The organism is Methylophilus sp. Leaf408 (genome assembly GCF_916856905.1).
GTDB lineage: Bacteria > Pseudomonadota > Gammaproteobacteria > Burkholderiales > Methylophilaceae > Methylophilus.
On record NZ_CAKASK010000001.1, the window covers coordinates 2,130,349 to 2,245,691 of the forward strand.

Annotated in this window: 110 protein-coding genes (2 of these 110 only partly in view); 54 read left to right on the forward strand and 56 right to left on the reverse strand. The window is 49.2% G+C overall.

Annotated features, from left to right (window positions below):
• From LPA26_RS09965 to hemC, 7 genes are all read right to left on the reverse strand, one after another.
• On the reverse strand, positions 1–630 hold the beginning of the coding sequence (locus LPA26_RS09965; protein WP_229008181.1) for a hypothetical protein. The gene continues 990 nt to the left of window position 1, outside the view; the window shows 630 of its 1,620 coding nt (coding positions 1–630); the start codon lies at positions 628–630; its stop codon lies beyond the left edge, outside the window.
• A gap of 11 nt (positions 631–641) precedes the next feature.
• Positions 642–1,970 carry an MFS transporter gene (locus tag LPA26_RS09970; protein ID WP_229008182.1) on the reverse strand — a complete coding sequence of 443 codons (1,329 nt, stop codon included), beginning with the start codon at positions 1,968–1,970 and terminating at the stop codon, positions 642–644.
• The gene (locus LPA26_RS09975) at positions 1,967–3,184 is read right to left on the reverse strand and encodes an amidohydrolase family protein (protein WP_229008183.1); all 1,218 of its coding nucleotides are present in this window, start codon (positions 3,182–3,184) and stop codon (positions 1,967–1,969) included. The genes LPA26_RS09970 and LPA26_RS09975 overlap by 4 nt, the downstream gene beginning before the upstream one ends.
• Positions 3,181–5,313 carry a bifunctional acyl-ACP--phospholipid O-acyltransferase/long-chain-fatty-acid--ACP ligase gene (aas, locus tag LPA26_RS09980; RefSeq protein ID WP_229008184.1) on the reverse strand — a complete coding sequence of 711 codons (2,133 nt, stop codon included), beginning with the start codon at positions 5,311–5,313 and terminating at the stop codon, positions 3,181–3,183. The genes LPA26_RS09975 and aas overlap by 4 nt, the downstream gene beginning before the upstream one ends.
• Positions 5,314–5,323: 10 nt before the next feature.
• On the reverse strand, positions 5,324–5,629 hold the full coding sequence (locus LPA26_RS09985; RefSeq protein WP_055830552.1) for a helix-turn-helix transcriptional regulator: 306 nt from the start codon (positions 5,627–5,629) through the stop codon (positions 5,324–5,326).
• 65 nt (positions 5,630–5,694) lie between these two features.
• On the reverse strand, positions 5,695–6,456 hold the full coding sequence (locus LPA26_RS09990; RefSeq protein WP_055830554.1) for a uroporphyrinogen-III synthase: 762 nt from the start codon (positions 6,454–6,456) through the stop codon (positions 5,695–5,697).
• The gene (hemC, locus tag LPA26_RS09995; protein ID WP_229008185.1) at positions 6,453–7,397 is read right to left on the reverse strand and encodes a hydroxymethylbilane synthase; all 945 of its coding nucleotides are present in this window, start codon (positions 7,395–7,397) and stop codon (positions 6,453–6,455) included. Before hemC ends, LPA26_RS09990 begins: the two co-directional genes overlap by 4 nt.
• Positions 7,398–7,727: 330 nt before the next feature.
• Here hemC and LPA26_RS10000 point away from each other — a divergent pair, with 330 nt between their 5' ends.
• The gene (locus tag LPA26_RS10000; protein ID WP_055830559.1) at positions 7,728–8,405 is read left to right on the forward strand and encodes a hypothetical protein; all 678 of its coding nucleotides are present in this window, start codon (positions 7,728–7,730) and stop codon (positions 8,403–8,405) included.
• Positions 8,406–8,442: 37 nt separating this feature from the next.
• Here LPA26_RS10000 and LPA26_RS10005 read toward each other — a convergent pair whose 3' ends face one another.
• Together LPA26_RS10005 and LPA26_RS10010 are read right to left on the reverse strand one after the other, a co-directional pair.
• A complete protein-coding gene (locus tag LPA26_RS10005; protein WP_229008186.1) occupies positions 8,443–9,198 on the reverse strand; it encodes a LytTR family DNA-binding domain-containing protein in 756 nt (251 codons plus the stop codon).
• Positions 9,191–10,210 carry a sensor histidine kinase gene (locus LPA26_RS10010; RefSeq protein WP_055869349.1) on the reverse strand — a complete coding sequence of 340 codons (1,020 nt, stop codon included), beginning with the start codon at positions 10,208–10,210 and terminating at the stop codon, positions 9,191–9,193. The genes LPA26_RS10005 and LPA26_RS10010 overlap by 8 nt, the downstream gene beginning before the upstream one ends.
• Positions 10,211–10,489: 279 nt before the next feature.
• On the opposite strand from LPA26_RS10010, the gene argH reads away from it, so the two are divergent.
• Positions 10,490–11,908 (forward strand): argininosuccinate lyase, encoded by a 1,419-nt coding sequence (argH, locus tag LPA26_RS10015; protein WP_229008187.1) that lies wholly within the window; start codon positions 10,490–10,492, stop codon positions 11,906–11,908.
• A complete protein-coding gene (locus LPA26_RS10020; RefSeq protein ID WP_229008188.1) occupies positions 11,908–12,618 on the forward strand; it encodes a hypothetical protein in 711 nt (236 codons plus the stop codon). Before argH ends, LPA26_RS10020 begins: the two co-directional genes overlap by 1 nt.
• A 784-nt stretch (positions 12,619–13,402) precedes the next feature.
• On the opposite strand, the gene hemW is transcribed toward LPA26_RS10020, so the two are convergent.
• Genes hemW through LPA26_RS10035 form a run of 3 tightly spaced genes read right to left on the reverse strand, consistent with a single transcriptional unit; the run spans position 13,403 to position 17,876 of the window.
• Complete coding sequence (gene hemW / locus LPA26_RS10025) at positions 13,403–14,614, reverse strand: radical SAM family heme chaperone HemW (RefSeq protein WP_229008189.1); 1,212 nt, start codon at positions 14,612–14,614, stop codon at positions 13,403–13,405.
• A 38-nt stretch (positions 14,615–14,652) separates the two neighbouring features.
• Positions 14,653–17,169: an ABC transporter permease gene (locus LPA26_RS10030; protein WP_229008190.1), complete on the reverse strand. Its 2,517-nt coding sequence runs from the start codon at positions 17,167–17,169 to the stop codon at positions 14,653–14,655.
• Positions 17,169–17,876 (reverse strand): ABC transporter ATP-binding protein, encoded by a 708-nt coding sequence (locus LPA26_RS10035; protein WP_229008191.1) that lies wholly within the window; start codon positions 17,874–17,876, stop codon positions 17,169–17,171. The genes LPA26_RS10030 and LPA26_RS10035 overlap by 1 nt, the downstream gene beginning before the upstream one ends.
• 65 nt (positions 17,877–17,941) lie before the next feature.
• Between LPA26_RS10035 and LPA26_RS10040 the strand changes: the two genes are divergently transcribed.
• A complete protein-coding gene (locus LPA26_RS10040; protein ID WP_229008192.1) occupies positions 17,942–18,526 on the forward strand; it encodes an arylesterase in 585 nt (194 codons plus the stop codon).
• Positions 18,527–18,544: 18 nt separating this feature from the next.
• Here LPA26_RS10040 and LPA26_RS10045 read toward each other — a convergent pair whose 3' ends face one another.
• The 7 genes from LPA26_RS10045 to LPA26_RS10075 form a co-directional block, all read right to left on the reverse strand.
• Positions 18,545–19,582 carry a hypothetical protein gene (locus LPA26_RS10045; protein ID WP_229008193.1) on the reverse strand — a complete coding sequence of 346 codons (1,038 nt, stop codon included), beginning with the start codon at positions 19,580–19,582 and terminating at the stop codon, positions 18,545–18,547.
• Positions 19,583–19,768: 186 nt separating this feature from the next.
• Positions 19,769–21,595 carry a DNA helicase RecQ gene (recQ, locus tag LPA26_RS10050; protein WP_229008194.1) on the reverse strand — a complete coding sequence of 609 codons (1,827 nt, stop codon included), beginning with the start codon at positions 21,593–21,595 and terminating at the stop codon, positions 19,769–19,771.
• 10 nt (positions 21,596–21,605) lie between these two features.
• Positions 21,606–21,821 (reverse strand): hypothetical protein, encoded by a 216-nt coding sequence (locus tag LPA26_RS10055; protein WP_229008195.1) that lies wholly within the window; start codon positions 21,819–21,821, stop codon positions 21,606–21,608.
• A gap of 41 nt (positions 21,822–21,862) precedes the next feature.
• Positions 21,863–22,483, reverse strand: a complete 621-nt coding sequence (gene rdgB, locus LPA26_RS10060; protein WP_229008196.1) for an RdgB/HAM1 family non-canonical purine NTP pyrophosphatase — start codon at positions 22,481–22,483, stop codon at positions 21,863–21,865.
• Position 22,484: 1 nt separating this feature from the next.
• Positions 22,485–23,204 (reverse strand): ribonuclease PH, encoded by a 720-nt coding sequence (gene rph, locus LPA26_RS10065; protein ID WP_055830582.1) that lies wholly within the window; start codon positions 23,202–23,204, stop codon positions 22,485–22,487.
• Positions 23,205–23,224: 20 nt separating this feature from the next.
• Positions 23,225–24,154, reverse strand: coding sequence for a PP2C family serine/threonine-protein phosphatase (locus tag LPA26_RS10070; RefSeq protein ID WP_055830585.1), 930 nt, complete (start codon positions 24,152–24,154; stop codon positions 23,225–23,227).
• A gap of 25 nt (positions 24,155–24,179) precedes the next feature.
• Positions 24,180–25,115 carry a serine/threonine-protein kinase gene (locus tag LPA26_RS10075; RefSeq protein WP_229008197.1) on the reverse strand — a complete coding sequence of 312 codons (936 nt, stop codon included), beginning with the start codon at positions 25,113–25,115 and terminating at the stop codon, positions 24,180–24,182.
• A gap of 133 nt (positions 25,116–25,248) precedes the next feature.
• Here LPA26_RS10075 and LPA26_RS10080 point away from each other — a divergent pair, with 133 nt between their 5' ends.
• From LPA26_RS10080 to recG, 10 genes are all read left to right on the forward strand, one after another.
• Positions 25,249–26,142 carry a YicC/YloC family endoribonuclease gene (locus LPA26_RS10080; protein ID WP_229008198.1) on the forward strand — a complete coding sequence of 298 codons (894 nt, stop codon included), beginning with the start codon at positions 25,249–25,251 and terminating at the stop codon, positions 26,140–26,142.
• A gap of 109 nt (positions 26,143–26,251) precedes the next feature.
• Positions 26,252–26,773 (forward strand): hypothetical protein, encoded by a 522-nt coding sequence (locus LPA26_RS10085; protein ID WP_229008199.1) that lies wholly within the window; start codon positions 26,252–26,254, stop codon positions 26,771–26,773.
• Positions 26,774–26,966: 193 nt separating this feature from the next.
• Positions 26,967–28,460 (forward strand): circularly permuted type 2 ATP-grasp protein, encoded by a 1,494-nt coding sequence (locus tag LPA26_RS10090; RefSeq protein ID WP_055830591.1) that lies wholly within the window; start codon positions 26,967–26,969, stop codon positions 28,458–28,460.
• A complete protein-coding gene (locus LPA26_RS10095) occupies positions 28,454–29,398 on the forward strand; it encodes an alpha-E domain-containing protein (RefSeq protein WP_055830594.1) in 945 nt (314 codons plus the stop codon). The genes LPA26_RS10090 and LPA26_RS10095 overlap by 7 nt, the downstream gene beginning before the upstream one ends.
• A 104-nt stretch (positions 29,399–29,502) precedes the next feature.
• Positions 29,503–30,339, forward strand: coding sequence for a transglutaminase family protein (locus tag LPA26_RS10100; RefSeq protein WP_229008200.1), 837 nt, complete (start codon positions 29,503–29,505; stop codon positions 30,337–30,339).
• A 105-nt stretch (positions 30,340–30,444) separates the two neighbouring features.
• Positions 30,445–31,185 carry a proteasome-type protease gene (locus LPA26_RS10105; protein ID WP_055830598.1) on the forward strand — a complete coding sequence of 247 codons (741 nt, stop codon included), beginning with the start codon at positions 30,445–30,447 and terminating at the stop codon, positions 31,183–31,185.
• The gene (gene gmk / locus LPA26_RS10110; RefSeq protein WP_229008201.1) at positions 31,182–31,793 is read left to right on the forward strand and encodes a guanylate kinase; all 612 of its coding nucleotides are present in this window, start codon (positions 31,182–31,184) and stop codon (positions 31,791–31,793) included. Before LPA26_RS10105 ends, gmk begins: the two co-directional genes overlap by 4 nt.
• Positions 31,794–31,846: 53 nt before the next feature.
• Positions 31,847–32,062 carry a DNA-directed RNA polymerase subunit omega gene (gene rpoZ, locus LPA26_RS10115; protein ID WP_055830603.1) on the forward strand — a complete coding sequence of 72 codons (216 nt, stop codon included), beginning with the start codon at positions 31,847–31,849 and terminating at the stop codon, positions 32,060–32,062.
• A 6-nt stretch (positions 32,063–32,068) separates the two neighbouring features.
• A complete protein-coding gene (locus tag LPA26_RS10120) occupies positions 32,069–34,285 on the forward strand; it encodes a bifunctional (p)ppGpp synthetase/guanosine-3',5'-bis(diphosphate) 3'-pyrophosphohydrolase (RefSeq protein ID WP_055830605.1) in 2,217 nt (738 codons plus the stop codon).
• A gap of 20 nt (positions 34,286–34,305) precedes the next feature.
• Complete coding sequence (recG, locus tag LPA26_RS10125; protein ID WP_229008354.1) at positions 34,306–36,357, forward strand: ATP-dependent DNA helicase RecG; 2,052 nt, start codon at positions 34,306–34,308, stop codon at positions 36,355–36,357.
• Between the two features lie 32 nt (positions 36,358–36,389).
• On the opposite strand, the gene LPA26_RS10130 is transcribed toward recG, so the two are convergent.
• A complete protein-coding gene (locus LPA26_RS10130) occupies positions 36,390–38,402 on the reverse strand; it encodes a bifunctional diguanylate cyclase/phosphodiesterase (RefSeq protein ID WP_229008202.1) in 2,013 nt (670 codons plus the stop codon).
• A gap of 276 nt (positions 38,403–38,678) precedes the next feature.
• Here LPA26_RS10130 and LPA26_RS10135 point away from each other — a divergent pair, with 276 nt between their 5' ends.
• Complete coding sequence (locus tag LPA26_RS10135; RefSeq protein ID WP_229008203.1) at positions 38,679–38,822, forward strand: hypothetical protein; 144 nt, start codon at positions 38,679–38,681, stop codon at positions 38,820–38,822.
• 16 nt (positions 38,823–38,838) lie between these two features.
• Here LPA26_RS10135 and LPA26_RS10140 read toward each other — a convergent pair whose 3' ends face one another.
• Positions 38,839–39,411 (reverse strand): antibiotic biosynthesis monooxygenase, encoded by a 573-nt coding sequence (locus LPA26_RS10140; protein WP_229008204.1) that lies wholly within the window; start codon positions 39,409–39,411, stop codon positions 38,839–38,841.
• A gap of 50 nt (positions 39,412–39,461) precedes the next feature.
• Entirely contained in the window at positions 39,462–40,358 is an 897-nt protein-coding gene (locus LPA26_RS10145; RefSeq protein ID WP_229008205.1) for a LysR family transcriptional regulator, read from the reverse strand.
• A 113-nt stretch (positions 40,359–40,471) separates the two neighbouring features.
• Between LPA26_RS10145 and LPA26_RS10150 the strand changes: the two genes are divergently transcribed.
• The 4 genes from LPA26_RS10150 to LPA26_RS10165 all read left to right on the forward strand — a co-directional run bounded on the left by LPA26_RS10150 (position 40,472) and on the right by LPA26_RS10165 (position 43,736).
• Positions 40,472–41,332 (forward strand): pirin family protein, encoded by an 861-nt coding sequence (locus tag LPA26_RS10150; protein WP_229008206.1) that lies wholly within the window; start codon positions 40,472–40,474, stop codon positions 41,330–41,332.
• A 59-nt stretch (positions 41,333–41,391) separates the two neighbouring features.
• Positions 41,392–42,021: an isochorismate family cysteine hydrolase YcaC gene (ycaC, locus tag LPA26_RS10155; RefSeq protein ID WP_055830611.1), complete on the forward strand. Its 630-nt coding sequence runs from the start codon at positions 41,392–41,394 to the stop codon at positions 42,019–42,021.
• 265 nt (positions 42,022–42,286) lie between these two features.
• Positions 42,287–42,442 carry a hypothetical protein gene (locus tag LPA26_RS10160; protein WP_200934448.1) on the forward strand — a complete coding sequence of 52 codons (156 nt, stop codon included), beginning with the start codon at positions 42,287–42,289 and terminating at the stop codon, positions 42,440–42,442.
• A gap of 187 nt (positions 42,443–42,629) precedes the next feature.
• Positions 42,630–43,736 (forward strand): catalase family protein, encoded by a 1,107-nt coding sequence (locus tag LPA26_RS10165; RefSeq protein WP_055830613.1) that lies wholly within the window; start codon positions 42,630–42,632, stop codon positions 43,734–43,736.
• Between the two features lie 64 nt (positions 43,737–43,800).
• On the opposite strand, the gene LPA26_RS10170 is transcribed toward LPA26_RS10165, so the two are convergent.
• From LPA26_RS10170 to LPA26_RS10195, 6 genes are all read right to left on the reverse strand, one after another.
• Entirely contained in the window at positions 43,801–44,766 is a 966-nt protein-coding gene (locus tag LPA26_RS10170) for a vWA domain-containing protein (RefSeq protein WP_229008207.1), read from the reverse strand.
• Positions 44,763–45,341, reverse strand: coding sequence for a hypothetical protein (locus tag LPA26_RS10175; RefSeq protein ID WP_229008209.1), 579 nt, complete (start codon positions 45,339–45,341; stop codon positions 44,763–44,765). The genes LPA26_RS10170 and LPA26_RS10175 overlap by 4 nt, the downstream gene beginning before the upstream one ends.
• Positions 45,338–46,303, reverse strand: coding sequence for a VWA domain-containing protein (locus LPA26_RS10180; protein WP_055868680.1), 966 nt, complete (start codon positions 46,301–46,303; stop codon positions 45,338–45,340). Before LPA26_RS10180 ends, LPA26_RS10175 begins: the two co-directional genes overlap by 4 nt.
• The gene (locus LPA26_RS10185) at positions 46,300–47,265 is read right to left on the reverse strand and encodes a hypothetical protein (RefSeq protein WP_229008210.1); all 966 of its coding nucleotides are present in this window, start codon (positions 47,263–47,265) and stop codon (positions 46,300–46,302) included. Before LPA26_RS10185 ends, LPA26_RS10180 begins: the two co-directional genes overlap by 4 nt.
• 93 nt (positions 47,266–47,358) lie before the next feature.
• On the reverse strand, positions 47,359–48,264 hold the full coding sequence (locus LPA26_RS10190; RefSeq protein WP_229008211.1) for a DUF58 domain-containing protein: 906 nt from the start codon (positions 48,262–48,264) through the stop codon (positions 47,359–47,361).
• Between the two features lie 23 nt (positions 48,265–48,287).
• Entirely contained in the window at positions 48,288–49,337 is a 1,050-nt protein-coding gene (locus LPA26_RS10195) for a MoxR family ATPase (RefSeq protein ID WP_229008212.1), read from the reverse strand.
• 192 nt (positions 49,338–49,529) lie between these two features.
• Between LPA26_RS10195 and LPA26_RS10200 the strand changes: the two genes are divergently transcribed.
• Complete coding sequence (locus LPA26_RS10200) at positions 49,530–50,987, forward strand: PLP-dependent aminotransferase family protein (RefSeq protein ID WP_229008214.1); 1,458 nt, start codon at positions 49,530–49,532, stop codon at positions 50,985–50,987.
• Between the two features lie 147 nt (positions 50,988–51,134).
• Positions 51,135–53,165 (forward strand): EAL domain-containing protein, encoded by a 2,031-nt coding sequence (locus LPA26_RS10205; protein WP_229008215.1) that lies wholly within the window; start codon positions 51,135–51,137, stop codon positions 53,163–53,165.
• A gap of 198 nt (positions 53,166–53,363) precedes the next feature.
• On the opposite strand, the gene LPA26_RS10210 is transcribed toward LPA26_RS10205, so the two are convergent.
• The 6 genes from LPA26_RS10210 to LPA26_RS10235 form a co-directional block, all read right to left on the reverse strand.
• Positions 53,364–54,560 (reverse strand): GIY-YIG nuclease family protein, encoded by a 1,197-nt coding sequence (locus tag LPA26_RS10210; RefSeq protein ID WP_229008216.1) that lies wholly within the window; start codon positions 54,558–54,560, stop codon positions 53,364–53,366.
• Positions 54,553–56,619, reverse strand: coding sequence for a DEAD/DEAH box helicase family protein (locus tag LPA26_RS10215; RefSeq protein ID WP_370634368.1), 2,067 nt, complete (start codon positions 56,617–56,619; stop codon positions 54,553–54,555). Before LPA26_RS10215 ends, LPA26_RS10210 begins: the two co-directional genes overlap by 8 nt.
• A gap of 106 nt (positions 56,620–56,725) precedes the next feature.
• The gene (locus tag LPA26_RS10220) at positions 56,726–57,028 is read right to left on the reverse strand and encodes a BrnT family toxin (RefSeq protein WP_229008218.1); all 303 of its coding nucleotides are present in this window, start codon (positions 57,026–57,028) and stop codon (positions 56,726–56,728) included.
• Positions 57,029–57,043: 15 nt separating this feature from the next.
• Positions 57,044–59,779 (reverse strand): DNA methyltransferase, encoded by a 2,736-nt coding sequence (locus tag LPA26_RS10225; protein WP_229008219.1) that lies wholly within the window; start codon positions 59,777–59,779, stop codon positions 57,044–57,046.
• Positions 59,780–59,869: 90 nt separating this feature from the next.
• On the reverse strand, positions 59,870–60,316 hold the full coding sequence (locus tag LPA26_RS10230; RefSeq protein WP_229008220.1) for a YiiD C-terminal domain-containing protein: 447 nt from the start codon (positions 60,314–60,316) through the stop codon (positions 59,870–59,872).
• A 27-nt stretch (positions 60,317–60,343) separates the two neighbouring features.
• Positions 60,344–61,276, reverse strand: coding sequence for a LysR family transcriptional regulator (locus LPA26_RS10235; protein WP_229008221.1), 933 nt, complete (start codon positions 61,274–61,276; stop codon positions 60,344–60,346).
• Between the two features lie 138 nt (positions 61,277–61,414).
• On the opposite strand from LPA26_RS10235, the gene LPA26_RS10240 reads away from it, so the two are divergent.
• From LPA26_RS10240 to LPA26_RS10250, 3 genes are read left to right on the forward strand one after another with little or no spacing between them, the layout of a single operon-like run.
• Positions 61,415–62,164 (forward strand): glucose 1-dehydrogenase, encoded by a 750-nt coding sequence (locus LPA26_RS10240; RefSeq protein WP_229008222.1) that lies wholly within the window; start codon positions 61,415–61,417, stop codon positions 62,162–62,164.
• Positions 62,165–62,217: 53 nt separating this feature from the next.
• On the forward strand, positions 62,218–62,853 hold the full coding sequence (locus tag LPA26_RS10245; protein WP_229008224.1) for a glutathione S-transferase family protein: 636 nt from the start codon (positions 62,218–62,220) through the stop codon (positions 62,851–62,853).
• A gap of 51 nt (positions 62,854–62,904) precedes the next feature.
• A complete protein-coding gene (locus tag LPA26_RS10250) occupies positions 62,905–63,738 on the forward strand; it encodes an alpha/beta hydrolase (RefSeq protein WP_229008225.1) in 834 nt (277 codons plus the stop codon).
• 25 nt (positions 63,739–63,763) lie between these two features.
• Here the strand turns inward: LPA26_RS10250 and LPA26_RS10255 are convergent, their stop codons facing one another.
• Entirely contained in the window at positions 63,764–63,964 is a 201-nt protein-coding gene (locus LPA26_RS10255; RefSeq protein ID WP_055830648.1) for a hypothetical protein, read from the reverse strand.
• A 113-nt stretch (positions 63,965–64,077) separates the two neighbouring features.
• Here LPA26_RS10255 and LPA26_RS10260 point away from each other — a divergent pair, with 113 nt between their 5' ends.
• Complete coding sequence (locus LPA26_RS10260; RefSeq protein ID WP_229008226.1) at positions 64,078–65,001, forward strand: DNA-3-methyladenine glycosylase; 924 nt, start codon at positions 64,078–64,080, stop codon at positions 64,999–65,001.
• Positions 65,002–65,047: 46 nt separating this feature from the next.
• Here the strand turns inward: LPA26_RS10260 and LPA26_RS10265 are convergent, their stop codons facing one another.
• From LPA26_RS10265 to LPA26_RS10305, 9 genes are all read right to left on the reverse strand, one after another.
• Positions 65,048–65,620, reverse strand: a complete 573-nt coding sequence (locus tag LPA26_RS10265) for a hypothetical protein (protein WP_055868650.1) — start codon at positions 65,618–65,620, stop codon at positions 65,048–65,050.
• Positions 65,621–65,727: 107 nt separating this feature from the next.
• On the reverse strand, positions 65,728–66,099 hold the full coding sequence (locus LPA26_RS10270) for a hypothetical protein (RefSeq protein WP_055830654.1): 372 nt from the start codon (positions 66,097–66,099) through the stop codon (positions 65,728–65,730).
• 180 nt (positions 66,100–66,279) lie between these two features.
• Positions 66,280–66,603 (reverse strand): thioredoxin family protein, encoded by a 324-nt coding sequence (locus LPA26_RS10275; RefSeq protein WP_229008227.1) that lies wholly within the window; start codon positions 66,601–66,603, stop codon positions 66,280–66,282.
• Between the two features lie 18 nt (positions 66,604–66,621).
• Positions 66,622–67,251: a hypothetical protein gene (locus tag LPA26_RS10280; protein WP_229008228.1), complete on the reverse strand. Its 630-nt coding sequence runs from the start codon at positions 67,249–67,251 to the stop codon at positions 66,622–66,624.
• Positions 67,248–67,604 (reverse strand): response regulator, encoded by a 357-nt coding sequence (locus LPA26_RS10285; protein ID WP_055830660.1) that lies wholly within the window; start codon positions 67,602–67,604, stop codon positions 67,248–67,250. Before LPA26_RS10285 ends, LPA26_RS10280 begins: the two co-directional genes overlap by 4 nt.
• A gap of 55 nt (positions 67,605–67,659) precedes the next feature.
• The gene (locus LPA26_RS10290) at positions 67,660–68,868 is read right to left on the reverse strand and encodes a hybrid sensor histidine kinase/response regulator (protein ID WP_229008229.1); all 1,209 of its coding nucleotides are present in this window, start codon (positions 68,866–68,868) and stop codon (positions 67,660–67,662) included.
• Positions 68,858–69,466, reverse strand: coding sequence for a chemotaxis protein CheB (locus LPA26_RS10295; RefSeq protein ID WP_055830662.1), 609 nt, complete (start codon positions 69,464–69,466; stop codon positions 68,858–68,860). Before LPA26_RS10295 ends, LPA26_RS10290 begins: the two co-directional genes overlap by 11 nt.
• Positions 69,466–70,284, reverse strand: a complete 819-nt coding sequence (locus LPA26_RS10300; protein ID WP_055830664.1) for a protein-glutamate O-methyltransferase CheR — start codon at positions 70,282–70,284, stop codon at positions 69,466–69,468. Before LPA26_RS10300 ends, LPA26_RS10295 begins: the two co-directional genes overlap by 1 nt.
• A 2-nt stretch (positions 70,285–70,286) precedes the next feature.
• Entirely contained in the window at positions 70,287–73,751 is a 3,465-nt protein-coding gene (locus tag LPA26_RS10305) for a response regulator (protein ID WP_229008230.1), read from the reverse strand.
• Between the two features lie 298 nt (positions 73,752–74,049).
• Here LPA26_RS10305 and LPA26_RS10310 point away from each other — a divergent pair, with 298 nt between their 5' ends.
• Both LPA26_RS10310 and LPA26_RS10315 read left to right on the forward strand, forming a co-directional pair.
• On the forward strand, positions 74,050–75,816 hold the full coding sequence (locus tag LPA26_RS10310) for a monovalent cation:proton antiporter-2 (CPA2) family protein (protein ID WP_229008231.1): 1,767 nt from the start codon (positions 74,050–74,052) through the stop codon (positions 75,814–75,816).
• 168 nt (positions 75,817–75,984) lie between these two features.
• On the forward strand, positions 75,985–76,215 hold the full coding sequence (locus LPA26_RS10315; RefSeq protein ID WP_156376485.1) for a hypothetical protein: 231 nt from the start codon (positions 75,985–75,987) through the stop codon (positions 76,213–76,215).
• Positions 76,216–76,280: 65 nt separating this feature from the next.
• Here LPA26_RS10315 and LPA26_RS10320 read toward each other — a convergent pair whose 3' ends face one another.
• From LPA26_RS10320 to dnaA, 7 genes are all read right to left on the reverse strand, one after another.
• Positions 76,281–77,819, reverse strand: coding sequence for a UdgX family uracil-DNA binding protein (locus LPA26_RS10320; protein WP_229008232.1), 1,539 nt, complete (start codon positions 77,817–77,819; stop codon positions 76,281–76,283).
• Between the two features lie 48 nt (positions 77,820–77,867).
• Positions 77,868–79,106, reverse strand: a complete 1,239-nt coding sequence (locus tag LPA26_RS10325) for a putative DNA modification/repair radical SAM protein (protein WP_229008233.1) — start codon at positions 79,104–79,106, stop codon at positions 77,868–77,870.
• A 485-nt stretch (positions 79,107–79,591) separates the two neighbouring features.
• Complete coding sequence (locus LPA26_RS10330; RefSeq protein WP_229008234.1) at positions 79,592–80,314, reverse strand: hypothetical protein; 723 nt, start codon at positions 80,312–80,314, stop codon at positions 79,592–79,594.
• Positions 80,295–80,447 (reverse strand): helix-turn-helix domain-containing protein, encoded by a 153-nt coding sequence (locus LPA26_RS14355; RefSeq protein WP_370634361.1) that lies wholly within the window; start codon positions 80,445–80,447, stop codon positions 80,295–80,297. Before LPA26_RS14355 ends, LPA26_RS10330 begins: the two co-directional genes overlap by 20 nt.
• A gap of 287 nt (positions 80,448–80,734) precedes the next feature.
• Positions 80,735–83,140, reverse strand: coding sequence for a DNA topoisomerase (ATP-hydrolyzing) subunit B (gene gyrB / locus LPA26_RS10335; protein WP_229008235.1), 2,406 nt, complete (start codon positions 83,138–83,140; stop codon positions 80,735–80,737).
• Positions 83,141–83,220: 80 nt separating this feature from the next.
• Complete coding sequence (dnaN, locus tag LPA26_RS10340) at positions 83,221–84,324, reverse strand: DNA polymerase III subunit beta (RefSeq protein ID WP_055830679.1); 1,104 nt, start codon at positions 84,322–84,324, stop codon at positions 83,221–83,223.
• A 269-nt stretch (positions 84,325–84,593) separates the two neighbouring features.
• Positions 84,594–86,024: a chromosomal replication initiator protein DnaA gene (gene dnaA, locus LPA26_RS10345; protein ID WP_229008236.1), complete on the reverse strand. Its 1,431-nt coding sequence runs from the start codon at positions 86,022–86,024 to the stop codon at positions 84,594–84,596.
• A gap of 338 nt (positions 86,025–86,362) precedes the next feature.
• Here dnaA and rpmH point away from each other — a divergent pair, with 338 nt between their 5' ends.
• The 5 genes from rpmH to mnmE are packed head-to-tail and all read left to right on the forward strand — an operon-like array spanning position 86,363 to position 90,159.
• Positions 86,363–86,497: a 50S ribosomal protein L34 gene (gene rpmH, locus LPA26_RS10350; protein ID WP_018987191.1), complete on the forward strand. Its 135-nt coding sequence runs from the start codon at positions 86,363–86,365 to the stop codon at positions 86,495–86,497.
• Between the two features lie 25 nt (positions 86,498–86,522).
• A complete protein-coding gene (gene rnpA / locus LPA26_RS10355) occupies positions 86,523–86,888 on the forward strand; it encodes a ribonuclease P protein component (protein WP_229008237.1) in 366 nt (121 codons plus the stop codon).
• Between the two features lie 14 nt (positions 86,889–86,902).
• A complete protein-coding gene (gene yidD / locus LPA26_RS10360) occupies positions 86,903–87,106 on the forward strand; it encodes a membrane protein insertion efficiency factor YidD (RefSeq protein WP_369814158.1) in 204 nt (67 codons plus the stop codon).
• Positions 87,107–87,125: 19 nt separating this feature from the next.
• Entirely contained in the window at positions 87,126–88,733 is a 1,608-nt protein-coding gene (gene yidC / locus LPA26_RS10365; RefSeq protein WP_229008239.1) for a membrane protein insertase YidC, read from the forward strand.
• A gap of 43 nt (positions 88,734–88,776) precedes the next feature.
• Positions 88,777–90,159, forward strand: coding sequence for a tRNA uridine-5-carboxymethylaminomethyl(34) synthesis GTPase MnmE (gene mnmE, locus LPA26_RS10370; protein WP_229008355.1), 1,383 nt, complete (start codon positions 88,777–88,779; stop codon positions 90,157–90,159).
• Between the two features lie 18 nt (positions 90,160–90,177).
• Here the strand turns inward: mnmE and LPA26_RS10375 are convergent, their stop codons facing one another.
• Together LPA26_RS10375 and LPA26_RS10380 are read right to left on the reverse strand one after the other, a co-directional pair.
• Positions 90,178–90,765 (reverse strand): cytochrome b/b6 domain-containing protein, encoded by a 588-nt coding sequence (locus tag LPA26_RS10375; protein WP_229008240.1) that lies wholly within the window; start codon positions 90,763–90,765, stop codon positions 90,178–90,180.
• A gap of 23 nt (positions 90,766–90,788) precedes the next feature.
• Positions 90,789–91,223, reverse strand: coding sequence for a DUF1924 domain-containing protein (locus LPA26_RS10380; protein WP_229008241.1), 435 nt, complete (start codon positions 91,221–91,223; stop codon positions 90,789–90,791).
• A 232-nt stretch (positions 91,224–91,455) separates the two neighbouring features.
• On the opposite strand from LPA26_RS10380, the gene mnmG reads away from it, so the two are divergent.
• From mnmG to ettA, 18 genes are all read left to right on the forward strand, one after another.
• Positions 91,456–93,393 (forward strand): tRNA uridine-5-carboxymethylaminomethyl(34) synthesis enzyme MnmG, encoded by a 1,938-nt coding sequence (gene mnmG / locus LPA26_RS10385; protein ID WP_229008356.1) that lies wholly within the window; start codon positions 91,456–91,458, stop codon positions 93,391–93,393.
• Entirely contained in the window at positions 93,390–94,016 is a 627-nt protein-coding gene (gene rsmG / locus LPA26_RS10390) for a 16S rRNA (guanine(527)-N(7))-methyltransferase RsmG (RefSeq protein WP_229008242.1), read from the forward strand. The genes mnmG and rsmG overlap by 4 nt, the downstream gene beginning before the upstream one ends.
• Positions 94,016–94,774 carry a ParA family protein gene (locus LPA26_RS10395; protein ID WP_055830689.1) on the forward strand — a complete coding sequence of 253 codons (759 nt, stop codon included), beginning with the start codon at positions 94,016–94,018 and terminating at the stop codon, positions 94,772–94,774. The genes rsmG and LPA26_RS10395 overlap by 1 nt, the downstream gene beginning before the upstream one ends.
• Positions 94,775–94,816: 42 nt before the next feature.
• Complete coding sequence (locus LPA26_RS10400; RefSeq protein ID WP_055830691.1) at positions 94,817–95,665, forward strand: ParB/RepB/Spo0J family partition protein; 849 nt, start codon at positions 94,817–94,819, stop codon at positions 95,663–95,665.
• 159 nt (positions 95,666–95,824) lie between these two features.
• A complete protein-coding gene (locus LPA26_RS10405; protein ID WP_229008243.1) occupies positions 95,825–96,217 on the forward strand; it encodes an ATP synthase subunit I in 393 nt (130 codons plus the stop codon).
• Positions 96,218–96,245: 28 nt separating this feature from the next.
• The gene (gene atpB, locus LPA26_RS10410; RefSeq protein WP_055830695.1) at positions 96,246–97,121 is read left to right on the forward strand and encodes a F0F1 ATP synthase subunit A; all 876 of its coding nucleotides are present in this window, start codon (positions 96,246–96,248) and stop codon (positions 97,119–97,121) included.
• A 59-nt stretch (positions 97,122–97,180) separates the two neighbouring features.
• The gene (gene atpE / locus LPA26_RS10415; RefSeq protein WP_055830697.1) at positions 97,181–97,447 is read left to right on the forward strand and encodes a F0F1 ATP synthase subunit C; all 267 of its coding nucleotides are present in this window, start codon (positions 97,181–97,183) and stop codon (positions 97,445–97,447) included.
• A gap of 65 nt (positions 97,448–97,512) precedes the next feature.
• Positions 97,513–97,983, forward strand: a complete 471-nt coding sequence (locus LPA26_RS10420; RefSeq protein WP_055830699.1) for a F0F1 ATP synthase subunit B — start codon at positions 97,513–97,515, stop codon at positions 97,981–97,983.
• 9 nt (positions 97,984–97,992) lie between these two features.
• Positions 97,993–98,529, forward strand: a complete 537-nt coding sequence (locus tag LPA26_RS10425) for a F0F1 ATP synthase subunit delta (RefSeq protein WP_229008244.1) — start codon at positions 97,993–97,995, stop codon at positions 98,527–98,529.
• 16 nt (positions 98,530–98,545) lie between these two features.
• Positions 98,546–100,087: a F0F1 ATP synthase subunit alpha gene (atpA, locus tag LPA26_RS10430; RefSeq protein WP_055830703.1), complete on the forward strand. Its 1,542-nt coding sequence runs from the start codon at positions 98,546–98,548 to the stop codon at positions 100,085–100,087.
• A 29-nt stretch (positions 100,088–100,116) separates the two neighbouring features.
• A complete protein-coding gene (atpG, locus tag LPA26_RS10435) occupies positions 100,117–100,986 on the forward strand; it encodes a F0F1 ATP synthase subunit gamma (RefSeq protein WP_055830704.1) in 870 nt (289 codons plus the stop codon).
• Positions 100,987–101,052: 66 nt separating this feature from the next.
• Complete coding sequence (gene atpD, locus LPA26_RS10440) at positions 101,053–102,489, forward strand: F0F1 ATP synthase subunit beta (protein ID WP_055830708.1); 1,437 nt, start codon at positions 101,053–101,055, stop codon at positions 102,487–102,489.
• 73 nt (positions 102,490–102,562) lie between these two features.
• A complete protein-coding gene (locus LPA26_RS10445) occupies positions 102,563–102,988 on the forward strand; it encodes a F0F1 ATP synthase subunit epsilon (RefSeq protein ID WP_229008245.1) in 426 nt (141 codons plus the stop codon).
• A gap of 67 nt (positions 102,989–103,055) precedes the next feature.
• A complete protein-coding gene (glmU, locus tag LPA26_RS10450) occupies positions 103,056–104,426 on the forward strand; it encodes a bifunctional UDP-N-acetylglucosamine diphosphorylase/glucosamine-1-phosphate N-acetyltransferase GlmU (RefSeq protein WP_229008246.1) in 1,371 nt (456 codons plus the stop codon).
• Position 104,427: 1 nt separating this feature from the next.
• Positions 104,428–106,263, forward strand: coding sequence for a glutamine--fructose-6-phosphate transaminase (isomerizing) (gene glmS, locus LPA26_RS10455; protein WP_229008247.1), 1,836 nt, complete (start codon positions 104,428–104,430; stop codon positions 106,261–106,263).
• A 115-nt stretch (positions 106,264–106,378) separates the two neighbouring features.
• A complete protein-coding gene (locus tag LPA26_RS10460; RefSeq protein ID WP_229008248.1) occupies positions 106,379–107,599 on the forward strand; it encodes an EAL and HDOD domain-containing protein in 1,221 nt (406 codons plus the stop codon).
• 120 nt (positions 107,600–107,719) lie between these two features.
• A complete protein-coding gene (locus LPA26_RS10465; RefSeq protein WP_229008249.1) occupies positions 107,720–108,184 on the forward strand; it encodes an Hsp20 family protein in 465 nt (154 codons plus the stop codon).
• Positions 108,185–108,329: 145 nt separating this feature from the next.
• On the forward strand, positions 108,330–109,994 hold the full coding sequence (gene ettA, locus LPA26_RS10470) for an energy-dependent translational throttle protein EttA (RefSeq protein ID WP_229008250.1): 1,665 nt from the start codon (positions 108,330–108,332) through the stop codon (positions 109,992–109,994).
• 97 nt (positions 109,995–110,091) lie between these two features.
• Here ettA and LPA26_RS10475 read toward each other — a convergent pair whose 3' ends face one another.
• Positions 110,092–110,889 carry an SDR family oxidoreductase gene (locus LPA26_RS10475; RefSeq protein WP_229008251.1) on the reverse strand — a complete coding sequence of 266 codons (798 nt, stop codon included), beginning with the start codon at positions 110,887–110,889 and terminating at the stop codon, positions 110,092–110,094.
• Between the two features lie 66 nt (positions 110,890–110,955).
• Here LPA26_RS10475 and LPA26_RS10480 point away from each other — a divergent pair, with 66 nt between their 5' ends.
• The 4 genes from LPA26_RS10480 to LPA26_RS10495 all read left to right on the forward strand — a co-directional run bounded on the left by LPA26_RS10480 (position 110,956) and on the right by LPA26_RS10495 (position 114,161).
• Positions 110,956–111,330 (forward strand): DUF6394 family protein, encoded by a 375-nt coding sequence (locus LPA26_RS10480; protein WP_229008252.1) that lies wholly within the window; start codon positions 110,956–110,958, stop codon positions 111,328–111,330.
• 9 nt (positions 111,331–111,339) lie between these two features.
• Entirely contained in the window at positions 111,340–113,034 is a 1,695-nt protein-coding gene (locus LPA26_RS10485) for a TrkA family potassium uptake protein (protein WP_055830721.1), read from the forward strand.
• 181 nt (positions 113,035–113,215) lie between these two features.
• Positions 113,216–113,791 carry a hypothetical protein gene (locus LPA26_RS10490; RefSeq protein WP_229008253.1) on the forward strand — a complete coding sequence of 192 codons (576 nt, stop codon included), beginning with the start codon at positions 113,216–113,218 and terminating at the stop codon, positions 113,789–113,791.
• 64 nt (positions 113,792–113,855) lie between these two features.
• Complete coding sequence (locus LPA26_RS10495; RefSeq protein ID WP_229008254.1) at positions 113,856–114,161, forward strand: hypothetical protein; 306 nt, start codon at positions 113,856–113,858, stop codon at positions 114,159–114,161.
• 94 nt (positions 114,162–114,255) lie between these two features.
• Here the strand turns inward: LPA26_RS10495 and LPA26_RS10500 are convergent, their stop codons facing one another.
• A complete protein-coding gene (locus LPA26_RS10500) occupies positions 114,256–114,894 on the reverse strand; it encodes a thiol:disulfide interchange protein DsbA/DsbL (protein ID WP_229008255.1) in 639 nt (212 codons plus the stop codon).
• A 113-nt stretch (positions 114,895–115,007) separates the two neighbouring features.
• Positions 115,008–115,343, reverse strand: partial view of an SPOR domain-containing protein gene (locus LPA26_RS10505; protein WP_055830726.1) — the 3' portion only. Its footprint extends 255 nt past the window's final position; only the last 336 of its 591 coding nucleotides appear in the window; its start codon lies off the right edge, out of view — the gene reads right to left on this strand; it ends in the stop codon at positions 115,008–115,010.

A 115,343-nucleotide genomic window follows, 5' to 3' on the forward strand; every position in this document is an offset into this window, starting at 1 on the left:
CCACAATAACCGGCTTTCATGCTGGCTATGCGCGCCACCCTGCTCATATTGCACCAGCTGTTTGAGGGATTCACCTCGTTGCAAGGGCTGAGCCTGGGCTTGCAGGTTAAGACGAAAATCTTCCGGCCAGAGAGTGCGCGCCACGATAGCCTGCCCAACTTGCTCGCCACGAATGCTCAGGGCTCGTTGCGCGTAAAAGGCCTGTGTGTCCTGATTCCAGTAAGACAGATTGGTCGGGATTTTTGGCACGATTCCAAACGGCATTTCTGTGCCGTCAGTCAACTGCAGCCGCTTTCCATCGCCTGATAAACGCGTATGTGTCAAATGGTGGGTCGAGCCGGTCCACACGACATCTGGCAATGCATGCAAATCCAGAGAAGCTACATCATCAGCACCGCGTTTATCCAGGGAAAAGCTGGTCAATGATTGACCGGCTGCCGGCACTGCCACAATTTCATTTTTGAAATACCATTGTGCCTGCGGCAAACTCTGGCAATGCGCGCACGGCATACTCAGGGTTATAAACTGCTCGCTGTCATACTGCCCTAAGGGATGTTTCACAACCTCACCTGCCTGCGCCACCACTAACACCTGGGAGCAACCCAGTACCCACCAACCCCATTTCCCCATGCGAGTTGCCCTTACTCTGACGCAAACCAGCGTTTAATATACGCCACGCTACTGAACCAGTATTCCGGCTGGCGCAGGCATAAATAACCCGCTACCAGCAGATTCAAGCCGGCAGTCGCTGAAAACAGTTGCGGAATACTTAAGCCCTGGCCAAACAACAATAACGAAAAACCGGCTGAAAGCACCATAAACAAGGCATTCATAATGTTGTTTGCAGCAATCACCCGCGATTGATAGCGCGCCTCAACCCGTGATTGCAGCAGGACGTAAAGAGGCACAATATAAAGACCACCACTTACGCCGAGCAAAGCCACATCTAGCAGCATGCGCCAGTAGTCCAACTGGCTGATAGCTTGCAGCGACCAGCCGGGGTTAGCCAAAAACTGTTGCTGGATGCTGCCTGCAGTAGAGGCGAAATCCCAGGCGAACAGCGACATTCCAGCGGCACCTAACATCACCAGGCCAAGCTCCTGTTTGCCTTTAGAGAGCTTTTCGCACCAGATCGACCCTATGCCCACGCCTACCGAAAAGATGGATAACAAGGCAATAAAATCGCGTTCGCTTCCATGCAAGCCATCTTTTGCCAGGTTGGGAAACTGGGCCAGTAAAGTTGCGCCAAAAAACCAGAACCAGGAAATGGCGACAATACCCACCCACAAGGTTTGTTGCGCCCAGAATATACGCACGTTATTCATGGTTTCGGTGATGGGATTCCAGTTGATTTTCATCTCCGGCACTGGCGCCGGTGACAGCGGAATACTGCGGCTAATGTGGTAGCCGGAAATAGCGATCAGCAAAATACTCATGCTGGTGAAGAGCTCATGTTGCGACAGGCTGCCTAGCCAGGCACCTAATACTTGCCCTAACAGAATCGCGACGAAGCTGCCCATTTCCACCAGGCCATTACCCGCGGTCAATTCACCTTGTTGCAAATGTTGCGGGAGGTATGAATATTTCACCGGGCCAAACATGGTGGAATGCACACCCATCAGAAATAAGGACAACGCCAGCATGGCCAGGCTATGTATCATAAAGCCGATGCTGGCGAACAACATGATGGCAATCTCAAGCAGTTTGACCAGGCGGATAATCTGCGACTTTTCATATTTATCCGCCAGCTGACCGGCAGACGCCGAAAACAGGAAAAACGGCAGGATAAACAGGCCTGGCAGCAAAGTAACCAGGGTACTGCCATCCAGCGTGGTCAGGCTGGCGGTGTTGAATGCTACCTGCGTAATCAATGCTGTTTTGAATACATTATCGTTAAAAGCGCCTAATCCCTGGGTCCAGAAAAATGGGCGGAAACGGTTTTGCGTAAGTAAGCTGAATTGGTTATTCATAGGCGCTCAAATAATGACCTGGTTTCGAAAACGTGAGGTGAAAACGCTTGCCCGTTGATGTTGAGCAGGCGTTTCAATGCAAAGTCGTATAACAGAGGATTGGTTTGTTTCAAAGCCAGTAAAAACGGTTTGTGTTTGCTGACCAGCCAGCCGTCAGCAATCAGGGTATTAACGTTAGTGAGCGGCATAATGCCGGGCAACGGGTAATCCGAGCCGTTTACCAGCCTCGGGTGCCAATCCTGGCGGGCAAGCAGCGTAGGCAACACCCAGGCATGATTAATCAGGGTAGTCGCAGAAATATCGCCAAACACGAGTGATTGATAATCTGGCGTATCCATCATGCGGGTGAATAAATCGAAGCTTTTCACGACGCGGTCGCCATGATCAAGGTCTTCATCGCTCCCATCGCTGGCGCAATGCGCAAGTACCACTTTTACACCCTGGTCCAGCGCCTGCCTCATGCGTAGCGGGTTACCGTAGGTTTGTTCACCACCGGCAACCGCGCTTTCCTTGCCGGTATGACTGATGATAGGCAAGTTCAGTCTAGCCAGCTTTTTATAAAAAGCCGCACACTTTTTTGAGGCAGGGTCTATGCCCATGCCTGAAGGTAGCCACTTGATGGCACGGGCGCCATTCTCATAGACTTTATCCAGTTCATCCAGCGCATCGGGGCGATAGGGATGAATACTCGCTACCCACTCAAACCGGTCCGGCAACTGGCGGGCTATGTTTGCTGCATAGGTATTGGAGACATGGAAAATGGAAGAAGCTTCCAGAATCTGCCCCGCGTGGTCGCGGTACCAGTCAAAGGCATACAACATGAGTTTGACGCCCACGGGCATGGCAGTCACCAATTGCGTCATTTTCTCGACTGTGGATTCATCAATACGCGCCGGGTCAGCACAGGTGCCATTCATGTAAAACGCTTTTTGCAGCTTTAACGATGGATGCATCCAGCTATCCATATCCGGATTAAACCAGGTTTCATTGCTGGCATCGCCCACGCCTACCAGGTGCACATGCATGTCCCACACCTGGTCTGGCCTGATGCCCTGCCAGATTTTTTGATAGGTCGGGTGTTGCCGCAGACTGTCTGGCATGCCTGCCAGACAAGGGTTACTTAATCCGGCATCAGGCCAATAGCGCCAGGCGGCGTGACCGATGCCAGCGAAGGCCAGGCCTCCCGCTGCCAGCAAGAACTGTCGCCGGTTCATTGCTGCTCTTCAGCCATTTGTTTCAAGGTCACATAATCCGTCTTGCCGGTGCCCAGCAGCGGAATCGCATCTATCTTGATAATTTTCCTGGCAATGGCGATTTCCGGTGCACCCAGATTTTTGGCGACCACTTGTAAGTCTTCGCGTTTGAGTGCGGCATCGGTGGTGAACAGCACGATATTCTCACCCCGGTTGGCGTTGGATTGCGTGGTTGCCGCATGCTGCTGCTCCGGCGCTGCCGTATTGGCGATTTTCTCGACCATTTCCAGGGAGACCATCTCACCCGCTATTTTGGCAAAGCGTTTGACGCGGCCTTTGATATAGATAAATCCTTCCTGGTCGACTTCTACCACGTCACCGGTGTCATACCAGCCATTGGCCGGTGGAATAAGTTTGCCAGGCTCGTCATACAGGTAGTAGCCCTGCATGATATTTTCGCCTTTGACATGCAACTGGCCGCCATTTTCAATGCCCGGCACAGGCTCAAGCCTGTATTCCATGCCAGGGCAGAACTGGCCTACCGTACCGTATTTGTTCGCCATCGGCGTGTTGGCTGATACCACCGGCGCGCACTCGGTCGTGCCATAGCCTTCTAAAACACGGATGCCAAATTTCTCGCTATACAACTTGCGCACTTCTTCATTCAGTTTTTCAGCACCCGCCACCACAATCCTTAATTTATAAAAATCATATGGGTGAGCGAACCGTGCATAGTTGGCGAGGAAGGTATTGGTGGAAAAAAACACCGTGCAGTTTTTCTCATAAATCACTTCCGGAATCACCTTGTATTGCAGCGGTGACGGAAACAGCATGATGCGGATACCGTTGAGCAAGGGCAGCAAGGTGCCGGTAAAGCCAAACGCGTGAAACATCGGCAGTGACATCATGAATTTGTCGCTGGCGTTAAAATCCAGCATGGCCATGATCTGGTGAATATTGGCCAAGATACTTTTGTGGCTGTGCACGACACCCTTGGGTTTGCCTTCAGAACCCGAGGTAAACAGGATAACGGCCGTATCTCCCGTTTGTGCAGGCACCATTACAGAACGCGGAAAATGCAGCGCATAGCCCATTAACCAGGCTTTGTCCCATAAGCTAAACTGCGCGCGCAAATCTTCAAGGTAGACAATATTGATGTCTTTTAACTGCGCGACCACCTCTTGCAGCTTGGCGGTTTCCAGAAACTTGCGCGAGGTCATCACGGTAAGGATTTTGGCAGCAATACAGGCATTTTGCAGGCCGGCAGTACCCGCCGTGTAATTGAGCATGGCAGGGATACGCTTGAACGCAGTCATGCCCAAAATTAGCGCAGCGGTATTCGTCACATTCGGCATCAGCACGCCAACGGCTTCATCGGGTTGGCTTACTTTGCAGGCCAACCGGCCCAAGGCCAGGCTTTTCTTCAGCAGATCCTGGTAAGTTTCTTCCACCAGATTCAGGTCTTCGATCACCTTCATACCGCTGCCGGATTTGGCGATGGTTTCCAGTAAAGTCTCAAATAAAGTGGTGCTTTGCTTGGTCTGGTACAGCAGGTCCTGCATGATCTTGCGCATGGCTACGCCGGCAATGCGGCGACGTTGCTTGCTGGTAAGCGGTGCATCCCCCCCGGAATCAGTATTTATTTCAGTGGTTGGCAATACCGTCAGCGTCACTTTAGGAAATAATTTACGCGGATGAGCGGCAGACAAGCGACCAAAATAAGATTGCGCAGCACCTTCCACCCGCACCGGCAATACTTTGACGGCGGTTTTTGCGGCAACAAAACCGGGGCCATCATAGACTTTCATCAGGGCACCGGTTGAGGTAATACGCCCTTCCGGAAAGATCACCACGTTTTCACCTGCATTTAAACGCTGGATTACTTTTTTCATGGCTAACGGGCTGGTCGGGTTGACTGCCACATGGGGCGTCAGACTCAAGATCCCTCTGAAAAACGGATTCTTTAACACGTCACTGTGTACAACAAACGTCGCGCGCTTGGGTAAAAACAGGCCAATCAGCATGCCATCCAGTAAAGATTCATGATTGGCGATAATCAGTAAGCGGTCTTCCGCCGGAATATTTTCAAGGCCTAATACACGTACTCTAAATACCAAACGGCATAACACTCTCAAAATGCTGGCAAGCATCCAATTCCCCTTATATCTCTTCTTTTAGATAAGTCATCACGTTTTGCAGCGCCTGCTGCATCCAGTCTTTTTTGACCCAGAAATACACTTCGCGGCCAATTTTCTCGCTTTGCAAGGCGCCGCCGCGTTCAAGCACCTTCAGGTGATGTGTGACGGCGGTGCGACTGAGTTTTGAATTCTCGGCAATTTGTAAAATGGTCAGGCGCTCGTTCTTGTCAAACGATAGCAAAATTCGTTGCCGGTGTGCATCACCTAATGCAACAAACAGGTCCGAAATATCCGACCAGGCTTCCGGGATATGTGTGATTAACTTCATAACTAAATAATTAGTTATATAGTTATTTATGTCAAGCATTTTTTAATGCTTTCGAAATAAATTTACTATTGAGAATGAAAATGCTTGGTCAGTAATTGCAGCATGGCTTCATCGCCGGGTTGCCCGGCACTGATCACTTTTAGGCCATGTGACTGCGCTTGTTCAGCAATGCGGTCATGATTCACAAACAGCGGCACAGCCTTAAGCCAGTCTGATTCGCCAGCCACATCAAGCAAAAAACGTAACGCTTCCGAGCTGGTAATAATAATGGCCTGTAACTGGTTGCCGGCATAAGCCTGCGCCAATACATCCGCATTTTTCTGCGGGTTGACACGCCTGTAACATTCTCCGAACACCACATCGGCACCGCGTTGTTTCAAGGTATCGGCCAATACTTCACGCCCACCGACACCACGGACTATCAACACACGCTGACCCTGCATCTGTTGCAATTCCGGCAATGCCAGCAGCGATTCGCTATCGAAACGGTCAGACGGCTTTAATACTTCAGCCACCCCAAAAGACCCTAAAGCGCTAGCTGTGGTTGGCCCAATCGCAGCGAACTTCAATCTGGCAGGCAGTGAAGCTTGTTGCAACAACGGCATGCCATATTGCACAGCATTGCTACTGATAAAAATGGCCCAGTCAAACTGGTCCAGCGGTGTGATGGCAGCATGGAATGCTGAGAGATCAGGCAGGCTGGCGATATCCAGCAACGGGAATGAGATCACCGAACCACCTGCCTGTGCAATCGCCGCATTCAGTTTGGTCGCCTGTTCCGGCGGGCGGGTGACTGCAATATGCACACCTGCCAGCGGCTGCGTCATTTAACGCCGTCCAGCGCTGCCAGGATCTTATCCGCCCCACGGGCGACCAGCTGTTGCGCCAGTTGTTGCCCGAGCTTCTCTGCCAACACGGCATCACCAGTAACGGATTCTTTGAGCATCTGCTGACCATCAACGCTGGCGACAAACCCTTGCATAGAAATCGTATCGCCCTGTTTAGTCGCATAAGCCCCCAGCGGTACGGTACAACTGCCGGCCAACGCACGGCTAAAACCACGCTCAGCCTCTACACATAATTGGGTATCAATATGGTTGAGCGGCGCCAGAATCTCGATCAAATCGGTGCGGCTGGCGTTGATTTCAATGCCCAAAGCGCCCTGGCCTACCGCCGGGATACTGTGTGCCGGATCAATAAAGCCTTTAATACGCTCACCCAGGCCCAGGCGGATCAAACCGGCAGCTGCCAGGATAATGGCGGCATACTGGTTTTCATCCAGCTTACGCAAACGCGTTTGTACATTGCCGCGCAAGGATTCTATTTTCAGGCGAGGGAAACGCGCCTGAATCTGGCTTTGCCGGCGCAAGCTGGAAGTGCCGACGATGCTGCCATCCGGCAACTCTTCCAGGCTGGCATAGGTATTGGAGACAAATGCATCTCGCGGATCTTCACGCTCACCGGTAGCTGCTAATGCAAAACCTTCCGGCAAATGCATGGGTACATCTTTCATGCTGTGCACGGCGAGATCAGCACTACCATCCGCCAGTGCATTTTCCAGCTCTTTTACAAACAAGCCCTTGCCGCCTATGCGAGATAAAGGTGAATCCAGAATCTGGTCGCCGGTCGTGGTCATGCCTAAAATGCTGACGTCACACTGCGGGTAAAGCGCTTGTAAGCGGGCCTGGATATGTCTGGCTTGCCACATCGCCAATGCACTTTCACGGGAGGCAATCACCAGGGATTTTGGAGGGTTAACGGTAGTCATTCCGCCATTTTAACATAGGGGATTGGCCGTCTGCGTAGCTTCACTACAGGCAGCTTTTTCACGAACCTTTTACGCCACAGTCCGGTCGGATTGAGTTATGCTAACGAAGCTTTACAGCAGAAACTTTGCTAAGGAAGCACGCAATAAGTGGCTACGCGGGCAAATTGCTGCGTTGCGCAGGCTTTTCTGGATACAGCTTTGCAACCAAGCCGTACTTTAACGTACTGTCTTGATTCCTGCGTTCCGTACGCCTTGCACTTTATCCCGCTCGCTCACTGATTGCTTGCATCCCAAAAATTAAAGTATTAACGATAAAAACGGAGGGCTGCCATGCAGTATCAAATCGATATTTTTCTTTCTTCACTCAATCAATTCTGGATTGAGCTAGTCAACTTTGTCCCCAAATTGCTCGCAGTCATTGTCATCCTGTTTTTCGGCTGGCTGGTCGCTAAACTGGTGCGTATCGGCGTGAAACGCCTGCTGGAAATCACCCAGTTTGACGCCTTTGCCAAGCGTTCCGGCCTCGAATCATTTATGCGTAGCGCCAATTTGAATGTCACGCTCAGTGGCATTATCAGCCAGGTGGTTTACTGGTTGGTCATTTTGCTGTTTGTGATTACCTGCGCCAATTCACTTGGCATGACAGAAGTGGCGATGTTACTGCGTGAACTGGCCAGCTACCTGCCACACATCATTGTCGCTATCCTGGTGGTGATCTTCGGTACCTTGTTTGCTCGTTTTATCAACCGCCTGGTGTTTGCCTGGTTGCACAGCATTAAATTCGAGCAAGCGCTGATTATCAGTACGTCAGCTGAATATTGCATCCAGATTCTGGCGATTTTCATTGGTCTGGAACAATTAGGGATAGGCATGCAGTTGATTCATGCCCTGTTTGTGATTGTATTTGGTGCCGTGTTCCTGGCACTGGCAATTGCGTTTGGGCTGGGCGGTAAAGACTGGGCTGCAAAAGTGATTGAACAAGCAGAACAGAAGAAAAACCTTAAATAGATATGGTTTAAATTTTAGCTAGCGACTCAGGGCCGTTTTATACGGCCCTGATCATATGCTGGTGTCTACGGCTGACCACAAGTGTTTCTGGAATGCCTTTAATCAACACTACCCAACTCAATTCGCCAGCCTCTTCGGTTTCTGCATTTTGCTGTATACGTTGTTTTTCATACCCTATTATCGCGTGCTTTGCTACCAGCGCATTCCTGTGTACACGCACAAATCGGTCAGCGTAATTCTGCTCAAGCTGGTTTAGCGACATTTCCAGCAAGTAGCTTTTTGCCTGTGTCCTTACCGTGACATATTTCAACTCAGCGCGGAAATACAATACTTCATCCACCGCAATCAGCAACACCCTGCCGCGCTCATGAATGCTCAAATGCTGGCGGGTTTCCTGCAATGATTGCAGGCCTTGCGACTGCTTTAAATTCAATGGGCGAGCTTTGGTTAAAGCTGCGGATAAACGCTCGACACGTATGGGTTTTAACAGGTAATCAATGGCATTCAGGTCAAACGCCTGCAAGGCATAATGATCGTAAGCAGTGGTAAAAATCAGGTTGGGCGGTCTTGGTAATTGACGGATATGTTGCGCCAGCTCAATGCCATCCATCACCGGCATACGGATATCCACCAAAGCGATATCCACCTGCTGGTTTTGTAATACTGCCATCGCCTCTAAACCATTCGCAGCTTCGCCAACCACCGTATAACCACCAATATCGCCGACCAGGTCGCGCAAGCGCTGTCTTGCCAGCGGCTCGTCGTCGACAATCAGCAATTGCTGCCTAGCCATGCGAAACCTCGGATAAAGGCCGGGTCGGGATGCTGATCTCAACGACATATTGCCCGTGCTCTTCATATTGCCTGAGCTGGGCTTCCAGGTCGTAATGCAACCGCAAACGCTCACGGATATTTTTGAGCGCCATTTTGTTGCCACCGGTTTTTTCCGGGCGCGGCGACAGCGGATTACTGATACGCAACAGCAGGCTTTGGGCGCTGGTAGTGATATTGATCACGATAGTGCCGCCCTGAGACAGCGTTTCTATCCCGTGGTATACCGCATTTTCCAGCAGCGGTTGCAGAATCAGTGGCGGAATCATCAGTGTGGAAGGTATTTCCGCAATATGCCATTCAACCTGCAAACGTTCATCCAGGCGCAGCTTTTCAATACTCAGATACTGCTGGCAAAGTGTGATTTCCTGCGATAAAGGCACCAGTGCGCGATTATCCGCCATGAGCACGCGGAACAGCTCCGCCATATCTTCCAGTGCAGTCTCGGCACGTTGCGGCTGGCTGCGTATCAGCGACAATACTGCATTCAGGCTATTGAATAAAAAGTGCGGGCGGATGCGTGCCTGCAATGCCTGCAAGCGGGCTTCGGCAATGGCCGGGGAATAGGCGCGCTGCAATAAATCAAGGTAATACAGGCTTAAGGCGATATCCCCCAGGCAAAGCAGCAGGACTTGTGTGTATTGTGTCATCGCTAAAGGCGAAATCCACACATGATATGCATAGGCTGACAAAGAAGTGAGCACTAACGTTAATGTCGTTATAGCAGCCAAGCCGGCAATATAAGGTAATCTTAGAATGATCGGATAAAGCAGGGTCAAGCCGCCCATGGTCAATAACAGCGGCGGTAACCATTGCCCCGCCAATTGCACCAGGTCACCGGCCCAGAGCCCAACGCTCCAGCCCGGCTGGCCATCATAGACCGTTAATAATCCCAGCAAACCGGCATGCATTAACAGCACGCGTAAATGTATGCCCAGATTACGGAAATTCGGGATGCGGTTAGTTTTACGCACGAAGGGATGTCCGTTCATGAAATACGGAGCGAGCAAAAGCGCTAACGAGCTGTCCATAAAGCTTACTGCCAGCTGCGCCAGTTTTTCCAAACACAACCTCGCAACCGTGCTGCATGACGCATACTACGGTTAATGCGTTCCGTGCGCCTCGCACTTTATCTCGCTCAATCACTTAATCGCGCGTTTCATTTATAATGTCGTGCCAGCATCATAAGTATTAAGCGCCAGTGGCGCAAGCATGTGCTAGACGCCCAATTTCTGGCAGAAAGAATTTTTGCTTTGACAACTTCGCAATCCACACCACAATCTTCGCTGCATCAAAAAGACCAGGCCTGGTCCGGCCGTTTCAATGAGCCGGTGGCTGAGCTGGTGAAACGTTATACCGCTTCGGTTGACTTCGACAAACGCCTGGCTGCATTTGATATCCAGGGTTCGATCGCGCATGCCACCATGCTGGGTGCAAATAACATTATTTCTGCGCAGGATGTTGAAGATATCAAACGCGGCCTCGGTGAAATTCTTGCCGAGATTGAAGCCGGTCAATTTGAATGGCTGCTGGACCTGGAAGATGTGCACCTGAACATCGAAAGACGCCTGACCGAGAAAATCGGCGATGCCGGCAAACGCCTGCACACCGGCCGATCACGTAATGACCAGGTCGCCACCGATGTGCGCTTATGGTTGCGTAGCGTGGTCGATGACACCATTGCCGGTATCCGTGCCCTGCAAACCTCTCTGCTGGATCTGGCAGAACAAAATGCGGCCACCATCATGCCAGGCTTCACCCATCTGCAAGTGGCGCAACCGGTGACTTTCGGTCATCACCTGATGGCCTATTTTGAAATGCTCAACCGCGATGCCGAACGCTTTGCCGATGCCCGCAAACGTATCAACCGACTGCCGCTAGGTGCTGCTGCCTTGGCCGGCACCAGCTATCCGATTAACCGTGAGCTGGTCGCCGAATTACTAGGCTTTGATAGCGTCTGCCAGAACTCGCTGGACGCGGTATCAGACCGTGATTTCGCGATTGAATTTAATGCCGCCGCCTCGCTGCTGATGATGCACCTGTCACGCTTCTCCGAAGAACTGATTTTATGGATGAGCCCAAGATTCGGTTTTATCGATATTGCCGACCGCTTCTGTACCGGCTCTTCCATCATGCCGCAAAAGAAAAACCCGGATGTGCCGGAACTGGTGCGTGGTAAAACAGGACGAGTGTATGGGCATCTGGTTGGCCTGCTAACCCTGATGAAAGGCCAGCCACTGGCCTACAACAAGGACAACCAGGAAGATAAAGAGCCATTGTTTGACGTGGCCGACACCCTGCTGGTGACCTTGCAGATTTACGCCGACATGCTGCGCGGCATCACCGTTAAAGCCGATAATATGCGCCAGGCCGCACTGGAAGGCTTTGCCACCGCCACAGACCTGGCGGATTACCTGGTGAAAAAAGGCATGCCGTTCCGTGATGCGCACGAAGTGGTGGCGCATGCCGTCAAAGCAGGTGTGGAATCCGGCCGTGACCTGGCAGAATTCAGCCTGGCAGAGTTACAGGCATTCAGCGCAACAATAAGCGATGATGTATTTGAAGTCCTGACGCTTGAAGGCTCAGTCGCCAGCCGTAACCACACCGGCGGCACTGCCCCCGAACAAGTCCGCCGTGCCATCGCGCAAGCCAGGGAACAGTTAGGGCGCTGATGACACGCCTGCGTCATCACCAGTGGAATCGCAGATCACATTGGCTGATGATGGCAGGATTAATTCTTTGCTTCGCTTTGATGACCGGTCTGCGTCATCAACCAGCGCATGCCGCGTTCGGCATTGCCAATCCCAAGCACGAACAATCCATGTTATGGCCGCTGCTACCGGGTGAAAGTATCAACAGCCTGGCCGCCAAACTGTATCCGCAAAGCCCGGTGTTGCAGCAGCGCTTTGTGCAGCAATCACTCACCTTTAGCCGCGGCCGTGGCATTCTGCTGACTGCCGATCAGCGCGTGGACTCTGCGCAATTGATTGCAGTGCCGAATGCACAGGCTTTGCATACGGTGACGCATCGTATTAAGAAAGCGGATGAGGCAGACCCGCAAGTATTTGCTACGCCGACAGGGTTGGTGATGAGTTTGCAGATGCGGCAGTGGGAGCAATCGGGAAGTATCTTTCCTAGCTTGAGTTTGCCGTCTATTCAGGTACCAGCATGGATGAAACTGAATAATGCAAAATCTTCGGCATCGGAATTAACAGCCCAGGTGCGGTATAACTTTCAGTCGAATATTAAGGCGCTAGGGCATATGTCGGTGAAGAGTTTATCCAAACAACCGCATTTGGTGATGATTGTGAGTAGTGGATTGTTGTTATTGGTGTTAGTTGTGGTCTGGGGATTGCAGAGAAAAGGCCGCTCTGTTGATTGATACATTCATCGAACTTTGATGGATTCTTTTTCGCCTCTAGGCGAGTGTCTTTCCTTTGCTTGCCCAAAGCAAAGGCACCAAAGTAAAGGGCACCCTAGCTTCCGCTTATTTCCTGCGTTGCTAGTCAAAACAAGCGGTCGCGAAACTCGACCTGGCAGCTCACACAGAACGTGAGCTGCTGCGGGACTCAAACAAACGCTCCCTTCATCTTGTTTTGCCTGCGCTACTCGGCGCGTCAGATAGGGGCCCATTGAAACCCACCACGATTACATAATGGCTACGCACAAGGGACTGAGGCCGCTAAGTGAGTTTCATACTTTAAAAACCCAATTCAAACTCTTATAACTCTAATTCTTACGTGTCTTTTCCACAGTGGTTGTGCGTGATGCAAAGCAAGGATCTCAACCAAGTTAACGCGTGTGGTTTTCACGGGCCCCTATCTGACGCGCCGAGTAGCGCAGTCAGCGTGGGAGTTTTCGGCCAGCGTCTGTTTGAGTTCCGCGGTGGCTTGCGTCATGTACAAGCCGCTAGGGCGAGTTTCGTTGGCCGCCCACGCTGATGAGCAATGCAGGATAAAAGCGGAAGCTAGGGTGCCCTTTCTTTTGGTTACTTATTCTTTGGGCAAGCAAAGAAAAGTAACTCGCCTAGGGGCGAAATAAAATGTTTAATTCTCAAAGAAATACCTATCAAACACTCACCCAACCATTGTGTGGCATTGAGATATTTTCATTACGGAGCTAAGCATTACCGCTGCCTAGATTCTGGCCTACGCCAGAATGACAGCCTATTCCGGTAAAAACATCTCCAGCAACGTATTCAAAAACCGCTGCCCCAGCAACGTCGGTTTAATAACTCCCCCAGCCTGCTCCAGCAACCCCTTCTGCTGCGCCAGCTGTAACTGCGCCTGAATCACTCTCAACGGCAATCCCGTCCGTTGCTGGAACAAGCCCGCTTCCACCCCATCCACCAACCTTAACGCATTCATCATAAATTCAAACGCCAGATCCTCACGCCCTATCTGCCATTCACTATCCACCATCTGCCCTGTGGTCACAGATTCCAGATATCTCTTCGGATGTTTATGCCGACTCTGGCGAATAATCTTGTCGTGAAAACTCAGCTTGGAATGCGCCCCTGCCCCGATGCCCAGGTAATCGCCAAAGGTCCAGTAATTGAGGTTGTGCTGACATTGCTGACCGGGCTGGGCAAAGCCTGATGTTTCGTAATGCTGGTAGCCATTAGCGGCAAGTATCTTCTCAATCTCTTCCTGCATGGTGGCGCTAGTATCGTCATCCGGCAGGCTCGGTGGCGTGCGGTGAAAAGGTGTGTTGGGTTCCAGCGTCAGGTGGTAGAACGACAGATGCGCGGGCTTGATATGGCAGGCAGTTTCAGCATCTAGCAATGCATCTTCCAGGCTCTGTTCCGGCAATGCATACATCACATCCAGATTGACCTTTTCAAAGGTATTCAACGCCAGCTCAGCTGCCGCCAGCGCCTGCTCCCTGTCATGGATACGGCCTAAAGCTTTTAAATATTGTGGCTGGAAACTCTGGATACCCAGTGAAACGCGGTTCACACCTGCATCACGATACCCCTTGAAGTTGGCAATATCGACTGTGCCGGGGTTAGCTTCCAGCGTCACTTCAGCACCATATTCCAGCGGCGTCAGCATGCGCACATGGCTGAGGATTTTATCTATCGACTCGGCGGAGAAAATACTGGGCGTGCCGCCACCGAAAAAGACGCTGCGGATTTTGCGGCCCCACACCAGTGGCGTGGCCTGTTCGAGGTCGGCAATCAGCGCATCGACATAGGCGGCTTCAGGGATTTCCTGCCGTGCTTCGTGGGAGTTGAAGTCGCAGTATGGGCATTTGCGTACACACCAGGGAATATGGATATACAGCGAAAGCGGCGGCGGGTTGGTGAGGCCGCTCAGCGTGACGTCGCCTTGCAAGGGCGCGTCACTCAAACTGTTGGCAGGGTAAATCGGGATCATGTGCGTATTTTACCGCGTAACCGTGAGACAACCGGCGTTTATATGCTTTGCAACAACACCCTGGGCGGCTGGTTGAACTGGTTACACGCCACCAGCCAGGCCGAGAATGGCACCAGCACAATCGCCGCCAGCAAGGCCTGCACACTTAACCAGGCGTTGAACTGGTATTCCATATCCAGCACCAGCGTCGCCAGATAGTAAGCAGCAATATTGGTAAAAATATTGGCGACGACACTGGCCAATATGCCTATGCATAAAAACTCCACCAGCATCGCCAGTACCACCTGTTTTCTTGAAGCACCCAGCACCCGCATCAATGTGCTTTCGCGCACCCGCTCCTCGCGGGTTGCCATCAGGGCGGCATACAACACTGCCAGGCCTGCCAGCAGGCTAAAGCCGAATACAAATTCAATCGCATAACTCATTTTGCTGATCAGGCTTTGAATCTGCTCCATCACTGCGGCGACATTGATAATGGTCAGATTGGGGAATTTCCTGACCAACTGGTTCAGCGCTTCTTCCTTGCCTTCAGGCAGGTGAAAACTGGTGAGGTAATTGGCAGCATAATCATTAAGCACTTTCGGTGGCGTCACCGCAAAAAAGTTAACGTGCATGCTGTTCCACTCCACCTTGCGCAAGCTGGAAATGGTCAGTTCAAGTTGAGTGCCCGCCACATCATAAGTCAACTTATCGCCCAGCTTCAAATTGAGTGTCTCGGCCAGCCCCTGCTCTAGAGACAGCAGCGGTTTGCCTGCATCTTCGGCTTGCCACCACTGTCCGGCCACCAGCTCGTTATCGGCCTGCATCTGCGCTGCCCACGATAAATTGAATTCCCGCTCAGCCAGGCGTTTGGCGCGGTCATCTTTGTAATTCTCGATATTGAGCGGTTTGCCATTCACCGCTTGTAAGCGTGCGCGCACCATGGGGAAAATGTCAGCATGCTGGATGGCATTCGCAGTGAGCACCTGATTGATACCCGGAATCTGGTCTGCCTGGATATTGATGACAAAGCGGTTAGGCGCATCTGCCGGTAACGAGCTTTGCCAGTTTTTCAGCAGATCATTACGCACGAATGCCAGCAGCAATATCGCCATCAGGCCCATGCTTAAGCCAACTACCTGGGCGATGGTCAGGATGGGGCGGCGCCTTAAGCCCATTAAACCCAGCTTGATTACGCCGAAATTTTGCACAGAGAACGATTTAACAATCCTGAGCCCGGCCAATGCCAGCAAACCTGCCACCACGACCAATGCCAGTAGCGCAGCGAATACAATCCCGGCCAGTTTGATATCACCTGCATGCCAGAACACCAGCCCTGCCAGCACCAGGAATGCAGGGATAAATACAATGACATTCATACGCACATTGCCTTCCAGGTCCTGGCGCAAAATGCGTAATGCCGGTACTGCGCGCAGGCGCATCAGTTGCGGCCACACCACCGTCAGCAAGGTGGCAAACCCGGTAGCTAAGCCTAGAAAAACCGGCATCCAGCCGGGTGCTGGCAACGTCTCTACAAACAGGCGGCCCGCCAGGAAAGCTAAACCATATTGCGCGGCAAATCCCAGCACACAGCCGATCACGCTACCCACCAACGCCAGCAATAAGGTCTGGTAAAGCAGAATCTGCGTAATCAGTTTTTTGGTCGCACCAAAACAACGCATCAGCGCATACGCATCCAGGCTTTTTTGCACATAGGGATTACTCGCCAGCAACATCGCCACCATCGCCAGGATCACGCCGACCATGGAGGCAATGCCCAGGAATTGTTGCGCCTTGTTCAGCGCATTGCGCATTTCCGGGCGGGCGCTGCGGATATCATCTACGCGCTCACCTCGGGCTAACTGCGGTTTCAGCCATTCGGCATAGTCTTCCATCGCCTGGTTCACCGCTGCGCCATCCATATTGGCTGCAACCAGCAACTGGTATTTCACCCGGCTACCAAATTGAACCAGATTGGTGGCAGGCACATCGGCGCTGTTCATAAACAAGCGAGGCGCAATACTGAACATATCACCGCCACGCGATGGCTCCTGCAATACAAATGCCGCGAGCATAAACTGGCTTTCACCAACGCTGACCTCATCACCTATCTTCAATGCGAGTTTTTGCGCCAGTCGCGGCTCCATCCACACCGTGCCGGGAGCAGGAATATCTGTCGAAGATGGTTCAGCTTTCGCCGAAGTCGTTGACTGCTTGCTGATAGTCAAATGCCCACGCAGCGGAAAGTCCGCTTCCACCGCCTTGATCTCGGCCAGCTCACTACGCTCGCCTTTCAGCACCATGCTAGAAAATTCCAGCGCCTGCGTGGTCTGGTACTGGCGGCGTTGCGCTTCCGCCAGGTAAGCTGGCGGGAGTGCATGGTCAGAATTCACCACCAGATCCGCCCCCAGCAGCACATTGCCCTGGGTTTGCATGCTGGACTTGATACGGTCAGTAAAGAAACTGACTGAGGTGGTCGCCGTGACTGCCAATATCAGCGCAAACAGCAATACACGGATTTCGCCGGAAGACCACAGGCTGCGAAACTGGCGCCAGGCAATCGAGAACGCCAGCATTAATGTACTCCCGCATGCGTGTCGGCAATAGTGATCTCACTGAGCACGCCATTCTGCAAATTCAGCACCCGCTGACAACGCCTTGCCAGGTTCATATCGTGCGTTACCAGCACCAGCGTCGTACCGCTCTTCGCATTTAAATCAAACAGCAATTTGATAATCGCCTCGCCGGTTGCGACATCCAGGTTACCGGTCGGCTCATCGGCAAATAAAATAGAAGGCTTGGCCGCAAATGCCCTGGCAATCGCCACCCGCTGCTGTTCGCCGCCTGACAACTGTTTTGGGTAATGTGTGCCACGCGCTGCCAGGCCTACGCTTTCCAGTGCCGCTATCGCAATCGCCTGCGCATCACGGCGGCCAGCCAACTGCAAAGGCAGCATCACATTTTCTAGAGCAGTCAGTGAGCCCAGCAACTGGAATGATTGAAACACGAAGCCCATATGCTCGGCACGCACCGCGGCACGGCCATCTTCATCCATCTGCCCGATATCTTTCCCGGCTATCAGGACTTTTCCGCTACTCGCCGTATCCAACCCCGCCAGCAGGCCCAGCAAAGTAGATTTACCGGAACCGGAACTCCCAATGATTGCCAGCCTCTCACCCTTGGGTACGGCAAGATTCAAATTGGTCAGAATGGGGATTGTTGTATCATTGCTCACAACAGATTTACTTAAAGACAGCGCTTCAACAGCATAAGGGCTTTGCATTAATGATGTTCCGATTTATAAAGATATTGATCGTGTTACCTGGTTTATTGTTTACAAACTTAGTCATGGCAGAAGCCGCATCCAAACAAGCGATACTGGTATTTGGCGATAGCTTATCCGCCGCCTACAGAATCCCACAGGCACAAGGCTGGGTCAGTCTGCTGGCACAACGAGTGAAAGACAACCATTTGCCCTACGAAGTTGCCAACGCCAGCGTCAGCGGTGAAACAACTGCGGGTGGACTTAGCCGTTTACCCGCGGCACTCAAGCAGTTTAAACCCAGTATCGTCGTGATAGAACTCGGTGCAAATGACGGCCTGCGCGCACTGTCGCTCGATGCAATGAAAAGCAATCTTGAAAAAATGATTCAGGCCAGCCAGCAAGCCAATGCGCAGGTGGTGTTGCTAGGCATGTTTATCCCACCGAATTATGGCCCGAAATATACTAATGGTTTTAAGGCGGTTTACCTGGATTTGTCAGAGAAATACAAAACACCATTTGTGCCATTTTTCCTGGATGGAATTAGTGGTCACAGCGATTTGGTAATTGAAGATGGGCTGCACCCTAATGTGGTTGCACAGCCAAAGATATTGGAAAATGTTTGGCCGACTTTGAAGCTTATATTGACAAAAAATAATACTAATCGCTAAAGCAATAAACTATTTGATTCAGAATGCTGCCCTGCGATTTATGAGGTCTTGCATGCAAATGGGTAACAAAGACCTCAGTCGTGTAGAAATATCTTCCTCATGTTTTTGCCAGAGGATCCCGCTATACACAATCACTAAGCCTATGAATGTGAGCGCAAACGGAAAGGCCATACTGTCCTTAAAAACGTCATAGGCAAGGTGAGTGGTATATGAGGCAACACCCAGGCCGCCAAATACAACAAAGACCCTGCGTGACAAAATTGCTCCGATACCTATCATTAAAAGATTAATACATAGGTAAATAAATTTGTTTAACTCGCTGCCGGACTCCATCATGGTTAAGCCAGTCCAGAAAGTGATCACCCCAAATAGATACAGCCAAAACGGAAAATCTTTTTCATGCTTGCTGCGTAAATCGACCCAAACTGCCAAAAGTATGGTGCACACGCCAAACCAGATCGAGACGAGCTTACGCAACTCCCAGTGGATGTCGTTATTCTCGGATAAAAAGAGCGCCAGATCCATGCTTAAATACCAGAGCGTCACCGCTATTGGCATTACCATAAATGGCAAGCGGTAGAGATATAGCATGATAGCCCCCGCTGCCAGCGTTCCCAGTTCCATCCATATCCATCGCCAGTCTACAAATGAATAGTAATCTTGATAATGTCGTCCTTCGGCCCAAAACCCCATGGCACTTTGCAGGCCATAAATGGCTAATGGTGTCAGTGCCACGACAAAAGCGCCGCAAAGCCCGGCAGGAATGAGTAATTTACGTTTGAACAAATAATCAGTAAACACAAGCCCTGCAACCGCATAGGCCACCGAAATAGCCACTAACCCCCATCCGCCAAATCTTTCCCAACCTAGCGTCATGAATAGCGTCATTGCGCCAATGCCAAGGAGGCCACCAAGATAATAGAGGATATGCGTGAAACGGAAAGAAGGCGTATCTTTCATCTGCGCATTAAGAAATTGCCAAAGCTGCTCGCTTTGTTCTGAACTGATCAGATGCTGTTGAACCGCTTTTTCGAGAAGCACACGATTGATTTGCATATCCGCCTTTAGGACAAAAATGACATTTGTTAAGAATTGTATTTTAAGATCAATATATTTTTTTACCAAGTCTTCCAGTCATTAAAAACCATAAGTCCGTGTTTCTACCGGCTCGCAGATTCTACTTTTCTATCTGCTATGCCTCATGAGGTCAGCGTTTTGGTTTAGAAATAAGAGGCTTCGAGCTTATAGCATCTCTTCCAGCACCTGCAAAAACGCATCCCCATATTTCTGCAATTTCGCCTGCCCTATCCCGCTAATTTGCCCCATTTCATTCAAGGTTTGCGGTTTACGATTGTGGATTTCCAGCAGCGTACTATCGTGAAAAATCACATAAGGTGGTACGCCCTGCTCTCTTGCCAGTTCCAGTCGTTTGGCTTTAAGCGCTTGCCAGAGCGGGTCATCGTTCGCACCTTCAAACGCCTCTTTGGCACGTGCGCTGCGTTCGGCTTTGCTCATGCGTTTTTCGGGTTCGGCATCGCGGCGTAGCCAGACTTCTTGCTCGCCTTTTAGCACTGGCCGTGCGGCTTCAGTGAGTTTTAAGCCACCGTAGGCAGCCATATCTGCTTCCAGTAATCCCGCTGCGATCAGTTGGCGATAGACGCCACTCCACTGGTTTTGGTTGAGGCTTTTACCTATGCCAAAGGTGCTGACTTTATCGTGATTAAAACGCTCGACTTGTGCAGTGACTTTGCCGGTGAGTACATCAATTAAATGGCCGACGCCGAATCTTTGCCCGGTACGGAAAACACACGAAAGTGCCATTTGCGCGACCTGAGTGGCTTGCCAGGTTTCTACCGGATGCAGGCAGTTATCGCATTGTTCACAGGCGCCGGGATGGCTTTCGCCGAAGTAGCGCAGAATGCTTTGGTGGCGGCAGGCGGTGGATTCGCAGTAGCCTAGCAAGGCGTCCAGCTTTAACCTTTCCAGCCGTTTGCGTTCTTCGGAGGCTTCGCCGCTATCGAGCATTTGCCGCATGGAGACGACATCGCCCATGCCGTAGACCATCCAGGCATTGGCTTGCAGGCCATCGCGCCCGGCGCGGCCGGTTTCCTGATAGTAACCTTCCATGCTTTTTGGCAGGTCCAGATGGGCGACGAAGCGGACGTTGGGTTTATCGATGCCCATGCCGAACGCGATGGTCGCCACCATGATGATGCCTTCTTCACGCAGGAAGCGGCGCTGGTGGTGTTCGCGTAATTGCGCGGGCAACCCGGCATGATATGGCAACGCCGACCAGCCTTTTTCTACCAGCCAGGCGGCAGTTTCTTCGACTTTCTTACGCGATAAACAATAAATGATGCCTGCATCGTTGGCGTGTTCACGCTCCAGAAATGCCTGCAATTGCTGGCGCGCATTGTTCTTGATGCCGACGTGATAACGGATATTCGGGCGGTCAAAACTGGAAACGAACTGGCAGGCGTTTTCGAGGTTGAGCTGGCTGATGATTTCGGCACGCGTAGGTGCATCGGCCGTGGCGGTGAGCGCGATACGCGGCACATCGGGGAAGCGGTTGTGTAACACGGTGAGCTGGCGGTATTCCGGCCGGAAATCATGGCCCCATTGCGAGACGCAATGTGCTTCGTCAATGGCAAACAGGGCGAGTCCTGTGTGCTGCTGCACTTCATCGAGCAGGCTTAAAAAGCTGCCGACCATCAGCCGCTCAGGCGCGACGTAGAGTAATTTGATTTCACCGCTGACCACCTCGCGGGTAATACGGGCATTGTCTTCAGCGCTTAAGCTGGAATTCAGGAAGGCAGCGTTTACGCCTAGTTGTTGCAGGGCTTCCACCTGGTCTTGCATCAAGGCAATCAAGGGTGACACGACAATCGCCAGGCCATCACGTGCAAGGGCTGGAATCTGGTAACACAGGGATTTACCGCCACCGGTGGGCATGAGCACCAGCGCATCCTGCCCGGCAATCACATGTTCAACGATGGCTTGTTGTTGATGGCGAAACTGGTTGTAACCGAAAACGTCGTGGAGGATTTGTTGCGGTGAGGCGCTTGCCATGTTGGCAAGCCTATATCTTGTTGTAAGGGTTGATGAGTTGATCGACGAGCGCATGCAAAGCCTGGCGCATCTGTTCTTCGCTGACTTCCATCAGCAAGCCATCTTCCAGCGCATCCTGGGCGATCTGTTTGAGTTCATCAAAGTTTTCAGACATGACTTTGACTTTTTCGGTACACGAAACCACCGAGCCGTCGTCACGCACCCATTTGGGCCACTCATTTGTCATATGCTGTTTCTTTCACCTACGTGTGCTTTCAGTTACTTTTTTTACTGACTTTTCTCTAAAGCTTGCAACAATTTTACCAAGGCCTGGCCTCTATGGCTCATTTTGCTTTTCATTTCCAGCGGTAATTCAGCCACGGTCTTGCGTGTTTCCAGGTCCATAAACAAGGGGTCATAGCCAAACCCTTCTGACCCGCGAAACTCGCGCAAAATTTCACCTAGCCAAACGCCATCGGCAATAATCGGTTGCGGATCGTTGGGCGACCGCACCATCACCAGCACACTGTAAAAATACGCGCGGCGGTCACTTTCGCGCGACATCACTGTGAGCAGTTTATCGTTGTTGCGTTCATCCTGCGTCAACAGGCTACCTGATGGTTGTGGGCCTGCATATCGTGCCGAGATCACACCTGGTGCGCCTTGCAGGGCATTCACGCATAAACCGGAATCATCAGCCAGCGCCGGTAAACCGGTATGCTGGCTGGCATGCCGTGCTTTGGCCAGTGCATTTTCAACAAAGGTTTCATACGGCTCCGGGCACTCCGGTACATTGAATTCAGATTGCGACACAATCTCGATATTCAAGGGTGCCAGCACATGGGCGATTTCGCGGATTTTGCCTTTGTTGCCGGAGGCGATCACCAGTTTGTTGAACGCTAGTGCCATGTTATTTTGCTAATGCCTGTTGTTGCAGTTTGGATAATTCGGCAATGCCTTTGGCTGCCAGATCCAGCATCTCGTTCATCGCGTCGCGGCTGAAAGGTTCGCCTTCGGCGGTGCCCTGAATTTCGACAAAACCGCCGCTACCGGTCATGACTACATTCATGTCGGTATCACAGTCGGAATCTTCAATATAATCCAGGTCCAGCACCGGAATACCCTGGTAAACACCGACCGAAATCGCGCCGACTGAATCTTTGATCGGGCTTTCAGTGAGCAAGCCTTTTGCCAGCAACGTGCTGACGGCATCGACCATCGCCACATAAGCGCCGGTGATGCTGGCGGTGCGCGTGCCGCCATCGGCCTGGATCACGTCGCAGTCAAAATGGATGGTGCGCTCGCCAAGCTTTTGCATGTCAATTACTGCGCGCAGGCTGCGGCCGATCAGGCGCTGGATTTCCTGGGTGCGGCCGGTTTGCTTGCCACGGGCAGCTTCGCGATCCATACGTGAACCGGTAGAACGTGGCAGCATGCCGTATTCGGCGGTCACCCAGCCCTGGTTTTTGCCTTTGAGGAAACCGGGCACTTTTTCTTCGATACTGGCGGTGCAAATCACATGGGTATCGCCAAATTTGACCAAGACTGAGCCTTCGGCGTGTTTGGTGTAGCTGCGGATGATTTCTATGCTGCGCAACTGGTCGTTGGCACGTTGGCTGGGTCTGGTCATTTCAAATTTTCCTGTCTGTTTCAAGTTTCTTGTTTTTTGAGATGCTGGCCGGTTCTGCCCAGCGCATCCTGTATGTCGGCAATGGCCTTTTCAATTTCGTCGTCGGTCAGATCCAGTGCATGCGGGTGGGGCATGGTCCCGGCATGGTTGAGCATGGTGGTCGTCCCGTCACCTGGTAAATCCAGGGTAGACACTGCCAGTGGCGCGGTATTTCTTTCACCCCACTGCAAGGCGATGGCACTCATGTTATCACCCACGGTGATGCTGGCGGTATCGGCATCATCCAGCAGGCGCGTGACGCCATCCTGCATATTGGCGGCCAGCATATGCTGCGCCATGGTGATGGCAGGCACCGTATTCCAGACACCATCCGAGCATAACAAAATGACATCGCCCTCGCTGAGCGGCATAGGGTCAGCCAGGTCAACTTGCGGCGGTTTGTCGCCACCCAGGCAATTATAGATTTTGTTGCGATGCGGGTGTCGCTCAATCTGCTCGGCGGTGATCCTGCCTTCACGCAATAGCGATTGCACTACGGAGTGATCCTGGGTCTGGAATTCTTCCAGGCCGTTGCGGTAAAGATAGAGGCGGGAATCGCCAACATGCGCACAAAACAGTTTGTTGTGCTGGATCAAGGCAACCACAATGGTCGTGCGCGGCGATTCGGATAACTTCTTGCGCACACGCACATTCTCAATCACGTCGTGCACCTGGCCGATCTGCTCACGAAGAAACTGCGCCGGCTGCGCGATGAGCGGGTCAGATTCGCGCTGGAAGGCTTCCACCATGGTTTTGACTGCAATTTCGGCCGCGACATCGCCATGCTGGTGACCACCCATTCCATCGGCCAACACCATCAAAATGGAATGCCTGTGATAGGAGTATGCCAGCCGGTCCTGGTTATACGGACGCGGCCCCTGGCGGCTGCCTTGCGCAATTGAAAACTTCATGGCATCAAGCGTTTCGTCAAATGTTTCATAGTGGTTTGGTGAGCACTTTAATAATTTTATCGACCAGGGAGCCACGGGCGTCATCTGCCACATGCACCTCTATCATTTTTTTCTGCAATGAAAACACACTTTGCGGCCGTTGCAGGTAATCAATATGCATACAGTCATCAATAATCGATAACAGTTTTTCTGAATAGATTTGCTTGCCTAGCTGTATCGCCGGCACCAGTGTATCTTCATTGAGGCGGATATTGGCAGCCAGCGGCGATGAACGTTGCAGGCAGGCATACATACTGGCACCTATGCTGTAAATATCGCTCCACGGGCCCAAATGCTTGCGGTCTATGTATTGTTCCGGCGGGGCAAAACCCGGCGTGTAAGTCGGCGCCAGTGTCACCTCGGACAAGGCCTGGCGTGCCGAACCGAAGTCCAGCAACACCGGCGAGCCATCCAGTCGTATATAAATATTGGCCGGTTTGATATCCAGGTGCAGCAGTTTACGGCTATGCACCTCACGCAAACCATTCAGCAATTCAACAAACATGCGGATCATGAAGTTTTCCGGCACCGGCTGCGTTAACGCAATGATGTAATCCTGCAGCGATTTGCCGCGCTCGTATTTCATCACCATATACACGGTGTTGTTGGCGCGGAAGAAGTTTTTCACGCGCACGATATTCTTGTGCTCGATATTGGCCAGCGCCAACCCTTCTTCAAAAAAGCACTTCATCCCATGTTTATACGCGGCTTCATTTTTACCGTTAGAACGGATATGCGTCTGGCCATCGCGCTTGGCCAGTGTCACCGGCATATATTCTTTGATGGCGACAGTATTTTTCTGTTTATCCTGTGCCAGATAGACGAAGCTGAACCCGCCCAGACTCAGCACCCGAGTGATGGTGTAGTCATGCAACACGGTGCCTACTGGCAGTGCAATATCGATTTTATTGGCGAGCTTCACTTAATGGTTAACGTACTTATCATGGCTTTTATTGAGGAAAACACGAAATAAACTGTGTTAACTTGTTATAACGCTATTTTCGCATATCGATACTGCATTTGATACAATCCCCCGCTTAGCTCGGAGCGAATAAATGACTTCCAAAAATAATACCAATCATCAACCCATTTTAAGTATGACTGGCTTTGCCAACAGCGAAACCCGCTTTCCGGCAGGTCTGTTACTGATCGAATTGCGCGCAGTCAATCATCGTTACCTGGAGTTGAATGTCAAAATTGAAGACAGCTTGCGCCAGTTTGAACCGTTGGTGCGTGAACAGCTGCAGACCAGGCTTGGTCGCGGCAAAGTGGAATGCCGGTTGAGCCTGAAAAGCGATAGCGCAAGTAGCAGTAAACTGGCGCTCAACCCAACCATGGTCGCGCAGATTGCACAGACTTTGAAAGACCTGAACCAGCATTTCCCTCAAGCACAGCCGGTAAATCTGGTGGATATTTTCAAGTTACCGGGCGTATTGCAAACTGAGGCGGTAGATACTGAAGCCATGGCAGAAAGTCTGCAACAGGGATTGAGCCAGACGATAGACGAACTAATTGCCGCGCGCCAGCGTGAAGGCGAAAAACTCAAACAGGTATTGCTGGACAGGCTGCAAGGCGTGCGCGAGCAAATCAGTATTGTGAAGCCGTTATTACCGCAAGCGATTCAGCAATACCAGGAAAAACTCACCGCCAAATTGCGCGAAGCGATGCAAGCCGATGATGACCGCGTGCGCCAGGAAATCGTGTTGTATGTGCAACGCACCGATGTGGATGAGGAGCTGGCGAGACTGAATTCGCACATTACCGAGATGGACCGTATTCTTAGCGTTGGTGGCGCTGTCGGTAAAAAGCTGGATTTCCTGATGCAGGAAATGAACCGTGAAGCGAATACACTGGGCTCAAAATCAGTTGCGATTGAAACCACCCAGGTGTCCATGCAGTTAAAAGTGCTGATCGAGCAAATGCGCGAACAAATCCAGAATATTGAATAAATGCAACAATTTGCATAAATAATTAAGCCACTTCGCCTGCAAAGTGGCTTAACCCTATTGGCATGATGGTATAGTCAGATCACTCCAAGAAAACATAGGGTCTAGAACCATGCCTCTTCTCCGCTATGCTTTACTTTTCTGCGTCTATGTCTTGACCAGCGTATTTCCCCAACTTTCCGTTGCTGAAATCACCACCCTGCCTATCCCGGACCAGGGCTGGGCGATTAGCTTCGACGCACCTCCGCTCCGGCCGGTCAGGGAAGCGGATTCGAATGACCACTATATGTATTATGGCAACGCCAATTTCTTCTCGGTAGTAATCAATGTGGATACGCCAGCGTGCGATGGCGGTGACTCACATGAAAATGTACTGAACTGCTTTTGGCCAAAGGCCAGTAAAGAACCCTTGATCAACCAGGCCAGCGTGCAAAAAAGCTGCAACAGCAATTACTGCAAGCTCAGCTATGAGCTGGAAAACAGTTTTCAGGATAAAAGTATCAAGCAACGGCATGTCTATTTTCTATTTGCCTATCGCAACAAGTGGAACAATGTGCATATTTCTTATGTCAATCCCACCGAAGTGGATTTAAAGGTACTCGAAAAATTTGAGCAATCGTTAAGCTACAAATAAGCACTTTCAAGACCTTTACGCATCCAACTTCTAAAATATCGCACCAATAACCGCATCCTCACACGCACCTTAATGGTGCATTAAGTATGTTCTCGAAATCATGTTTTTATTTAACTCAATGATTTAAAACTATTTTTCTGGCTGGCACACACCTTGCTGATATCAGATACAAATAATGTAAAGGTCATGGACCATGACGCAAACGGCCAAACAGTTTTTTGATGAAATGCAGGGGTATGGTGGCAATGTACGTGGCATCTACCAGGCTTACGACCGCTGGTTGAGTGCTGTACCTACACAGCAATTAGCGGCCAAACGGGCTGAAGCCGAAGTATTGTTCCGCCGTGTCGGCATTACTTTTAATGTTTACGGTGAAGAAGACGGAGCCGAGCGCCTGATTCCGTTTGACGTGATCCCGCGCATGATTTCAGCCAGTGAATGGGCGCATCTCTCCAAAGGTGCGGTGCAACGTGTGCGCGCCCTGAATATGTTCCTGCATGATATTTACCATGACCAGGAAATTATCAAGGCCGGCATTGTGCCGCACAGCATTTTGACCAACTCGCAATACCGCCCGGAAATGGTCGGTGTGAATGTGCCAAACCAGATTTATGCACATGTAGCCGGGATTGACCTGGTACGCACCAGCGAATCGCAGTTCTATGTACTGGAGGATAACCTGCGGACGCCTTCTGGCGTATCGTACATGCTGGAAGACCGCAAAATGATGATGCGGTTGTTCCCTGATTTATTCAAAAAATACCCGATTGCCCCTGTCGAACACTACCCGCATGTGCTGCTAAACAATTTGCGCTCTGTCGCGCAGACCGGGGTCACTGACCCGACTGTGGTATTACTTTCTCCTGGCGCCTACAACAGCGCCTACTTTGAACATGCCTTCCTCGCCCAGCAAATGGGTATTGAACTGGTGGAAGGCCAGGATTTGTTTGTCCGCAATAACGCCGTCTATATGCGCACCACGCAAGGCCCGCAACGGGTGGACGTGATTTACCGCCGCATCGACGACGACTACCTTGACCCTCTGGTATTCAAGCCCGACTCCATGCTGGGCGTGCCGGGTCTGCTCTCCGTCTACCGCAATGGTGGCGTCACATTGGCTAACGCCGTAGGTACCGGCGTGGCCGATGACAAGGCAACATATATTTATGTGCCGGAGATGATTAAATTTTACCTGGGTGAGTCTCCCATCCTGCAGAACGTACCTACGTATCAACTCAGCAAGGAAGATGATCTGGCCTATGTGCTGGATCATCTGCCCGAGCTGGTCGTCAAGGAAGTGCAAGGTTCAGGCGGCTACGGCATGCTGGTCGGCCCGACTGCCAGCAAAAGCGAAATTGAAGAATTCAGGCTACGTATTGTTTCCAAGCCATCAAACTACATTGCGCAACCTACATTAGCTTTATCAACCTGCCCGACACTAGTTGACCAAGGAATTGCGCCACGCCATGTGGATCTGCGCCCATTTGTGCTGTCAGGTAAAACCGTCAGCGTGGTGCCCGGCGGATTGTCGCGCGTGGCCCTCAAGCAAGGCTCGTTAGTGGTCAATTCGTCACAAGGTGGCGGCACCAAGGATACCTGGGTGCTGGAGCGCGATGATGTGTATGCCGACCAAATGCAGTCGCAAATGGCTGCTCAACAGTTATCTCAAGAGGCCGTGATATGTTAAGCCGCACCGCAGATCATTTATATTGGATGGCGCGTTATATCGAGCGAGCCGAAAACGTGGCGCGCGTACTTGATGTGACTTACGGTATGTCGCTGTTACCTTCCGATGCCAGCAACGATGAAGAATTATGGGACAGCGTGCTGGAAATCGCCGGAGTCAGGGATATTTACGAGGCGAGTTATAAAGATATCAGCGCTGCACAAGTGATTCAACACCTGGTGATGGATAGCCAAAATCCTTCCAGTATTTACAGCTCGTTGCGCAGTGCCCGCGAAAATGCGCGCGCAGTGCGGGTAGCAATGACAGTAGAAACCTGGGAAAACATGAACACGCTGTGGCTGGAGTTTGACCAGTTCATCAAGCAGGACCTGACGCAGTCTGGCCTGAGCGAATTTTGCGAATGGGTAAAAAGCCGTTCACACCTGTTCCGCGGCGTGTGTTTCGGCACCATGTTACGCGACGAGGCGTTCAGCTTTGTCCGGCTGGGCACTTTTATGGAGCGTGCCGACAACACTGCCCGCCTGCTGGATGTGAAATACGAGTTTTTAATCCCTATGCAGGAAGCCAACGAGGGCGCGGTGGATTATTACGAATGGAGCGCTGTGTTGCGCTCAGTCGCTGCTTTCCAGGCTTACCAGAAGGTTTACCGCGATGCGATTGAGCCAACCAAAGTCTCTGAATTATTAATACTGCGCGAAGATATGCCGCGCTCATTACATGCCTGCTACGCCGAGATTATGCCGATTTTGCGGCAGGTTGCCGGCAGCCGGCAAACCGAGGCTGAGCGCCTGGCTGGGCAAATGCATGCCAAACTGCATTACGGTCGTATGCTGGATATCGTCAAAGATGGTGTACATCACTTTCTGGATGAATTTATCCTGGCTAACCGCAAACTGGGTGAAGAGATTCAGCGCAACTTCCTAAGTGCAACTGCATGATCAACACTACGATGGCTTTAAGCCGGATTGTTCAGCTTGATAGCGGAATAGGTTTACCGTTATTTTGCAGACACGATTGCGGCGCTCTTTAAGCCAAGGCTAGTATGCTGCTGAATATTGAGCATCACACCCAGTATATCTACAGCGAAGCGGTGCAATACACCATTCAGCAACTGCGCCTGACGCCACGCGATGGCCTGGGTCAGCACGTCAAACATTGGGACATTAAAGTCAACGGTCAGTGCCACGCGTTTGAAGACACTTATGGCAATCTTACGCATACCCTGGTGATCGACCAGCCGCATACAGAATTAATGATCTCGGTGGCAGGCGAAGTGGAAACCGGCGTTTTAGGTTTGGCCACCCACCAGCCGTTGCCGGTGGAACTGTATCTGCGAGAGTCACCCCTGACCCAGGCAGATGCTGCGATGACGGACTTTGCGAAACAGTATGCACAAGCGCCTGTGACTGAGTTGATGTATGCACTGCGTGACAAAATGCATTACATAAAAGGGGTCACCCAGGTAAATACACCAGCAGCCGAAGCTTTCCGGCTGGGTAAAGGCGTCTGCCAGGACCACGCACATGCCTTTCTCGGTTGTTGCCGCAGCCTGGGCTTGCCGGCACGCTATGTCAGCGGCTACCTGTTTACCGAAGATGGCAGCCTGATGCAAACCCATGCCTGGGTCGAGGTCTGGCAGAATGAACAATGGCTGGGGCTCGATGTTTCAAATGGCTTATTAACCAATGAAACACACGTACGGCTGGCTGTCGGCCTGGATTACCGTAGTGCGAGTCCGGTGACTGGTACCCGCATAGGCGGCGGCAAGGAAGGCATGTCTAGCATGGTCAGCGTTAATCAGCTGGCAACGGTCACGCATGAACAGCGTAAACGCCAGACCGATCAGCTGTATCAACAGGCCCTCTCCGCGCAACAATAGACACTATCCCGTCCATAGTGATGGCCAACTCGCAACAGTGGAGTCGTGCAGACCGCCCGTGCTATCATGTCATTTTAGCGACTCCGCTTTTTCTTCCATACCGTTATGACATATTGTGTAGGTATCCTGCTGGAACAAGGGCTGGTGCTCGCGTCTGACACACGCACCAATGCGGGTGTTGACCAGGTAGCCATTGCACCCAAAACGCATGTTTTTGAGCAAACGGGTGAGCGTGTGATTGTGCTGCTCACGGCGGGCAATCTGGCGATTACCCAATCTGTTGTGAATTTATTGCGTGAACAGCTTAAGGAACCCGAGCCGGAAACCGCAAATTTATACAGCGTGCATTCCATGTTTGAAGCCGCCAGTGTGGTAGGCGCAGCCATGCGCAGCATTTATCATCGCGATGGCGAAACGCTGAAGGAACATGGTATCGATTTCACTGCCAGCATTCTGGTGGCCGGGCAAATCAAAGGTGAAAAACCACGCCTGTTCAATGTCTATGCGGCGGGTAATTTTATCGAAGCCACCTCGGATACGCCTTATTTGCAGATTGGCGAAACCAAATATGGCAAGCCGATTATTGACCGCGTCATCAACCACAAAACCGATATGATGGAAGCGGTGAAATGTGTGCTGATTTCATTTGATTCCACTATCCGCAGCAATATCTCTGTTGCCATGCCTATCGATTTGATGATTTACCGTACTGACACGCTGACTGCGGATTGCCGTCAACGCCTGACCGAACGTGACCCGTATTACGCCAGCGTACACAAAGGCTGGGGCGAAGGCCTGAGAGCAGTATTCTCTTCCCTGCCTAATCCGGAATGGGGCTCACAATGAGTCATGGCCATCTATTTGTCATTTCTGCAGCATCAGGTGCCGGTAAAACCAGCCTGGTGCGTGCCATGCTGGCGCAAGATCCCCTACTGAAACTCTCAGTCTCGCACACCACGCGCGAACCGCGTCCGGGTGAAGAAGACGGTATCCACTACCATTTTGTGCCTGAATCGGCATTTATGGAGATTCTGGATAAGGGTGGCTTTCTTGAAAGTGCGCATGTACACAGCGCGCGCTATGGCACTGCGCAAACCGAAGTTGAAAGTGCCCTGGCCGAGGGGCGTGACGTTATTCTGGAAATTGACTGGCAAGGGGCACAACAGATCCGCAACCTGTTTCCGCAAGTGACTTCGATTTTTATCTTGCCACCTTCGATTGAAGCACTCTCACACCGCCTGAATGCCCGCGGCCAGGATAGCGAGGCCGTGATTGCCAAGCGCTTGGCGGCTGCGCGTGAGGAGATGCGTCACGTGCATGAGTTTGATTATGTTACAATAAATGACAATTTTGACGTGGCTCTACAGGATTTAATGGCTATCGTGCGTGCCAAGCGCTTGCAGCTTGACCGCCAGGTTGTCTGCCACGCGTCACTGATTCAATTACTCACCTGATACCAGCGCAATCCGCCGCTGATCTGTGATTCAATACAATATAAAGGTTTTATATGGCTCGTATTACCGTCGATGATTGCTTGGACAATATCCCTAATCGTTTTCAATTAACCCTGGTAGCCGCTTACCGCGCCCGACAGATCGCTAACGGTTCCGACCCGCTGGTGGCCGGTTACGCGCAAAAAGACAAGCCAACCGTGATTGCCCTGCGTGAAATTGCCGCAGGCAAAATCGGCGTTGAACTTCTGGAAAAAAAAGGGCAGGCTTAAGCAGTCATGCCGCATACCCAAGGTGAACATTCCTATCGCAAGTCTAAATCACCTTTAGAAGCGGCAGACTTACTCCCGGCTGACCGTGAGGATTCCCCCCTCACGCAGCTGATCCGGAAATACCTTAACGAAGAAGAAGTACAACTGGTCTGGCAGGCATACCGCTATGCGGAACAAGCGCATGCCGGTCAAACCCGTAAAACCGGCGAACCTTACATCACCCACCCGATTTCTGTCGCCTGCATCCTGGCGAAGCTACACCTCGATCTACCCACCCTGCTGGCTGCTCTGCTGCACGATGTGGTGGAGGATACCGAGGTTAATAGTGCGGAAATCGCAGAAAAATTTGGCAAGCAAGTCGCCGACCTCGTCGATGGCCTGACCAAGCTGGATAAAGTCGAACTGCAAACCGCGACTCAGGCCCAGGCAGAGAATTTCCGCAAAATGTTGCTGGCCATGAGCCAGGATGTGCGCGTCATCCTGGTTAAACTGGCAGACCGCCTGCATAACATGCAAACCATGGATGCCATGCGTCCGGAAAAGCAAAAACGCATTGCACGCGAAACACTGGATATTTACGCGCCAATTGCCAACCGACTGGGCCTGAACCCCATCTTTCATGAACTGGAAGACCTGAGCCTCAAGTATTTATACCCCAACCGCTACCGCGTGATTGATAAGGCCATCCGCACCGCGCGCGGCAACCGCAAGGAAGTGATCGGCAAGATCCTGGAATCCATCCAGAATCAGCTTAAACAATATCAACTTGAGTTTAATGTAGAAGGTCGCGAGAAGCACCTTTACAGCATTTACAAGAAGATGAGTGAAAAATCGATGAAATTGTCCCAAATTGGTGACATTTACGGTTTTCGCGTGGTTGTAAAAGACACTGCCGCCTGCTATCTGGCACTGGGCGCATTACATGCTTTGTACAAGCCCATTCCAGGCCGTTTTAAAGACTATATTGCCATTCCCAAAGCCAATGGCTACCAATCTTTGCATACCACGCTGTTTGGCCCGTTCGGCACGCCGATAGAAGTACAGATCCGCAGCCAGGAAATGCACAATATCGCCGATGCGGGCGTGGCCGCACACTGGTTGTACAAAACGACCGATGCACACCTGACCAAGCTGCAGCAGCAAACCCACCAGTGGCTGCAACGGCTGGTGGAAATCCAGACCGAAAGTGACGACAGCCATGAGTTCCTGGAGAACTTCAAGGTCGATCTTTTCCCGGATGAAGTGTATATATTCACGCCTAAAGGCAACATTATGGCCTTGCCACGCGGTTCTACCGCAGTGGATTTTGCTTATGCAGTGCACTCTGATGTCGGCAATAGTTGCGTGGCAGTTAAAATCAATAACGAACTTGCACCATTACGTACTGAAATGCGCAATGGCGACCATGTTGAAATCATCACCGCGCCACTGGCTAAACCCAACCCGGCCTGGCTGAATTATGTGGTCACCGGCAAGGCACGTTCGCATATCCGCCATTACCTGAAAACGGTGAAAGTCGAAGAATCTGCCCAGCTTGGTGAGCGAATGCTGAACGTCGCTTTGCGCGCCATGCATATCCAGCCAGGTGATATTTCGGACAAACAATGGCAAAAAGTCATGAATGACTACGGCGCCAAAACCCGGCAAATGATTCTGACCGATATCGGGCTGGGCAAACGCAACAGCCTGATGGTCGCGCACCAGCTGCTGGCGCATCCGGCGGACACTGAAGATAAAACAAGCAAGACGCTGGATACCATTACCATCCGTGGTTCAGAAGGCATGGCAGTGCAATTTGCCCCCTGCTGCCGGCCGATTCCGGGCGACCCTATCCTGGGCTTTATCAATAAAGACAAAGGGCTGGTCATTCATACCCATGATTGCCAGGCAATCCGCAAATTCAAGCTGGATCCGGAAAAATGGCTGGATGTGGAATGGGATGCCGACCCGAAAAAACTGTTCAGCGTGAACCTGCGTATTTCTGTGGTCGACGAACGCGGTATGCTGGCCAAAATTGCAGCCACTATTGCTAATGCAGATGCCAACATTGATAACGTCAGCGTTGAATCCAGCGATGGCAGCCAGTATTCCAATGTGAACTTTACCTTACAGGTGCACAACCGCGTGCATCTGGCGACCCTGATCCGCAACCTTCGCAAGATCCAGCAAGTGGTGCGCATTAACCGGGTCAAGGGCAACCAGCTGGAACAACGTATCCAGTAAACGGCGGGTGAATGGCCAGCATGCCTTCCTTGAGCGATATCCGAGGTTTCACCCCTGCCGTACGCAGCCAGCTGGAAAAACTGGCTATACACACGCCGCAGGCCTTGCTGCTGCATTTACCGCTACGCTATCTGGATGAAACCCATGTCACCGCCATCCGCGATTTACGGCAGGGAGAACAGGCGCAGATTGAAGGCATGGTGGTGCATAACGAAGTCAGTTACAAGCCACGCAAAATGCTCAATGTGCGGGTGCAGGATGATACCGGCATCATCAATTTACGCTTTATCCACTTTTATCCCAGCCAGATTGCCGCCATGCAGACCGGTACCCGCATCCGCGCTTTTGGCGAAGTGCGCCCCGGCTTTTTTGGCTATGAGATGGTGCACCCGCAGCAACGCAAGGTCAAAGAAGATACCCCGGTCAGCACTGCCCTGACACCGGTCTACCCGACCACCGCCGGCCTGAGCCAGAATACCATCCGCAAAGCGGTGAACCTGGTGTTAAAAGCGGAGTATTTGCAGGAAACATTACCTGCCTGGGTATACACACCGTTGCAGTTACCAGACTTTGCCAGCAGCCTGCAACTACTGCACCAGCCCAGCCCGGAAATCGCCTTACCTACCCTGGAAAACCATAGTCATCCCGCCTGGCAACGGCTGGCCTATGACGAGTTACTGGCGCAGCAATTATCCATGCGCCAGCACTATGCCCGCCGTAAACAGGCACTCGCGCCGGCAACGCCGCGCTCCCAAACACTGAATGCGCGTTTACTGGCTAGCCTGCCATTTGAACTCACCACGGCACAACAAAAGGTCATCACCGAAATCAGCAATGACCTGAGCCAGCCACACCCTATGCAACGGCTGTTGCTAGGCGATGTCGGCAGCGGGAAAACCATCGTTGCATGCCTGGCAGCATTACAGATGATAGAACATGGCTGGCAGGTAGCCATGATGGCACCGACTGAAATCCTCGCTGAACAGCATTACAAGAAACTCAGTAGCTGGTTAACGCCTTTGGGTATAGAGATTGCCTGGCTGACCGGCAGCCAGAATAAAAAAACGCGTGAGCAATCACTGGCGCGCATTGCCAATGGTGACGCTATTTTAGCAGTAGGCACGCATGCTTTATTTCAGGAAGAAGTGCAGTTTAAACAATTAGGGTTAGCGATTGTGGATGAGCAACATCGCTTTGGTGTGCACCAGCGCTTAGCATTGCGCAAAAAAGGCCAGCGTAGCGATCTGGAGCCGCACCAGTTAATGATGTCCGCCACGCCTATTCCGCGTACGCTTTCCATGAGTTATTACGCCGACCTTGATGTATCGGTGATTGATGAACTGCCGCCCGGCCGTACCCCGGTGGCAACCAAACTGGTGGCGGATGACCGCCGCGACGAGATATTACAGCGTGTACGCGAGGCTTGCGCACAGGGGCACCAGGCATATTGGGTGTGCCCGTTGATTGAAGAATCGGAAACCCTGCAATTGCAAACCGCCAATGATACCTATGCGTATATGCAGCAGGCATTTCCTGAGCTGCAGGTGGGACTGGTGCATGGCCGCATGAGATCAGCTGAAAAACAGGCGGTGATGCAGGCTTTTTCTGCCAACCAGATCCATCTGCTGGTGGCGACCACGGTGATTGAGGTAGGTGTCGATGTGCCAAACGCCAGCCTGATGGTGATCGAACATGCCGAGCGCATGGGTTTAAGCCAATTGCACCAGTTACGTGGCCGTGTGGGTCGCGGCGCGGCTAAAAGCACCTGCATTCTGCTGTATAACAAACAGCAATGTACACAGATAGGCCGCGCCAGGCTGAAGGTGATTTACGAAAGCAATGATGGCTTCCATATTGCGCAAGCCGACCTGCATATCCGTGGTCCGGGCGAATTGCTGGGCACACGTCAAAGCGGTGTGCCCATGCTGAAAATTGCCGACCTGGAACGGGATGTAGAATTACTGCAAGCAGCCAAGCAAATGGCGGATCAGCTGTTACAACGCGAACCGCAGGCGGTGGCAGCGCATCTGCTACGCTGGTTGAGTCATGGCGACGAACTGGTAAAAGTGTAAGTCAGGAACCAACGGTTTAGCGAGGTGCGGGCTTAGAATTCAGCTGTGGGAGAGGCCTTTTGTCGCTTCTTGGTTTTTGCTTTATCTTCCGGTGCCAGCCGGGATTGCTGGCTGCGGGAATGGACCAGTCCTGTATGCAAGCTTGATTCAAACTCTGCCAGCGGCAATGGCCGGCTGTACAAATAGCCCTGGAACAACCGACAACCCATGGTTTGTAACAAGGCTTGTTGCTGCTGCATTTCAACGCCTTCAGCGATGACAGTCTGGCCCAGGTTTTTCGCCATATTGATAATGGTTTCTACAATGAAACTGTCATAAGCATTGTGCTGGATATCCTTGATAAAACTCTTATCGATTTTCAGCTCATCCAGTGGCAAACGTTTCAGCACTGATAATGAAGATTGACCGGTGCCAAAGTCATCCAGCGAAAATGTCATGCCCAGCGCTTTCAATGCCTGGATTTTAATGATGATTTCTTCTACATTCCTGACCATCAGGCTCTCGGTCAGCTCCAGCTGCAACAAGCGCGGATCACAACCACTGCCTAACACCGTATCACTCACTATTTCCACGAAATCCGGCTGGTTGAATTGCACCGCGCTGACATTGACTGAAAGTGTCAGTGTGCGTGTCAGCGGCGCCTCGGCCCATTGCTTGAGTTGCCGGCATGCCTGCTGGAGCACCCAATGCCCTATAGGTACAATCTCGCCGGTTTCTTCCGCAATCGGGATAAACTGATCGGGTGGAATCATACCCAGGGTAGGATGCTGCCAGCGCAATAATACTTCCGCGCCTATAGGTCTATGCGTTTCATCGACCTGTACCTGGAAATAGAGTAATAACTGGTTACCCTGCAGGGCAAACGCCAGGTCATTCTCCAGTGTGGCACGCATTTCAATCGCCGGGTGCAGTAGCTCGTCGTACATCTGGATACTGTTCAGGTTATCGGATTTTTTCGCCTGGTACATGGCTATATCCGCACGCCTCAACACCTCTTCTTCACTGTAATCATCACTGTGAAACAGGCAAATGCCTATGCTAGGCGTTGTACGGTATTTGCTTTGCTGCAACTGGAAAGGCTGAGAAAACACCGCCATCATTTTTTCAGCGGTCACCTGCGCAGCCCTGATCGCTTCTGCCTTGTCGCACCCCAGTTCATCCAGCACGGCGATAAATTCGTCCCCACCCATGCGGGCGATAGTGTCTTTTTTGCGCAAGCACTGCTGCAACCTGGCAGCCACTTGCTGCAACAACTCATCGCCGGCCTGGTGGCCCATGCTGTCATTCAGGCCTTTAAAATTATTCAAATCCAGTGATAACACTGCCCCGTGACATTGCCCGCGTGCGCACCGCACAAACGCCTGCTGCAAGCGGTCTGACAGCAAGCGCCGGTTTGGTAACTCCGTCAGGAAATCATAATAAGCCAGTTGATGCACTTTTTTGTTATCGAGATTGGAAGCAATGCGCAACGAGATATTTTCACGCAGGCTTTTGGCCAGCGCATTCCCGGCCACGCTGACATAGATCACATACACAATAAACAACACCGCGAGCGCAATAGACACAGAAGTGCCATGGGTGAGAAACCGCGGAATCATAAATACCACGATGCCGCCAGTGAACAGGTTAGATGTGAAGCTATCTACCGAATAAATAATGATACCGGCACCAGACACTCCGACCAGCGCAAAAATCAGGAATGCCTGGTTAGCAGGTGCCGCTTCAGGAAACAGTAATATGCCGGCCAGGCCCCAGGCTAACCCGCAAAAGCCGGTATTGAAACGAAACCATTGTAACCAGTGCATGCTATGCAATGTACGCCGCTGATCCCTGTAATACTTGAAGGTGAGGTAGCCACGGCTGCCATAGGCACTCAGGAAAATGACAGACCAGATGATGAGAATGCTGGAATTGATCAGGTGAAGTTGCGTGAGTAACAGCGCGGCCATGACCACGATGGCTGCCATCAGTGACCTACGATTATTCGCATACAGCATTTCCACAATTTCTGCGTTTAATGCTGCTGATTCCGCCGCTTTATCCAACTTGCGACCCCCTGAGTGTAGTTATGTTTTATTCAACGGTCATTCGGCTCTACACTTTAATTGATGCAAGGTATTGATTACCTAGCCTTCATGCTGAGATCATGCGCCTAAAGCGATACAAAAACACTATTACAAAGCGAGGTTTTGCGAAAGATTAATTAAAATTGGTTTAAATAAGACACGCTAGGGCCTGTTAACGCTATTTCAATTGTCGATGTTGGCGTGAGAAGTGCAGTTTTGTTATTTCCAACAAGCGCCGAATAACGATGAGCGCTCATGCCAGATGCAACCCTGAGGGCTGGAGTCATTTATTCGTTGTTAATCGCTTATGTAGCCAGCTATACCTTGTTGCTCTTTCCGCATTGCTCTATCCGCCTTGCGCAACGAATAAATGCTTTCCAGCAGCGACAGCTGGAATAGTGTTAACAGGCCCTAGTTAACGATGCAGCCAATTTCTCATTAATTTTGCATAGCGGGGCATGACGACATACACCATCAGCATAACAACGATCCCTGTGATCACCAGCGTATGCAACAGGTAAATTTGCGGGAAACCCACTTTATCCATCAGCGGTATCATTCCCAGGGAGACCAAACTTACCAGCGGAAAAATGGCCGACCAGGTCATTAAAAATTGCTTCCAGCGCACTGGCACCGAAGCTTTGGCCGCTTCAGGCACAAACAGGAAATCCAGGCCACTTTTAATCTGGTAGTTATCTTTGGCATTCAGTATGTGTTCAATTTTGGCAATCAGTTGCTGACGGCTGGGTGATGCCATCCATTGTTTAAGATGTTGTTCGCTGTCGTAACGGATAATCACAGAATAAGTATCCGAGTACCCAGCAATGGGACGTATCAGATGCCAGTCCAACGCACCCTCTGACGCACGGCAGGCAGGGCCAATCTCTTCCAGCCATTGTTCATAAGCTGCCTGCTGCGCTTCACTGACGCGATGGGTAATGATGGCGCTGGCACCATGTTGCATGGTGATTGAATCTTGCTGGCTCATATCTGTGGTCCTTTCTTATTATTTGTCAAAGCGCGCATTGCGCGCAAACATCAGAGTGTTTCTTTAAACTGTGTTTTTAATTCTGCTACCGCCACCTCTATAAAGGCGCGTAGTTTGGGCGGCATAAAACGTTGTTGCGGGTAAACCAGATGCACCGCGTCCGCACGCCCCAACCAGGCAGGTAATAAGCGTACCAATTGCTGGCTACGCTGCGCGTGCTGGCAGATGAAGGTAGGCAACAAGGCGACGCCCTGCCCATTTTCGGCCATTGCCTTGATCACGCCAATACTGTTCACCAGTGTGCGCCCGCTCATGGGCACACTTATTTCACTCTGTTTATTGCTGAGCAACCATTGCTCACGGCCGATTGGTGTAAATTGCAAGCAAGTGTGCGCATGCAAATGGGGCGGCGCTTCCAAGGCCGGCGCCTGCTGTAAATATAGCGGACTGGCAAATAATGCCCACTGGATAGACCCTAATGATTTAGCAATCAGGCTGGAATCACGTAACTCGCCGGTGCGAATCGCAACATCCACGCCTTCTGCAATCAGGTCAACATAACGGTCGGTTAACAACATCTCCAGCACCAGGTCGGGGTACTCAGTTTGCACCCGCTTTACCAGCCCCGCCAGCAAGGCATCGCCCAGATCGGCAGGTGCGGTAACTTTCAACGTGCCTTGTGGCTGTAGCCGCGCGGCATCCAGTGCCGCTTCGGCCTCCAGCAAATATCCCAACCCTATGGATGCCTGCTCATAATAAAGCGTCCCGGCCTCGGTCAGGTGCAATCGCCTGGTAGTGCGTTGCAGCAAGGTCACGCCCAGCCTTTTTTCGAGTCGTGCCACCCGGGTACTGACCGTAGAAGTCGGTAACCCTAATTGCCGCGCTGCCGCACTAAAGCTTCCGGCCTGCACTACTTTCACGAATACCGCTGCTTCGTTAAAGTCCATGATTGTTCAATTAAATGAAAAGTAATTTCACATTTAACCATCTAGTGCCTTAAAAGTCATGTGTTTATAGTGAGAACCATCGCAACATGACATGAATTCACAAGGAGCACATCATGAAAAAACTGGCTTTTATCAAACGTAGTAATGGCAACCACTGGGTAGGCGATGGCTTTCTGGTGCAGAGCATTTTTTCCTACCGTGATATCGCGGAAGAAATGTCTCCATTCCTGCTGATGGATTACGCAGGTCCTGCCCGCTTTGAGCCGACTGAACAACGTCGTGGTGTAGGGCAACACCCGCACCGTGGATTTGAAACAGTGACTATCGTTTACGACGGCCAGGTTTCACACCATGACTCGACCAATGCCGGTGGCACCATCGGTCCTGGTGAAGTGCAATGGATGACCGCTGGTAAAGGGATCATTCACGAGGAATATCACGGCGATGACTACGCGAAAAATGGTGGCCCGTTTGAAATGATCCAGTTATGGGTGAATTTGCCTGCCAAAGACAAACTGACGCAGCCAGGCTACCAGGGTATTACCAAAGCGGATATCCCGGAAGTGGCATTACCTGGTGAAGCAGGCAAAGTACGGGTGATTGCCGGTGAATATGCCGGACAAACCGGCCCGGCCAAAACCTTCAGTGCCATGAATGTATGGGATGTACGTTTGAATGCAGGTACCCGCACGGTATTCAATTTGCCGGAAGGGCATACCACTGCCATTTTCGTACTCAAAGGCGCAGTGAAAACCGGCAGTGTGCATACCATCCGCCCTTCTGAACTGGCCGTCATGCAGCGCGAAGGTACCGAGCTGGTATTGCAAGCACAGCAGGACACCGTTTTATTGCTGCTGAATGGCGAACCATTGAACGAGCCGGTGGTAGGTCATGGACCGTTTGTCATGAACACCTGGGAAGAAATAGACCAGGCCATTAATGATTACAACCTGGGCCGCTTTGCGACTGCTTAAACAAGCTTTTTTAAACCTGAAGTTCACACACTAAAACTATATTTTTGAGAGGATTTATCATGAGCAACAATAAACCTTACGTACGTCTTGACCGTGACAATGCAGTAGTACTGCTGGTTGACCACCAGGCCGGCTTGTTATCGCTGGTACGCGATATCGAGCCGGACCGTTTCAAGAACAATGTGCTGGCGCTGGCGGATGCGGCCAAGTTTTTCAACTTGCCTACCATCCTCACCACCAGTTTTGAAACCGGCCCGAATGGCCCGCTGATGCCGGAATTGAAAGCCTTGTTTCCGGATGCGCCCTACATCGCCCGTCCCGGCCAGATCAATGCCTGGGATAACGAAGACTTTGTCAAAGCCATCAAGGCCACCGGCAAGAAGCAGCTGATTATCGCCGGGGTGGTGACTGAAGTATGCGTGGCTTTCCCGGCACTGTCTGCCATTGAAGAAGGATTCGAAGTATTTGTAGTGGGTGATGCTTCCGGCACCTTTAACGAACTGACTCGCGATGCAGCCTGGCGCCGCATGGAAGCCGCCGGCGCGCAAATGATGACCTGGTTTGGGGTGGCCTGCGAACTGCATCGCGACTGGCGCCGTGATATTGAAGGGCTGGGGACTTTGTGCGCCAACCATATCCCGGATTACCGCAACCTGATGACTGCCTACAATACCTTGCAAGCTAAATAATCTTGCCTGAAAAATCAAAAGACCCTCCACAGGGTCTTTTTGTTTATGCGACATCATTCAACAGCATTGTGATGCGAGCACATTACATAAAGATAATCCTACAAAACAATGAGAAAAACCCTTATTAAAAATTTACATTCTCAAGCGTAAGCTGCAATTGTCGCGTTTGAAATGAATTTCGCATTCATGTTCACAACAAGACAAACACGGCAGCCATAGCGGCTGCCGTTTGCACTCTCCATTAACACTTGGAAGGAGTATTCAAATGCCCAGAGGATCCAGCCAAAAGCGTGAACGCGAATACGACAAACTAAAAACCGAGTTTAAAAAAGAGCATCGCTACCCTGGTCGCGAAGAAGAAGTGGCTGCCAGGATTGTGAACAAGCAAAGAAAACATGCAGGTGAAACTAAATCGTCATAAGCCTTACTAAACAAAATACATTTTAATCAATATAAGGTGGATCATCGCCGGATAAAAGCCTGAGTATTACAGGTAGCAATCATAAAACGTATCAGTAGCGCAGTTGACCTAAAAGTTTTTGAATAACGTACATAAACAAGTTTGTTTTTACAAAAAACAAACTTGTGTTTGAGAAGGCGGGGTTTGTATGCAAAAAACTGCGGATATTGGAATATCACCTCTCAACTATCATCCAGCCTATGAAGTGCTGGATGAAAGCGAAACAAAACGAAGAGGGAACCTGCAATATACATTACGGAAAATTTCGGAAACGAATGACCGTCATTCTGTCTATTCCACGCGCAGTGTGCATACCAGTAGCCATGGCCTGATTTATGGCGAAATGGAAATCTACGACAACCTGCCTGAGCAACTGGCACAAGGCATGTTTGCCCAGCCGAAAAAACTGCCATTAGTCATGCGCTTTTCCACGGTACCTGGCGATATTCTGAATGACAAACTGTGCACGCCCCGTAGCCTCGCTATCAAGATTCTCGGGGTAGAAGGTGAGCGCCTCAGCGGTAGTGAAGACGCCACAACGCAGAATTTCCTGTTTGTGAATGGTTCCAGCTTTTTGTCATCCAGCGTGCAGCATTTTCTATCTAACCTCAAAATATTAGCTACTACGGATAACAGCCCGGAATTTAAGGATTTCCTTGCGCAAATTTTGCAATCCACCTCCAAATTGATTGACTCCTTGAGTGGCGGCCGACAACGTTTGCTGAATTGCGAGGGTCAACCGGAAACCAATATCCTGGGCGAAACCTATTTCAGCCAGGACCCCATCCTGTATGGCAACTATATGGCCAAAGTGGCACTGGTGCCGGTTGCGCCTGCCCTGCTCGCACTTACCAACAAGCCGGTGGATATCAGTTTTGCCTCTGATAGCCTGAAAAAATCGGTCGTCGATTTCTTTATCACCAACACTGCGGTATGGGAGTTGCGGGTGCAGCTTTGCACCGATATCAACAAAATGCCAATAGAAGATGCTACTGTGATCTGGTCAGAAGAGGTCTCTCCTTACCTGCCGATTGCCAGGATTACCGCCAAACCGCAAATAGCCTGGAGCCCTTACCGCTCCAAAGTAGTGGATAGCGGCATGATGTTCTCTCCATGGCATGGCATCAAATCCCACCGGCCACTGGGTTCGGTGACGCGTTTAAGGAAAATGACTTACGAAATGTCCAAAAGCGCCAGCAGTATCCCGGGCGCGAAAACGATATCCGAACCTACCAATCTTGATGATTTGTGCTGATACTGAATAAAAACTTCGGCATTAAAAACGGCGACCAATGGGTCGCCGTTTTTATTTGCTGTTGTTACACCGCTGGCTGTCCACGCAAGCGATACGCCAGTAAATCGGGCAAATAGGTCGCGATGACCATCAACGCTGCCAAAATCAGGAACAGCCATTTCACGGAATAGCTGGTCACGAACTTGGCTGCCGGTGTTTGCGATTGCACAAACTCATAAAACGCCGGTTGGTCTACACCTGCCACATACTGGCCTTTGATATCTGTCGCCAGCTCCTTCAAATGTTCCACGTCCTGGCTGGATAAATAGCGGTCAAATTCGGCATAGGCCACCGGTGGGTCTGGGTCATCTTTACTGGCGTCATTGTAATTGACGCCACCACCCGCACTTTCAGCAGCGGCATCTGTACCCCAGTAACCGATAAACTTGTTATTGGCATTAAAGCGCTTGATCGGTGAAGGCTCGGTGCCGCCGACGCCGACAAAAATCACATTCTTGCCTATGCGTACATCACTGATATCCAGCTTGTTGATGCCATTGGCTTTCGGTGCTTCATCGCCATCGGTAAAAAACAGCATCTGCGCCGGAATATTCAGGTAATCGAACGTCGCCTCTGCCGCTTTCACGCCAAACGTCATACGGCTGTTACCACTCCACGCCATGCGCCATTCCAGGTGATTAATGCTATCGGTAATGATATCGAAGTTAGCGCATACTTCTAGTGGCATAAATAACAGGGCTACATTTTCAGCAGCAAATACACCGACGCTGACATAGGTGCCGCAAGGTGAGGTTTTCACCACCTGCTTCATCAGATGCTGGGTATAGGCTAAGCGTGTCGCCGGCTTATCGCCGATCTTCATATCCTCCGCATTCATACTCTGCGAGATATCGGCCAGCAGCAGATAATTATGCACTTCCTGCTTGAGCTGGATTTCAGGCTTCACCAACGCTAATACCAGGAAAGCCGCTGCAGCCAGCAAAAAGACCGTTTCGTAGTTTTGTGTCAGGCGGTTATACAGTCGCTTCATGGCAAACCCTGTGGCAAGTTGCTGATTTCCAGGCCGGAAGGATCCTGCGGCACGGTTTTAATATGCCTCGGAATCACGCCGTGCAATAAGCTCAGATTGAATTTGGCTGCCTGGTTGGCCGGATTTAGCCTGAGCGCCTGCTCGTAAGAAGCGCGCGCCTGCAGGTAATCAAACTTTGCCTGTTCCTGGATAGATCCATCGGCTTCTACCAAGCGTTGCAAGCCTGAGCGGAACAGGTGGTTAGCGATATTGAATTGAATCTGCGATTTCAGGTTCTGGTCAGGTTCAAAGCCATGCTCATCCTGTTTTTTTGGCGCTTCCAGCAATTGGCCAAAATTCTGGCTGGCATGCTTGAAATTGCCGGTTTTCCCTTGCTGGTAAGCATCGGCAAATTTCCGGTGAAATGCAAACTGGTCACCATCCAGCACCTCGCCGCTTTGCAAGGTACGGTTGGCCCTGGCGATCTGACTGACCTGGAAGCCTTCGTATACACTGCCGACCAGGCCAAGGAAAAAGAGCAATCCCAGCACCTGGTTTTTACGCGTTAAACGTGTGTGCGTTATATGGTTTTTCATTCATATACCCTCAAATTTTTAATGCCCAGGATCAACAACACCAGCACCAGCGCACTGATCACAAAAATATTCGAATAATCAAATCCGGCGATGGTTTCGGTATATTTAATGACTTTTTTCTCACGTGTATCGATGTCATTAATCGCCGACTGCAAGGTTTCCGGATTGTCCGCTTCGTAGGCTTTGTATTTCAGCCCCAGTGACTGGAAGTACTTATGCAGCACAATAGAGTTAGGCGTGCGCCCTTCGTCATATTGCTCTTTCGAGAAAATACTCGCCTCGCCCGGTTCTCGCAGCATGATCCAGTAGATACTCAGCTTGCGGCTCTTCAGGCGCTCGCTGAGCAGAAATTTCACGCGTGGACTGAGCTTACCCGCACCATCCGACAGCAAAATCACGGCACGGGAACCTGAGTTCTGGATGTTATCGAACAGGCCCACTGCCTCGGTCAACCCGGCGCCGATATTGGTCTGGTTTAACGACGGGCTGGTCGCCGCCACAATCGCGGCATGAATCGCATCGCGGTTGGTGGTGATTTTGATGCCGTATAACGCCGAGTTGGTGAAGCCGACCACGCCCATCATGTCGTTTGGCCGCGAATCAATAAATTGCGTGATAATGCGGCGCGCGGTGGCGGATTTGATCTCCGCCACATGGCCGGACGAATCACCGGCAAACGGGTGATCCATACTGACGCTACGGTCTATCACCATCACCGTTTGCGCACCCTTGCCTACCCGCTGCACCTGTTCATCAGAACCTCTGGGCGCGGCCAGTGCAATCACAATACACAGCAACAGCAAAGACATCACCACCTTGACCGCCAGGTTCAGCCGGTCAGAAAACAGGTCTTCAGGCATGATATCTAGCCAGCTGTAATGCTGGCCTTGGTGGCCTTTTAGCCAGAACGGCAACAGCGCCATCGGCAGCAGCGCAAATGCCCACGGATGCAAAATAATCATGCCACGCCCCGCTCGCAATCACGCAGCTGCTTGCTGAGCTGCACCAGTTGCGCAATCACCTGGCGGCTGTCACGTGGTTTGACGTCATACAAGGATTGATTGGACGCTTCAAAAAATTGTGTGATTTCGCTTTGCAAGCCTTTAAAGCCCGGGCGTACATTCACGAATTCTTCGATATCCCGCGCAAAGATATTGGCACCGTAATGCTGATTAAACGCCTGGTGCAAATACACCAACGCTTTTTTCTCTTCCACCGCCGTTTTCGGTCTGGATGACTTTGCCAGGTGTTTGAGTTGGCGATGTGCGCGGGCAAACGCGCCGCCCATAAACGGTAACCAGTGACCATCGGCATTGATATAAAGCAGCGCCGCCAGGCTGGCAACCAGCAAGGTTAAGAACAGGCCCAACCGTTGCCGATCTGCACGGCTATCAATCAACGGTGTTTTAAACTCAGGCAACAGATTTTTCCTGGCCGTGGCGGTGCCACCAGTCACCAATGGTGAGAACCAGAATCCCCAGGCAGGTACTTCTACTGTGCTGGCCGCCGCGCCCGTGAATGTGAGTTTATACGCAGGCAAGTGCATTACGCTGGGGTAATTGCTAACTGCAAATACCTGGTAACTGAGTTGCAGGGTGTATTGAGTGTGGCCGGATTGCGGCTGGCTTTGTAACGCCACCCCGACCAACTCAATGCCGTCATGCTTGCTGCCTTTTTTAGGCAAGGCATTTTCGGCCAGTGTCATCGCTGTTGGCGCCTCCACTACCACCGTCCTGCGCAGCACATCACCAATATGCACACCGTTGGTCGATGGCGGATTTTTGACTGTTACCGTCGGTTGCGTTACCGGTTTTTCTGTCGGCGTCGTCTGTTCAGCCAGCACGATATGAGCTGTGAATAACAAGCTGGCAACTAGAATCAGTTGCAGCGGCTTTTGCTTAAGCTTAGTCGTGGCCTTGGTCATGTTTGAAATCTGATTTAGCATCATTGTCTAATTCGCTTATTTAATCGTGTCAAAGTGGCTTGCTTTACTTTGCTGGGCTTTGCTTGGTTTGCTTTACAGGGCCTGCTCAAAATAATGCGTCATCAGTTCCGCCCGGTAATCGCCGTGCATGAACAGCGCCGGGCTGTCAAAGCGCAAAAACAAGGCTTCCAGCGCCAGCCTGCGCGCATTGAACGCATCCACGAATTTGGCTTTTACCTCGCTGCGGAAAAACAGTGTGCGGTTGCGCCCGGTTTCTAGGTCTATCATGGTGCCAAAGCCAAACTTGGGCAGCTTTTTGTATTCCTCATCGTCCCACAACACAACCGGGATCACCTTGTGCGCCGACATCGCTGACAAGCTCTTTTCAATCACACTGAGCGGCATATGGAAGTCTGATATCCAGAACACCAGCGCCCGCGTCTGGCCTAAAAAATTAGGCATATCCGCCACACCTTCCACCCCTATGCGCAGATGCTGGTAGTCATGCAACATGGCGATAGTGGCTTTGCTCTGGTGCAGGTTGCGGCTTAACGGCAAGGTGTAGTCTTCAAGCACCTGCTGGTTATAACCGATAAACCCGAACAAATCGCCGGCGTGATAAGCCGAATTCGCCACCGCCGTCGCGACTTCCATTGCAGTATCCAGCTTGCGCTTGTGCCCGCGAAACTGCATGGAACTGGATAAATCGCACACCGCATAAATCGGCGTGGTGCTGTCCTGGTTAAATTGCCGCACCTTCACCTGCTCAAACGGGTCGCGTATGGTCTGGCGCAAATCCATACGCCGCGCATCCGGGTAATCCACCAGGTTCACCGTACCGCGGTAATCTGAACCGATGCCGCGCTGCGTGCCCGGATGATCCCCCAGCTGTATGCTGTCCGACTTCCAGCCGATCACATACTCAAACGGCTGCGCATAGCCAGCTTCATCGACCAGCGCCGGCGCTTTCTTATCGGCTTTTTTGAATGAACGTAGCATGTGGGTTTTCTTTCAATGCCTGCTTAGGCAGCTTTGCTGAAGCTCAGGCTAGGTACCGCAATCGTGCGGATGATGTTATTGGTCAACTCACGCGCCAGCGCCGTCCTGCGGTTTTCATACGCGGGATTGAACACCAGCCGGTGCGAGATGACTTCGTGGAACACGGCATGAATATCTTCCGGATACAAACTGTCGCGGCCATTCAGCCAGGCATTCACACGCGCCGCTTTCATCAGCATACCCATGCCGCGCGGGCTGGCCCCGGCCTGGATCAACCGCGAGATATCGACACTGTCCATGGTCACGCCAAATTTTTCCGGGTTCACCGTCGCATCCCACAAATCCATGGTGTACTCCTCCAGCACATCGCTGGATTGAATGTGGTCTTGCAAGCGGTCTGAAAACGCATTCAACTGGTCGAATTTGAGGATATCGCTCTCCACCTGTTGCGTCAGTTTTTCGGCATGCTGGAACTTGGTATTGAACACCAGTGATTTTTTCAGCTCGCGGTCAGCGGGAATCTCAATCGGGATCTCCATCATGAAACGGTCACGCGCCGCAGAAGGGATTTCAAACGTCTCGTTCTTTTCCACCTGGTTACGGTCGGCAAACACAATCATATGTGGCATGCGATATTCTTTTTTGAACGCGCTGATATGGCGCTCGGCCATCACCCGCAGCATCAGGGCATGCACCTGTGGCCGTGCACGGTTAATCTCGTTAAAGAAAAACACAGACAAGTCTTCACCCGCGCGCAACAACGGGCCTTCGTCAATCTGCGGACGTCCGTCCGGGCCGAGGAAGGTATGGTAAATCAGGTCATTCGGCATCAGGTCCACCGTGCCTTCGATCCGCTCGTAAGCGCCACCGATACCGCGCGCAATGGATTGCAGCAAGGTAGTTTTACCCACGCCGACGCCGCCATCCAGCAACACATGGCCACGGGCAAAAATCGCAATGTTCATCAAACGAATGGCTTTGCTCTGACCGACAATCACCTGATTTACCTGCTTTTCCAGGTTCAGTGCATGGTTACGCCAATCTGCCAATTGAATATCCAGAGGAGCTGACATGAATGTTTCCTTTAATAGAATGTTTCAAAAATGTAACAGAATGTAACTAGTCCACAATCCTCCAGTTTTGAGAACATTGCTGGTCCAGTTAAATATGCGATATAGTGAAGGTTACATAGTCCAGATTTTTAGCAATAGCTAGGGATTTTTTCCCGCTGTTGAGATGTTCAGGGGTCGAGGGAGGCGTGAAAAATGCTACGTTCGTGGAGTCTTAAATTAACCATTACCGACACTTCGGGCTTGCCGGTCTATCTGCAAATCGCGCAGCAGATCATGGAAGAAATCCAGCGTGGCCGCCTGGCGCCCTCCACCGCCATGCCAGGCACCCGCGAGCTGGCAGAGAAACTGCAGGTCAACCGCAAAACAGTGATCCTGGCCTATGATGAACTGATCGCCCAGGGCTGGCTGATATCTGAACAACGCAGGGGCTCATTCGTTTCCGCCAACCTGCCCAACTTCAACGCACAGCCGCAAACCGCCAAAACCAGCAAACAGCCCGCCAATGTGGTCGAAGGGCCAACGCATCCGCTGTTGAATTATCAGTCCCCGGAAGCTGGTGTCATCGACTTTAATGATGGCATCCCCGATTCACGGCTGATCCCGTTCAATATCCTGTCCCGCGCCTTCCGACATGCCTTGATCGGGTCCAGCAAAAATCTGGGTTACGGCGACCCGCGCGGCACGCTGGCATTGCGGCAATCGATTGCCACCATGCTGAATATGGAAAGAGGCCTGAGCGTAGCAATCGACCAGATCTGTATCGCGCGCGGCAGCCAGATGGGTATTTTCCTGGCGGCGCGTGTGTTAACCAGGCCGAATGATTATGTAGTGGTAGAACAGTTGAGCTACCCGGCGGCGAAAGAAGCCTTCAGGTCCTGCGGTGCCAATATCCTTACCGTAGGGCAAGACAAGCACGGCATTGATGTCGTCGCGCTGGAAAAACTGTGCAAGCAGCATCCTATCCGGGCCATTTATGTTACTCCGCACCACCAGTTTCCCACCACCGTGATCATGACGGCTGAACGCCGCCTGAAGCTGCTGATGCTGGCCGAGCAATACGACTTCACGATTGTTGAGGACGATTACGACCACGAATTCCACTTCTCGCACCACCCGGTGTTTCCACTCGCCAGCACCAACCACGGTGGCCGCGTCATCTATGTCGGCTCCCTCTCCAAAGTGCTCGCTCCCGGTCTGCGTGTTGGTTACCTGGTGGCTACGCCCGGCCTGATAGACCGTTGTGCCAAAGAAGTGATGCTGATAGACCGGCAAGGCAATTCCATTACCGAGCTGGCAGTCGCCGAGCTGATGAATTCCGGCGAGATCAAGCGCCATATCCGCCGCACATTCAAGATCTATAACGAACGCCGAACCCTGCTGATTGCACTGATCAAAAAAGAACTCAAGGAATACGTCACCTTTGATGCCCCCGATGGCGGGCTGGCGATCTGGTTACGCCTGAAAGAAGGTTTTGATGTAGAGAAAGTAGCCGAGCAGGCGTTAAAACACAAAGTCCGGATTTTGCCCGGCACCCTGTTTTCAGAATCGCAGCAAAGCGTGCATGCGATCCGCCTGGGGTTTGGCAGCCTGACTACGGTGGAGCTGGAAAAAGGGGTGCTGGGCTTAAAAGCCGCTTTTACTGCTAGCTGAATCACTTCGCAAATCAGCTGTTGATGCATTTCCAACATATTGATATTTAAGAAAATTTAAATATGTCCGAAAACATATATTACAAGCAATTTAATTTTAATGGTGGGAAGATACAGATAGATCAATATTGGAATATTCGGTCATGTCATGAAAAATATTCAACATCAGCATATTGAGAGCGATCAATACATCCAGACATTGATCGATAACTTCCCTTTCATGGTCTGGCTCAAGGATGAGAACAGCCGCATCCTGGTGGCGAACACTGCCTATGCCAACATGGTGGGCGTAGCCTCAAGCGCTGATTTGATCGGCAAGACGGATTTTGATTTTTTCCCGCCTGAGCTGGCACAGGAATATGTCGATGGTGATCAATGGGCCATGCGCAGCACCGCACCGAGTGCAGTGACGGTGCCGATCAAAAATTCCGAAGGTGAGTATTACTGGATAGAGTCGTACAAATCTGCGGTGGTGGTCGATGGTAAAGTGGTCGGTTCTCTTGGTTACGCCAGGGATGTCACCGAGAACATCCAGAAAGAGCACGAATACAAATCCATTGTAGAAAACTCATCCAATTGCATCGCCAAATACAACAGCGACTGCCAGCGCATCTTTCTCAATAACGCCAACTCCGCATTTTATGAAGTGGATTGCGCCAGCCTGATCGGTAAAACCCCCTCGCAATATCCCGGTGGCGACTTCGCCACCGCCTTTGAGCAAAGTATCCGCGAAGTGTTTCAAAGCGGTGAAGACCAGCATGTTGCCTTCAGGCTGATCACCAGTAATGGCAAACATAAAATCATGGATACGGTGTTAACACCTGAATTCAATGCCAACCAGGAAGTGAAAGCCGTCATCGCCATCGGGCAGGACATGACGCAGTCATATGAAAACCTCGACCGCATCCACCACCTGGCGTATTTTGATTCCATCACCAAACTGCCCAACCGCATTGCCTTGCTCGAAGTATTGAATCAATGCCTGAATCAATCACCGCCAGAAGCTTCATTTGCATTTCTAATGCTGGACCTGGATGGCTTCAAGGCGGTGAATGATTTACTCGGCCACGCCGAAGGTGATTTGCTGTTATACGAGATGGCCAGGCGCATCGAGCGCGCCGTGCGCCCGACTGACACCGTTGCCCGGCTGGGCGGCGACGAGTTTGCGATTTTACTTTCTCAAGTGAAAGACCCGAAAAATGCAGGCATGGTCGCGAAAAAGATACTTGAATCCATCAAGCAGCCTATCCTGATCCGCGGCACAGAACTGTTTATATCCGCCAGCATAGGCATCGTCGTGTGCCCCGAGCACAGCAACGTGGTCAGCGATATTGTGAAGTTCTCCGATATCGCCATGTACAAGGCCAAAAAGCACGGCAGAAACAACTACCAGTTTTATTCGTCTGATCTATCGCAAACCACGATAGAACGCATAGACATCGAGCGCTCATTACGCACCGCCCTGCAAAACGATGAATTCCTGCTGCACTACCAGCCGCAGGTGAATTTAGAAACTAACAAGATTGTCGGCGTAGAAGCCCTATTAAGGTGGCACCGCAATCACAGCGAAATGATCCCGCCCAACCGCTTTATCGGCATCGCCGAAGATTCAGGCTTCATCATCGAGATAGGCGAGTGGATCATGCAAACCGCCTTTAAAGATGCCGTCAGGTGGAATACCGGCCGCGAAGAGCCTATCACCGTTGCCATCAACTTATCCAGCCGCCAGTTTATCCACAACAACCTGCTCAACTCCATCAAGCACCTGTTAAAGAAAACCCATTGCAACCCGGCATGGATCACGCTGGAAATCACCGAAAGCCTGCTGCTAAACGACAGCGCCTACATCAGAAAAACCCTGAAAATCCTGGATAGCATGGGCTTTAGAATCTCTCTGGATGACTTCGGCACCGGCTATTCAGCACTCAGTTACCTGAGCAAATTCCCCGTGAGTGAAATCAAAATCGATCAGTCATTCGTTCAAGGCATTGCAGATAACAACGACCATCGCCTGATTGTGCAGGCGATTATTTCAATGGCGAAAAGCTTGGGTAAAGAGTTGGTGGCAGAAGGGGTGGAGACGGCTGAACAAGCCCAGTACTTACAAGATTGTGATTGCAAAGTGGTGCAAGGGTTTTACTTCAGTAAGCCTAAGCCGTTTGATGAAATTGATATGTAAGCCTTGTCGGAGTTCGCTTCTAAAAAAAGCGAACCCCTCTTTAGATAAAATTCACAATAAGATATTGATTAATTTATATAATCTTCGTATTCAGGCCACTTATATTTATAGAAGAAATATGAACTTTTTCTAGAAATTTTAGCTTAGTTGCATAATCAATTTAGATAAATTTCGATGAAAGCAAATGAGTACCGCTAGCTAGGAATTCAATTCTAATTTCGCATTTTCCACGTTATATTCGTAGTTACTTAAAGTCCCATCTTTGATTTTTTCTACCATTTCATCAATGATAAAAAGCGGCACTAAAAACCATTCACGTGGGTATATTGGATTTCCGAATCGATCCTTGATGTGAATTTTTAACCTCGCTGTATTTAAAAAGCGATGTATCAAGTTTTCAAGTTTAATTCTATTAATGTTATACAGCTCATAAGTAGCTACAACTTCAACTTCAGCCATTAAGAAAGTAGGATCTACCTTGGCATTAGCAATACGAACTGCAATGCTACCGCCAGTTACTCCAATTTTATGGAGTACGTTTGATCGAGAAGCAATTTCAGGGTGGTCAGATTTACTCCTAAGAACATAAATTGTTCCACTCTCAACATCTTCGTTCTCTACAACATTGTCGAATAAAGGACCTGCGTTGGGCTCAGATACTCTACGGCCTGCTTCATCTTTGTACAACGCACGTTGAAACGAGCGGCGCAAAATATTACTTTCCGTTTGATTGTCATAAATGACGCGCATACGAGCATCAGCCTCACCATTTGGTGCTTTAATGGTTTCTCCACTTTCAGCAACAAAGGCTAATTGCCCATTCAGTATAAAAAACTCCCCTGGATTAATGCTTGCATCCTCTTTAAATCGCATTGTTTTACGTTCACCCGCTTTGATCTCATCCTGCACTTGATCAAACAAACGTTTAAAATTCTCAAAATCCTCGCAAAATGAGCGCTGTGCTACCTCTTCAGCAGCTTTTCTTTCGGCACGAGACTTAACAAACTTGAGCTGCGTGATGTCGTTAGAGGCAGGTTCAGAAACGCCAAGCTCAGCAAGCAATGCATCATCGTCTAATGTATCTAAATCTAAACTGGTAAGTTGTGGGTTATTTGTGAGCAAACCATGTTTGTCCATACCCTCTAAAAGCGTTTTGCACTCATTAGATGCTCGAATCTGATCCAATCTGACAGCATACAAACGTTCAAATATATCGTTGCTTTCTCCGTGTTGCGGCAATCTTCCATTAGTTTCAATAAACCGCTCAATCTCTTCAAAGCCAGCAATAATTCGTTCTTCACGAGGTGTGTGACTGCTTGTATTTTTAATCTCTACTTCTATACCCAATTCGGCGAGCAGCGCGTCGTCTTCATCAGTAAATTCTGATTTAGCCACGACTTGCCTCCGCTTTCATACGCGCCAAATAAGCTACACCTTCGGCCATTTTCTTTTCCCAGGGATCAGCAGCCGTAAGCGAGGGCAACCGTCCATGTTCATTTTTAAAAACAACAGCACGCTTTGCCAAATCACGCGCCTCTTCAGGTGACATGCTCAATTTTTTTCCGGTAATAATTGCCTGCACTTGCTTCAAACTTTCCTCAGTCATTGCTTTGGATAAAATTGCATATGCCTCGCTAAATGGATTGATATGGTCAATTAAATCAATATCCAAATCACGTACATCAGTCACATACTTTCTGACGCCTTGAATAAACGCCGTACTACCTACGCGTTCATTTTCGGTTACGTCAGGATGTTCATTAATAAATTGTTTGGCTTGTTGAGTCATATTCATCGCTGCAATAGCATGTTGACGAATAGCTTCCTGATCACCATCATCCAACTCAGGATATCTGTCACGCACAATTTTCCCCATGCGGATTTGTGTTAACTCTTCAGGCACCATTTCGTCATCAAACAAACCACGTTCAATACTGGTTTTGTCTTGCACAAATGCAGTAATCACCTCGTTCAAATCTTCTTGGCAAATACGTTTTGCATCTTTGCTTTTTGGTTCAACTAAACCTTTTATTTCGATATGGAACTGGCCTGTATTTTCATTAAAACCGACATTGTTACCACCAGGTTGATAGCCATTTTCACCATAATCAAAACCTTCCATAGGTGCAGCTTGTGGGTTTTTTGGCGTGAAATTAAATTTTGGAGTCAGTACCTGTTCCATCAGCAAACTAGCCGCAATCGCTTTAAGAGTATCGTTGACTGCGTCTGTTACTTTATCCTGTGATGCATCCGGCTCTGCAATAAGGTTTGTAAAACGTGAGCGTGTTTTTCCTTTTGCATCGCGTGTTGCACGGCCAATAATCTGAATAATTTCAGTCAAGCTTGAACGGTAACCAATTGTTAATGCATGCTCACACCATATCCAGTCAAAGCCTTCTTTTGCCATACCTAACGCAATAATCACATCCACATGGTCACGATTGTTTTTTTGAGATGGATCTTTTAATGCTGTAAGTACTTTTGCATGTCTATCAGGACCATCGTCCACCAAATCAGCCACTTTTAAAGTGCGATTATCTGCGGTCACGACAATATCAAATCCCGTAGCAGCGTCTTTGCCTTTCCACTCTCCCATAGCACCCAGAATTTCACTCACCTCGGTAGTTTTCCCACGTTGAGTACTTTCACGGGAGTTCACGCTAGGTATATGAATAATTGTCTTGAGAGTGGTATCCAATACCTCGCTGATTTCATCAATATACGAACCCGAGTAAAAGTAATACCCTAAATCCAACGTTTTAAGATAGTCATACCCATTTAGCTGTTCATAATAAGTGTAGGTAACTGTTTCAAATTTGGCCTCATCATGTGGAGATAGCACCGCTTCAGCATCGCCTCTGAAATACGAGCCAGTCATAGCCACGATATGTACCTTATCGCGTTTAATAAATTCGCCCAAATGCAACCCTAGCTTGTTATCCGGGTTAGCACTCACATGGTGAAACTCATCGACTGCAATCAAGCAATCATCAAACAGTTCAATCCCAAATTTATCTACTGCGAATCGAAATGTAGCATGTGTACATACCAGGGTTTTGTCGTAACTTTCTAAAAATGCCTTTACAGAATTAACCTTACCACCGTCCTCGCCAGGCGAATTACACAAATTCCATTTTGGCTCTACTACCCAGTCCCAGTAGAACCCATATTCTGTTAAAGGCTCATTGTTAAAGCTGGCTCCGATAGATTTTTCAGGCACAACGATAATCGCCTTTTTAATACCTTGATTATTTAACTTATCAAGTGCAATAAACATTAACGCTCTGCTCTTACCGGAGGCTGGAGGAGATTTAATAAGTAAATATTGTTCGCCACGTTTTTCGTACGCCCGCTCCTGCATGACGCGCATGCCTAACTCATTGGCTTTAGTGGATTTTCCGTTGGAAGAATAATTGACGGAAACAGATGGAATTGCCCTGAAAGCACCTTTCACTGACGTAACCACATTGTCTCCTGGTTTACCTAGGATAGCACTTTTAAAAAACTCATCTCCAAGTTCATCAATATCAGACATATCAATTCCGCTCATTTGCCTAATCTCAATTAATCGTTTTTTTGATGTGGGCATAATATGCTTCTCTTTCTTTTTGACTGGCTTTTCTTGAACTAATTACGCGTATATTTCCTTTACGTTCTGTCCAAACTAGGACAGCAGCACTTTGGTCATCTAATGCACCAATTGTGACGAATCGCCTTTCATTGAGCTTTTGATTATGCTTACTTTCAGCAGTCAAGGTAAGTCCCTCAAAAATTCTGCAACCCTCTGTAAATCGCAAACCATGTTTAACCAAGTTGGATCTTGCCTTTGTTTTGTCACACTCAAATTTATTTACAGATACCATTTAAATATATCCTTATTATTTTTTCATTTTTGTGTACAGCTCAAAAAGCTTTTCTAGTCGCTCAGTGTCGTTTTTAAATCGGCGGCCGATATAGATACGCTCTAGCACTTCATCATTGCGGTCGTGGGCGCGGCGGAGGTTTTCGGGCATGTTGTCGGGGTCGTACAAATCGGCTATGGTTGCGGGGAAGTGCACTTCTCGTGCCAGCAGAATATCCTCAGCGCAACGGGTGAGGTCTTGTTTGTTTTTTTCGGTGAGTTTGGGGACGGGGAAGGTGTTCCAGCCTAATGTGTTTGAATATCTAATTCGAGTTTCAAGTTGACCACATACAGATTTAATCCAGATATGATGCAATCTAGATGTAAGAAGCCCAAAAACCCAGGTGGATGGATCGTACATAACGAAAGCCGCATTAGTTACAACAACATTCTGTGCTGGTAGTAACACTGGCGTCAAATATTGACGCTTTTCAGTTGCAACTGCTGGCATAGCAATAATAACGGTGCTTTCAGGTCGTCGAATTTCAACAAATCTATGAGGATGTTTTGCCCATTCTCTCGTAGCCAACTTCTCACTTTTCAATCGAGATTCACGAACTCCTTTTATACGTTCCGATAAAAAATGACTTTTATCTATTTTCCCAACTTCTGAATCATTAATCCATAAGCAGTATCTTGGAATGCCACTGATAATCTCATCAGATCCCCAGTATTCTTTAACAACAGACGCAGCAATAGTGTCATTTATGGGTAAATCGGTTAAATGATTGAGTAGTAAATTTCCACCATCTTTAGGCGCACACCCATTTGTCATTGTTGGTAATTCATTCAATGGTTGTGATGCGTTCGTTACTAGAGGAGTAACTTGGGAAGTAAGATATGGTGAAATATGAGTCACTAATCTTTCGGTGTCGTCTTCAAAAATTCTTTTTTTGTATTTATTTTGACATGAAGATAGCTGGACTATTATTACTGTAACGCCAGCATTATTAGCAGCAAGATTTGCCCATTTGAATGAGGTGTGAGCGGATGTAATTTCGGCTTGGCGTAATATAAGTGGCCACAACGCATTTACTTGCTGCCCTTGGCATATTGAGTTTGTAGTTACAAAAGCTGCCGAACCACCCTGCTTTGAAACAATCTGCGAAGCTTTGTAGAAAAAACCAGCAATATAATCTAGAGACCTCCATCTGCTTGTTTCTCGTGCGAGTATCCCCTCTAGGTCACTTTTCTGTTCTTTTGTTTGTTTTTTGTCACCAACATATGGCGGGTTGCCACAAATATAAGTTTCGCCACCTTCATTCTCAAAATCAATCTCAGCTTGGTCTAGCGGCGTGCTGAATAAGTCATTAGCAACAAGTTTTACACCTGTGCCAGTGGGCGGACAAATGGTTAGCCAATCAAGCCTGAGCGCATTCCCACAAGTAATCCAGTTTTGCGAATCAAGTGGCAAAAAAGCTTGTAAGGCTTCCTTCTGGCCGATATACACTACATCGCATTGATACTCGGCAATTATCAAGGCGAGACGCGCAATTTCTGCGGAGAAGTCTCTGAGTTCAATCCCTCTAAAATTGGTCAATGGGATTTCTGATTTGAGATGCAATTCACCACGGCGTTTGTTAATTTCCGCCTCTATCTCCCGCATTTGTTTGTAAGCAATTACCAAAAAGTTGCCGCTGCCACAGGCAGGGTCAAACACGCGAATATGCGCCATACGTTTGCGCAGGTGGAGTAACTTTCTGGGGTTATCGCCTGCCGCTTCTAGTTCAGCGCGAAGATCATCTAAAAAGAGTGGATTAAGCACTTTTAGAATATTGGGCACACTGGTGTAGTGCATGCCGAGTGCGCCGCGCTCTTCATCATCAGCCACGGCTTGAATCATACTGCCGAAAATATCGGGATTGATTTTAGTCCAATCCAAACTGCCTACATGCAGTAGATAGCTGCGAGCGATTTTGGTGAATTTGGGTGTTTCAGTGCTACCGCTAAACAAGCCGCCATTCACGTAAGGGAAGGCATCTGCCCAAGGTCTAAAATTGTTTTTTGCACGCTCTTTAATAGGCGTGTTCATAGCCCTAAAAGTTTCGCTAATCACCCAATCGATATCTGAGGAATCTCGAGCGCTCATTTGGTCAATGGTGGCAGTAAACAGATCATTACCGTTAAAAATATCGGTATCTTCAGCGAAAAAACAAAAAATCAAACGCGCCATAAAGTGATTCATGTCATGACGACGTTCAGCAGTACTCCAATCAGGGTTGTTTTTGAGTAACTCAACATACAGCCGATTTAAACGGCTGGTGGCACGAATATCAAATGAACTCTCGCGGATTTGCTTGATGGTAGAAATACCAGCCAGCGCAAGAAAAAAACCAAAATGATTAGGGAAATCGCTATACCGACAGGCAACGGTTTCTCCTGTGAGAATATCTTCAGCTTCAAAATCAATGCCGTCGGTGGCTAGTATAAATTTAGCTTTAAATTTTTCGGTGGCTGGGCTGATGCGTAGTTTTTGTAATGTTGCATTGGCTTCACCAGCACGGCAAACCGCTATGTGGATATTGTTCCTTTGAAGAACTCCCAGAGAGGACTCGCTACCAATATCTGATTTGTTTTCACCCCCAGTTTTTAGTCGCTTAATGGTGGTTTCTTTATTTCCAAAAGCCTCTAAAAAAGCGTATGGAAATTCCGTGGCAACAAACGGCTGCTCAGCTAACTGACTGATGGCTTCTTCAATTTCTACTGCATTCAAAGCTTTTATCTCGCGAATCTTTAAATTTATCAGAGGGTGATTTTATGCGGTCTCGCAACTAATAACAAAAGAATTAAACGCATCCCTATTTTATTTATACAACACAAATACACCCTGAAATTTAGATGTTGTTTTTGATTCACTAATTATCTGAGCCGTGACTACAATTTTTGCCCTGCCTTTTTCCTGATAAGTCTTTTCAAAACTCTCCCAATCATCCACTGATTGAAAACGCGCCACACATTCAAAGTCTGTTTTCACTGGCAATAAATAATCGATCTCTTGCCGCTTGATCACCAGGTTACCTTTAAGGCCTGCTTGCTCAATTTTTGACTGCACTAACGACCAGGCCGTGGTGATCGAGATGGCCGCGATGCTGCCACCAAATACGATATCGAGATGGTTTTTGTTTAGGGCATAAGAGCCTTGCACGGTGAGTTGGTGATCTTCGATTCTTGCGATTTTTATCCCCAGACTTTTGGTTTGCGGGATAAGCTTGAATAAGGTGTTTTCGAAATTCTGTTCCAGTTGGCCCATGGTGCTTCCTTTTCTAACTATTGTTATTTAAATTTTGCCATTCAACTTTGGCTGGCTTTGCAACAAACGACATTCGGCGAATAGCTCGGCGACCCATTCAATAAATGTACGCACTTTGGACGAGAGGTGACGGTTTTGAGGGTAAAGCGCATTCAGTGGCAGGCTGCCTGTGGGGTAATCGCCCAGCACTCTTTCTAACTTACCTTCATTTAAATAGCCTTGCACCATAAAAGTGGGTACCTGACAGACCCCTATGCCCGCCAGCGCCGCGGCGACAATCGCATCGCCATTGTTGATGGCGAGTTTGCGGTTGGTGGGGATTTCTTGCTCTTCACCACTGTGCTCAAGGATGAAGTTGCGCACTTTGCCGGTTTTGGATGAAAAAAAGTGCACGGCCTGATGGCGTTGCAGGTCGTCGTGATGGGTGGGCCTGCCGTAGGTTTGCAGGTATTCCGGCGAGGCGACCAGCAGGAATTGCATGGTGCCTACCCGCCTTGCGACCAGCGTGGAATCTAGCGGATGGCCAACACGGATCACACAATCGACACCTTCTTCCAGCAGATCAATTGGCCTGTCGTCACAGCCGATTTCGAGCTGGATCTCCGGGTAGCGTTTTAAAAAATCTTGCAGCGCGGGGATGATCACCAGCCGGCCCAGGGGTGTGGGTACATCTACCCGTAAGCGGCCTTTGGGGTTGCTGGTGGCCTGGTGGAGTGCCGCTTCGGTTTCTTCCAGCTCGTTCAATAACCGGATCGCCCGTTCGTAATAGGCGGCGCCATCGGTGGTGACGCTGATGCGGCGGGTGGTCCTGTGCAGCAGTTTGACCCGCAGGCGTTTTTCCAGTGCCAGCACTTGTGCCGAGACGGTGGTTTTGGGCAGGTTTAATGACATAGCGGCTTTGGTGAAGCTTTCAAGCTCCACTACCCGCGTGAATGCCAGCATGGTGTCGAATCTATCCATCAATGCCTCAAATGACTATCGATTGTGCAATAAATTAACACAGTGATTGCTAATTTAGTCTATTTATCTCGGATTTTTAATTATTTATAGTGGTTACCAGTTTCAAACAACCCACACTTTTTATTTAGGAGAATGATGATGAGCAATAAACTTGAAGGTAAAGTCGCAGTCGTAACCGGTGCATCTAAAGGCATAGGCGCAGAAATCGCCAAACGGTTTGCGCGGGATGGCGCGGCCGTGGTGGTGAATTATTTTTCCAGCAAGGCAGGTGCTGACAAAGTTGTCGCGGAAATAACCCAGGCCGGTGGCAAAGCCGTTGCTGTCGGCGGTAACGTCAGCGAAGCAGGCGCGGCTGAAGCCATTATCAACGCTGCGATCACCAATTTCGGCAGGCTGGATATCCTGGTGAATAACTCCGGTATCTATGAATTCGGTGCTATTGAAGAAATCACCGCGGAACACTTCCACAAACAATTCGACACCAACGTATTGGGATTGCTGTTGACTACCCAGGCCGCGGTGAAACATCTGGGCGAAGGCGGCAGCATTATCAATATCGGTTCTGTGGTCAGCCGCTTAACGCCACCGGGTGCTGCGGTGTATACGGCGACCAAAGGCGCAGTGGATGCGATCACCGGCTCATTGTCCCGTGAATTGGGCCCACGCAAGATCCGCGTCAATGCCTTGAACCCTGGCCTGGTAGTCACTGAAGGTACACACACTGCCGGTGTGATCGGCTCTGAGATGGAAGCAGGCTATGTGGCACAAACACCATTGGGACGCAGCGGCCAGCCAAGTGATATTGCCGCGATTGCCGCTTTCCTGGCTTCGGACGACTCGTATTGGTTAACCGGCGAACAATTGCTGGCTGGCGGTGGTCTTCGTTAACAAGCGTTTTGTTAATAGCAAAGTTTGCGCTAATTACTTGAGGGAAAAAGCAAATGATCAACTTGTATACATGGGCGACACCGAATGGCCGCAAGATTTCCATCATGCTGGAAGAGCTGGGACTGGACTATGAGGTGAGCCCGGTTGATCTGGGCAAGCTGGCACAATACTCACCGGAGTTTGGGGCGATTTCGCCCAACCATAAGATTCCGGCGATTGTCGACACCGAACCCGGCAAAGATCCTGTGGTGATTTTTGAAAGTGGTGCCATTCTGACCTACCTGGCGGAAAAACACGGCCAGTTTCTGGCGCCAGCAGGCCAGGCGCGTTACACCACGTTTGAATGGTTGCACTGGCAGACCAGCGCACTGGGACCCATGCTGGGCCAGCTGGGTTTCTTTGCTGTGCGCAGCCAGGAAAAAGCACCGCTGGCGATTGCCAGATTTACCGAAGAAGCGGACAGGCTACTGAACGTGATGGACAAGCAGCTGCAAAACAACACTTACCTGGCGGGTAGCGAATATTCGATTGCCGACATTGCCAGTTATGCGTGGACACTGGCGGCGACCGGTTACCTGAAAGAGGTGCTCAAGGACTCTCTGGCGACCAAACCGGCATTACATCGCTGGCTGCAAACCGTAGGCGAAAGACCTGCGGTACAGCGGGGCATGGCGATTCCCCAAATTTGAAACCGGTTAACATTTAAAAATGGATTTTGAAATCATCGAGGTGATTAAGCTTTGTCGAATAAAGCATTGAGGTGGACCACCACTTTTCAAACACCTGCAACCAGCCAACCGGTGACGTTGCAGGGTTTCGGCACGCCAGGTAAAAGACCCGGTCAAACCAGATCACCGGTAGTGATATTTTTCCACGGCGGGCTGTTTAATGCGGGCAATATAGAAGAAGCTTTTGCGCTGGCGACTGCGCTCACCGATCAGGCGCTCACCAATCAGGAAAATCAGGCGATTGTGGTGTGTGTGGATTATCCGTTAGCCCCTGAAGTGAAATTCCCCGCCACCATTGAAGTCGCCTTCGCCGCACTCCAATGGGTAGTTGACAATGCCAAGCAGATTGGCGCAGACAGCAAGCGGATATTTGTTGCCGGTGAGCACGCAGGTGGCAACCTGGCAGCGGTAGTTGCCATGCTGTTTCGAGACCGTGCGATAACCTTTAACAAGCAAACAAATTTGGCGGGCCAGATATTGATCAACCCGATGCTGGATGCGCTACAGACTTCAAAATCGATGGGCAATGCGGCCGATAGCCCATGCCGGCGTGCCTGGGCGGAATATATTCCCACCGCCAGTGATTGCACCCACCCTTACGCTTCACCGTTGCACTCATGCCGCCTGGGCGGGCTGGCGCCTGCAACCATTATGACGACTGAATCTCACCCGCTGCGGGATGAAGCGGAAGCGTATGCGGCGAAATTGTTGCTGGCGGGGGTGCCGGTGCAGGTGCGCAGGTTGGGAGATAGTACACACCCTCTGACTTCACCGCTGCACCCTTGTTTCAACAATTTGACCCAGCTGATCCGGCAAGTACTGCTGGATAAGAGTACTGCTGGATAAAAGCTAGCCAACAAGGCTGATATTGTTAAATGTCATTCTCGCTACTCAACTCCCCTGGCGATAATTGACCCTCTTCTACTTCTGCCGCGATTTCAGCCGAGTGTGAGCCGGGTGGCTGCTTGTCATTTTTCTTATGGGTTTTGGGTGGTAACAGCGAGGTTTCGTCCAGGACTGGTGTTTCAGGTGGGTGTGCATGGTTGTTGGATTTATCATTCTTGTCTGGCATACGGTTCTCCCTCAAATATCTAAACAAAAAGCTTACTCACTGGTCAGACAAGGCATCCGCGTTTGTGTTTCATGGTAAGTGTATTCTATTGCTCAAATTTACTGCCTTAACCTATGTCATCACCCACTTTGCAGTTACAGATTTTGCCATTGCAGCGTTTGCCTTTACCAAATGGATTCCGGCCGCAGGATTTCCTGACTTTTCATGGGCGTGACAAACTGGCGGTATCGGAAAGCGTCACCGGCAACACATTGCAAAAAGCGATTGTGTGGAGAGACCGCCCTGCCCTGTTAACGCTAGCGTTTGATTTAGATGTAGTGAAATATCAACTGGCTCTGGATGACCCGCTGCTGGAGATTAGCGCGGAAGAAACACTGCAGCTGGTGCAACATATACTGGGGCTTACGCAAGCGATTGCCGGGTTTGAACAGGCCTTTGCAACGCACCCATTACTTAGTGCAATGATTGCCGAGCAAGCAGGGCTACGCGTGCCGGTGAGTTTCAGCCCGTTTGAGGCGCTAACATGGGCGATTATTGGTCAGCAGGTGAGTTTGAGTGCGGCGATTGCCATGCGGCGTAAATTTATCCAGCAGGCGAATATCAGGCATTCATCTGGTTTTTATTGCTATCCTTCACCAGCGCAGGTGTCGCCAATGTCAGTCGAATCATTACGGCTGGCAGGTCTGTCACAAAGCAAGGCGAATACGCTGTTGAAAGTCAGCGAGCTGATGCTTACCGGGCATTTGCCACTGGATGACTGGCTGCATCACCAGGCATCGCCCGAGCTGATCGCTAATAGCCTGGCTGCCATCAAGGGCATTGGGCCGTGGACTATCAGTTACGCATTACTCAGGGGCTATGGCTGGCTGGATGGCTCATTACATGGGGATGCCGCGGTACGGCGCGCGATCAGGGGATTGATGGCACTGGAGCAGTTGAGCGATAAAGAGGCTGAGCAATGGCTGAAACCTTTCAGCCCGTGGCGCGCTTTGCTGGCTGCACATTTATGGGCCTGGCAATCGCGCTCACCTGGCTGATTCAATGATCAGGGATTTAAAAAGTTAGGGCTCGATGATATTCAAATCAAGCCGGGCAAGGCATGCCTGCATTTACCCATTGTTTCACTGCGGCGACGGTTTGCTCTTTGGTGAGCGGCGGCACTGTGCGGTTGCCACCCGGGTTCCAGCCCCAGGCGACCAGCTTGTCATCAGCAAAGTGAGTAATCAGTTTCTGGCCGTCTTTACCGCCATTGCGGGCCGGGTCTTTCAGCACCATGCACAGGTCTTTAGGTGAGAGGCCGATAAATACCATTTTGTTTTCCGGTGACGGCAATTGCCAGTGTGGCGCCCCCGGTGGCGCATGCATACCCATCACGGCGGGGGAGTTTTTTTGCTGGTGGCAGGAGCTGCATTCCATCGCTGGCATGCCTTTACCATCCATGCCGCGCTGTACCAGCATGGCGTGCGGCTTGCCCTGGTCGTATTGCAAGGGCTGATCACCGGGAATATGGCAGTTTTGGCAGCGTGGGTGTTGCAGGACAGAACGGATAGGTTCAAACAGTTGTGCCGGCTCGGCGCCAATCACGGCTGCAGCATATAGTGCGCTGTATACCACCAGGAGTCCGGACCATAAGTTGTTGTTTTTTGGGCGGTACATACAGTCTTCTCCTTGGCCGGTTGAAATCTGGGTATCAGCTGATGCAAAAGCCTGACATCAATGCCAGGCCAGTCATGATTATTTTTTACAGGTCTCCGCCATGCAAATCAGGCGAACGAAAGCTCGTGCCAGATAGATTTGTCATTAGCGGCAACCGGATCGTCAAAGCTATTCTGGTGCGATTTGATCTTTCCATTTTCTGTGTAGAAAGTCAGCTCGAACTTGTTAGTCACCGGCAAGTTCTGGAAAGGACCTGAAGGGTCAAATGAGCGGTATTGCAGGCACAGGTAGATACCTGGTTCGATCAGCAGGTCAAACCGTTGACCGTAGGCTGAGTTAGTGGATACATCTGTTTGCTTGAAACCGTAGGCTAGCGCATCCCGTCTGACGTGATACCAATCCTGCTCATTGCATGCCTGATTAATCGAGAAACTCAATACTTCAAATATTTGTTCTGCAAATTCGTTCGGGGTACGCATACTCGTTCAACCTGTTTTTATTAATTAAAATCACTACTGAAGATGGCGGTAGTGTAGGTTGAAATTTGTAGGATAAAAACTGGCGGAAATCTGATTTTATTGTCAGATAAATCTGGCAAAAGCCTGGCGGGATATTGTGCGGAGTTTGCTGATGCCGAAGAGATTGATGGGCAAGTAATTTTATGGGGTGGATATGCGCTGCAATGCAGCCTTCAGTTCACCTGCATTGATCTGCCTGACCAGTCGCTCTTGCTCAATGCCGTCTTTTAAAAAAATTAGCGTCGGCCATAACTTAACCTTGAATGAACGGCCCAGCCTGCGGCCTTTGCCATCTTCGATTTTAATATGCTGCACCTGCGGAAACTGGCTGAGGCCAGATGTGATCGCTGGTTGCGCGGCCTGGCAGTGACCACACCAGCCGGTACCGAATTCGAGTACCACTGCACCTATCAATGCATCGACTTGTTCACGGCTTGGTTCTGGTAAAGGCTGTGTTTCAAACATTGAATCGAGTAACTAAGTTTAAACGGCGACGTTTTTAAAGTTGAACTGAACGCCCGAGTCACTTTGCACGATCTCGCATTGCTCAGAGATATTGGCTACCCAATCCCAATTTTTTAACAGGCCTGTGTTGATGGTCTGGGTGCCTGCGCATGCCTTGTTCCAGGTGAACTGGATGCTGTCTCCCTGCGCCCTGATCTGCAGTTTTTTCTCTGTGCCTTGTTTGTCCGCCAGCAGGATGATGCCTGCACATAGTAATACCCTGGCTTCCTGTGCCGGCAACATCTGCTGTTCAGACACATGATTAGCGATGATAAGATTGTTGGTGTAGCACTCCATCTTGAGCAGCTCTACACACTCACTGACCAGCTCATCAGCAGGCAATTGAAACGGACTATCCTGGGCAACCCAGGTGAACAAATTCTGGGTGGCGTTGGTTAAAATCTTGGCATTGAGTTTGATTTCATCGACTTGTGTCTGAATATATGCCGCATCTGCGCTGCCAGCATGGACTTTTCTGCTCAGCACATGCGAGAGCAGCGTGATCGGCTGTAATTTACCGAGCATCTTGTGGCGAAGGCCGGGCATTACGCGGTTGATCACTTCGTTTCTCAACTGATCGAATAATGCGGTGTCGGCCACTATGCTCATTGCCTGGTCCCGGAAAAGCGCTCAATGGCGGCCATAAAAGCATCCATCTCGAGCGGTTTTTGGCTCCACTCTACCGAAAACGGCAACGCTTCACAGTGCTGCTCGCCATAGCCGGAACAGACCATGATGCCAATGGCCGGCTGGATAGTTTTCGAGATTTTTGCCAGTTCAATGCCCGACATCCCGGGCAGGCTGACGTCTGTGATCAGCAGGTCAATGGCGGATGGCTGCCGCAAAATATCCAGCGCATGATGAGCCTCGCTGGCAGTGACGATGGCATGCCCCTGCAATTCCAGCAATTCGCTCAAAATTTCCCGCGTATCGAGATCGTCTTCAACAATCAGTATATTCATGCATAGTTTTCTATTGATTAACTTAAAATTGATCGTTTAGTTTGGGTACGTTTATTCATTCGCTGTGCCCGGCTACGCTTTGCAGGGGCAAACGGAGGGTAAATGTACTGCCGACATCTTTCTGGCTGAGCACAGTGATTTCACCACCATGCGCTTCAGCTAATTTACGCGAAATATACAGCCCCAGGCCTAAGCCGGCTCTCACTTCGTTACCAGAGGCGCGTTCAAATGCCTCGAATATATTCTTTTGCTCATGTTCGGAGATACCAATCCCCTGGTCAGTGACTTGTACGATAGCTAACGCGCCTTCGCGTTTTAAAGCCACCTGCACCGGCTTGCCTTTGCCATACCTGATGGCATTCGTGATCAGGTTGATAATAATCTGCTCAATGCGGAATGCATCCCAATAGCCGGCCACTTCTGTTTCTGCTTCCAGCTGGATTACTGTACCAGCCTCTTTTGCGAGCGGCGTCAGGTCTTCAGCCACTTGCCTCACCAGTACCGACAAATTCGCATCGCCCGTCTGGATGGAAAGTTTGCCATTTTTGATCCGGGAGACATCCAGCATATCTTCAATCAGCCGGATAATGCTTTTTATTTGCCGTTCGCCGCGACCCAGCATTTTGTGCAGGTTTTCAGGCGTGAAGGCAGAGAGATTATTCTTGGCTAATTGCGCGCACCTGACCTGTACTTCCATGAATAGCGTATTCAGCGGCGTGCGCATTTCATGCGCCACCAGGGACATAAACTCCTCACGCATGTTCAGTGAATGTTGCAGCTCCTGCTGGGTAGATCTTAGCTGGCCCAACAAAAACTCCTGCTCGCGCCGGCTTTCTTCCAGGGCCTTGACCTGGTGCTCAAACGCCACGCGATGGCGGAACAACTCAACAAATACGTTTGCCTTACTTTGGACCGCATTGATGTCTAATGGTTTATACAACACATCCACCGCACCCGCGCCATAGCCTTTAAAAGCGTAATTCAGCTCCATGCCGGCGGCGGTGACGAATACGATAGGCACATGTTTTGTTTTTTCGGTGCCGCGCATCAGCTCAGCCAGCTGGAAGCCATCCATTTCCGGCATTTCGACATCGACCATTGCCAGTGCGAAGTCATGTGCCAGTAACAGCTCCAGCGCGTCGATACCACTGCTGGCCTGCATGATGATCCGGTCAGGCGCACGGAGGATGGCATCCAGTGCCCGCAGGTTTTCAGGCAGGTCATCGACGATCAACAACTTGATTTTTTCGTTACTATCTCGCATGTCCATCCATAAATTGCAGCAATAACTGCCTGATGCCGGATAATCCTTCAATGAGGTCCGGCGTTTGTAATTTGATGGCTTCGCTCGGCATAGTACCCGATTTTGCTTCCCCCGGTGTTTGCACCACCGTAAAGCCACCATACTGCTTAATCGTTTTCATGCCCATGGCTCCATCCAGATTCGCCCCGGTCAATAATATTCCCAGCAGGCCAGGGCCATAAGCCTGCGCTGCACTTTCCATCAGGAGGTCTATCGATGGTCTTGAATAATTCACCGGCCTTTCACAACTCAGGGAAAAAGTGGCGTCACCCTCTACCAGTAAGTGGTAACCGGCCGGTGCAAAATAGAGCCTGCCATTGAGAATGGTGGCTTTATCCTCGGCATCCATTACTTTAATGCGTGTCCATTGCTGGAAAACTTCAGCCAGGTTACTTTCATGGTGATCAGGCAGGTGGATGACACAGATGATAGGCAAGGGATAATCCGGTGGCAGAGGACAGAATAATTTCATCATGGCTTCTATGCCACCGGCAGAAGCCCCCACTACCACGGCTTTAATCGCCTGCAGCCGCGCTTTTGCCTGATGGTCACTGTCCATCAGAGCTTCCTGAACAGCTTATCTTTTTTCACGATCGCTTCAAACTGATGTGAACAGGAGGAGAAGTCCAGGCTTTCTTTGTGCCCTAGCCCAAGGAAACCGCGCCTGCACAATGACTCGTGAAACAGGTTATAAGCACGGCTCTGCAAAGCCTTGTTAAAGTAAATAACCACGTTACGGCATGAAACAAAATGGGTTTCCGAGAACACTGAATCGGTCGCCAGGCTGTGATCGGAAAAAGTGATTTTTTCTGCCAGGGCTTTATCAAACAAGGCTCCGCCATAAGCGCCGGTATAGTATTTTTCCAGGGTAAATTTACCGCCCGCTGCCTGGTAATTTTTAGTGTAAAGCGCCATTTTATCCAGCGCGAACACGCCTTTTTTAGCTTTTTCCAGCGACACAGGATTGATGTCGGTGGCATAGATAATACTGCGCTCTAACAAGCCTTCTTCCTGTAACAAAATCGCCAGCGAGTAGGCTTCTTCACCCGTGCTGCAACCTGCCACCCAGATCTTGAGCGAGGGATAGGTTTTTAAAACCGGCACCACTTGTTCGCGCACCGACAGGAAATATGAAGGATCCCTGAACATCTCGCTGACGGGAATGGTGAGGTATTGCAGCAACTGCATAAACACGGCCGGGTCATGCAGTACCTGGTCTTGCAGCTGTGAGATGGACTCGCAGCGCAACGCACTCATGCCCTGCTCTATCCTTCTCTTCTGCGAGGCTTTGGAGTAGTTCCTGAAATCATAGTTGTACTTGAGGTAAATCGCCTCAATCAACAACTTGATTTCAATGTCTGCGTCCGGCAACTGCATGCTTACAAGCGCTCCAGGTTTGGTATCCAGATGCGTAGCAGGGATTGCAGCCTGTCTATATCCAGCGGCTTGGCCAGATAGTCACTGGCACCGGCCTTCATACATAGTTCCTGGTCATCCTTCATCGCTTTTGCTGTCAAGGCGATAATAGGCAGACGGGCAAATTCAGGCTTTTTCCTGATCTCGCGCATGGCTTCGTAACCATCCATTTCCGGCATCATGATATCCATCAGCACCAGGTCGATATCTTGCAGCTGCTGCAGTTTTTCAATCGCTTCCAGCCCGTTGCGGGCAATATCCACATGCAGGCCCTTATGTTCAAGAACTTTGGTCAGCGCAAAAATGTTGCGCACATCATCATCCACCACCAGAATTCTCCTGCCTTCAAACACGCGGTCACGGTTCCTGATGGTTTTGAGCATGGATTGATGTTCAGCCGATAGCTGAGATTCCACTTTATGCAGGAACAAAGTGACTTCATCCAGCAGGCGTTCAGGGGACCTGGCACCCTTGATGATGATGGAGTTGGAATACTTGAGTAATTCCATTTCCTCTTCCCGCGTCAGGTTACGGCCGGTGTAAACAATCACCGGCGGGTACGAAAGAATTTTTTCGGTGGACATGCGCTGTAGCAGTTGATTGCCCTTCATGTCCGGCAGTTTCAAGTCGATGATCATGCAATCAAATACTTGTGTTTGCAGTTGTTGCAGGGCTTCTTCACCCAGCTCAACCGCCACGATCTCGATATCGTCATCGGCTAGTAACTGGATGACGCTTTCACGCTGCCTTGCATCATCTTCAACCAGCAGCACGCGTTTGATCTGCTGGGTATATTTTTCTTCCAGCTTAAAAAACACCTCTTTTAACTCGGCCCGTGATTTTGGTTTCAGGGCAAAACCAATCGCTCCCAATTGCAAGGCTGCATCCTGCTGCTCGGCCGCGGAGACGGCGTGCACGGGAATGTGCCGGGTTTCAGGGTTTTCCTTGAGCTGTTGCAATACCGTCAAGCCAGAAGCATCCGGCAAGCGGATATCCAGCAGGATCGCCTGTGGTTTATGGGTTTTTGCCAGCCACAAACCCTGGGAAGCGTTATTTGCCACCAGACAGCTGTACTGCATTTCATGCGCGATGTCATACAGAATCTTGGCGAAATCCTTATCATCTTCGATCACCAGCGCGAGTCGGTTAGCATGTTGGATATTGTCGCGGTCATCGGGGAACGCAGGCAGGGCCATAGCCTCTGGTTCCACCGTTTTCGGCGCTACCGCTACCGGCGCGGCCGCTGGTTTTACCTCAGCGACACGTGTCGGGGTGTCTCTGGTTTCGCTAACCACCAGCGGACAGGTTAGGGTAAATGCGCTGCCACTGCCGGGCGTACTTTCCAGCGTCAGCTCGCCACCGAGTAACCTGGCCAGGTCACGCGAGATGGATAAGCCAAGGCCGGTGCCGCCATATTTACGGCTGATCGAGCCATCCGCCTGATGGAATGCTTCAAAGATATTCTGCTGCTGGTCTTTGGCAATGCCAATGCCGGTATCACGCACCGTAAAGGCAACCTGGTCATTGCCATGCGCTGCAATCGACAGCGTTACTTCGCCATTTGCCGTAAATTTAAAAGCATTGGAAAGCAGGTTTTTTAGTATCTGTTCCAGCCTGAATTTATCGGTGGTAATGCTCAGAGGCGCATCCGGGCTGACCGAAACCTGGAATTGCAATTCCTTTTCTTTGGCGACAGGCTCAAAACTTATTTTCATCGCGTCTGCCACACTTTGCGTGGTGACCGGCAGAAGATTGAGCTCCAGCTTGCCTGCCTCCACCTTGGAGATATCCAGGATATCGTTGATCAGGTTAAGCAAGTCATTGCCTGACGCATAAATGGTTTCAGCAAAAGTCACCTGTTCTTCATTCAGGTTGCCTTGCGCGTTATCCGCCAGCAATTTTGAAAGGATCAGCGCACTGTTCAGCGGCGTGCGCAGCTCGTGCGACATATTCGCCAGGAACTCGGATTTATACTGGCTGGATGACTGTAATTCTTCGGCTTTTTTCTCTAATTCTTTTTGTGCCGCAATCAGGGATTCATTCCGTTGATCAATCAATGTTGCCTGGTGCGCCAGCTGCTCATTGGTTTGTTCCAGTTCGGCTTTCTGGTTTTCCAGCATGGAATGGGATTCTTCGAGGATAGTCGATTGTTCCTCCAGCTCTTCATTCGCAGTTTTGAGCTCTTCCTGCTGGACCTGAAGTTCCTCATTCAATTGCTGCACTTCGGCATAGGCACGTTGCAGGCGTTGTTTGGCAATCGTGGCCTCAATCGCCGAGCCCAGATTATTGGCAATAAACTCCAGCAGGGCCAAATGCTTTTCCGGAATTGCTTCCAGAAAGCCCAGTTCCATGACCGCATTTACCTGTCCGTCGCTTTTCAAGGGAATGATGACAATGCCGTTGGCCGGAGCCGAACCCAGTGCAGAATGGATGCTGAGGTAAGTTTCGGGCAGATTATTCAGCTGCATGATCTCGCCGGTAAGCGCCACCTGCCCCACCAGGCCTTCGTGTTTGAGTATATGCTCGGCAGGCAAGCCAGAATTGTCCGTGAAGCCGTAGGCAGCGAACAGGCTCAGCGTGCCATCCTCCTTGTATTCATAGAGGGCGCCGACCTTCATAGGCACATATTTGGACAGAATGGCCAGCGCTGTTTTACCCAGTTCCGGCAATGCAAGTTGCCCTAGCCCGCTTTGCACGATTTCCGCCTGCCCCTGGCGCAGACGGCTTTGTTCCTGCAGATACTCAGCATGCTCGGCCTGCTTATTCAATATTTCGCTGTAATTTCTGGAAAGTCCCATCAGGTCTTTGCGACCCATCAGGGCCAGCACGCCGCTGACCAGCAGGCTGATAATCAGGAAAGCAACCACACTCGTGTAAGTGGTGCTGATGGCCTTGTCATTTCTTTCCTTGAGCAGGCGTTGCTCGGCTTCCAGCGTCTGGCTCAGGTCTTTTCGCAATTCATCAAACTGCACCTTGCCGCGCTGTGAGCGGACCACGGATAAATAGTCCTGGTTATTCTGGCGCAGCTCTATCATGGATTGCGCATATTTATCCCACTCGGTAATCTGGCTCTTGATCTTGCGGAAGCGGGCCACCTGGTAATCGTTATCCACCACCATCTTGATCAGGCTATCCAGCTCGGCTTGCACCAGCGGACGGGCCACCTGGTAAGGCGTCAGGAACACTGGATCGCCCGCAAGCAAATAACCTCGCATGCCTGACTCCATATCGGTAGAAAGCTTGGCAGTTTCATTGATTTTGCCGATGACTTTCTGTGTATGCTCCACCCAGTTCAAGGCGGATAGCAGGTTGAAAATCAGCACAACAAAAATAATCGCGCTCAGGACACCAAGCGCTAAAGGCAATGTGATATTGCGGATTAGAATCCTGCGGAAACCGATTTGGTCTACTTGTTGCTGTTCTGTCATTGCTGTTCCTGGAAATATCTCTGCTTAACCCAATAAAGATACCGTAGATAGCATGGTATGGCTAGCCATAGCCACGATTTGGCCGGAAAAGATTTGTTTACAACATCGCCGCTAAAATCTGTCAGTCATTTTGTGTACAAAAATCCGCGTTTATTATTCAGCTAAGGTAAGGATAATAATGGCTTCCATGATTCGGGCTTTGTGTGATAATTTCCCCTGAAAAATTAACGTGAACTTGGCTGGTGCGGCATTCAGTTTATGTATCACAACCTGTAGAAACTCATCATTAAGGCCCCCCATGGATTCTTCCCATTTTCTCGTCCAAGCAGCGATATATCTGTCTGCCGCCCTCATTCTGGTCCCCATCTTCAAAAGGCTGGGCCTGGGCTCGGTACTCGGTTATTTAATTGCCGGCATCGTGATTGGCCCGTATGCGATGAAACTGATTGCAGATCCGGAGCATGTGCTGCACTTTGCGGAGTTTGGGGTGGTGCTGATGCTGTTCCTGATTGGTCTTGAACTCGAATCGCAAAAGGTATGGGAATTACGCAAGCTGTTATTTGGCCTGGGCGGTATGCAGGTAACACTGACAATACTGGTAGTGACAGTGATTGCTCACACCCTGAGGTTTAGCTGGAGCGAATCCATTATTATTGGTATGGGGGTGGCGATGTCCTCGACCGCGATTGGACTCACCGCGCTGATTGAAAAGAAGCAGTTGCACACCTCAGGCGGGCAAGCTGCTTTTGCGACTCTGCTGTTCCAGGATTTATCTGTCATTCCCTTATTTATGTTGCTGGCATTTCTGGCGCCTGACCGTTCTGCCTCCAGCTTTGATCTACTGGCAGTGACTAAAGCGATCGCCGTGATTGTCGCCATCGTTCTTGCCAGTCGGACTGTATTGCGCCCCATTATGCGTGCTATCGCGCAGACCGGCGTGAGGGAAATTTTTGTCGCCTTTTCACTGTTGCTGGTCATCGGTATTTCGCTGGCGATGGAATCGGTGGGCTTATCAATGGCGCTCGGAACCTTTTTAGCCGGCGTATTACTGGCTGATTCGGAATACCGCTATGAGCTCAGGTTAGATATTGAGCCGGTGAAAGGTTTGCTGTTGGGCCTGTTTTTTATTGCAGTCGGCATGACGGTGGATTTATCACTGGTGGCCAATCAGCCTCTGCTGATTTTCGGCTTCGCATTATTGATTGTCGCCATCAAAATTGGCGTGCTGATGGGGCTGGGCTGGGTGTTTAAATATTCCCTGCGTGACAAAGTATTGTTCGGTTTTTCCATTTCGCAAATCGGCGAGTTTGCTTTTGTTATTTTTGGCCTGGCCTTGGCGCAAAACTCCATTTCACGCGAAACCTACAATATCCTGAATGCGATTGTCGCCGTCTCCATGCTGACCACGCCTATCCTGCTGTTACTGTATGACCGCTTTCTAAGCCTGCAATGCAGTGAACGGCCTAAAGATGCTATCCCGGAAAATAACAGTGTCATCATTGCCGGCTTTGGACGTTTTGGCCAGATTGTGGGCCGCGTACTGGTCGCCAAAGGCATTACGCCGACCTTGATTGATAACGACCCTAACCAGGTCGATTTGATGCGTGATTTTGGCTGGCGTTGTTATTACGGTGATGCGTCGCGACTGGATTTGCTGGAAGAAGCAGGTATCGCCGAAGCGAAATTGCTGGTGATTGCCGTGAATGATTCTGCCGCTGCGCTGGAGATGGCGAAACTGGTCAAGGAGCGCTGGCCAGCCGTGGCTATTGTCGCCAGGGCCAGAAGCCGTACCGACGCGTTTGATTTGCGCGAACTGGATTTAAACCCTATCCGGGAAACCTTTTATTCTTCGCTGGAAGCCGCCAGACAATCTTTGCTGGCGATTGGCGAAAGCGCCAGCGTGGCTGAAAAAGTCGTCAGGCAATTTGAAAAGCATGACCTGGATCAGCTTGAGGCTACATTGAAAATCCGACATGACCGCAAAGCCATTTCCAGTCTGATGGAACAGGGCCGACAGGATTTGAAAACTTTACTTGAGCTGGAAAGCCCCAATACTGAGACGTAAGGATATTCCTACAAAACTTAGAGTATTTGCCCTATAAATTTTTCTATTTTTTGCCGTTAATGTTCATATATCACGAGCAGCGGAATTAACGCTAATTTTGCTAAGTGTGAATAGCGCATGGCTTCTACGGAAGCCCCTTTTTATGCCCAATTGATGAGTGAGCCTTTCATGAAAATAGAATTCAAAAAATCAGAAATGCAATCCAGCCTGGATTTTGTATATATCAACGGTGTATTAGCAGGCGAATTTATTTCTGATGTGGAAAAAGAATCCTATTTGTTTGTACCTGACGAAGGCGATCGCATACTCCTTACGCGTGTTGCTTATGACGAGGCATGCAAACTTCTCACTGGTGAATTGACGCAGTTGTATATTTATCGTGGGGCGAAAGCCGCCTGATGACTTTATGGATAGCGCCTGGATTTATAACTTCAGGATCTTACTCAATTTCCGGAAACAAGTTGTCACTCGCTAGCTGCAGCACTGACTATTGCCAGTCCCAGTTTAAGATCGTTCACTAACTGCTCATAGTATTGCTGTTTCGCCGCTTCATCCTTTGTACGCAGGATAAATGATGGGTGATAAGTCACTAGCGCCTGCCTGCCCTCTGGCAAAGGAAACAGCTTTCCCCGATTGCTTTCCATCTCCAGCGCTACGCCAGTGATTGCCTGTGCCGCGACCGTTCCCAGCGCAATCAAAACCCTTGGCTTTACAATGGCCATCTCCCCTTGTAACCACGGCCAATAAGTCTTGATATCACCGACACCAGGCAACATACGCACCCGGCGCGTGCCTTGCAGCTTGAATTTATAGTGCTTGAGTGCATTGGTGATATAAATGTCTGATCGCTGTATACCCGCATGCAGTAAAGCCTGGTTCAGCAGTTTCCCGGCCTGACCAATAAACGGCTCCCCCGCCAGATCTTCCTGTTCGCCCGGTTGTTCTCCCAGCAGCATCAGAGAAGCTGGCACCGCACCGATGCCTAATACGGCTTGCGTGGCATGCACCGCCAGCGGAAATTCTAGTGCCAGCATACTTTCATTCCATCTGCGTAATGCAGCCATTGCCTGTGTTTCGTCTACAGGGATGGCGCTCTGACTGCTGCCTACGTACCTGACTACTTTACGCTGCGGCACCGTCGGTTCGGCTGCAATCATGCTATCCATGCGTTGCGAGGAGTTCGCGATCAACTCGGCTATCAACGGCGCTTCCGGCAGATTGCGCCAGTATTTTTTGGGCATTTGCGACTGCATGGCTGATATCTTGAGCCTTGCCGGGTTAAAGATACTGCGGTAATACGAGCGCCATAAATCCTCACCGGCATCATCAGCCGGTGCATCGGCTTTGCTAGCCCCCGGACTATAACTTAACGCTGTGCAATCCCAATGCATGCAGATAAAAGGCGTAAGTATGGACCAGCGCATATTGGTAAATCGCCCGGTGAAGAAAGGTGCAGAAGCTTCGACGATGTGATGGCTGGGCTCAAACCAGGCCACAAACTCGGATTCTCCACCCTCAATCTCTATTTCGCGGAATCGCACAAAGGCCTTCATCTTATGCAGATCACGGCGTACGGCTTTGATCATAAACTGAATGCGCGCTACATCCGGATCGAAAGAAATCCGCAATAGTTTCTGCTCGTCTTTCAGTCGCCACAACAGGCGGTACAACAAGCCAAAACGCGTCGGGTCACTATGCAAGATGGCTTTACGGCAAAGCTCGATAAAATCGCGTGGGACCTTGAATTGAGTGGCTGGAAATTGGTTAACCTCTGGTTGGCTAAATTGTGATTGGCTGGAATGGAGAGGGACTGATGGCGATTGATCAAATAACTGATTATGCTGCCTATCCGGCTTGAATTCAGGGCTATCGAATAAACCGCCGCCCTCATCACCCACCCGCCATTCGATATTTTCAGGTGCGATGCCTTGAGCTAGCAAAGCCCGGGCAGCGTTTCGCCAGCCTTCAAAATCGGTTTCATTGGCTAGCCGGACTACCTGCATGTGGCTTTCTGAATACTTTGAGTCTGCAAGAAGAGATAGCTCGATAAGCTAGAACGGTTCGAACAGGCCGAACTGTTGCGGGGCTATCGATTGCTGCAAGCGCTGTTTCAGGTTGTTGTCATCCAGGCTGCGGCCAGGATGATAATCAGGCAGCATCACGAACGGCAGCACTTTTTTCAGTGAAACGCGCAAACGCGCCAGATCGTCATAACGGATGGGGCGTACTCGGCGGGCAGTGACAATGCGGGCAACGCTGGTCACCCCCAGTCCAGGCACGCGCAATAACATCGCCTTGGGTGCACGGTTAAGGTCGACCGGAAACTGCTCGCGATGCTGCAATGCCCAGGCTGTTTTCGGGTCGACATCAAGATCGAGCATACCATCCTGGCCGGTTACTATCTCTTGAGCATCAAACCCGTAAAAGCGTAATAACCAGTCGGCCTGGTATAGCCGGTGCTCGCGTACCAGCGGTGGCGCTTTCAGCGGCAGCACTTTACTGGCATCAGGTATCGGGCTGAAGGCCGAGTAGTAGACACGCCGCAAGCGGAACGCACCATAGAGGTTGGCGCTGGTATCGAGAATGGCGCGATCGTCTGTCGTATCCGCACCGACGATCATCTGCGTGCTCTGGCCGCCGGGAGCGAAGCGCAGCGGTTTTTTGCCGGTCAGCGTTTTATCTTTGCTCTCGTCTATCTTGAGCCGCAAATGACCCATGGAACGGCGTATGGCCTGCCCATCTTTTTCAGGCGCCAGCGTACGCAGGCTGGCGATGGTAGGCAGCTCGACATTGATACTGAGGCGGTCAGCATACAAACCGGCGCGGGCCATCAGTTCAGGGCTGGCATCGGGAATCGTTTTCAGGTGGATATAACCGCGAAAATCGTGCTCTTCGCGTAGTACCCGCGCCACCTCCACCACTTGCTCCATGGTGTAGTCCGGATTACGGATAATGCCTGAACTCAGAAAAAGTCCTTCGATGTAGTTGCGCCGATAAAAGCTCAGCGTGAGGTTAACAACTTCCTCTACACTGAAGCGCGCACGGGGCACATTGCTGCTGACGCGGTTAACGCAATAGACGCAGTCATACACACAGAAATTGGTCAGCAAAATTTTCAGTAGTGAAATACAGCGGCCATCAGGTGCGTAGCTGTGACAAATGCCCATGCCAGTAGTTGAGCCTATGCCTTTGCCGCCTGTCGAAGTACGCTTGTCGGTGCCGCTGGAGGCACACGAAGCATCGTATTTAGCGGCGTCAGCCAGTATTTCGAGTTTTTGCTTAAGCTCCATGCCGATCTTTTTGAGTGGGTTTGCTTTAATGAAAGTACAACAGAAATATGACCCGGCAACGGCTCCTTGGTTCTGGATATAGCCATTTAGAATTATGTTTTTCTATAAGCTAGTCGCGCGTGCAGCAAGTGTGACGTCTCCCCTTCAAAACCTTAACCAATATCTAAAAGTACGAGTTCATCATTCATCATATTGACGAAAACTACTTATATCCTCAACAAGAAAAAGGCCCCATGAGGAGCCTTTAACTTATTGTAGGTTCTCAAAATAAGTGAAAACTCACACCTAATAAAATCAACAAACTTTTCAAAGTTGTTATGTGGTCATATCTTTTAAATTCGCATATAAAGTGAAAAATTCCTAGGGTAATTTCAGTATTAATGAAGAGGCCCTATATTTTATTAGGGGTACGACCCAAACACGTAGTCGATAAACCAATAACGTTGTAAGTGCAAAAATTTGAATAAATTACAGGTAATCAGGTTCTAACTTTCAGCTATATATGTATTTAGGTTGAAAGCCCCATGAAGATTCAATCTGTTGTCGAACAAGGTGCCAAATAATGGATTAATTGCGTTTTCATTCCAACGATAGCTAGCCTCAATGTTGAGTTGGTCAGGAGTGTTTGCAGTGATCGCTTTATCTTCGAGATACACAATACCTGAGAGGTACCGAGTTACATTGGCAGCCAAAATGGAGGACTTAAATTTTCGGTTGTACTTACTCGCAAGATCTGCCGATCCGAGGTAGTCGTTAAAAAAGTGATCTCCAAGTTGCTTAAAAAAAGTTCGTTTTGTACCTTCGAAAGAGAAAACTTTCTCCCCTGACCAAGGGAATATTACGAAAACAATTACGCTGTGTTCGTCACGTGAGAATTTCTTCGCATGTCCGAACAGTAATTCATGATGCTGCAGCGCATGTTCAATCGGTGAGTAGGCACTTTCCCCAAAATAAACACCCGCACTCCATGCGAAGCTATAAGATAGTCCAGAGATAACCGTACTGGTCAGCTGGGAGGGTTGCTGTTTCGGGTCGACGCCTTTGATGAGTTCATCGAGGAGCGCCTTACGATTTTCCGCATATTGAGTGAAATCGCTGTCAAGATCGTACGAAGGGACAATCAATAAGTTTTTTATACCTTTAACTGAACAAAAATCTTTAAAAATGCCTTTAAGAATGTCGCCGGTCTTATCGGAAAGTAAACTCATCCGTTGGGGATTTCTTATCTAACTCTAGCGCAGAGATCAACCCTTGCTCGTAACCTACGTGCTCAGCAAGCTCTCGTTGACTTAATTTAAGTCTTTGGCGAAGTTGATAAAGATGTGCAGCGAAAGGGCTCAAAAAAAAATCCCGGATTTAATAATCTTCGAACAGAAAGATTACATCACCGGGACTATTTTCTCAACAAAAATGTTTATTAAGTTATTGTTTTATAAGGAAAATTAGTTATATAAATATTGTATTATTTCCTATATAGGAAGCTTTTTTAGCAACCCAATTTTTTTAAAAGCTTTTATATCCATAATTTTCAAAAAAATTCGCACAACTGAGTTTTCACAATTGTGCGAAAGTTTTCACTATTTCTGCGAACCTACACTTATTAACATTTGATCGGACGCTAGATGCTGCTAAACATCCAGTGAGCCTACACTCAACGCATTGCTTTCAATAAATGCGCGGCGTGGTTCTACGTTATCGCCCATCAATGTAGTAAAGATTTCATCAGCACTGATGGCATCGTCAATTTGCACTTTGAGCAAGCGACGCACGGTTGGATCCATGGTGGTTTCCCACAACTGCTCCGGATTCATCTCTCCCAGGCCTTTATAGCGCTGGATGTTGAGGTTATGTCTCGCTTCACCTAATAACCAGTCCAGCGCCTGTTTAAAGGTACTGACGCGTTGCTCTTTCTCGCCGCGCTTGATCACTGCACCTTCACCCAGAAGGTTATTCACCAGCTGCGAGGTCCGGTTGATCTGGCGGTAATCCCCGCTGCCGACAAATTCTGCATCAATCACACAACTTTGCAGGTTGCCGTGCACGAATTTATTCACCTCCAGGCGGTAAGCGCTGGTTTCGGTATCCTGGACCACGATCACTTCGGAACCAATGGCACCGAGGATAGGTCGCAATTTACTGGCAGCTTCATTAGCGGTGGCTTCGGTGCTTAAGTCCAGCTCACCCAGGTCTTGAATGGCGCGCAATACGCTTTCATCATACAGGTTGGCAATACGGCGGATCACCGCTTCAGTCAGCACCATCTGTTTGGCAATGCTGGTTAGCGCATCGTCTTTCAAGCTTTCACCACCTTCACGGGTAAGCAACTCGGCACCTTTGAGCGCTGAGTTCAGCAGGTATTCATCCAACTCGTGTTCATCTTTCAGGTAACGCTCATCACGGCCCTGTTTGACTTTGTAGAGCGGTGGTTGCGCAATGTAAATATGACCGCGCTCTACCAGCTCAGGCATCTGGCGGTAGAAGAAGGTCAACAGCAAAGTACGGATATGGGCACCATCGACGTCAGCATCGGTCATAATGATGATACGGTGGTAACGCAGTTTATCGACATTAAAATCCGCTTTACCTATGCTGGTACCCAAGGCCGTAATCAGCGTGGCAATTTCTTGAGAGCCCAGCAGCTTGTCAAAACGGGCTTTTTCTACGTTAAGAATTTTACCTTTGAGTGGCAGGATAGCCTGGTTTTTACGGTCACGGCCTTGTTTGGCTGAACCACCCGCAGAGTCACCCTCGACCAGGTAGATTTCGCACAATGAAGGATCTTTTTCCTGGCAATCGGCCAGTTTACCTGGCAAGCCCATGGTGTCCATCACGCCTTTACGGCGGGTAATTTCACGCGCCTTACGGGCGGCTTCACGCGCACGGGCAGCTTCTACAATCTTGCCACAGACGATTTTGGCATCGACCGGATTTTCAGCTAAAAACTCTGCCAGTTTGGCAGACACAATCTCGGACACTACCGGCTGTACTTCACTGGAAACCAGTTTGTCCTTGGTCTGGGATGAGAACTTGGGATCCGGTACCTTGACCGACAATACACAAGTGATGCCTTCACGCATGTCATCGCCAGTGGTTTCCACTTTGGCTTTTTTAGCGAATTCGTTTTGCTCGATATATTGATTCAAAGTCCGCGTCATGGCTGTACGCAAACCGGTTAAATGGGTACCACCGTCGCGTTGCGGAATATTATTGGTGAAACATTGCACCGTTTCAGAGTAGCTGTCATTCCATTGCATGGCGACTTCTACCGTCATATTGTCTTTTTCACTGATTGCGTAAAACACTTTTGGGTGCAAAACAGTTTTGCTGCGGTTCATATATTCCACAAAACCTTTGATACCGCCGCTGAATTCGAAGTTTTCTGACTTGCCGGTACGCTGATCGATCAATTCGATTTTTACACCATTGTTCAGGAAAGATAATTCGCGGATACGTTTGGCAAGGATTTCAAAGTGGTATTCAACCAGCACAAAGGTATCAACGGAAGCCAGAAAATGCACTTCAGTCCCTTTTTTGTCAGTAGTGCCGGTAACGGCCAACGGCGCTTGTGGCACACCACGCTGAAACTCCATCTGGTGTACTTTACCTTTGCGGTAAATTTTCAGCCTTAACCAGTCGGACAAGGCATTCACAACTGACACACCTACGCCATGCAAGCCACCAGATACCTTGTATGAATTCTGGTCAAACTTGCCGCCTGCATGTAACTCAGTCATCACGATTTCAGCAGCTGAACGCTTGGGCTCGTGTTTGTCGTCTTCTTTGATATCGGTAGGAATACCACGACCGTTATCAGAAATACTGATGGAGTTATCAGGATGGATAATCACTTTAATGTCGTCGCAATGACCAGCCAAAGCTTCATCAATCGCGTTATCCAATACTTCAAACACCATATGGTGCAGGCCGGAACCGTCTGACGTGTCACCGATATACATGCCTGGACGCTTACGCACCGCGTCCAAACCTTCTAAAATCTTGATACTGTCTGAGTTATATTCTTGTGGCTGTGCCATAACAAAAGTTTCTTTATTTGATTAAAAGACGATTGAAACCAATACATTCCGTGTTTCACGTGAAACAGGGTAATCCTGCATTATATGCGCATTGGCATCACAACGTATTTATAGTTGGTATCGCTGGCAGTGGTGATCAGGCAACTGCTATTGGCATCGGCAAACGCAAACTGGATGTTTTCATCGCCCAGATTGTTCAAAACATCAATCAGGTAAGTGACATTAAAACCAATATCCAGCGCTGCTTTGCTGTAATCAATATCCAATTCTTCTTCTGCTTCTTCCTGCTCGGTATTGGTGCTGATCAGCTTAAGCTGCCCATCGGTGATCACCATGCGGATACTGCGATATTTTTCGTTAGATAAAATTGAAGCACGTTGCAAAGCACTCAAAATTGCCTGGCGATTCACTTCAAACGTATTCTGGTGACCATTGGGGATTACGCGGTTGTAATCAGGGAATTTGCCATCGATCACTTTACTGATCAGTTGAATATCACCAAATTCAAAACTGACCTGGCCATTCAATAAATCAATAACTACCGGTGAATCAGATTGTTCATCCAGTAATTTGGTTAATTCCAACACGGTCTTGCGCGGCAGGATTACTTCAGTTTTTTCAAACTCCTGGTCCAGTGTTGTATTGGTATAACTCAGGCGGTGACCATCGGTACCCACTACATGCAACTGGTTACCTTGCACTTCCATCAACAGGCCGTTCAGGTAATAGCGGATATCCTGTTGCGCCATAGCGAATTCAACCTGTTTCAACAGGCGTTTCAGTTCTGATTGCGCCAGGCTGAAACTGATGTTCTGGCCGCTGGCTTTGCTCATTAAAGGATAATCCGCAGCAGGCAAGGTTTGCAGGTTAAATCTGCTCTTGCCTGCTTTCAGGGTGATGCGGTTATCCTGGTTATTCATTTCTATCGTGGTGCTGTCAGGCAATGAACGGCAGATATCCAGTAATTTCTTGGCAGAGATGGTGGTACTCAACTCACCCTCAACACCACTATTTACTTTTAGTGAAATCTGCATTTCCAGGTCGGTCGCCGTCAAATGCATTTCCTGTTGTTTGATGTTAATCAACAAATTGGAAAGTATCGGTAACGTATGTCTGCGTTCTACGATTCCGGTGACATTGTTAAGTGGTTTTAGCAATACTTCACGGCTGATTTTGATTTGCATGGCCTGACCTAATTAATAACTTTATTTCAATATATAAAAGATAAGAATAATAGTAATGATACGATTATTTGTGGGTAACTTAAAAACCTATTAAAATTCAACCACTTGTTGCACTGTTAGCTTGTGTATAAATTGCGGTTTAAACCTGCATTGTTTGTGCCTGGTATTGTAAACTGAATCTATCCTGGCTTTACGCAATATTTAAACACAGTTCATTCGCATCTTATCCACAGCTTTTGTTTTCAATCTGTTGCTTTAATCCCTGATAACTAATCTCTAATTACCTGCGTTAAAAAACCGATATCTCTAGCGAGCGTCTGGTCATTTAAACGCAATTGTTCAATTTCGTCACAGGCATGCATCACCGTTGTATGGTGACGTCCGCCAAAGGCTTCGCCTATCTCCGGAAAGCTGTGATTGGTTAGTTCCCTGGCTAATGACATGGCTACCTGGCGTGGCCGAGCCACATTGCGTGAGCGTTTTTTGCTGAACATATCACTGACTTTAATCTTGTAATAGTCAGCCACCGTTTTTTGTATGTTCTCTATGGTAATCTGGCGGCCACGCACTGCAATCAGATCACGTAAGGCATCTTTGGCCAAATGTACATCGATGGCATGGCCCGTAAAGTTGGCCATGGCGATAATACGGTTGAGTGCACCTTCAAGTTCACGTACGCTGGAACGGATCTGTTTGGCAACAAAAAACGCCACATCTTCATGCAGGTTGATTTTGAGCGTCTCGGCTTTTTTACGCAGGATGGCTACGCGCATTTCCAGTTCCGGTGGCTCAACAGCCACGGTCAGGCCCCAGCTGAAGCGCGTGCGCAGACGTTCATCCATATCCACAATTTCTTTTGGATAAGTATCACAGGTGATCACGATCTGCTTTTTTTCTTCAATCAAGGTATTGAACGCGTAAAAAAACTCTTCTTGCGTCCGCGTTTTCTTGGCGAAAAATTGAATGTCATCGATCAGCAATAAATCCAGGGAATGGTATTGCTGTTTAAATTCATCAAACGCTTTATTTTCGTAAGCTTTCACCACATCCGATACATAGCGCTCGGCATGCAGGTAGCGGATATTGGCATCCGGTTTAACTTTTTTCAGCTCGTTACCAATCGCCTGTAGCAAATGCGTTTTACCCAGCCCTACTCCACCATAAATAAATAGCGGGTTATAGGCTTGGCCCGGATTACCGGCAACTTGTATCGCGGCCGCACGTGCCAATTGATTGGCGCGCCCTGTCACATAGTTATCAAACAGGAAACTGTTATTCAGTCCGCTGCTCTTTTCAGCTTTTAAATTTTTAACCGGCGCACGGCTAGGCAGTGGTTTCTTTTCTGCAATTCTTTCCAGTGCTCTTGGCGGGAGTTTGGCTGAAGGTTTTTCACTAGTACCAGAATCAATATTTATAGCAGGCATACCTGCGGCTGGATTCACCAAACCCGGTTCGGTTTGCAAGATACTGCTATCGACAATCAGTTCAACGACTACTGAGGTGGAGAGTTCGTGTGCAATGGTTTCAATGCGGGTGAAGAACTTGCTTTTCACCCATTGCATCACAAACTTGTTAGGCGCAACAATTTGCACAGCCTGACCATTCACGCGTGCTCGCAGGGGTTTAATCCAGGTATTGTATTGTTGTGCAGACAGTTCCTGTTCGAACTTCAGCAGACAATGCGCCCAAAAATTTTCCATTGCTCCAGTGTTTTTCAATATCATGCAAAAAGCTTACTTCTGCTTGTCAGCCTTGGAGAAGTTTGCGTTTTATTCTTTATAATTGCCAGGAAAGAGTGGCAGAAGTGGGAATCAGAGCTATTCAACTGCATGATTCACTGGGAACATTCTAAACGTTTTAGCATGAGTTATCCACAGCCTGCACCCATAAAAATATAAAAAAAATCATTGACATAGTCTGTCGAAATCATGTTTAATTAAGGGTTTTTGAAATCGGCAAAATTCAGCTGGGAAATCAGCAGAGCCGAAACAGATTTTAACTGCCGGGATTATTCCCTACTTGGCACAGGAGCTAAATAATGAAACGTACCTACCAACCATCTAAAACACGTCGTGCCCGTACCCATGGCTTTCTGGTGCGCATGAAAACCAAAGGTGGCCGTGCAGTCATTGCTGCCCGTCGCGCTAAAGGCCGTAAACGCCTGGGTCTGTAATCCCCGGTATGGCATTGCTTAGCCAATGCATGACATTACAAAAGCCATGACATTGTACAAGCTTAGAAAAACGGATGAATTTTCATCCGTTTTTACTTTCAGGAAACGGTTATATGGCGAGTGGTTGCTTGCGAATATAAAACCAAACCAGCAAGCGCAGCACCGTTACGGTCTGGTGGTCTCAAAAAAAATTGCCAAGCTGGCGGTTAGCCGTAATTACATGAAGCGGGTACTGCGCGAGTTGTTAAGAAATCAACCATCACCGGCAACAAGCGGTTATGATGTCGTGCTTCAGGTACGCAAGAAATTTCAGCATGCGGATTTTCCTGCGGTACAACGAGATCTGTCGCTTTTGCTGGTTAAGCTAAAAAAAACGGCTGTTGTTTCCTGATAAATCCGATGAAAATGGTATTGATTACTTTGATTAAGTGTTACCAGTGGGGCTTGAGTCCCTGGCTGGGGCGTCAATGCCGTTTTCATCCAACCTGTTCACACTATGCGATTGAAGCTTTAGAACGCTATGGCGCTGTTAAAGGCTCAAGATTGGCATTGGCACGTATTGGCCGCTGTCATCCCTGGCATCCCGGTGGTGTGGACCCTCTTCCTTGACTTGTAAAAACGAAACCTTATGGATACTCGCCGTTTAATTCTGTTCGTCATTTTTTCTTTCTCCATCATGCTGCTATGGGATGCCTGGCAGAAAGAACATGCGCCTGAAACCCCTGCGACGCAAACTGCCGCGACCCCACAAGGTGCTCCTGCGGATAAGCCGCAAGAAAATGGCGGCTTCAGCCTTAAAAAAGGTGAACGCATTTCTGTAAAGACCGATCTTTATTCAGCGGTGATTGATACCGTTGGTGGTGATTTGCGTCAGTTGTCTTTACTTGAACATAAAGCAGATGACAACTCAGGCCCCTATGAGCTGATGAGTGATCAAAGCAAGGAAAAACTCTATGTCGCACAGACCGGCCTGAAAGGTAATGGCCTGCCTACGCATTACGAGAAATTTACTGCAGCCAATACCAGCTATGTGATGCAAGAGAGTGAAAACTCACTTGAAGTGCGTTTGACTGCGCCGGAAACTAATGGCATTGCAGTAGACAAGATTTACATCTTCCATCGTGGCCAGTACCAGATTGATGTGCGCTACGAGATCAAAAATAACAGTGCGCAAGCGATTTCTCCTTCTGTGTATTACCAGATTATTCATGACCGTGAATCTAACCAGGGCTCAAAAATGATGCCTACCTTTACCGGTGGCGCCTATTTCAATGAGGCTGATAAATATAACAAGGTCAAATTCGATGACATGGCGAAAAAGGATATCTCCCTTACCGCCAAAGATGGTTGGGTTGGCTTGGTTCAGCACTATTTTGTGAGTGCCTGGATTCCGCAATCCAAAGCAGAACAGAAGTTCTACACTACCAAACTCAGTGAAAGTGATTTTTCAATCGGTACTATTTTACCGGTGGGGGAAATTGCTGCCAGCAGTAGCAAAACAGTCGATGCCAGATTATTCACAGGCCCGCAGGAGCAGGATGCTCTGGAAGCAGCTGCGCCTGGCATGGAATATGTGGTTGATTACGGTATTCTGACCATCATTGCCAAACCATTGATGTGGTTGTTGACCCATATTTATGACCTGGTCAAAAACTGGGGTGTGGCTATTATTATCCTGACAGTGTTGATCAAGGCTGCTTTCTTCAAGCTATCTGCTTCCGGTTACCGCAATATGGCCCATTTGCGTGAAATGGCACCACGCATGCAGGCGTTAAAAGACAAGTTTGGCGATGACAAACAAAAGCTGCAACAAGCCATGATGGAAATGTATCGTACTGAGAAAATTAACCCTATGGGGGGCTGTCTGCCTATTCTGGTACAAATCCCGGTATTTATTTCCCTTTACTGGGTATTGCTGGGCTCAGTGCAACTCCGTCACGCCCCTTTCTTCGGCTGGATACAGGATTTGTCAGCGACTGATCCATACTTCATCCTGCCTATCCTGATGGGCGCGACCATGATTATTCAAACCACTTTGAATCCACCACCTACGGATCCTATCCAGGCCAAGGTTATGAAAATCATGCCGGTGCTGTTCAGTGTATTCTTTTTCTTCTTCCCGGCTGGTCTGGTGTTGTACTGGCTGGTGAACAATATCCTTTCCATCTGGCAACAGTGGGCGATTAACCGCATGATACATGCGGAAACAGTTGCCAAAAAAGGGCATGGCAAGTAATCAACAACCGGGTAACGTACACTTAGGGAATGCCAGCGCGGAAATGACTCCGGCTGGCCTTAAGCTACCAAACCCCGCCCCTATTGATTCAAGCACCGAAACCATTGCCGCTATTGCCACCGCGCCCGGTGCCGGGGGCATTGGTGTTGTCAGGGTCTCAGGCCCATTATCCAGGCAGATAGCCGAACAAGTCCTTGGTCACTGCCCTGCTCCCAGGCTAGCTGCCTATTTACCTTTTCTGCAAGCTGATGGCAGCCTGATTGATCGCGGCATAGCCATTTATTTCCCTAATCCACACTCTTATACTGGTGAAGATGTACTAGAGCTACAGGCTCATGGTGGTACAGCGCTGATGCAAATCCTGCTAGCGCGTTGTGTAGAGTGTGGAGCACGCCATGCGGTGGCAGGTGAATTTACCCAGCGAGCTTACCTGAATGACAAAATCGATCTGGCGCAAGCTGAAGCAGTGGCTGATTTAATCAACGCCGCTACCGCTGAAGCAGCGCGCAGTGCCGTTCGATCACTATCCGGCGAATTTTCACAAGCTATTCAAACACTATTGCAGCAATTGATAGACTTACGGATGTATGTCGAGGCTTGTTTAGATTTCCCTGAAGAGGATATCGATTTCATTAGTCAGGGTCGTGTATTGGAAAAGCTGCAAGCCAACCAGCAAACTTTACATACTATCCATACCAAAGCCAGGCAAGGTGCTCTCTTACGCGAGGGTTTAAATGTCGTCTTGATAGGTCAGCCCAATGTAGGGAAATCCAGTTTACTGAATGCCTTGTCTGGTGAAGACATTGCTATTGTGACGCCAATCGCCGGCACCACGCGTGATACGATTAAAAACGTTATTCAAATCCAAGGTGTGCCCTTACATATCATTGATACGGCAGGCCTGCGCGAGACTGAAGATATCGTTGAACAGGTAGGCATTGAACGCACCTGGAAAGCCATTGAATCCGCGCAAGTGGCTTTGTTGCTGATAGATAGCCAGCATGGCATTGGGCCATATGAAACCAGCATTCTTCAAAAGTTACCCGCTGAAATCCAAAAAATATGGGTACATAACAAGATAGATGTTTCACGTGAAACATCTCGTGTAGAAAATCGAGAAAAAGAGACACACTTGTTTTTATCAGCCAAGACAGGCGAAGGTATTGCTGCCTTGCAAGAAACGCTTCTTGAAATTGTAGGTTATCAACCGGGAAGTGAGGGTGTGTTTATGGCGCGTGCACGACACCTTCAAGCATTGCAACAAGTGGAGTTACATCTGGATTTCGCATCAAAACAAATGCATGCTGCTGAACTGATTGCCGAAGAATTGCGTAGTGCACAGGAGGCGCTGGCATCAATCACCGGCGAATTTACTCCTGACGATTTGCTAGGTGAGATATTCAGCAGATTTTGTATCGGTAAGTAAAACAAATAAAAACCCGCCTTAGCGGGTTTTTTTCTGTCGGGGAAACGGCGTATTTCTCCGGCTGTAGCGTTCATCAATCAGGCAAACGCGCTTGGACCCGGTAATCATGGCCCAGATCAAATTGTCTTTATGAATAAAGCTTTCAAACAAGACACCTAATACATGAATGACAACTACACCCAACCAGGTCCAGGTAACATAGTGGTGTATCACTTTGGCTAATTCATCATCTATGAATCCCCAGCCGCTGTTATAGACGATACAACCTGAACCTACTGCGAAAATACCTAGACCCAGCATCGCATAAATTGCAATTGAACCTACGGGATTATGGCCCACATAATGCCTGGCTGTGCCTTTAAGCAGTTTGAATAAGTGCTTTACTGCCCAGACTGGGTTTAACGGGAAGCTTTGGAAATTGGCGTAGCCAGTAGCGACTACGCCCCAGATAATGCGCGCAATGATTAGGGTGCCGACGACATAGCCTGCATAAGCATGGTGTAACCTATCCCACATGGAGCTATGGGTATAAAACGCATAAGCAAAAGCTCCCACCAGGGACCAGTGGAAGATACGTATAAATGGATCCCAAACGTAGCGTAGCATTCCGTGAGGTTACCCTAGCTTAATTATTTGGTTGGCTTGGTTTCTGTTAATAGATAAGCAATAAAGTTGGCCTTCTCGGCTGGTGCGCAATCTGCGCCTAAAATATCATTGCAGTGTTTGGTAAACTCTTCTTCTACTTTATCAATATCAGTGAAGCGTTTAGTGTTAACACGTGGTGCTAATGGAGGAATTTCTTTATTCGTGACAATGTTCTTACCCACGTTAGCAGGATTGTTGGTGTGGCAGGATGCGCACGCAGCCTCACGGCCACTTGCCGTTTGGAATTTACGGTTAAAAAATATTTTCCCATCCGTAATTGATGGCGCTTTGAACGATGGGTTAACTGACTGCGCAATATTGGTATATTTATAGACCAATTTTTCAGCATTAGTTACATCAGCAAACGCGTTTACAGAAAAAAGTACCCCGAATGCAGCAATAATTATTTTGATTTTCATGGTAAGAGCTCCTTTGGTTATTATTGGAACGAATTTTATTAGTTTTATGTTAAGTAAATATGGCTTGCTTGTAATTGATTTGTATTAAACCGTAATTAATTTGTATGAAATCTGTATTAAAAGCAGTACATATGTAACTTGGAACTGATTAAGTGTTAATTAAATATCAGTCAGGCCTAGTTTACGCTAAAATCTCATCTCTTTTAAAATCAAATAGTTTAATCACTTTATGATGAATTTTCCTGATAAATTCGATGTGATTGTTGTCGGTGGTGGCCATGCCGGTACCGAAGCAGCGTTGGCAGCTGCACGCATGGGTCAGAAAACCCTGCTGCTGACCCATAACATTGAGACGTTGGGACAAATGTCCTGCAATCCATCAATAGGTGGGATTGGTAAAGGTCATTTGGTTAAAGAGGTGGATGCACTTGGCGGCGCCATGGCTGCCGCCACCGATATTGGTGGTATTCAATTCCGTATCCTGAATTCAAGTAAGGGCCCTGCTGTACGTGCGACACGTGCACAGGCTGACCGTATTCTCTATAAAGCTGCAATACGCTATCGTCTGGAAAATCAACCTAACTTGTGGCTGTTCCAGCAAGCGGTGGACGATATTATTTTAGAAGGTGAAAAAGCGGTCGGTGTAATAACGCAGATCGGGCTCCGTTTTCATTCAAAATCTGTGGTGCTGACAGCTGGTACTTTTCTGGGTGGTTTGGTGCACGTTGGTTTACAGAACTACAATGCCGGACGCGCCGGAGACCCGCCATCTATTTCATTGGCTGCCAGGTTGCGTGAGATTGGACTCCCCGCCGGTCGCCTTAAAACAGGTACCCCACCCCGTATTGATGGACGCACTATTAATTACAGCGTCATGACCGAGCAACCTGGTGATACGCCAGTGCCAGTCTTTTCATTTTTGGGTAATACAGCACAACATCCACTACAATTACCCTGCTGGATTACACATACTAATCAGCAAACACATGACATTATCCGCAGTGGCCTGGATCGTTCACCCATGTATACGGGCGTGATTGAAGGTGTGGGTCCTCGTTATTGTCCTTCCGTTGAAGATAAGATTCACCGGTTTGCAGACAAAGAGTCGCATCAGGTATTTTTAGAGCCTGAAGGTCTGACCACGCATGAAGTTTATCCGAATGGAATTTCTACCAGTTTGCCGTTTGATATCCAGTTGTCTCTGGTGCGCTCCATCCGTGGATTAGAGAATGCGCATATCCTGCGCCCCGGATACGCCATTGAATATGACTATTACGACCCTAGAGGGTTGAAATCTACCCTGGAAACCAAAACAGTAAATGGTTTGTTTTTTGCCGGCCAGATTAATGGCACTACCGGATATGAAGAAGCTGCTGCACAAGGGTTGTTGGCAGGTGCTAATGCGGCATTGTATGCGCAGGATAAAGAAGGCTGGTGCCCTTCCCGTGAGCAAGCGTATTTAGGCGTGTTAGTAGATGACTTGATCACAACCGGTGTAAATGAGCCATACCGCATGTTTACCAGTCGTGCAGAGTATCGTTTGCAACTACGTGAAGACAACGCAGATATGAGATTGACTGAAATAGGTCGCAAGCTCGGTTTGGTGGATGATGTTCGTTGGGAAGCTTTCAGTAAAAAACAGGAAGCGGTAGAGCGCGAACAGGCAAGATTAAAACGTACATTCCTGCAGCCAGAAAATGGACAAGCAAATACTTTAAGCCAAAATAAAATTGTTTCACGTGAAACACAGTTGGAAGTTTTTGGGAAGGCGTTGGAGCATGAGTATTCATTATTTGAATTATTGCGTCGGCCAGAAATCACTTATCAGTCTTTATTAGACATTGTTCCTTCTCCTGAGTCATTGGCCGATGAGGTTATTGAGCAGGTTGAAATTGCAGCCAAGTATCAAGGATATATTGACCGGCAGAATGAAGAAATCGCGAGACAGAAAAATAGTGAACACATTAAGTTGGGTGAGGCTATTCAATATGATGATGTGCATGGCTTAAGTAATGAAGCGCGGCAAAAACTATTGGCGCAGAAACCTGAAACGATAGGTCAGGCCAGCCGTATCCAAGGTATTACGCCAGCAACAATTTCATTACTGTTGGTTTATCTCAAACGCAAGCAGAAAAAACAGAGTCTCTCTGGCGATATCGCTGCTGCATGACAAGTTTGGATTCGAAATTAGCGGAAGGCTTGGTAGCGCTGGGTTTGGAGTCGGTTGTCACAACCGATATGCAGGCGAATTGTTTGGTCTATATGGCTTTACTGCAAAAATGGAACAAAGTCTATAACCTGACCGCAATCCGCGATCCACAGGAAATGCTGGCACTGCATATACTGGATAGCTTAAGCGTGTTGCCATATGTGGAGTCAGGAAATTTGCTGGATGTAGGCAGTGGCGGTGGTTTGCCGGGGCTGATCATTGCAATCACGCGACCAGACGTGCAAGTGACCACCATTGATACCGTGCAGAAAAAAGCCATTTTTATGCGCCAGGTTAAAGCTGAGTTAGGGTTGGAGAATGTGCAGGTGGTGCATAGCCGTGTTGAGGCTTATCAGCCACCCTCACCTTTTGGACAAGTGATTTCCAGGGCGTTTTCAGACATTGCCTTGTTAAGAAGATTGACTATGCATCTAATGATGCCGCATGGTCGCTGGCTGGCAATGAAGGGGGTAATCCCTATAGAAGAGTTGCAACTCGCCAGTATTATCCCCTCAAAAGTTATTCGTTTGCAGGTGCCAACATTGCAGGCGGAACGACATTTAATTGTGTTTGAGAATTCATAATGAAAATAATTGCGATCACCAACCAAAAAGGCGGCGTCGGTAAAACAACTACTTGCGTAAATTTGGCAGCCAGCCTGGCCGAACATGGTAAAAAAGTGTTGTTGGTCGACCTTGATCCGCAAGGTAATGCCAGTACTGGTAGTGGAATAGACAAGGCGCATCTAAAAGGCAGTATTTACCAGGTGTTGATCGGCAATAATACCCTGCAGGAAGTCATTCTGCGCGCGGAAGCGGCAAAGTTTGATGTGGCGCCTTCTAACCGTGATCTGGCTGGTGCCGAGGTTGAGTTGGTGAATGAAATGGCGCGTGAAACCCGCTTAAAGAATGCCATTTTAAAGCTCGGCGATAGTTATGAATATGTATTGCTGGATTGTCCACCCTCTTTAAATCTGGTGACTGTGAATGCATTAACTGCTGCGCATTCGGTGATGATTCCAATGCAATGCGAATACTATGCTTTGGAGGGTCTTTCAGACCTGGTCAACACTATCAAGAAAGTGCGCGCTCACTTAAACCCGGTTTTGGAGATCGAAGGTTTGTTGCGTACCATGTTTGATAATCGCAATATGCTGGCACAGCAGGTGTCTGCGCAACTGGTCAACCATTTCGGTAAAAAAGTCTACCAAACCATCATTCCGCGGAATGTGCGTTTGGCAGAGGCGCCAAGTTACGGCATGCCGGTGCTACTCTATGATCGGGCATCCAAAGGTGCCCAGGCATATCTTGAGTTGGCCCAGGAACTCATCCAGAAAAATTAAATTTATAAACTTTAAAGACATTCAAAACGAGGAATCAGCAGTATGGTGAAGCTCAAAGGACTAGGACGGGGATTAGATGCATTGTTATCAGGTGATGTAGAAACCATCGCTCAATCGGATAGCTTGCGCACGTTGCATGTCAGCCAGCTACAACCGGGCAAATATCAGCCACGCTCTTACATGAACGAAGAAGCCTTGCAAACTCTGGCAGACTCTATCAGTACGCAAGGCATTATGCAGCCGATTCTGGTGCGAGAGATTGCCGAAGATAAGTTTGAGATTATTGCCGGTGAACGCCGCTGGCGCGCATCGCAAAAAGCCGGTTTGACAGAAGTGCCGGTGCTGGTGCGCGATATTGCTGATGAAGCTGCCCTCGCAATGGCGCTGATTGAAAATATCCAGCGCGAAAACCTGAACCCGCTCGAAGAAGCCATGGGTATCAAGCGACTGATTGACGAGTTCGATATGACGCATGAAAAAGCGGCAGAAGCAGTAGGCCGTTCCCGGGTGGCAGTGTCAAACTTGTTGCGTTTGCTGACACTCACCCCTATGGTCCAGGACATGCTGCTGGATAACCAGATTGATATGGGTCATGCGCGTGCTTTAATCGGCGTTGAACCTGCTCAGCAAATTCTGCTGGCTAATAAAGTTGTTCAAGATGGTTTATCAGTACGTGAAGTTGAGCGCCTCATGCAGCAAGCGCCTGGTGCAAAAAAGAAAGCCCAGGAAAAGGTTCAGCCGGATATTGCTACCTTGCAGACTGAATTAAGTGAACAGCTGGGTGCTGGCGTCAATATCAGTGCTAAAACCAATGGTTCGGGTGTGTTGAAACTGAGCTATGCAAATTTAGACCAGCTGGATGATTGGATAGCAAAACTCACCGGTAAATGAACAAAAGTTCCAGCGGAAAGCAAAATTTTATCGACGAAAACGATTTTTCCAGCACATTCAGATAGTTATGTTGTAATGGGCGCTTGACTTCATACGGTGAATAATTCAAAATCTCGCGTCTTTGTAGCAATTTGCCTTGATTTTTAACATTCAAACCCCATGACCACCCCGGAAACCACTCAGTCCGATGCGCAGATGTATCGCAATATGCTGCGCTGGCAGATGATGGCAACTGTAGTAGTGATAGTAGCGGCGGTTTTGATTTCTGGCATTCCAGCAGGTATTTCAGCTTTACTTGGCGGCGCGGCTGTCATTGTGGGCGCCTGGTTTGCTGCGAAAATTGCAGTACGGGCAAAGGCAAAAGCCGACCCGACTGCGGTGTTGCTGAACATGTTGAAGGCTGAAGCAGTAAAAATTTTGATTATCGCGGTTTTACTATTTGCGGTATTCAAGTTGTATCAATCGTTGGTGCCGTTTGCACTGATTGCCGGTTTGGCGGCCGCTGCCCTGTTCTCTGGTGCTGCCCTGGCAAAAGCGCAAACACCCGTGTAGACAAGATTATTTAAAATAGTTTGAGATTATGACAACCGAACACACACAACAAGCCGAGCACGCGTTGACTCCTTCCAGCTACATCCAGCACCACCTGGGTTTCAATGCGCAATCTGTAGGTGATACCAGCTTTTGGACATTGCATGTGGATACGCTGGCGATGTCGGTCATTCTGGGTTTGGTGGTGATGGGTTTGGTCTGGCTGGTTGCTCGCGGTGCCACTTCTGGCGTGCCTAGCAAGGGTCAGGCATTTGTTGAATTGGTATTTGGCTTTATTGATGACCAGGTTAAAAATATTTTCCACGGTGATCGTCACAAGTTTATTGCGCCAACAGCGCTGACTGTGTTCTTGTGGGTATTTGCCATGAACGCCATGGACTTCCTGCCGGTAGATATTTTTGCAAAAGGCATTCATGCACTGGGTTTTGAACACTGGCGTGCAGTCCCAACTTCAGACATTAATACTACATTTGCGTTGGCATTGGCAGTCTGGTTCCTGATGATTTTTTTCTCAATTAAAGCCAAAGGCCTGGGTGGCTGGATCCACGAATTGTTCTGTGCCCCGTTCGGTTCTGCCAAGTTCTTCAAACCAAAAAGTTTTCTTGGCTTTGTTGGTCTCGTTTTAAGCCCTTTGTTGTTCGTCGCAAACTTCGCTTTTAACCTCATCGAATACGTTTCAAAACCACTTTCCCACTCATTGCGTTTGTTCGGCAACATGTATGCCGGCGAAGTTATTTTCCTGTTGTTAGGCCTGTGGGCAGCAACCGGAGTGACTGGCGCAATTGCAGGGGCAATTCTGGGTGCTGGCTGGTCTATCTTCCACATCCTGATCGTGGCGTTGCAAGCATTTATTTTCATGATGTTGACTGTGGTGTACTTAGCCATGGCACATGAGTCGCACTAGTTTTAATTTTTAAGTTTGTAGTTGTTTTTATTTCTTTACATAAGAGAGGGTAATACATAATGGAAGCTTTAGCATTGATTCAGGCCTACACAGGCATTGGTATCGGTTTGATCATCGGTTTGGGTGCTGCTGGTGCCTGTATCGGTATTGGTATTATGTGTGCAAGTTTCCTTGAAGGTGCTGCACGTCAACCAGAAATGATTCCAGCATTGCAAGGTAAAGTATTCTTGCTGTTGGGTCTTATCGATGCGTCCTTCATTATCGGTGTTGGTTTGGCCATGATGTTTGCGTTCGCAAACCCATTGTTGAGCGTTGTTGCACAGTAATTAACGCCAGGTAGGGTTTAAGTAGTGACTTAAACCTTTCAACAACCCAGTAAGATGGATCAAAAATGAATATTAATTTCACACTCATCGCGCAAGCTATCGCATTTGCAGTGTTGATTTGGTTCACAGTGAAATTCGTTTGGCCGCCGCTGTTAAAAGCGATTGAAACACGCCAAAAGGAAATTGCAGATGGTTTAGCTGCTGCGCAAGAAGGCAGAAGTGCCTTGGAAGTAGCGGCTAAAAAATCTGACGCGACACTGAATGAAGCAAAACAAAAAGCAAGTGAGATTATTGGGCAAGCTGAAAAACGCGCTGCACAAATCATCGATGAAGCTAAGGGTAATGCCAAAGCTGAAGGTGAACGCATCATAGCTGGTGCTAAGGCCGAGATTGATCAGGAAGTGAACCGCGCTAAAGAAGGCCTGCGCGCTCAAGTTTCTACACTGGCTGTAGCCGGTGCAGAAAAAATCCTGCGTAAAGAGATCGATGCCAAAGCACATAGCGAGATGTTGTCTAAACTTGCTGCGGAACTATAAGGATAAAACATGGCTGAACTCTCAACCATTGCAAGGCCTTATGCTGTTGCCGCCTATAAGTTGGGCAAAGAAAAAAAGGCACTGGCAAAGTGGTCTGAAATGCTGGCATTTGCTGCCGCAGTTGCATCAGATGTATACATGAAGACGCTGATTGATAGTCCCAAACTGAATGCTGCAGATATTGAAGCGGCGTTCCTTAAAGTGGGCGGTGACAATCTAGACAATCATGGGCAAAATTTAATCAAAATTTTGGTTGAATACGGCCGTTTATCCTTATTGCCTGCCATTGCTGAAGCTTTTGAGGCTTTGAAAGCACAAGATGAAGGCACGCTGGACGCTGAAATTATTGCTGCTGCAAAACTGACAGCTGCGCAGACTAAAGATTTGGTCAAACGTCTGGAAGCCAAGTTCGGCAAGAAGATTGAAGCAAGCGTTTCCGTAGATCCGGAAATCATCGGCGGCATCAAAATTATTGTTGGCGACACGGTCATCGACGCGTCTGTCCAAGGTCAGTTACAAAATTTAGCCTATACGCTAACAGCATAAGGCATAGGAGATTTAAATGCAGTTATCAACATCAGAGATTAGCGAGCTCATCAAGAGCCGTTTGGAAAACTTCTCTACTACCGCTGAAGCGCGTACCCAAGGTACTGTGATTTCTGTGACAGACGGCATTGTGCGTATTCACGGTTTGTCCAATGTTATGGCCGGTGAGATGATTGAGTTTCCAGGCAACACATTTGGTCTGGCATTGAACCTGGAGCGTGACTCTGTTGGTGCCGTGGTGCTGGGCGATTATGAGCACATTACCGAAGGTGACGTTTGTAAATGTACCGGTCGTATTCTGGAAGTGCCAGTAGGCCCGGAACTGATTGGCCGTGTAGTGAACTCACTGGGTCAACCTATTGATGGTAAAGGTCCGGTTAAAACCAAATTAACCGACAAGATTGAAAAAATTGCGCCAGGCGTGATTGCACGTAAATCTGTATCACAACCTGTACAAACCGGCCTGAAATCTATCGATTCCATGGTTCCAGTTGGTCGTGGCCAGCGTGAATTGATCATTGGTGACCGTCAGACTGGTAAGACAGCGGTTGCTGTAGATGCGATCATTAACCAGAAAGGTCAGAACATGACCTGTATCTACGTTGCGATTGGCCAGAAAGCCTCTACCATTGCTAACGTGGTGCGTAAGCTGGAAGAGCACGGCGCGATGGCTTACACCATTATCGTGGCTGCTTCTGCTTCTGACTCTGCTGCATTGCAATTCCTGGCACCTTATGCCGGTTGTACCATGGGTGAATACTTCCGTGACCGTGGCGAAGACGCATTGATCGTTTACGATGACTTGTCCAAACAAGCGGTTGCTTACCGTCAGATTTCCCTGTTGCTGCGCCGTCCACCAGGCCGTGAAGCTTACCCAGGTGACGTGTTCTACATTCACTCACGTTTGTTAGAGCGTGCTGCACGCGTAAACGAAGAATATGTAGAGAAATTCACTGAAGGTAAAGTGAAAGGCAAAACAGGTTCATTGACTGCATTACCAGTGATTGAAACGCAAGCCGGTGACGTATCCGCATTCGTGCCAACCAACGTGATCTCGATTACCGATGGCCAGATCTTCCTGGAAACTGACTTGTTCAACGCAGGTGTGCGTCCAGCGATCAACGCCGGTATTTCCGTATCACGCGTGGGTGGTGCTGCACAAACCAAGATCATCAAAAAACTGGGTGGCGGTGTGCGTCTGGCATTGGCACAGTATCGTGAACTGGCTGCGTTTGCGCAGTTCGCGTCTGACCTGGATGAAGCAACTCGTAAACAGCTGGACCGGGGCCGCATGTTTACCGAGTTGATGAAACAGGCGCAATACTCGCCATTGAGCGTTGCGGCGATGGGCGTAAGCTTGTTTGCAGCAAACAAAGGTTACTTTGACGATGTGCCGACCAACAAGGTACTGGCATTTGAAAATGCATTGCATGGCTTCTTGAACTCCAAGTATAAGAACATCATTGATGCGATTGATTCCAGTAAAGATCTGAGTGGCGACAACGAGAAAGCATTGGAAGCTGCGATTCAAGATTTCAAAGCAACCAACGCTTATTAATCTCTGACACTTCGACTTAGGAACCTAATATGGCAGGTAGTAAAGAGATTAGAACCAAGATCAAGAGTGTAGAAAATACACGCAAGATCACCAAGGCGATGGAGATGGTGGCCGCTTCTAAAATGCGTAAAGCGCAGGACAGAATGCGTGCTTCCCGCCCTTATGCGGATAAAATCCGCAATGTGGCGGCTCACCTCTCTTTTGCACAATCTGAGTATAGGCATCCGTTTCTAATCAAGCGTGATGTGGTGAAAAATATCGGTCTGATTGTGGTCAGTTCAGACAAAGGCCTGTGCGGCGGTTTGAATACCAACGTCTTGCGTTTGTCGCTGAACCAGATGAAAGCCTGGGAAGCTGAAGGCAAAGGCATCAGCGTCAGCGCGATTGGTAACAAAGGCTATGGCTTTATGAACCGCATCGGCGCACAGGTCAAATCCCATATCACAGGTCTGGGCGATACACCGCAATTGGAGAAACTGATCGGCAGCATCAAAGTGATGCTGGATGCTTACATTGCCGGTGAAATTGATCAGCTATACATCTGCTATACCAAATTCATTAATACCATGAAGCAAGAGCCGACCATGCAGCAACTGCTGCCATTGTCTGGTGAGCAACTGGGCAGCCCTAACGGCCATTGGGATTACATCTATGAGCCGGAAGCTAAACCAGTGGTGGATGAGTTGATGACACGTTATATTGAGTCACTGATTTACAACGCAGTGGCCGAAAACATGGCATCAGAGCAATCTGCACGTATGGTGGCGATGAAGTCTGCGTCCGACAACGCGAAGAGCGTGATTGGCGAACTGAAACTGGTGTACAACAAAGCCCGTCAGGCTGCGATTACCAAAGAGATTTCAGAAATCGTCGGCGGTGCGGCAGCGGTTTCATCCTAAGGCGTGCGCTTTAAGCGTAAGTGAAAGAATTCAATTAGATCTGACTCATACAGTTAGGAAAAGAAAATGGCAAAGGCAAATCAAGTAGTAACAGGTAAAGTAGTGCAGTGTATTGGCGCTGTGGTTGACGTGGAATTTCCACGCGATCAAATGCCTAAAGTATTCGATGCATTGATCATTGATGATAAAAACTCCAATGCAGAAGCCGGTTTAACACTGGAAGTGCAACAACAGCTGGGTGACGGCGTGGTGCGAACCATCGCCATGGGTTCCTCAGACGGTCTTGCACGTGGTACCGCATTTAAAAACACAGGCGGTGCGATTTCCGTGCCGGTTGGTGAAGGTACTTTGGGTCGTATCATGGACGTATTGGGTCGCCCAATCGACGAAGTGGGTCCAATCGATTCTACAGAATTCCGTTCTATCCACCAGAAAGCCCCGGCTTTTGAAGAACTGTCTCCATCTGTAGACTTGCTGGAAACAGGCATCAAGGTGATTGATCTGGTTTGCCCGTTTGCTAAAGGCGGTAAAGTTGGTCTGTTCGGTGGTGCCGGTGTAGGTAAAACCGTGAACATGCTGGAACTCATTAACAACATTGCTAAACAGCACTCCGGTTTGTCCGTGTTTGCCGGTGTGGGTGAACGTACCCGTGAAGGTAACGACTTCTATCACGAGATGGCAGATGCTGGCGTGATCAAGCTGGACAACATGAAAGAATCAAAAGTAGCCATGGTGTTCGGTCAGATGAACGAGCCTCCAGGCAACCGTCTGCGCGTTGCTTTATCCGGCTTGACCATGGCTGAAAAATTCCGTGACGAAGGCCGTGACGTATTGTTCTTCGTGGATAACATCTACCGTTACACACTGGCCGGTACTGAAGTATCTGCGTTGCTGGGCCGTATGCCTTCAGCGGTAGGTTACCAACCTACCCTGGCTGATGAAATGGGCCGCCTGCAAGAGCGTATTACTTCAACCAAAGTGGGTTCCATTACTTCTATCCAGGCGGTATACGTACCAGCGGATGACTTGACCGACCCATCACCAGCGACCACTTTCCAGCATTTGGACTCTACAGTTGTATTGTCACGTGACATTGCTTCCCTGGGTATCTACCCGGCGGTTGATCCACTGGATTCAACCTCACGTCAGCTGGATCCACTGGTTGTTGGCGAAGAGCACTACAACGTCGCACGTTCAGTGCAGTCTACTCTGCAACGTTACAAAGAATTGCGCGACATTATCGCGATTCTGGGTATGGACGAGTTATCTCCAGAAGATAAACTGTCTGTAGGCCGTGCACGTAAAATCCAGCGTTTCCTGTCACAACCTTTCCACGTGGCTGAAGTATTTACCGGGGCACCAGGTAAGTACGTACCATTAAAAGAAACCATCAAAGGCTTCAAGGCGATTGTTGCCGGCGAATACGATCACTTGCCTGAGCAAGCGTTCTACATGGTGGGTGGTATCGAAGAAGCTGTTGAGAAAGCTAAAACACTGAACTAATCATTTGTTATACAGGCAGGTGGTTTTCACCTGCTTGTTTAATGAATTTCAGTGAAATAGAAAAGAGAACATTATGGCAAATACTGTGCATATCGATGTAGTAAGCGCTGAAGAGTCTATCTTCTCCGGCGAAGCTGAATTTGTCGTGGCACCAGCAGGCGGCGGTGAAGTAGGTATCTACCCAAACCATGCGCCTATGATTACGACCATCAAGCCAGGTGCTTTGCGTATCAAGCAAGCTGCTGATAAAGAAGAAACCCTGATTTTTATTTCTGGCGGCATGCTGGAAGTGCAACCAGGCGTGATCACTGTGTTGGCTGATACTGCCATTCGCGGCCAGGATCTGGACGAAGCCAAAGCCATTGCTGCTAAAGAAGCGGCTGAAGAAGCGTTGAGAAATCGTTCTTCAGAAATTGACTATGCAACAGCACAAGCTGAACTGGCTGAAGCGGTGGCTCAAATACAGGCAATCCAAAAATTACGTAAATCTGTACATTAAGAAATAGCAAACAAAATAACAGGCGACTCTCGAGTCGCCTTTTTTGTTTCTGAGCTAAAATAACACTATGACCGACCTGAACATTATTATCCTGGCCGCCGGTAAAGGCACGCGCATGCGGTCCGACCTGCCTAAGGTATTGCATGCCATCGGTGGCAAGCCGATTTTGCATCATGTGATTGATGCGGCACGAAAACTTGACCCGAAGAAAATCATTGTTGTGTATGGTTTTGGTGGTGAGCAGGTGCAGCAGCAAACGCTTGGTGAAGATTTGAATTGGGTGTTACAGGCAGAACAATTGGGCACCGGTCATGCCGTACAACAAGCCCTGCCCTTGCTGGCAGATAACGGTTCTACGTTGATACTGCTAGGCGATGTGCCTTTAGTAGATGTAGATGCTTGCCGTGAAATGTTGCAACAGGCAGGTCAGCATTTAGTCGTGCAGACTTTTATCAAGGATGACCCGACCGGCTATGGCCGTATCGTGCGTAATGCCGATGAGCAAGTGCTGGCGATTGTTGAGCATAAAGATGCCAGCGAAGCACAACGGGCTATTCAAGAGGTGAATACCGGCATCATGGCAATGCCAAATGCGCAGCTAAAAAGTTGGCTGTCACAAATTTCTAACCACAATGCACAAAAAGAATATTATTTGACCGATATTATTTCGCTATCTGTGAAAGAAGGCCGCACGGTTTTACCACAAGTGGTCGCAGATGCCTGGTCGGTGACCGGTATCAACTCCAAGCTGGATTTACATGATATTGAGCGTGAATTCCAGAGCCGTAAAGCCAGAGCATTAATGACGCATGGGGTGACTTTGCTGGATGCCAAGCGCATCGATATTCGTGGTAATTTAACTTGTGGTCGTGATGTGATTATTGATGTGAATTGTATCTTTGAAGGCGATGTGACGGTTGAAGATGGTGTTCATATCGGCCCGAATTGTGTAATCAAGCAAGCCACCATTGCAAAAGGCACCAAGTTGGCCGCTTTTACGCATATTGAAGATGCAACAGTGGGCGCGGAGAGTAGCGTAGGTCCATTTGCTCGCTTGCGCCCGGGTACAAAGTTATCAGAAAAAACCCATATTGGTAACTTTGTAGAACTGAAAAATGCGCTAGTCGGCATTGGCAGTAAAATAAATCACCTGAGTTATGTCGGCGATGCAGAAGTCGGTGCCAACGTGAATATCGGTGCCGGTGTCATTACTTGTAATTATGATGGCGCGAACAAACATAAAACCATCATAGAAGACGATGTATTCGTAGGCTCAGATACCCAACTGGTGGCGCCAGTCACAGTAGAAAAAGGCGCAACCATTGCAGCAGGTTCTACCATTACTAAAAATGTCCCGGCTGACTCGCTGACCCTGTGTCGTGCAAGAGAGCAACGTTCAATTCAAGGATGGAAACGTCCACAAAAGGTGAAAAAATAAGATGTGTGGCATCGTCGGTGCGGTTGCAAACAGGAATATTGTTCCATTATTGATCGAGGGCTTGAGCCGTCTTGAGTACAGGGGCTATGACTCAGCAGGCATAGCCGTGCTGAACAGTCAAATTGAGCGCGTACGCTCGGTTGGGCGTGTGGCTGAGCTTGAGAACAAATCCCGTGGCTTGGAAAGCCATATTGGCATCGGGCATACGCGTTGGGCTACCCATGGTGGCGTCACCGAGCAGAATGCACATCCGCATGTCTCGCCAGCGCAGGACAATGCGCAAATTGCTGTAGTACATAACGGTATTATCGAAAACCACGATGAACAACGCGATCGCCTGATTGCTTTGGGCTATCAGTTTTATTCACAAACAGATACCGAAGTGATTGCGCACCTCGTGCATCACTACTATCAGCAAACCAAAGATTTACTGAAAGCGGTTCAACAAGCGATTACAGAATTAACCGGCGCTTATGCCATCAGCGTGGTCGCCCTGGATAATCCCCGGCAATTAGTGGTTGCCCGCCTCGGTTGCCCGTTACTGATTGGACTGGGAGAACAGGAAAATTTTGTAGCCTCTGACGTGTCTGCGGTGTTGTCTGCGACACGTAAAGTCATTTACATGGAAGACGGTGACGTCGCTACTTTAAGCACCGACGCAGTGGTCATCTATGACAAGCAAGGTGACATCGTCCAACGTAAAGTGCATATGAGCGATGTTTCTCTCGCCTCACTTGAGCTTGGCCCGTACAGTCATTTCATGCAGAAGGAGATCCACGAACAACCTCGCGCAATCAGCGATACCATAGAGGCGCTGATTGATGATGGAGCCTTTAGAAGTGAGTTGTTTGGTACTGCAGCTTCCGCGACGTTCCAGCAGGTAGATAGCGTTTTGATCCTGGCCGCGGGTACCAGTTATTACGCGGGTTTGACAGCCAAATACTGGCTGGAAAGCATCGCTAAAATCCCGACATCGGTAGAAATTGCAAGTGAATATCGTTATCGCGAGTCAGTGCCTAATCCTAAACAGTTAGTGGTCACTATCTCGCAATCCGGTGAAACACTGGATACCATGGAAGCTCTCAAGCATGCCCAGAAACTCGGGCATACGCATACCCTGGCGATTTGCAATGTCCAGGAAAGTGCCATCCCGCGTGCTTCTTCACTCATCTTTTATACACGTGCCGGCGCTGAAATTGGTGTTGCCAGTACTAAAGCTTTCACAACACAGTTGATTGCTTTGTTTGTGCTGTCGGTAACGCTGGCTAAAGAACGCGGTTTACTGGCAATGGAGCAAGAACAGGCTTACCTGACCGACTTGCGCCAATTAACAAGCAGCGTGCAGATTGCGCTTAACCTTGAACCGCAAATCCGCGAATGGGCGGCTAGATTTGGCGATAAGGAGCATGCTTTATTCCTGGGGCGTGGCATTCATTTCCCGATTGCAATGGAAGGTGCACTCAAGCTTAAAGAAATTTCGTATATCCATGCCGAAGCTTACCCGGCAGGTGAATTGAAACATGGCCCGCTGGCTTTGGTCGATAGTAATATGCCGGTGGTAGTGATTGCGCCTAACGATGCACTGCTGGAAAAAGTGAAATCCAATATGCAGGAAGTCAAAGCACGCGGTGGCGAATTGTTCGTATTCGCGGACGCTGACAGTCATTTCCATGGCTCCGAAGGCGTGCATGTGATTCGTACACCCCGCCATGTCGGGGTGTTATCACCAATCTTGCACGTGATTCCGGTGCAGATACTGGCGTATCATGCGGCCTTGCTTAAAGGTACTGACGTGGATAAACCCCGCAATCTGGCCAAGAGCGTCACAGTAGAATAGTTACAAACCGTGAAAAGCCCCTGCAATTGGGGCTTTTTTGCAGATAAGAAATAGATTGCTCTCAATTAGACTTGTCACCGGGCACTGGAAAGCAGTGCTAATGAGGAATGTAGTCATGACCACAACACATCAAAGTATTATCGGGCGCCAGCCTATTGTTAATGATAAGCAGGAAATCATTGGCTATGAATTCTTTTTCAGAAAAGAGTCTGATGGCAGTGATACCCCATTTGAAGAAGATATTCAGACCTGCGCCAAAATTCTCTCCACCGCCATGGATGAAATGCATGAAAGCTGGCTATTGGGCCAGCAGCTGGCATTTATCAATGTCGATCACGTCATGCTGGCTAGCGAGTTCCTGGAGTTGATGCCTGCTGAAAAAACGGTGCTGGAGATTGTGCACGAGGTCAATATCACCCCAGAAATTATTGCACGCTGCCAGGCGTTGAAAACAGCCAAATTCAAAATCGCGCTGGATAACCCGCAACGCCATCCACACCTGGAAGCTTTGGTGCCGATTGCAGATTACATCAAGCTGGATATGCGCGATGTGAATATTGAAGAAGCCAGGACTTGGCTGAAAAAATACCAAAAGCCAAATTGCAAATTAATCGCAGAAAAAGTTGAGCAAAACGCCCAATTCAAGAATCTGCAAGAGGCAGGTTATCAGCAGTTCCAAGGCTATTTTTATGCCAGACCGGAAAACCTGAATGCGAAGGTGATCAACCCCAGCTTTGAAGGCGTGCTGAATTTATTAAACCTGGTCAGCCAGGATGCGGACAATAAATCGATAGAAAACGGTTTTAAGCGCGACACCACCCTTAGCTACAAATTACTACGTTACATTAACTCAGTGGGTTTTGGCTTATCCTGTGAAGTGCAGTCGATTGGCCACGCTTTAACCATACTCGGGCGTAACCAGTTGTACCGCTGGCTGACGCTGCTGATGGTCACGGCGGGTAATAACAGCACCTCCCCCGCATTGATGAAAACTTCCATTACCCGTGGTCGCCTGACCGAATTACTGGGTGAGCCTTTCTTCGAGAAAAGCGATCGCGACAACCTGTTTGTGGTTGGCGTATTTTCTTTGCTGGATGTCATGCTGAAAGTCCCTATGGAAGACATCCTGGATAAGTTACAGTTACCAGAGTCAATCATGGATGCATTGACCAGGCGCGAAGGTATTTTCGGCCCTTTCCTCAAACTGACCGAAGCCTGTGAAGACGCTAATAGCAAGGAAATACTGCACCTGGCAGAAATGCTGCAGCTGAATCCGGATAAGGTCAACCAGTGCCATATGGAAGCCCTGGCCTGGACAGAAAAGTTGGGCGTTTAAAAAGCAGATACATTTTATCCTCTTGAAAAAAAACAGCGAATTCCCATATTGAAAGTACAGATGCTTGCAGTTTGAGGTCTGTGAATCAGTTAATCGCTTAATTTTTAAAAGGATAAACGTATGCGTACTTATGACTTAACTCCCCTCTATCGCACCGCTATTGGTTTTGATCGTTTAGCAAAAATGCTTAATGACGGCCAGCGTAGTGAAAACGAAATCAGCTATCCACCCTATAACATTGAACTGGTCGATGAAAATGCCTACAAAATCGTGATGGCCATCGCCGGCTTCCAGATAAACGAGCTGGAGATCGAAACCGAACATCAAACCTTGCGTGTGACTGGCCGCAAAGCCAAGAAAGAACAGGAAACCACTTTCCTGCACCGTGGTATAGCCAATCGCGATTTTGAACATAAATTCCAATTGGCAGACCATGTCAAAGTGACCGGCGCCAATCTCGAAAACGGTTTATTGAGTATCGCTCTTGTGCGTGAAATTCCGGAAGCGCTCAAGCCGCGCAAGATTGAAATCGGCACGCAGGTCCAATCCAATGTTTCAAATTTCATTGAGCAAAAAGCTGCCTGATTAGCGGCTAGTTAAAAAAGGGCCCGCCGGGCCCTTTTTTCATATCTGCACTTCAATACCCGGATTCGGTTACGTTTAAGCAAGCGCACTTCAGTGATGCGTATTAAAATACGTTTTTAGAAAATTTTGAAGGCTTGTCAATCTTATGGCCCAATATGTCATGTCCATGCTCCGCGTGAGCAAAATCGTGCCTCCTAAGCGGCAGATTATTAAAAACATTTCCCTGTCATTTTTCCCGGGCGCCAAAATTGGCCTGCTGGGCCTGAACGGCTCCGGAAAGTCGACTGTATTACGCATCATGGCTGGTGCCGACAAAGAATACGAAGGCGAAGTGCAATGGCAGCCCAATCTGTCGATTGGCTATTTACCGCAGGAGCCTGAGCTTGACCCTGAAAAAACGGTGCGCCAGGAAGTGGAATCTGGCCTTGGCGCTGTGATGGAAGCCAAGCAAAAGCTGGAAGAGATCTATGCAGCCTATGCCGAGCCGGATGCGGATTTTGACAAGCTGGCGGAGGAGCAAGCCAAGTATGAAAATATACTGACAGCTAGCGGCAGTGATGTTGAGCAGCAGCTGGAAATTGCCGCCGATGCGTTGCGACTGCCACCGTGGGATGCCAAGATAGATCCATTGTCTGGCGGTGAAAAGCGCCGTGTCGCTTTGTGCAAGCTGTTATTATCCCGGCCGGACATGTTACTGCTGGACGAGCCGACCAACCATTTGGATGCCGAATCTGTCGATTGGCTGGAGCAGTTCCTGGTGCGCTTCCCTGGAACTGTGGTTGCCGTCACGCATGACCGTTACTTCCTGGATAATGCCGCTGAATGGATTCTGGAACTGGATCGCGGCGAAGGTATCCCCTGGAAAGGCAACTACTCAAACTGGCTGGAGCAAAAAGAAGATCGCCTGGCACAGGAACATAAACAGGAAGATGCCCATCGCAAAGCCATGAAACAAGAGCTGGAATGGGTGCGTCAAGGTGCTAAAGCCCGCCAGTCCAAAAGCAAGGCGCGTCTTGCCCGTTACGAAGAAATGTCCAGCGTCGAATATCAACGCCGCAACGAAACGCAGGAAATCTTTATTCCGCCAGGTGAGCGCCTGGGCAACCAGGTCATTGAATTCAATAATGTCTCCAAAGGTTTTGGTGACCGCCTGCTGATTGATAACCTGTCTTTCAGTATTCCTCCCGGCGCGATTGTAGGCGTGATCGGCCCTAACGGTGCCGGTAAATCTACCCTGTTCCGTATGTTGCAAGGCCAAGAGCAACCGGATAGTGGAGAGATCATCACCGGCCCTACCGTAAAATTAGCCGCTGTAGATCAAAGTCGCGAGGGCCTGGATAATAACAAAACGGTATTTGATGTGATTTCAGGTGGCCTGGATATGCTGAATGTTGGCAAATTTGAAATGCCAAGCCGCGCGTACATTGGGCGTTTTAACTTTAAAGGCGGTGACCAGCAGAAAATCGTTGGTCAACTTTCCGGTGGTGAACGTGGCCGCTTGCATCTGGCGAAAACCCTGATTTCCGGTGCCAACGTGTTGCTGCTTGATGAACCTTCAAACGACCTGGATGTGGAAACGCTACGTGCACTGGAAGATGCGTTGCTGGAGTTTTCCGGTTGCGTATTGGTGACCTCGCATGACCGCTGGTTTCTGGATAGGATTGCGACTCACATTCTGGCTGCGGAAGGTGACTCGCAATGGACGTTCTTCAACGGTAACTATCAGGAATACGAAGCCGACAAGAAAAAACGTCTGGGTGAAGAAGGCGCCAAACCTAAACGCATCCGTTACAAACCCATTGCTCGTTAAAAATAAAAAGCCCATTCACTCGAATGGGCTTTTTTGTAATCGGCTACGAAGATTTCCGTCATTTGGCATATCTTTATATTGTTCAAAGGTAAGATAGTCAAAGCCTCGCCTTGTGCGGGGCTTTTTTCATAATGAAGTCCCACAAACCCGCAGGCAGTAAACGTATCAGTCTGGCGACAATCCCCATTTGCCAGGGAATCACGGTAAAGCGTTTTTGTGCAGCGATAGCATGGATAGCTTTGTTGGCAAATACATCTGCCTCCATCAGAAATGGCATGGGATAAGTATTAATATCCGTCATAGGGGTACGGATATAGCCGGGTGCGATGGTAGTCACGGAGATATTGTTTGACTGCATTTCCACGCGCAAGCTTTCAAGATAGGTAATCGCTGCGGCTTTACTTGCACTGTAAGCCCCTGACCCCGGCAAGCCACGGATGCCAGCCACGCTCGCGATGCCTACCAATTGCGCAGGTAAACCTTGCATTGCGGATTTTTTCATTGCATTGATAAAGGGCTGGAAGGTATGCACCAGGCCCATCATATTGGTATCAAACACGGCCTGGAAGGCGGGAATGTCTTCCTGGTATTCTGTCAGCGTACCGCGGCTGACACCGGCATTGCCGATCACAATATGGGGTGTGCCAACATTTGCCAACAACTCGCTGGCAATTGTTTGCATGCGCTCAACATCACGCACGTCAGCGACATAGACATGCACCTGGCTGCCGTACGCAGTCATTATTTCATTTCGCAGGCTATCCAACGCGGATTGTTTACGGCCTATGAGTGTCAGTGTGCATTCTGCGCCATAATGCCGGCCATACGCCTTTGCCAGGGCTTGCCCGATACCGCTCGAGGCGCCGGTAATAACGATATGAAGTTGAGAAGACACTGGCTTAAATCTTACAGAAAAAAATGGTTGGGTTAGAATGCCATAAAACAACACGGGGAAACAATCATGAATCTGGAAAAAGTGATTTTTGGGTTTTTTATTATTTTGGCCATGACGCTTAACTTCGGTTTTTTTGTCGGCCAGATTGATAATCCCCAACACCATTTGCACTATGAGTTATATGCGGCCATTGTGGTCAACCTCATTGCGACGGTACTTAAGTTTGGTGACCGCACCCAGATTGGCGCCATTCACCTGGCGACCAGCCTAGTTGCAGATCTGCAGCTGATTGCCGCTGCCATTATCTGGACCGCAGCCGGCACCCAGGCCGCAGCGCCAGAAGTGATTGTCGGCGTTGTATCACTGTCGGGTGGTGCTTTTCTGGCCAATATCACATCCGTGATTCTACTGATCTACGAAACCGTTACCCTGCGCCGCTAGTATCTCAGCATGAACCTCAATCAGATCATTTTCCTGATTTTGCGGCGCATGCGTGCGCCGCTGTTGATGGTGATCATCAGCTACGCGATTGCACTGATTGGCTTTGTGCTGATTTCCGGAATTGATGATCAAGGCCGGCCTTATCACCTGAGCTTTTTCGATGCATTTTATATCCTGAGCTATACCGCCACCACGATAGGTTTTGGAGAAATCCCCTACCCGTTCACCGGTCATCAACGCATGTGGATGACCTTCTCCATTTATTTCACAGTGATTGCCTGGTTCTATGCTATCGGGGCGATTATTGGTTTGTTCCAGGAGGCTTCCCTGCAGCAGGCAATCAAAACCGCCAGATTCCAGCGCGATGTCTGTAATCTGATGGAACCTTTTTACCTGATTTGCGGCTATGGTGAAACGGGCAGCGAGCTGGTGCGTGCGCTGGATAAAAATGAACTACGGGTAGTAGTACTGGAAATCAATCCCGAACGGATAAATGAACTTGGCATGAATGAATACCAGTTCTATGTGCCCCATTTGTGCGCAGATGCGAAATTGTCAGAAGTTTTGCTATACGCCGGAATCAAAAATCCTATGTGCAGGGGCGTGGCGGCATTAACTGATGACGATCATGCCAACCTGGCCATTTCAGTGGCAGTGAAATTGATCAAACCAGAGCTGCCGGTGCTGGCCAGGGTAGAAAATGATGTGGTGGCGGCCAATATGGCATCATTCGGTACCGACCATATTATCAATCCATACAAGATTTTTGGTGAGCATTTGGCGATGCGCTTGAATGCGCTGGGCACTTACCTGTTGCACGAATGGCTGACCAGGGCACCGGGCGATGCGATAGAACCACCGGCCGCAATCCCTAAAGGCAAATGGATTGCCTGTGGCTTTGGCCGTTTCGGCAAATCGGTAGTCAATAGCCTGCAAAAGGATGTGGTGGATGTCACCATTATTGAAGCGGATCCTAAAGGTACACAATGTGAGCACTGTATTGTTGGCAGCGGCGTAGAGTCACATATCCTCCAGCAAGCAGGTGTGGAACAGGCAGTTGGCATTGTGGCTGGGACTGACAATGATATTAATAACCTGTCGATCGTCATGACGGCGCAGGAGGTGAATCCGGAATTGTTTGTGATTATCCGCAAAAACAAGCGTCACAACGACCCCTTGTTCCAGCACTTTAATGCCGATATCACCATGCAGCCGAGTGACGTGATTGCGCATACCTGTTTGTCTTATATGGTCTCACCGATGCTGGCTGAATTCCTGGCGACTGCACGGCATCAAACCAATGCCTGGGCCAATGCGGTGATTGCTCAACTGGTTTCCAAATTAGGCGAGCAAGTGCCGGATACCTGGGATATCACGATAGGAGACGAGATGGCTTTTGCCGTGTGCGCGTTGATGCGGCAAGGCCTGCAACCTACCCTCAAACACCTAGTAACGAGTCCTTCCGGCAAGCGGCACGAAATGCCGGTAGTACCATTAATGCTGGTGCGCGGTGAGCAAAAGTCCATGTTACCGGAGCTTTCTACTCCGCTGCAATTGGGTGACAAGATCTTATGCTGTGGAATGGACCAGGCAAAGTCGATACAACGTTATGTCATGCATGACATCAAAACCTTGCATTACATCGTCACCGGCACCGAAATGCCAGAAACCTGGATAGGTCGCTGGTTAAAATCAAAAAATTAAAGTTTTAAAAAATCAACAATATAAAATTAATAGGTGAAGTTTTGTCAAATTCACAAAGAATTCACACCCATCAGATTTAAATTTTCGGCATGACTGAATTTTTGCTGAAACAAATAATAGCAACATCTCCGCACCGAGTGCGTTTTCAAAGTGGGGATCGTTCCTGAATTTTGAAAGCTGTATGACCGAGTTACTGATAACCTCCGCCAAGGGTGCGCTTAAAACCCAACCTGTTTTTCTGCTTATCATCCTATTGAGTTTGACGGTGGCGAGTTATCTGAATAAAGGATTCAATAGCATTACACAATCACTACTTTTTGTTGCAGTAGTGCTTATAGCCTACAAGTTTCGGCGGTGGCATATAGACTCCAAAAAGCAAGTATTGATCAATAAAGCCAGCAGGGAAATAGAAGTGATTACTTATACTATTTTTGGCACTCGGCTTCATAAGCGCTATCCAATTATGTATTTTGGCGCTATCAGATCTTATATTTCATTAGGTAACAGAGCGAAAAATGTGGTCGAACTCGTCACTAATGATGGTGCCCGTAGTTTGCACCTAACGGCTTTTTTATCGAATGGTGCCAGGAAATTCTGGTCGTCTAAACTTGAAACTGAAAATCCCGAAGCGGCAAATTTAGTCACTACGGTTGCCAGTTTTATCCCTGTGCAAAACCTCGGCTTTGTTGGGCACCATATTGGCAAGCTGCCAGTAGAAAAAGCCAGAAATAGCTTGTTTAAAAAGATATTCAAATGATTTTAATGTCATGATCCCCATCTACACGCCACAAACTGAGTCTGAAGTCGCGGTTATTTCATCCATGCTGGATGCGTATGAAATTCCGTATTACATACGGGGTGGTGCTTTTAGCAAGCTTTACCCTGGCTTGCAAATAAAAGACTACAATATGCAAACCTTTATGGTGCCAGATGAGTTTGAAGCGGTTGCACAGGAATTATTAAACGATTTTATTAATCCAACACCTCAGGAAGCGGCTGTTAAAACACAATTTTCCATCACCAGAGTTTTTAGGGTATTAATGGAAATCACCTTGATGGGCTGGGTGTTTACAGGTAAGCGCTGGAATAAAAATAAGTCAGAAGACAGTCATAGCTCTGATGGATAAATGAGTTTCTCTCTCAGCAACAGGAAAGCGTTTTTAAAGACGCAAGCCAATAAAAAGCCCTGCAAATGCAGGGCTTTTTATTTCAAGCTAAGGCTTATTTCTTGGCTTTATCTTTGCGAACATTGTTGATAATAAAATCCGCAGTTTGCAGAGCAGCATCATTACCGCCCGCCATTGAGCTACCTGTAATATATTTGCCGTCAATCACCAGGCTAGGGACACCAGTCGCACCAGAAGCCTTGAAAACTTGCATGGCTTTATTCAATTGCATATTGGTAGCAAAAGATTTAAAAGCTTTTTCAACCTTGATTTTGTCCAGCCCGCCTTGCTTGATGACCCAGTCAATCGTCGCTGCTTCATCCGCAGGGTTCAATGTTTTGCTTTTATGGATCGCATCAAATAATTGACTATGCAGTTTATCTAATACGCCCAGTTCCTGCATGGCGTAAAAGGCCTTCGCCATCGGCGCCCAGCCGGCATTAGGCAGTGCTGGTACCCTTTTGAAATATACGTCTGCTGGTAGTTTTTTAACCCATGCTTCCAGCGGTTGTTCCATATGGTAACAATGCGGACAGCCATACCAGAAAATTTCCATCACTTCGATTTTGCCAGGCTGGTCAGTCGCGATTTGTTGCGTGACCTGGTCAAACTGTACGCCCATTTGTGGGTCCGCTGAAACTGCAGTGGAGGTCAGTCCGGCCAGCAGCATCAAACTAAACAACATTTTTTTCATAAAATTAGCTTCCTTGTTCGAAAGTGATGTTTAACTTATCTGATAATTTACAAACTGATGATTTAACGTAGCCAGGTGACAATGCGATGACAGCCCAAGTGTAATGGCTGTGATTAATGTGCAGAAGACTCGATATTGACCTTGATCAGATTCGCCTGAAATCCATTGGTTTCGAGGTCATGGCTGATTTTACTGATTTTAGCCAAATCACGCAGCGGGCCAATGCGCACCCGGTGCATGGTACCTTTATTAGGAATATCCGCAGTTTGCACAAACGCTTCAAAGCCGACTAGAGCCAGGCGGGTTTTCAGGTTGTTGGCATCATCTTCCTTGGCGAATGCGCCGACCTGGATGAAGTAACTTTCCTGCTTGATGGTGGGGTTCTTTTTGACCTGCTCTTCACTGATTTTGCTCTCGGTGTCTGGCAAAATGGTGTAGAAATCAAACTT

Excerpts from the sequence above, each read along its gene's own strand:
- rdgB (WP_229008196.1), bottom strand. The coding sequence starts at position 22,483 with ATGGCACTAGCGTTCAACAAACTGGTGATCGCCTCCGGCAACAAAGGC.
- LPA26_RS10420 (WP_055830699.1), top strand. The coding sequence starts at position 97,513 with ATGAATATTAATTTCACACTCATCGCGCAAGCTATCGCATTTGCAGTG.
- LPA26_RS10490 (WP_229008253.1), top strand. The coding sequence starts at position 113,216 with ATGACCGAGTTACTGATAACCTCCGCCAAGGGTGCGCTTAAAACCCAA.
- LPA26_RS10190 (WP_229008211.1), bottom strand. The coding sequence starts at position 48,264 with ATGCTACGTTCATTCAAAAAAGCCGATAAGAAAGCGCCGGCGCTGGTC.
- LPA26_RS09985 (WP_055830552.1), bottom strand. The coding sequence starts at position 5,629 with ATGAAGTTAATCACACATATCCCGGAAGCCTGGTCGGATATTTCGGAC.
- LPA26_RS10120 (WP_055830605.1), top strand. The coding sequence starts at position 32,069 with ATGCCGCATACCCAAGGTGAACATTCCTATCGCAAGTCTAAATCACCT.
- LPA26_RS10315 (WP_156376485.1), top strand. The coding sequence starts at position 75,985 with ATGAAAATAGAATTCAAAAAATCAGAAATGCAATCCAGCCTGGATTTT.
- LPA26_RS10300 (WP_055830664.1), bottom strand. The coding sequence starts at position 70,284 with ATGCAGTTGCCGGACGCAGACATTGAAATCAAGTTGTTGATTGAGGCG.
- dnaN (WP_055830679.1), bottom strand. The coding sequence starts at position 84,324 with ATGCAAATCAAAATCAGCCGTGAAGTATTGCTAAAACCACTTAACAAT.
- LPA26_RS10185 (WP_229008210.1), bottom strand. The coding sequence starts at position 47,265 with ATGACCAAGGCCACGACTAAGCTTAAGCAAAAGCCGCTGCAACTGATT.
- LPA26_RS10035 (WP_229008191.1), bottom strand. The coding sequence starts at position 17,876 with ATGCAAAGCCCTTATGCTGTTGAAGCGCTGTCTTTAAGTAAATCTGTT.
- LPA26_RS10150 (WP_229008206.1), top strand. The coding sequence starts at position 40,472 with ATGAAAAAACTGGCTTTTATCAAACGTAGTAATGGCAACCACTGGGTA.
- LPA26_RS09975 (WP_229008183.1), bottom strand. The coding sequence starts at position 3,184 with ATGAACCGGCGACAGTTCTTGCTGGCAGCGGGAGGCCTGGCCTTCGCT.
- hemC (WP_229008185.1), bottom strand. The coding sequence starts at position 7,397 with ATGACTACCGTTAACCCTCCAAAATCCCTGGTGATTGCCTCCCGTGAA.
- LPA26_RS10045 (WP_229008193.1), bottom strand. The coding sequence starts at position 19,582 with ATGCAAATCAATCGTGTGCTTCTCGAAAAAGCGGTTCAACAGCATCTG.
- aas (WP_229008184.1), bottom strand. The coding sequence starts at position 5,313 with ATGCTTGCCAGCATTTTGAGAGTGTTATGCCGTTTGGTATTTAGAGTA.
- LPA26_RS10275 (WP_229008227.1), bottom strand. The coding sequence starts at position 66,603 with ATGTTTGAAACACAGCCTTTACCAGAACCAAGCCGTGAACAAGTCGAT.
- rnpA (WP_229008237.1), top strand. The coding sequence starts at position 86,523 with ATGCATGACATTACAAAAGCCATGACATTGTACAAGCTTAGAAAAACG.
- LPA26_RS10310 (WP_229008231.1), top strand. The coding sequence starts at position 74,050 with ATGGATTCTTCCCATTTTCTCGTCCAAGCAGCGATATATCTGTCTGCC.
- ycaC (WP_055830611.1), top strand. The coding sequence starts at position 41,392 with ATGAGCAACAATAAACCTTACGTACGTCTTGACCGTGACAATGCAGTA.
- gyrB (WP_229008235.1), bottom strand. The coding sequence starts at position 83,140 with ATGGCACAGCCACAAGAATATAACTCAGACAGTATCAAGATTTTAGAA.
- rpmH (WP_018987191.1), top strand. The coding sequence starts at position 86,363 with ATGAAACGTACCTACCAACCATCTAAAACACGTCGTGCCCGTACCCAT.
- LPA26_RS10105 (WP_055830598.1), top strand. The coding sequence starts at position 30,445 with ATGACATATTGTGTAGGTATCCTGCTGGAACAAGGGCTGGTGCTCGCG.
- LPA26_RS10235 (WP_229008221.1), bottom strand. The coding sequence starts at position 61,276 with ATGGATAGATTCGACACCATGCTGGCATTCACGCGGGTAGTGGAGCTT.
- LPA26_RS10245 (WP_229008224.1), top strand. The coding sequence starts at position 62,218 with ATGATCAACTTGTATACATGGGCGACACCGAATGGCCGCAAGATTTCC.
- dnaA (WP_229008236.1), bottom strand. The coding sequence starts at position 86,024 with ATGGAAAATTTTTGGGCGCATTGTCTGCTGAAGTTCGAACAGGAACTG.
- rpoZ (WP_055830603.1), top strand. The coding sequence starts at position 31,847 with ATGGCTCGTATTACCGTCGATGATTGCTTGGACAATATCCCTAATCGT.
- LPA26_RS10200 (WP_229008214.1), top strand. The coding sequence starts at position 49,530 with ATGCTACGTTCGTGGAGTCTTAAATTAACCATTACCGACACTTCGGGC.
- gmk (WP_229008201.1), top strand. The coding sequence starts at position 31,182 with ATGAGTCATGGCCATCTATTTGTCATTTCTGCAGCATCAGGTGCCGGT.
- LPA26_RS10230 (WP_229008220.1), bottom strand. The coding sequence starts at position 60,316 with ATGGGCCAACTGGAACAGAATTTCGAAAACACCTTATTCAAGCTTATC.
- LPA26_RS10090 (WP_055830591.1), top strand. The coding sequence starts at position 26,967 with ATGACGCAAACGGCCAAACAGTTTTTTGATGAAATGCAGGGGTATGGT.
- yidD (WP_369814158.1), top strand. The coding sequence starts at position 86,903 with ATGGTATTGATTACTTTGATTAAGTGTTACCAGTGGGGCTTGAGTCCC.
- LPA26_RS10055 (WP_229008195.1), bottom strand. The coding sequence starts at position 21,821 with ATGACAAATGAGTGGCCCAAATGGGTGCGTGACGACGGCTCGGTGGTT.
- LPA26_RS10480 (WP_229008252.1), top strand. The coding sequence starts at position 110,956 with ATGAATCTGGAAAAAGTGATTTTTGGGTTTTTTATTATTTTGGCCATG.
- LPA26_RS10175 (WP_229008209.1), bottom strand. The coding sequence starts at position 45,341 with ATGAAAAACCATATAACGCACACACGTTTAACGCGTAAAAACCAGGTG.
- LPA26_RS10425 (WP_229008244.1), top strand. The coding sequence starts at position 97,993 with ATGGCTGAACTCTCAACCATTGCAAGGCCTTATGCTGTTGCCGCCTAT.
- LPA26_RS10000 (WP_055830559.1), top strand. The coding sequence starts at position 7,728 with ATGCAGTATCAAATCGATATTTTTCTTTCTTCACTCAATCAATTCTGG.
- LPA26_RS10240 (WP_229008222.1), top strand. The coding sequence starts at position 61,415 with ATGAGCAATAAACTTGAAGGTAAAGTCGCAGTCGTAACCGGTGCATCT.
- LPA26_RS10305 (WP_229008230.1), bottom strand. The coding sequence starts at position 73,751 with ATGACAGAACAGCAACAAGTAGACCAAATCGGTTTCCGCAGGATTCTA.
- LPA26_RS09990 (WP_055830554.1), bottom strand. The coding sequence starts at position 6,456 with ATGACGCAGCCGCTGGCAGGTGTGCATATTGCAGTCACCCGCCCGCCG.
- LPA26_RS10180 (WP_055868680.1), bottom strand. The coding sequence starts at position 46,303 with ATGATTATTTTGCATCCGTGGGCATTTGCGCTGCTGCCGATGGCGCTG.
- atpD (WP_055830708.1), top strand. The coding sequence starts at position 101,053 with ATGGCAAAGGCAAATCAAGTAGTAACAGGTAAAGTAGTGCAGTGTATT.
- LPA26_RS10260 (WP_229008226.1), top strand. The coding sequence starts at position 64,078 with ATGTCATCACCCACTTTGCAGTTACAGATTTTGCCATTGCAGCGTTTG.
- LPA26_RS10070 (WP_055830585.1), bottom strand. The coding sequence starts at position 24,154 with ATGAAGTTTTCAATTGCGCAAGGCAGCCGCCAGGGGCCGCGTCCGTAT.
- LPA26_RS10295 (WP_055830662.1), bottom strand. The coding sequence starts at position 69,466 with ATGGACAGTGACCATCAGGCAAAAGCGCGGCTGCAGGCGATTAAAGCC.
- LPA26_RS10165 (WP_055830613.1), top strand. The coding sequence starts at position 42,630 with ATGCAAAAAACTGCGGATATTGGAATATCACCTCTCAACTATCATCCA.
- LPA26_RS10140 (WP_229008204.1), bottom strand. The coding sequence starts at position 39,411 with ATGAGCCAGCAAGATTCAATCACCATGCAACATGGTGCCAGCGCCATC.
- LPA26_RS10325 (WP_229008233.1), bottom strand. The coding sequence starts at position 79,106 with ATGGAGCTTAAGCAAAAACTCGAAATACTGGCTGACGCCGCTAAATAC.
- LPA26_RS10320 (WP_229008232.1), bottom strand. The coding sequence starts at position 77,819 with ATGCAGGTAGTCCGGCTAGCCAATGAAACCGATTTTGAAGGCTGGCGA.
- recQ (WP_229008194.1), bottom strand. The coding sequence starts at position 21,595 with ATGGCAAGCGCCTCACCGCAACAAATCCTCCACGACGTTTTCGGTTAC.
- LPA26_RS10375 (WP_229008240.1), bottom strand. The coding sequence starts at position 90,765 with ATGCTACGCTACGTTTGGGATCCATTTATACGTATCTTCCACTGGTCC.
- LPA26_RS10265 (WP_055868650.1), bottom strand. The coding sequence starts at position 65,620 with ATGTACCGCCCAAAAAACAACAACTTATGGTCCGGACTCCTGGTGGTA.
- LPA26_RS10330 (WP_229008234.1), bottom strand. The coding sequence starts at position 80,314 with ATGAGTTTACTTTCCGATAAGACCGGCGACATTCTTAAAGGCATTTTT.
- LPA26_RS10160 (WP_200934448.1), top strand. The coding sequence starts at position 42,287 with ATGCCCAGAGGATCCAGCCAAAAGCGTGAACGCGAATACGACAAACTA.
- yidC (WP_229008239.1), top strand. The coding sequence starts at position 87,126 with ATGGATACTCGCCGTTTAATTCTGTTCGTCATTTTTTCTTTCTCCATC.
- LPA26_RS10030 (WP_229008190.1), bottom strand. The coding sequence starts at position 17,169 with ATGCTGGCGTTCTCGATTGCCTGGCGCCAGTTTCGCAGCCTGTGGTCT.
- atpA (WP_055830703.1), top strand. The coding sequence starts at position 98,546 with ATGCAGTTATCAACATCAGAGATTAGCGAGCTCATCAAGAGCCGTTTG.
- LPA26_RS10005 (WP_229008186.1), bottom strand. The coding sequence starts at position 9,198 with ATGGCTAGGCAGCAATTGCTGATTGTCGACGACGAGCCGCTGGCAAGA.
- hemW (WP_229008189.1), bottom strand. The coding sequence starts at position 14,614 with ATGATCCCGATTTACCCTGCCAACAGTTTGAGTGACGCGCCCTTGCAA.
- LPA26_RS10170 (WP_229008207.1), bottom strand. The coding sequence starts at position 44,766 with ATGAAGCGACTGTATAACCGCCTGACACAAAACTACGAAACGGTCTTT.
- LPA26_RS10195 (WP_229008212.1), bottom strand. The coding sequence starts at position 49,337 with ATGTCAGCTCCTCTGGATATTCAATTGGCAGATTGGCGTAACCATGCA.
- atpB (WP_055830695.1), top strand. The coding sequence starts at position 96,246 with ATGACAACCGAACACACACAACAAGCCGAGCACGCGTTGACTCCTTCC.
- glmS (WP_229008247.1), top strand. The coding sequence starts at position 104,428 with ATGTGTGGCATCGTCGGTGCGGTTGCAAACAGGAATATTGTTCCATTA.
- LPA26_RS10500 (WP_229008255.1), bottom strand. The coding sequence starts at position 114,894 with ATGAAAAAAATGTTGTTTAGTTTGATGCTGCTGGCCGGACTGACCTCC.
- LPA26_RS10135 (WP_229008203.1), top strand. The coding sequence starts at position 38,679 with ATGCCAGATGCAACCCTGAGGGCTGGAGTCATTTATTCGTTGTTAATC.
- LPA26_RS10380 (WP_229008241.1), bottom strand. The coding sequence starts at position 91,223 with ATGAAAATCAAAATAATTATTGCTGCATTCGGGGTACTTTTTTCTGTA.
- LPA26_RS10085 (WP_229008199.1), top strand. The coding sequence starts at position 26,252 with ATGCCTCTTCTCCGCTATGCTTTACTTTTCTGCGTCTATGTCTTGACC.
- glmU (WP_229008246.1), top strand. The coding sequence starts at position 103,056 with ATGACCGACCTGAACATTATTATCCTGGCCGCCGGTAAAGGCACGCGC.
- LPA26_RS10205 (WP_229008215.1), top strand. The coding sequence starts at position 51,135 with ATGAAAAATATTCAACATCAGCATATTGAGAGCGATCAATACATCCAG.
- LPA26_RS10280 (WP_229008228.1), bottom strand. The coding sequence starts at position 67,251 with ATGAGCATAGTGGCCGACACCGCATTATTCGATCAGTTGAGAAACGAA.
- LPA26_RS10255 (WP_055830648.1), bottom strand. The coding sequence starts at position 63,964 with ATGCCAGACAAGAATGATAAATCCAACAACCATGCACACCCACCTGAA.
- LPA26_RS10270 (WP_055830654.1), bottom strand. The coding sequence starts at position 66,099 with ATGCGTACCCCGAACGAATTTGCAGAACAAATATTTGAAGTATTGAGT.
- LPA26_RS10220 (WP_229008218.1), bottom strand. The coding sequence starts at position 57,028 with ATGGTATCTGTAAATAAATTTGAGTGTGACAAAACAAAGGCAAGATCC.
- LPA26_RS10020 (WP_229008188.1), top strand. The coding sequence starts at position 11,908 with ATGACACGCCTGCGTCATCACCAGTGGAATCGCAGATCACATTGGCTG.
- atpG (WP_055830704.1), top strand. The coding sequence starts at position 100,117 with ATGGCAGGTAGTAAAGAGATTAGAACCAAGATCAAGAGTGTAGAAAAT.
- LPA26_RS10445 (WP_229008245.1), top strand. The coding sequence starts at position 102,563 with ATGGCAAATACTGTGCATATCGATGTAGTAAGCGCTGAAGAGTCTATC.
- LPA26_RS10080 (WP_229008198.1), top strand. The coding sequence starts at position 25,249 with ATGACTTCCAAAAATAATACCAATCATCAACCCATTTTAAGTATGACT.
- LPA26_RS10145 (WP_229008205.1), bottom strand. The coding sequence starts at position 40,358 with ATGGACTTTAACGAAGCAGCGGTATTCGTGAAAGTAGTGCAGGCCGGA.
- LPA26_RS10485 (WP_055830721.1), top strand. The coding sequence starts at position 111,340 with ATGAACCTCAATCAGATCATTTTCCTGATTTTGCGGCGCATGCGTGCG.
- atpE (WP_055830697.1), top strand. The coding sequence starts at position 97,181 with ATGGAAGCTTTAGCATTGATTCAGGCCTACACAGGCATTGGTATCGGT.
- LPA26_RS09970 (WP_229008182.1), bottom strand. The coding sequence starts at position 1,970 with ATGAATAACCAATTCAGCTTACTTACGCAAAACCGTTTCCGCCCATTT.
- LPA26_RS10290 (WP_229008229.1), bottom strand. The coding sequence starts at position 68,868 with ATGCGAGATAGTAACGAAAAAATCAAGTTGTTGATCGTCGATGACCTG.
- LPA26_RS10285 (WP_055830660.1), bottom strand. The coding sequence starts at position 67,604 with ATGAATATACTGATTGTTGAAGACGATCTCGATACGCGGGAAATTTTG.
- rsmG (WP_229008242.1), top strand. The coding sequence starts at position 93,390 with ATGACAAGTTTGGATTCGAAATTAGCGGAAGGCTTGGTAGCGCTGGGT.
- mnmG (WP_229008356.1), top strand. The coding sequence starts at position 91,456 with ATGAATTTTCCTGATAAATTCGATGTGATTGTTGTCGGTGGTGGCCAT.
- LPA26_RS10095 (WP_055830594.1), top strand. The coding sequence starts at position 28,454 with ATGTTAAGCCGCACCGCAGATCATTTATATTGGATGGCGCGTTATATC.
- mnmE (WP_229008355.1), top strand. The coding sequence starts at position 88,777 with ATGACTCCGGCTGGCCTTAAGCTACCAAACCCCGCCCCTATTGATTCA.
- LPA26_RS10460 (WP_229008248.1), top strand. The coding sequence starts at position 106,379 with ATGACCACAACACATCAAAGTATTATCGGGCGCCAGCCTATTGTTAAT.
- LPA26_RS10395 (WP_055830689.1), top strand. The coding sequence starts at position 94,016 with ATGAAAATAATTGCGATCACCAACCAAAAAGGCGGCGTCGGTAAAACA.
- ettA (WP_229008250.1), top strand. The coding sequence starts at position 108,330 with ATGGCCCAATATGTCATGTCCATGCTCCGCGTGAGCAAAATCGTGCCT.
- LPA26_RS10405 (WP_229008243.1), top strand. The coding sequence starts at position 95,825 with ATGACCACCCCGGAAACCACTCAGTCCGATGCGCAGATGTATCGCAAT.
- recG (WP_229008354.1), top strand. The coding sequence starts at position 34,306 with ATGCCTTCCTTGAGCGATATCCGAGGTTTCACCCCTGCCGTACGCAGC.
- LPA26_RS10465 (WP_229008249.1), top strand. The coding sequence starts at position 107,720 with ATGCGTACTTATGACTTAACTCCCCTCTATCGCACCGCTATTGGTTTT.
- LPA26_RS10495 (WP_229008254.1), top strand. The coding sequence starts at position 113,856 with ATGCTGGATGCGTATGAAATTCCGTATTACATACGGGGTGGTGCTTTT.
- LPA26_RS10400 (WP_055830691.1), top strand. The coding sequence starts at position 94,817 with ATGGTGAAGCTCAAAGGACTAGGACGGGGATTAGATGCATTGTTATCA.
- LPA26_RS10040 (WP_229008192.1), top strand. The coding sequence starts at position 17,942 with ATGGCAGAAGCCGCATCCAAACAAGCGATACTGGTATTTGGCGATAGC.
- rph (WP_055830582.1), bottom strand. The coding sequence starts at position 23,204 with ATGACCAGACCCAGCCAACGTGCCAACGACCAGTTGCGCAGCATAGAA.
- LPA26_RS10100 (WP_229008200.1), top strand. The coding sequence starts at position 29,503 with ATGCTGCTGAATATTGAGCATCACACCCAGTATATCTACAGCGAAGCG.